Raw genomic sequence first — 115,343 nt, forward strand, 5'->3', positions numbered from 1 at the left:
CGGGGTTTGCTTTTTTCACTCATTAAGAGGTTTAACATCTCGAGGTGAGCTTCAAATTGCTCTGTTTTCGCCTAAGCGTTATTCTGGATCTTTATCAGGTTTAAAGCTGAACCTTGCTTGAACCATTCAATTTGAGAATCGTTATAAGTATGGTTTGCCTTAAAAGTATCCTTACTACCATCTGCGTGCACAACCTCTACCGTTAATGGCTTATCTGGTGTAAATTCAGCTAGATCTACAAAGTTGAAAGTATCGTCTTCCTGAATTAGATTGTAATCCTTTTCATTTACAAAAGTGATCCCTAACATTCCTTGCTTTTTAAGGTTAGTTTCGTGAATTCTAGCAAAAGATTTTACCAAAACTACCATAACTCCAAGATGTCTTGGCTCCATAGCCGCATGCTCTCTAGAAGAACCTTCTCCATAATTGTGATCTCCTACAACGATAGTTGAAATCCTGGCAGCTTTATATTTTCTGGCCACTGCTGGCACTCCATCGTACTCACCATCTATCTGGCTTTTCACAAAATTGGTCTTTTTATTAAAAGCATTTATTGCCCCAATAAGCATGTTATTAGAAATATTATCTAAATGCCCTCTATATCTTAACCATGGTCCTGCCATCGAAATATGATCTGTGGTACATTTCCCAAATGCTTTTATAAGCAATTTAACTCCTGTAAGGTTTTTACCATCCCAAGGTTTAAAAGGCTCCAACAATTGTAAACGCTCACTATCTTTAGCAACCTTAATTACAACTTCGCTACCATCCTCAGAAGGCGCAACATACCCAGGATCTTCTACATCGAATCCTTTTGGAGGAAGTTCTATCCCTGTTGGTTCATCCAAAAACACTTCTTCCCCATCTTCATTTAATAATTTATCTCTGGTTGGATCAAAATCTAATCTTCCGGAAATTGCTATCGCAGCCACCATTTCTGGAGAACCTACAAACGCGTGGGTATTTGGATTCCCATCGGCTCTTTTAGAGAAGTTTCGGTTAAAAGAATGTACAATCGTATTTTTCTCATCCCCTTTTCTATCACTTCTATCCCACTGCCCAATACATGGCCCACAAGCATTGGTGAAAATGGTAGCATCTAAATCTTCAAAAATTTGAAGTAATCCATCTCTTTCTGCCGTAAATCGAATAGTTTCAGATCCCGGGTTAATTCCAAAATCAGATTTTGATTTTATGTTTTTATCTACCGCTTGCTTTGCAATTGACGCTGCACGAGTAAGATCTTCATAGGATGAATTTGTACAAGAACCTATTAGTCCCCAATCTACCTTTAGTGGCCAATCATTCTCTTTTGCCTTCTCTCTCATTTCTGAAATAGGAGTTGCAAGATCCGGAGTAAATGGTCCGTTCAAGTGAGGTTTTAATTCAGATAAATTGATTTCTATTACCTCATCAAAATATTGTTCCGGGTTAGCATAAACTTCATCATCTCCGGTTAAATGCTCTCTAATCTCATTTGCTGCAGCAGCAACATCTTCTCTAATTGTAGCATTTAAGTAACGCTCCATAGAATCGTCGTATCCAAAAGTAGAAGTTGTAGCACCTACTTCTGCACCCATATTACAAATAGTACCTTTTCCTGTACAAGACATAGAACGAGCACCTTCGCCAAAATATTCAATAATTGCACCGGTACCACCTTTAACGGTTAGTATACCGGCAACTTTTAAAATAACATCTTTTGCAGAAGTCCATCCGGAAAGCTTCCCAGTTAACTTAACTCCAATCAATTTTGGAAACTTAAGCTCCCAAGCCATACCAGCCATAACATCTACAGCATCTGCTCCACCAACTCCAATGGCCACCATTCCTAGTCCCCCTGCATTTACAGTATGAGAATCTGTACCTATCATCATTCCTCCAGGAAATGCATAATTTTCTAATACAACTTGATGTATGATCCCTGCTCCAGGCTTCCAAAATCCAATTCCGTATTTGTTGGAAACAGATTCTAGAAATTCAAATACTTCATGACTTGACTTATTTGCTGAAACCAAATCTAAAGCCGCTCCCATTTTCGCTTGAATCAAGTGATCACAGTGAACCGTAGTAGGAACTGCAACATTCTTTTTTCCAGCTTGCATAAATTGCAGCAACGCCATTTGTGCAGTTGCATCCTGACATGCAATTCTATCCGGAGCAAAATCTACATAATCCTTCCCGCGCTTAAATGCCTGATTAGAATCTGCGTCCCATAAATGAGAATAAAGTATTTTTTCTGAAAGAGTTAAAGGCTTCCCAACAACTTCACGTGCCTTGTTTACACGATCTGCCATTTGGCTATAAACCTTCTTGATCATATCTATATCGTATGCCATATTTTAATTGATTTTATGTTCTAAAAAAGTCTTGCGAAATTACGAAATTCAACCGGATTTTAAAAATTAGTGCAGAAATTGAATAATAATTAAGGATATTTTAAACAAACCCCAGTTTTAAATTCAAAACTTTAATTTGACTTAAAAATGAAATGAAAATTTAAGAATATGATAATTGAGAATCTTGAATTGAATTAAGAAACTGAATTATATTTCCACGGATAAATTGAAGAGCAGGCGTAAATAAGCAGAATTCAAAAATGAGCTTTTATTGTCTTAACGAAACGAAATTTCAGATTCCTAAATCATCTCGTTACCGATAACTATCCGGACAATCGATATGACCTATAGAGTACATTTGTCATTCTGAAAGAAGTGAAACGAATTGAAGAATCTCAACAATAAAAATTTTATTAACTAGAGATCCCTCCTCCCGATAGGTATCGGGACGTCGGGATGACAAGAGAGAATATTTCTTGCAAAGAAGTAAATGTAATTTAATCAAGAAGCTCTTAAAGCCCTTAAAATACTAGAAAAATTATCGAATAACTAAAACAAGGATTGAATGATTTGCCCTTCAGTAATTCCTTCAGCCTCCGCTTTATAATTTTTTATAATTCTATGTCGGAGTATTCCAGGAGCAACCGCTTGTATATTTTCTATATCTGGAGAGAATTTTCCATTTAAAATAGCATGTGCTTTTGCAGCGAGCACCAAATTCTGTGAGGCTCTGGGACCAGCTCCCCAATCTACATAATTTTTTATAAGGTCTGGAGTTGCTTGACCATTTGGCCGACTCTTGCCAACCATTCTTACTGCATATTCAATTACGTTATCCGGCACAGGAACTCTTCTAACCAATTGCTGAATTTCTATAATTTCTGAAGCTGAAAACAATGGATTCACAACTTGCTCTATATTAGATGTGGTTGTTTTCACCACATCTACTTCTTCCTGAAAAGATGGATAATCTAAATTAATGGCAAACATAAATCTATCCAATTGCGCTTCTGGCAATGGATAGGTTCCTTCCTGCTCTATTGGATTTTGTGTTGCCAAAACAAAATAAGGCAAGCTAAGTTTGTAGTGATTTCCCGCAACGGTAACAGATCGTTCCTGCATTGCTTCTAGCAAAGCTGCCTGTGTCTTTGGCGGAGTCCTGTTTATTTCATCGGCCAGAATAATATTCGAAAAGATAGGGCCTTTTATAAATTTAAAATGCCTATTCTCATCTAAGATCTCCGACCCAAGAATATCACTAGGCATCAAATCTGGGGTAAACTGAATCCTTTTGAAGTTTAAACCCAAAGCCTGAGCAATGGTGTTTACCATAAGAGTTTTCGCCAATCCGGGAACACCAATTAGTAATGCGTGTCCTCCGGAAAAAATTGATAAGAGGATTTGATCTACAACCTCCTCCTGACCAACTATTACCTTCGCTATTTCCTTTTTAAGCAGCCGATGTTTCTCGACTAAATTTTCTACAGCGGTAACATCAGACATTTGTGTGTTTTATTTCTTTAACCAATTACTTTCGTAGGAGCAGTCTCTAAATTTACCATTTATTTTAATATAGGTATCTGCGATCTTTTCCTTTTGCCATTTTGCGATAGCTTTCAATTGCTTATCTCTTAATGCCAATTCTTTGATCTTCATGTAATCTTGAACAAAATCTGCCTTATGCTCCTTATACCTTTTATTAACTGTAATAATCTTAAAGAAAGTCTTCCCGGTACGCTCTTGATCTCTTAATACTAAAGAGACATCACCTTCCTGTAAGTTCACAACTTGGTCGTAAAGCTCCGGATCTATTTTAGTAAGCTCGAACCTTGTATCTCCATTTGTAGGGTTTATTAACTTCCCATTATTTGCAGCAGTTTGTTCTTCATCTGAAAATTGTTTTGCAGCAGCTCCAAAGGTGATTTCCTTACTCAAAATTTTAGTTCTCAAACTATCTATTTGAGCTTTTGCGCTTTCTACAGTTGCATTGGTAACATCCGGAATCAATAATATATGTCTGATTTCAAGATTCTGACCAATCACTTTTTCAACCTTAATAATATGATATCCAAATGAGGAAGCAAATGGCTCACTAACTTCACCTTCTTGCAAACTAAATGCAGTGTCTTTAAAATCCTTATCTAAACCATCTTTTCTTGTGATTACCATTCTACCACCATCGCTACTAGAGCCTGGATCCTGAGAGTAAAGCACCGCCTTTGTCCCAAAGCTCGCACCATTATCCACAATATCTTCTCTAAATTCATTAAGCCTATCGATTACCTTTTGCTTTTCACTTTCCGGTACTTCTGGTTTAATTACTATTTGAGCTATCTCTACTTCATCTCCAAAAATTGGTCTTTCATCTTCCGGAATTTTATCGAAATAAGAACGAATTTCTTCAGGTGTAATTTCTACTCCTTCAATAATACTCTGTTGCATTCTTTTAGAAAGCTCTTGGTTCTTGTTCAGCTCAAATAATTCATTTCTAAATTCATCTTCAGAATCCCTTTTATAGAAATTCAACACTTTTTGCATAGAGCCAACTTGTCCTACCATTTGTGTTATTTGCTGATCTACATAACTTCTAACTTCAACATCAGAAACTATAATACTATCCTGAATTGCGTGGTGAGCATAGAGTTTATTTTCTAATAAACTTCCTGCCAATTGGCAATCTGTAATATCTTCAGTAGAAACCCCTTGACTTTTAAGATCCTTATACATAAGGTCTATATCGCTGTCTAAAATAACATAGCCTCCAACAACTGCTGCAATTCCATCAACTTTATATCGCTGAAATTCTGTAGGCTCTTCTTTAACTTCTACCACTTCTTTTTCAGGTTGAATCGCAGTGCTATCTGTAACAATTACTTCCTGTGCATTAACATTGCTTTGAAACCCAATTAAGAGTGTTCCAAGTGCTAAACCTTTAATTATATATTTCAAATTGTTTGTTTTCAATTGCATCTCTAGTTATATCTTTTTCTAATTCTTTTACCAAATTGGCTTTTCGCTTATTAAGCAGGATCTGTTTTATTGTGGAAGTTGCATATTCCAAAGGTGCTTGATCGTTCCTTAAAAGCACGTCGTTTACATACACCAAATATACCTCTAATGAATCTTCAAGCTGAAGAAAATTCGACTTTTTTAAAAGCTGAGACTTATTTCCATCATTTAAAGGAACAATTCTATTATAGACAGACTTTGTACCTACCCAAACCGAATCATTAAAGGAGTAGGATTTAAACTGAAGGGAGATCTTATCAAGGTCAGATTTATCCTCTTCATTAAAGCGTATAAACTTCCTTTTTATATCCTCGAAATCCATGTTATTGCTCAGATTGATAAATCTCAATTTAACAAGGTCTTCATTTAATCTAAAGTTTTCGAGGTGCTCCTTATAATATCCTTCAATTTCATTCTCATTTAAAGCCGTATCCAATCTCTTCGCCACCATTGCATCTGCATAGGCTTTACTATAAAGTTCATTTTTATAGTTACTCACCAACTCATCAAATTCTTTTTGTTGCTCACTGCTTAAGTTAAATTTCGCCTTATCTATTAATAATTGTTGCGTAGCCCATCTATTAATAAAATTGTTCACCATTAAGGTGCTGTCTTCTTCAGAAACTCCTTCGCCAACTAAAGCTTGAATATCTTCTAAATACAAATAATTCTCATTCACTCTTGCAACAACTTCTCGTTCTTCTGCCTTCTGAAAATAATTACAACTTTGTAATACGATTAAGCAACCAAGTAACAGTATAAATTTCGAGATATAATTCTCCATTGTAGGCAGATAACTTTAATAAAATCCAATATTCTTAAAAAAAACCAGAACAATCTGATTATTATAAAAATACAGCTGCAAAAATAATAATTCCTTAAGCTTACACAAGCTACAAAGTGTAAACGATTCAAAATACACTAAATTATACCTTAAAAAATAAATTTTCTGAAGTATCTTAGATAGCCAACTAAAATGATACCAAGATGAAATATTCAAAAGAAATAATCATCGATCTACCCAGAGAAGAAGTAATTGCCAAAATGGAAGACCCCAATAATTTTAAACATTGGCAAAAGGGTTTTGTTTCCTATAAACACATTAGCGGAAAAGCGGGCCATAATGATGCACGTTCTAAGTTGAAGTATAAAATGGGTAAGCGCAATATAGAAATGGTGGAAACTATTGAAAAAAATAACCTACCCAGTAAGCTTTTTGTCTCGTATGATGCAAAGGGAGTTTTCAACCGGCAAAAGAATTATTTTGAAGAAGTTGACAGCAATTCAACAAAATGGATTTCAGATAATGAATTTGAATGCTCCGGCTTTATGAAAATAATCGCATTTTTGATGCCCGGTTCTTTCAAGAATCAAACCTATAAATACATGAAAGACTTTAAAGCTTTTGCTGAAAATGGCACAAGTGTATTAAATGAATAAAACAAATGGAGAGACAAATTAAACTTATCTGGGATTTTAGAGGTCCCGAAGCATTACCTATTGCTAAACATCATGAAATTCATTTAAAAGATTTTATTAAAGCTGAAAAAATTAAAGACCGAGACATAACGGGTTTTGAAGAAATAAACGAGTTACACTCAATTGCTTTTTGGGTAGTCCCGGAGTCTGAGATCAAAACTTATAGAGACGTACTAAAACCAAATAGAGCAACGGTTTACGAAAAATGATCTTTTTGGAATTAATCTTTCGGTTATTTAAAAGGGTCTGCTATATTTGGAAAAATTTAAAAATCATGAAAAATATTTTACTGGCACTTGCCATTTTTATCACAAGTTTAAGTGTTCAAGCTCAAACAAAAGTGGGAACTATAGATGCTGAATTTATTCTATCTCAAATGCCTGAAGCTATAACCGTGGATGAAAGCTTAAAAACCTACAACACAAAGCTACAAGAAGATTTACAAACTACAGTAAAAAAATATGAAGACTTGGTAGCCAACTACCAGACTAATAGCACCACTTTTACAGAAGAGGAAAAAACGACTAAGGAATCTGAAATAATTGGCCTTGAAAATGATATTAAAAGTTTCAGACAAAAAGCTTCGACGTTAATGCAAATAAGACGTAACGAATTAACACAACCTCTTTACCTAAAAATAGATGAAGCTATGCGACTTATTGTTGCTGAACAAAATTACACTCAAATTTTCAATACCAGTATAAATGGAATGGCGTATGCAGATGAGAAATATGATATAACTGAAGCCGTAATGAAAAAGCTAGGTATAGAATTACCTAAGGAATAAATTCAATAAAGTATAGAAAAAAAAGCCTGCTTCAAAATTATTGAAGCAGGCTTTTTTAATTTCAAATTAAATCTCCGGAAGCTACCGGAACAATTTTAATAACATGTCATCCCGACCTTAAGAGGGATCTCCGGTTAAATTGATGCGATTTTATTGAGATTCTTCAGTACAACACTACGCTACCTTCAGAGTGACAATACTATTTTATTGTAATCCCTACTTAGGAAAAATTAACTCTCAGAACCTTCGACAAACACGATATGATAAAAGTCTATCTACTGTAATTAGGAGATTCATTAGTGATCGTTACGTCGTGCGGATGACTTTCATTAATTCCGGAAGATGTGATTTTTACAAATTTCCCGGTCTCTTTTAAAGTTTCAATATCCTTAGCACCACAATAGCCCATTCCGGCTCTAAGTCCTCCAACAAATTGATGAATGCTTTCCTCTAATTCTCCTTTGTAAGGAACGCGTCCTACAATTCCTTCCGGCACTAATTTCTTAATATCATCTTCTACATCTTGGAAATATCTGTCTTTAGAACCTTGTTTCATAGCCTCTACAGAACCCATTCCGCGGTAAGACTTGAAATTCCTTCCTTCATAAATAATAGTATCTCCGGGAGATTCTTTAGTTCCGGCAAGTAGAGATCCTAACATTACACAATCTGCTCCGGCTGCAATAGCCTTTGGAATATCTCCTGTATACCGAATCCCTCCATCTGCAATAACAGGAACCCCAGTTCCTTTAAGCGCCGCTGCAACTTCTAAAACTGCAGAGAACTGAGGGAATCCAACTCCAGCTACTACTCTTGTAGTACATATAGATCCCGGTCCAATTCCAACTTTTACAGCATCTGCACCGGCATCGGCTAAATATTTGGCAGCTTCAGCAGTTGCAATATTTCCAACTACAACTTCTAAATCAGGAAATTTCGCCTTTATACTCTTTAATACTTCAACTACTCCTTTGGTGTGACCATGGGCGGTATCTATGATAATTGCATCTACACCTGCATTCACCAATGCACTAGCGCGTTCTACAGAATCTGCAGTTACACCTATAGCTGCTGCAACGCGAAGTCTTCCGTAGCTATCCTTATTGGCATTAGGTTTTTGAGTGAGTTTTGTAATATCACGGAATGTAATTAGCCCGACCAATATATCTTGATCGTTAACCACTGGTAACTTTTCAATCTTGTTTTCTTGTAAAATCACTTCTGCTTCTTCCAAAGAAGTTCCTTCAGAAACTGTAACCAAATTTTTTGAAGTCATCACCTCAGCAATTGGCCTGCTATTATTTTTTTCGAATCTTAAATCCCTATTGGTTACAATTCCTAATAATTTACCTTCTGCATCAACAATTGGAATTCCTCCAATACTGTGCTCCTTCATATTATTTTTGGCATCCATCACCTTTGCAGACAAAGGCAGAGTAACTGGATCTATAATCATTCCACTCTCTGCACGCTTTACCTTACGAACTTTTAAGGCCTGCTCCTCTATAGTCATGTTTTTATGCAAAACACCAATACCACCCTCTCGAGCCATAGCAATAGCCATCTTGCTCTCTGTAACCGTATCCATAGCAGCGGATATAATTGGCACATTGATAGTAATATTTTTTGTGAATTTTGTGCGAATATTTACTTCGCGAGGCAGAATTTCTGAATATGCTGGAACTAATAATACATCGTCGTATGTAAGTCCTTCCCCAACAATTTTGGATTCGTGTGCAGTCATAGCAATTAAAGATTTAATTGCGTGCAAATATACGTAATTTAAAACAAGGAAAGAGTCTGAAAATCAGCTAATCTTATATTTCTTAATGAGAAGCTGATACATTGCTATAAGAACTGATGTTGTAAAAATAAGTGTCATAAGTACACCGGAGATCATAACAATATATTTCATCCAAGTAACACCAATCCACATAAAATAGATTCCTCCAAAAGTTAGTAAGACCGAAAAGAAAGGTTCTATTATAAGAAACATCTTGAATGCAGTGGGAAGTTTGGTAAAAAGCATGATTGCTCCAAGAAGAAAAAAGATAAAAGACATGGAAAGAATATGCGTATGAATAATGGTAAGCATCTCGCGCTCACCTTTTTTAAATTTCATTACATCCGTATCTAAATCATCTTCATTTCCCAAATAATTTTCTTCGATACCAGATGGGTGTGTAGTCTCTGTTTGATTAACAAACAGCAAACCTGTAAAATAGCCAACACTTAAAACAACAATAAAAGTTGCAAGAAAATATTTAACCTCTTTGGGAAGAGTTAGGAGAAGGCCATTATATTGCATTAAATAATTTTCTTATTATGAAGAATTGCTACAGATTTTAAAATATCGTTCATTGCATTTTTCATGGATCGCACAGAAATAGTTGCTCCCGAGATCGCGGCAATATCATCTAAAGAATCCTTGTTGGATTTCCCTGTGAACTGGCTTAACCATCTTCGGCTACCTATTTCGCCACCATACTCTTCACGATAAATTAATACTTTGGTTCTGGCAATTTTTAGATCTTTATCGAATATAACCAAATAATCAAACTGTGCTGTTTTACTTGGAGCTTTATCTAAATAAACATATCCTAAAACACTTCCTTCAGTTTTAATTTGAAAGAAATTTTCTTTAGTGATTTCTGAAGGTAATCTTGAATTAATCTCTGAAGAAACCTTTACATTTACAATAGTATAGGTGGAGATTTCAAACACATCTTTCACTTCCTTATCTACCTTTTTCTCTAGATTCTTTGGAATCCCAAAAGACATCAAAAAAAGTACTGAAAAAATGATTGGAATTAATTTTCTAAATTTCATACTGCAAAAATATCAATTTGTTTACTCTTAGTCAATTAAAATGCCAAAAGTCGGGATAATAAAGATTATCCCAACTTTTAACATCTTAGCTATATTTTAATTAAAACCATACTCCAACTCCTAAATTGATTTGGTTTTGAGGATCACTTCCACTTACAGCGTTATTTTTAATTTGGTAATCACCTTTAAAAACAACTCCATTAGCAATATGGTAACTTAATCCCATCGTGATTTCGTCTCTATTGTAAGCATCGTTTCTCACCAAAGAACCTTCTGTATCTGCATGGGTATCGTACTGCTCGTATCTAGCAAATGTAAATAGTCTTTGGTCGTTATCTGCCGGTAAAAGATTATAGGCTGCTTCTGCATACCATCCAGATAATTCGCTTCCAAGGTTACTTCCAGTTAATTCATTATAAGCATCCGTATCTGTCAATGATGCATGTATATATTGCCCACGTGCGGTAAATTTGTTTTTGGCATATCTAGCATCAAAACCAATCATAGACATTCCAACATCAGCTCCTTGTAAGTGATCTATTTCATCGTCTGCTTGCGTTCTTCCAAAATATCCTGAAAGACCTAGACGTAGTCCCGGAACACCGTAATATTCTACTTTTGAGGCAAAGTTAGGCTTATTAATAGTAGACTGAATAGCTTTTTGGCGTCCACCACGCAATCCATTCGAGCCACCTATTTTTCCGTTAAGATCTGAATCTGTAGATTTAAAACCATTAAATAAATAAGCTTGATAAGATAAAGAAGCACTATTTATTCTACCATTAAACCCAACCCCAATTTCTCTCCAAGTTGTAGGAACTATAGATCTATCCATACTCGGACGGTTTACGCCATTAAAAGTAGTAGGTTCGTGATATTCGTTAATTATACCCATTGGTACTAACATTAAACCTGCTCTAAGATTTAAATTATTAGCAATGTTATAGTTTACAAAAGCTTGTTCTACAAATACTTCTTCTACATGCTCAAATTCTATTTCAGTTACAAATTGAACTTTATCGCTAAATCTATATCCTAAAAGAACTACCAATCTTTGAACATCTAGTGTTCCATTATCTCCTTCTGGCTGATTGTATATTACTTCTCCATATGCACCAATTGTTACTGCATTCCCGTTACTTGCAGCCAAAATTCGCTGTGCGGCATTTTGTTGCTGCTGCGGATTTGTAGAAATTGTGTCTTGTGTTGTTTGTGAAAATGACAGAGCTGAGGTTGCTCCTAAAATTAATGAAAGTATTACCTTTTTCATTTGTTGTTTATTTAGACTGAATTAAAATAGTGAATTGTTTTCGGGTGCAAATATAGAAACGAATTCTACTTACACAAAACTTATTTAGATTAAATTTAAATAATATTTACCGATAGAAACCGAAGAAAGTATCGATAATACTAATGGTAGGCCGTGAAGATTTTAGAAGCCTCATTATAAGATGATTCAAAACTGGTCATCTTAATATTGGAATCTGCCTTCTTAGAATTGAAGTAAGAAAGCATTTTTTCGGTAGGCATATTCCCTGTTAAATCGTCTTTGGCCATTGGGCAACCACCAAAACCTTGGATGGCTCCATCAAACCTTCTGCAGCCGGCAGTGTAAGCTGCATCAATCTTTTCGTGCCACTTGCTAGGCGTAGTATGTAAGTGCGCACCAAATTCAATATGAGGATATTTTGGAATGAGATTGGAAAACAAATAAGAAATGATCTCCGGAGTACTACTTCCAATAGTATCAGAAAGAGATAAAATACTCACTCCCATCTTAGATAGTTTTTCAGTCCACTCCCCTACTATCTCTACATTCCATGGGTCTCCATAAGGATTCCCGAAACCCATAGACAAATAAGCAACCACTTCCTTATCTGTAGCATTTGCAATTTCTAGAATCTGCTTTAGAGTCTCTGCAGATTCATCGATAGTCTTATGTGTATTCCGCATCTGAAAGTTTTCAGAAATAGAAAAAGGATATCCAAGATATTTGATCTCGGGATGTTGTGATGCATCTTGCGCCCCACGTACATTAGCAATAATTGCAAGTAATTTACTTTGTGTTGCAGAGAGATCTAGTTTAGATAAAACCTCAGCAGTATCTACCATCTGCGGAATGGCTTTGGGAGATACGAAACTTCCAAAATCGATGGTATCAAAACCACATCTAAGAAGCGACTGGATGTATTGAACTTTCTCTTTTGTTGGGATAAAAGATTTAATGCCTTGCATTGCATCCCTGGGACATTCGATAAGTTTAATTTTATCCATGCCCAAAGATACTATTTTAGCATATATATAAAAATAAAGAGAGACAATGTGAAGATTGAAATTTTCAGATGAATTAAGGCCTGAAAATTAAGAAATTGGAATCATTTTAAAATTTAAAGCACGATCATTATTCCTATTCCAATAAAAACAACAATCTGTATCCATTTTAAAATAGAACCCGATTTCTCATGTTGCAGTAAATATCCGGAGATCTTTCCTGCCAAAAGAGCAACCGTTCCAAAAATCAATAATGCCTGTAAAAGAAACAAAAAACCGAGTATATAAAATTGAAGAACTGTATTCCCATTTGGCTCCCACAAAAATCCAGGAAAGAAAGCTAAAAAGAATATAGTCACTTTAGGATTCAAAACATTCATGATAAATCCTTGCCGAAATAAATTTCTGGATCTTTTTGCCGGGACATCATTAATCGCGATAGAACTATCGCTTTTAAATACCTTATATGCTAAGTAAAACAAATAAACAGCACCAAATATCTTAATTAAGGTGAACAAAATTGGAGATGCTTTAATTATTGCTGAAACTCCAAAGGCAACCAAACTGGTGTGAATTAAAATCCCTGAAACTAAACCAAGGGTCGTTACTATCCCTGCTTTTTTTCCATTTGAAATACTTTGGACCAAGACATAGATAATATCTGGCCCGGGAGATAGAGTTAATAATATTGAAGCTGTTAAAAAAGGGATGATTTGTATAAGCACTAATGGAAGTGTTATTAAATTTTATTAGATGCCGATAAAATAGCTTTATTGATCTCTTTAATCAATCCGGGACCTTCATAAATAAAGCCAGTATACAACTGAATTAAACTAGCTCCTGCTTCCAATTTCTCCAATGCATCTTCCGCAGAATGAATTCCGCCTACTCCAATAATTGGAAATGCTTTTTTGCTTTTTTCTGAAAGAAATCGAATTACCTCTGTGGATCTATTTTTTTAATGGTTTTCCGCTCAAGCCCCCCGTTTCTGATTTATTCTCAGACTGAATATTTTCTCTTGATATGGTTGTATTGGTTGCGATAACCCCTGCAATTCCAGTTTCAGCGACTATTTCTATAATATCTAATAATTGATCATCGGTAAGATCTGGAGCTATTTTTAAAAGAATAGGTTTTGGTGCCAGCTTCGAATTATTTAATTGTTGAAGCGTATTAAGCAATGCCGTCAAGGGTTCTTTATCCTGAAGGGCTCTTAGATTTGGTGTGTTTGGCGAGCTTACGTTCACCACAAAATAATCCACATAATCAAATAATGCTTCAAAACAGATTTTATAATCTAAAACTGCATCCTCATTTGGTGTTATTTTATTCTTGCCAATATTCCCACCAATTAAAACATTCTTATTGGAATTCAATCGTTTTACAGCCGCCTCTACTCCTTCATTATTAAATCCCATTCTATTTATAATGGCAGCATCTTCCTTAAGTCTGAACAATCGTTTTTTATCGTTCCCGGGTTGGCCTTTGGGAGTAACAGTTCCTATCTCCACAAATCCGAAGCCTAACTGATCTAATTCCTTATATAAAACAGCATTTTTATCGAAGCCCGCAGCCAGCCCAACCGGATTTTTAAAGGTTAAGCCAAACACCTTTCTCTCCAATTTTGGATCATTCAACTGAAAATAATTTTTAAGGAAAGATGAAGCTCCTGGTATCTTAAAAAGAAATTTTAAGGCATCAAAAGTGAAATAATGTACTTTTTCAGGATCAAATTTAAATAAGAGCGGCCTAATTATAGATTTATACATTGATGGGATGTTTGTGCAAAAATAGCCTATTTTATAAAATGGAAGCAATTATATGGCAGGACTTTAAAAGGTATTTCGGACATCTTTAGATAAATTAAAATCATAAAAAAAACAGTCCGAAGACTGCTTTTTCAATTGTAATAAGAGTTTTTTATTTCAGCGTAAATGCTACTCTCGCAAAAAGGAATCTTCCTCCAATTCCAAATTGTTGTGCCCTTCTAGACCAATCGAACCTTCCACTACTCCTATTGCCAAATTCTTCTTTTGCTCTGTCCGGATATACATCTAATAAATTATTTGCACCTACCGTCAGCGTAAGAGATTCCGAAGCTTTATATCCAAGAGAAAGATCTGTCACGATCTTAGATCCAAATACTTGTTGGTTCTCTACAACTGTAGTTGCCTCTGTAACTTCTCCAAAAAATACATTCCTCAAGAACACGTTGAAGTTTCCAGCTGTAAGGCTGTTTGTAAGATTCACTTTCGTTCTTGGCACGGCCTCTTCTAAATACACTCTACTATCCTCCGGGAAATATGTACCAACTAATCCAGCGCGCTCTAATTGAGGAGAGGCTTTAATACCACCAACTTGTTTGGTTTTAGATAAAGTAGCAGCAAGATCAGATTTCAATCTGAATCCGTTATTAAAAGTGGCGTTATGAGTCAGCACTAAATCCACACCTTTGGATTCTGTATCTATTGCATTTGCAAAGAAGGATGCTGCAGTTGCATTGGCTTGAGATAATAAAATATCTAATTCCGTACCCGTTCCAGGACCTTGAAATTGGCCCGTGTATACTACTCTATCGTCAATCTGTACAAAATATCCATCAACCGTTAAAGATAGGTTGGCATCTGGAATTTGCGCAGTAAATCCAACACTTAAACTTTTAGAGGTCTCTTCTTTTAACTGAGGAATCCCTAATAAATTTGCGGCACGACTATCATTAGAAAATGTTCCTACTTCTTGTGGATTACCGGCGTTATCGAAAATAGTAGAAGTAGAATTAAAATTTAATTGATGTAAAGAGGGCGCTCTAAACCCGGTATTGGCAGCTCCTCTAATATTTATATTATCTGTCAGTTTATATCTTGAAGACAGTTTGAAATTAATTGTAGAACCAAAATCTGAATAATCTTCAAATCGAGTTGCAAAGGTTAGTAAGAATTGTTCTGTAAGATCTGCTTCAATATCAAAATATCCTGCGATACTGCTTCGCTCTCGAGATAATTCGTTTTTAGGACTAAATCCAGGAAACACCTGAGATCCTCCGGGTCTTCCACGACCAAAAAAGTCGGTTGAAGGTGATTGCGATGCTAAGGTTATTGGTGTACCATTTTCTGTGTACTGCTCGTAGGAAGCCCTTTCTCCTGCAACAATTTCATAATTTTCTAATCTATATTCGGCTCCAAAAGCAACGTTTAAACCAGAAAATAGGTCTTCATAAAAATTAGAAATATCCAAATTCGTTGTGTTTTGAGCAAAAGAAAACCCTCCGGCATCAAATGTAGTTGGACTCGCTTGTTTAAGAGAAGCGTTGGAAGTATTAGAAATAAGATATAAAAACTCATTTCTCCCCCACGTATTGCTGAAATCTACATCCCAATCTCCAATTTTACCTTTTATTCCTGCAGCAATAGATTTATCGTTGATCTTGGAATTGATCTCCGGCAAAAATCCATTTATATATATAGGAGTATATGTTCTGTTTTGATTCGGTAATCTATAGAAACCTGCAGAATTTCCTCTTCTTGAACTAATCCCGGCAAAGGAATAAAGCTCGGTTCCATTCTCATCCAAAGGCAATGAGAAATTAGCAAAAAATCTTCCACCTCTAAGCGCAGATTGTCCAACTCTCATATTATAATCGCTCCTTACCTGCCCGCGAGCATTCAACTCATCTTCTGTAACATCAAAATTCAAAAGATCTTGCAAAGTCGCTCGATCTGGCGCGGCATTAATATCATCCTTTAATTGCTGACTAAAATAAGACACACCTTGAGCAAATTGTTGAATTTGAGCGTCTGTTAGATTTGTAATATCCGCTCCAGAATTGGCTGCAACATTTTCTACGGAATTATAAGCATTAAATATATCGCCTTCCCATTCTTTCATTCGACTATAATCTTCTCTAAAATCGAAATCCCCGGAAAAATTAATGAAACCTCCACTTTCGCCAAGTGGTATTCCATAACTAGCAGCTACATTTACCGTTTCCCCATCTACTCCTCCGGTTTGTTCATTCGCATTTTCTGAAAAGTTTGCTCCGGTTGTTACAGAAAGATTCAATTCATTTATATTCTTATTTAATACAATATTTATTACCCCTGCAATAGCGTCAGATCCATATTGAGCAGCCGCACCATCTCTTAAAACTTCTATCCTCTGTATTGCAGCTGCAGGAATTGCATTTAAATCGGTTCCTACACTACCTCTACCAAAGGTTCCATTCACGTTCACTAGGGAAGAATTATGTCTTCTTTTTCCATTGATAAGCACAAGAACTTGGTCTGGCCCGAGACCTCTTAGTGAGGCCGGATCTATATGATCTGTTCCGTCTGAAATTGTTTGAGTATTAGAAGTAAAGGAAGGCGCAACATAATTCAACATCTGATTTAAATTAACTTGTGGCACTGCTGTAGCAAGTTCCTTTATATTTAGCACATCTATTGGAACAGTCGATTCTACTACAGTTCTACTAGGGTTACGGGATCCCACAAGCATTACCTCGCTTAAGGCTAATCCAGAGACCAAAGTTACATTCATAACCGCACTTTGAATTTCCATCCTTTTGGTATCAAAGCCTACAAAGGAAAAAACCAAGGTTTGCCCCATTTCTGCTTCAATATTAAATTTCCCATCAAAATCTGTGATTGTTCCTTTATTAGTACCTTCTATGGCGACAGATACACCACCTAATGGTTGCGATTGATCGTCTACAACCGTTCCTGATATTTCTTGAGTTTGAGCTTGAATTGCCCAACCAACAAAAAACAAACAAAACATTACGTAAAAATTCTTCATAAGTTTATATTTTTGGTTTTACTAAAGATAGTCAAAATTTGGCGTCATACCCATAAAGCAATGATTATCAGAAGCTAACTTATCAATGGCTTATTAACATAAATTATTATTAATACTTATATATTTTAAATGATTTCAAAGAAAAACATTATAGATAGGTTTATTAGTTATGTAACTATAGACACCCAAAGTGATCCAGACAGTAATAAAACTCCCAGCACAGAAAAGCAGTGGGATTTGGCTAATAGACTTGCGGTAGAGCTTAAAAAAATAGGTATGGAGGAAGTGGAAATTGATGAGAACGCCTATATTATGGCTACTTTACCGTCTAATGTTGCCCATAAGGTTCCTGTTGTAGGATTTATATCACATTTTGATACTTCTCCAGATTTCACAGGAACAAACGTGAAACCACAAATAATAGAAGATTACGATGGAAACGATATTATCTTAAATAAAGAGCAGGATATTATTTTATCTCCCGAATATTTTGAAGATCTATTGCAATATAAAGGACAAACCTTAATTACAACAGATGGAACTACCTTGCTAGGTGCAGATGATAAGGCCGGGATCACAGAAATAGTATCCGCCATGGAATATTTAATTAATAACCCTCAAATTCCCCATGGAAAAATTCGTGTAGGCTTTACTCCGGACGAAGAAATAGGTAGAGGAGCTCATAAATTTGATGTGAAAAAGTTTGGAGCTGAATGGGCCTATACGATGGATGGCAGCCAAATTGGCGAGCTGGAATATGAAAATTTTAATGCTGCCGAGGCAGTTATAAAAATTAAAGGAAAAATCGTTCATCCCGGATATGCAAAGGATAAAATGATAAACAGTATGTATATCGCCCAGGATTTTATTAATTCTCTTCCCAGACTAGAAACTCCTGAGCATACCGAGGATAGACAAGGTTTTTTTCATTTAACCGATATTGATGGTGATGTAGAAGAAACGACTCTAAAATATATCATTAGAGATCACGATAAAGATCATTTTGAAGCTAGAAAGGAAATGATAAGCAATCTTGCTCTAGAAATTAATTCGCAACATGAGCGAGAAGCAATAAGTATCGAGATTAAAGATCAATATTTTAACATGCGAGAAAAAGTGGAACCAATAATGCACATTGTAGATCTTGCCGAAGAAGCTATGAAACAATTAAATATTACTCCGCTAATAAAACCAATTAGAGGAGGAACAGATGGCTCCCAATTAAGTTTCATGGGATTACCCTGTCCAAATATTTTTGCAGGAGGGCACAATTTCCATGGGAGATATGAGTATGTTCCAGTAGAAAGTATGCAAAGAGCAACAGAAGTTATTATAAAGATTGCAGAATTGACTTCAGAAAAACATAAATAACAAATTATGGCTAAATCTGAAAATGTAGATCAATATATAGATGCACATCCTAAATGGAAGAATCAATTACTTCAACTAAGGCAGTTATTACTTTCTACGAACCTATCTGAGACTATTAAATGGGGTGCTCCTGTATACACAAAAGACGGCAAGAATTTAGTTGGGATTAGCGCATTTAAAAATCATTTTGGATTATGGTTTTTTCAGGGAGCATTACTTCAAAAAAATACAGAATTACTTGTAAACGCACAGGAAGGAAAAACTCAGGCGATGCGACAAATTAAATTGGATGAAACTTCCAAGATAGATTTGAAGCTTTTAAAAAAAATATGTTGAAGAAACTATTGAGCTGCATAAACAAGGAAAGACCGTAAAGTTAGTTGCACCCAAAAAGGTTGAAATCCCAGATGAATTAAGAAAAGTTTTAAAATCTGATGCTGAACTGAATAAGGCCTTTGGTTCACTTACACCCGGAAAACAAAGAGAATATTCTCTATATATTATTGAAGCGAAAAGAGAAGCTACAAAAGCAACTAGAATCAAAAAAATAACCCCGATGATATTAGCGGGGATTGGCTTAAATGATAAATATAAAAACTGTTAAAACGAAAAAGGAGCAAACTATATTTGCTCCTTTTTTATTATTTATTTTTTTCTTTTTAAAAATAACAGTTTCCACCTTTTCTACGTCTCTTTCCTTTATTTTCAGAATCCCATAATTTTAAAGTTAAACTAACAATTAATTGATCTAATCGAAGATCATCTAATGTAGCTCTATTTACTGTGGGCTCTGCGAAAAGAGCATCATCAGATTGAAAATCTACTACATAAGGATCCGCCGAAGATAAATTATAATCGTAACGCACATCTACACCTATAAATCCAAATTGAGCTTTCACTCCAAATTGAGCAGAAGCTGGAGTGTTCTGAATGGTAACCTCCGCTGGGTTATCTGTAGGTTCAATTCTTTCTATAGTAGATGAAATTATATTTTTATAAGCTACTCCGCCATAAACATCCAAGGGCCCATAAATATTAAACCCAATTAGAAGAGGAACACTGAATTCTTCCACTTCAAATAAAGTTGGTCCTTGAGGAAAATCAAATCTTGACTCTAACTTGGAATAAACCATTTCTGGTCTAACAAAAAATTTTCCGAAATTCACTTGTACCCATCCTCCACCATGAAACCCAATTTCTCCTTCAGCCTCAAAAGTATCGCTTGTATATTGAGAAGGTAGTCCTGAATCTATACCCGTAATTTGACCACCTAATGTCTTATTAATCCCACCTTTCAAACCTACTTGAAATTGTTGAGCATTCATTTGTGAAAAAGAAAAGCTAGTTAAGCTAATAAGGAGGGCGATAACTAATTTATTCATATGAAAGTGGTTAATCCAATGAGTGGCTATTGTTGGTAAATATATTGTTTTAATAGATATTACAAACTTGTTTCTTTTGATAAACGCTTCAAAAATAAAAAAATTATATAATTCTTAAAGTTATGTAAAAATAAAAGGTTGTCCCAAATATCGAAAATTTTATATTCAATACTAGGACAACCCTTAAAAAAAGAAATATTTTATATTCTACTTAATTACATTCATATCACCTGACCATTTCTTAATTCCCCCATCCAAAATATAAATTTGCCGAAATCCAAGTCTTTTTAAAATCATGGCAGCCTCCTGAGTTTTGTTTTCAGAAGTAAAATAAATAGCAATAGGGGAATCTTTATCCAAACTATTTATGCTTTCTAAAGATCCTTCATTAGTTATAATGCTTTCTGCACTAACCAAATGTGATTTTTTAAAGTCATCTTTAGATTTAATCTCATTTTTTAGATCGGAGCCATATTTACTATGAGTTTTCACCTCATCTGTAGTAATTATTTGTATTTCCTTCGCTTTGGACTGCTCGCAGCCTTGTATAATAAAAATAATAATTACTAAAAATAGATAAACTCTCATATAGTAGATTATTTTTGGATTTCACCTTCCCAATCAGTAATTCCTCCCATAAGATTGGAAGCGTTTTCAAAACCTTGTTGTTTCATCAGTGCACATGCTTGGGCACTTCTAGCACCAGACCTACAGTACACATAGTAATCTTTAGATTTATCAAGTTTTTCAACTTCATCAAGAAATCCTTGACCTTTATATATATCTATATTTTTTGCATTTGGAATATAGCCTTCAATAAATTCTTCTTCTGTACGCACATCTAAAATTACTGCGTCTTTATTCTCGCTAACTTCTTTGGACCACTGTTCTTGTGTAAGGTTTTTCATATGTATAATTTTTATGCTGAACTAATAATCAATTGAAATGTAAATATAATGTAAACCAAATTACTGATTAAGTACAACACTCGATAATTTTAACTGGTGATATTTATTAAACGCATATTATCTCTCTTTATTAAAATTAATATGCAACCCTTTTTCATTTAGAAAATATTTAACAGAAAATATTAATTTGAATTCAATATTAAAATTACATTTGTATATACAAATATTGTTCAAACAAATGAAAATAGAGACGATCATAAAATCAGAATTCGAATTACCTGCCACCAGGAAACTAATTCTCAGTATTCTACTTTCAAATAATTTAATAAATGATAAGGTCGCCGAAGCTTTAAAACCTTTCGATCTAAGTATTCCCCAGTTCAATGTGTTAAGAATCCTTCGAGGACAAAAAGGTAAACCAGCCAACTTATCCACCATTCAGGAAAGAATGGTAAGTAAAATGAGTAATACAACAAGAATTGTAGATAAGCTTATCGCTAAAGACCTTGTTTCCCGAATAGTTTGCGAGAAGAATAGAAGAAAAGTAGAAATAACCATAACTAAAAAAGGATTAGATATACTTTCTAAACTCGACCCTATCATAAACACAACTGAGGAAGAAATTACAGAAAATTTGAGCTCTTCAGAAATTAAACTTTTATCAGAAACATTACAAAAACTATTAAAATAAAAACTATGAGTACATATATTGAAGACTTAAACTGGCGTTATGCCACCAAAAAATTTGATGCAAATAAAGAAGTTTCGTCAGAAGATCTAGAAAAACTATTAGAAGCTATCCAGCTTACTGCTTCATCATACGGATTACAACCTTATGAAGTTATAGTAATTAAGGATGCTGCTTTAAGAGAAGAATTAAAGGCACACTCTTGGAATCAAACCCAAATTACAGATGCTTCAGAAGTTATTGTATTTGCTAATAAAACACAAATTACATCAGCTTATGTGGATTCATATTTAAATGACATTGCAAGCACTCGCTCATTAAAATTAGAAGATTTAGACGGTTTAAAAGGAATGTTGGAATCTACTATTCTGAAACTTGATGCAGAAGACCAAAGTCTTTGGGCTGCAAAACAAGCATATATCGCCTTAGGTAATTTACTATCTGCTGCAGCTAATTTAAAAATAGACACATGTCCAATGGAAGGTTTCGATGCCACCAAATATGACGAACTTTTAAACTTAAAAGAGAAAGGGCTTACTACAGCAGTAATTGCTACTATTGGTTATAGAAGCGAGGACGATCAAACGCAGTTTGCCGCAAAGGTTAGAAAAAGCAAGAATGATTTAATTAATACTATATAAACTAAAAAATGATTGTTATGAAAAAGAATGTTTTAAAAGGCTTAGCAGCTTCGGTAATTGTACTTACAACAGTAGCATTTACAAGTGTAAAAAAAGAGATCAATATTACAGAAAGTAAAGTAACCTGGACAGGGGAAAAAGTGACTGGATCTCATACCGGTACGATTAACTTGAAAAGTGGATTTTTAAGCATGGAAGACGAAAAATTGATTGGTGGTGAATTTGTGATGGACATGACGAGTATCTCCAACACCGATCTTTCAGGAGAAAGCAAGCAAAAATTAGAAGGCCATTTAAAGTCTGAAGACTTTTTTGGAGTTGAAAAATTCCCTACTTCAAAATTGGTAATTACTAGTATTGCTGAAAAAGGAAATGGTTCGTATGGCGCTGTTGGTAACTTAACCATCAAAAACATTACAAAACCAGTGACTTTCGATCTAAAAATGAAGGAAGATTCTGCGAATGCAAAACTAACAATAGATAGATCTAAATACGATGTAAAGTACGGTTCTGGAAGTTTCTTTGATAATCTTGGAGACAAAACGATCTATGATAATTTTGATCTGGAAGTGAATTTAAAGTTTTAATAGCCTATAGTTAAGATATTTAGTATTTCAGTTTGAAAAAACCTTTGTCAATTCAACTTTCATACTTATATTTGACCCAATGAAAATTAATACAGTACATACTTGGTGGTGGAGTAACTTACGTCAAAACGTCGTGAAGTAACACTGCTATAGTATTTTCATATACAAGGCTTGTCTCACGACAAGCCTTTTTTTTGTTTAATTTTTTCTGAAACAATAACATGTATACTTTAAAAACTACTTATAAAAAATTACTTGCAGATACGATTACTCCAGTGAGTGTCTATCTTAAAATTCGAGATAAATATCCTAATAGTTTATTGCTGGAGAGTAGTGATTATCACGCAAACGATAATAGTTTTTCCTATATCTGTTGCAACCCCATCGCCTCCATCAAAATAAAAAATGGAGAAATTCAGGAACTATATCCAGATGCTTCAAAAAAAAATTCAGCCATAACTCCAGAAATTAAGGTTTCAGAAGCAATTCAAAATTTCTCCTCCTTATTTAAAACAGAGAATTCTAATTTCAAATTTATAAATAACGGATTGTTCGGATACACAGGCTACGATGGAGTTCAGTATTTCGAAGATATTCAAATCACGAAAAAGAAAGGAGATCTTGAAATTCCGGAAGTTTACTACGCGGTGTATCAAAATATCATTGCGATTAATCATTTTAATAATGAAGCCTATATTTTTGATCACAATTTTAATTCTGAAAACAAGCTAGAAGAAATTGAACAGCTGATTAAAGTAAAGAATTTCGCGACTTATAATTTTAGAAGAGAAAATGCTGCGATTTCAAATTTAAGCGATTCTGAATTTAAGGAAAATGTAGCATTGGGTAAAAAACATTGTCAGCGCGGAGATGTTTTTCAACTAGTCTTATCCCGAAGATTTTCTCAAAGTTTTAAGGGAGACGAATTTAATGTGTATCGTGCCTTAAGAAGTATTAACCCCTCTCCTTATTTGTTCTATTTCGATTATGGAGATTTCAAGATTTTCGGCAGTTCTCCGGAGGCACAATTAGTAGTTTCCAACGGTAAAGCAGAGATCCATCCTATAGCTGGAACTTTTAAACGTACCGGAAATGACGAACAAGACGCAGCATTAGCTAAAAAGCTTTCTGAAGACGATAAAGAAAATGCCGAACACGTGATGCTTGTTGACCTTGCCAGAAACGATCTAAGCCGGCATAGCACGAATGTAAAAGTGGAGAAATATAGAGAAGTTCAGTTTTTCTCTCATGTTATTCATTTGGTAAGCAAGGTAACCGGAACTAAAAACAAGGAAATTGGCACCATGCAAATTGTGGCAGACACATTTCCTGCGGGCACACTTAGTGGAGCACCAAAACATAGCGCCATGTCGCTTATCGAAAAATATGAAAACGTAAATAGAAGTGCCTATGGCGGCGCCATTGGTTTTATGGATTTCCACGGAAATTATAATCACGCTATAATTATTAGGTCTTTTGTTAGCAAGAACCATCAATTACATTATCAGGCCGGAGCAGGAATTGTATCTGAATCTAGTGAAGAAAATGAATTACAAGAAGTCTATAACAAGTTAGGCGCATTAACGCAAGCCCTAGAGATTGCTGAAGAAATATAATGGGGGCGTTCCCCTTTGGGTCGGGCTTTCGGTTGTCGCTTCCCGGTTAGCACCGGTAGAGCTCCGCAAAACCTCAATCCCTAACGCAAAAAGAAAGAAATGAAAAAAATTTTAGTCATAGATAATTACGATTCCTTTGTATACAATTTGGTTCATTATTTAGAAGAATTAGATTGCAAAGTGACGGTATGCCGTAATAATGAAGTGGATATGGATATGATTGCCAATTACGATAAGATCTTATTATCTCCGGGCCCTGGAATACCCGATGAAGCCGGATTATTAAAAGATATCATTGCCAAATATGCAGCTACCAAGAGTATCTTAGGAGTTTGTTTGGGGCAACAGGCCATTGGTGAAGTATTTGGCGGAAAATTGATTAATCTAGATACTGTTTTTCATGGCGTTTCCACCAAAATAAATATTGCAGTAGATAATGAGAGCCTATTTAAAGATTTGGGTAAAGAGATCATGGTAGGTAGATATCATTCTTGGGTTGTTGCAAATGAATTACCGGCATCTTTAGAAGCAACTTCTTTCGATGAAAACGGACAAATAATGTCCTTGCGTCATAGAAAGTATGATGTAAAAGGAGTGCAGTTTCACCCGGAATCGGTGTTGACACCAATGGGAAAACAAATCATGAAGAACTGGATCTTAGAAAGCGGAAAATAATTATGAAACATATACTTAACAGACTAATCAATCACGAGACCATTTCGAAGCAGGAAGCAAGCGAAGTCTTGGTGAATATTTCGAGAGGTGAATACAACGAGAGTCAGATCGCTGCATTTTTAACTGTTTATATGATGCGAAGCATCACTATAGACGAATTGGAAGGTTTTCGGGATGCCTTGCTAAATCTGTGTTTATCGGTAGATCTTAGTGACTATAATGCTATCGATCTTTGTGGAACGGGAGGTGACGGAAAAGACACTTTTAATATCTCCACCCTTTCTTCTTTTGTAGCAGCCGGTGCAGGAATCGAGGTTTCCAAGCATGGAAATTATGGAGTTTCATCTATTAGCGGAAGTTCGAATGTAATGGAATATTTGGGAATAAAATTCAGCAACAAAGCAGACTTTTTAGAGCGTTGTATCGATAAAGCCGGAATATGTGTTTTACACGCTCCCCTATTTCACCCCGCTATGAAAAATGTGGCTCCAATTAGAAAGTCCCTGGCGGTTAAAACCTTTTTTAATATGTTGGGTCCTATGGTAAATCCAGCATTCCCAAAGAATCAGTTAGTAGGGGTTTTTAGTTTAGAATTGGCCAGAATGTATGGATATCTCTATCAGAACACCGATAAGAATTTCACTATTTTACACGCATTGGATGGTTACGATGAGATCTCTTTAACTGGAGCTACCAAAACTATTTCAAATACGTCTGAAGGGATATTAGAACCTTCAGATTTTGGCGTGGAAACCTTAAAAGCATCAGAAATATCTGGTGGTAATTCAATAGAAAATTCAGCTAAAATATTTGTCGATATATTAGAAGGGAAAGGTACTATTTCACAAAACAATGTGGTTTGCGCCAATGCAGGAATGGCTATTGCAACTTCAACAGGTTGTACCCCGAAAGAAGGATTTACAAAAGCACAAGAATCTTTGAATTCTGGAAAAGCTTTTAAAGCTTTAAAGAAATTACAAGAATTAAGTGCTGCATAAATAGTTGAATTGGATATGTTTTAAACCAAATAATTGTTTCGTCACCCTGAATTTATTTCAGGGTCTCAGATAAATTTAATTATTTATAATGTTATTAGATTCTGAAACAAGTTCAGAATGACATTATTTACCCTTTTAAAATACTTTACAGTTAAAAATAATAACATGAATATTCTAGATAAAATAATTGCCGATAAACGAAATGAAGTTTCTCTTAAAAAGCAGCTTATTTCTGCTAAAGATTTAGAACGTTACCCACTTTTCGGTTACAAAACTAATTCCTTAGCAGCTGCATTAAGAAATAGCACTAGTGGAATTATTGCAGAGCATAAAAGAAGATCTCCGTCCAAATCGGTGATTAATCAAGATCTCAATGTACAGGATGTAGCCACTGGATATGAAAAAGCCGGTGTTTGCGGAATGTCTGTATTAACAGATGGGAAATATTTTGGAGGTTCTTTGGACGATCTTATTTTAGCAAGAGCTTCAGCAAAAATGCCTTTATTGAGAAAAGAGTTTATTATAGATGAATACCAGATTCTGGAAGCCAAATCGCATGGAGCCGATGTGATTTTACTAATCGCAGCGGTGTTGACTCGAGATGAAATAAAAACTTTTTCTGAATTGGCTAAAAGTTTAGGAATGGATGTGCTTTTGGAGGTTCATAATTTGGAAGAATTGGAGAAATCTATCATGCCGAGTCTGGATATGTTGGGAGTAAACAATCGGAACTTAAAGACTTTTGAGGTGAGTACAGATATCAGCAAACAACTTTCAGAAAAGATCCCAAGTGATTTTGTAAAAGTTTCAGAAAGTGGAATAAGTAGTGTAGAAGCGATTAAGGATCTTAAAGATTATGGCTATCAAGGATTTTTGATTGGAGAGAATTTTATGAAGACCGATGATCCCGGAAAAAGCGCAGCCCAATTTATTCAGGAATTAACAAGTAATTAAAATGAGGGATTTGAAACTAAAAATATGTGGCATGAAGCATCCAGAAAATATTCTTGAGGTGGCAGCCTTAAAACCCGATTATCTCGGCTTCATATTTTATGAACGATCTCCAAGGAATTTTTCAGGTGAGATTCCTGAAATTGATCCAACGATCAAAAAAACCGGGGTTTTTGTAGATGCTGAAATTGAGTTTATTTTAGAGAAGGTTGAGGAATATAATTTTAAAGCAATTCAGCTTCACGGAAAAGAGTCCGCTGAGTATTGTAAAGAATTAAGATCGGCATTGAATCAGACCAATTCTGTAGAAATTATTAAGGTATTTTCTGTAAAGGAAACTTTCAATTTTAAGGAACTTAAACCTTATGAAGGCATAGTAGATTATTTTCTATTCGATACTAAAGGTAAAAACAAAGGCGGCAATGGCATCGTTTTTAATTGGGAAGTTTTAAAAGATTATTCATCTAAGACCCCATTTATTTTAAGCGGGGGAATTGGTTTTGATGAAATAGAAAACATCAATAAACTGATTACCTATTTTAAAAGAGAGGAAAAGTCTCATTTATTATATGCTGTAGATGTAAATAGCAAGTTTGAACTTGAAGCAGGCTTGAAAGACCAGGAGCAACTAAAATCATTTAAAGAAAATTTAGGCTAGACCTTATAAAAATATAAATCATGACGTATCAAGCAGATGAAAATGGCTATTATGGCGAATTTGGAGGAGCTTATATCCCGGAAATGCTGTATCCTAATGTAGAAGAACTAAGGCAACAATATGTTCAAATAATGCAGGAGGAATCCTTTCAGAAGGAATTTAAAGAGCTATTGAAAGATTATGTGGGAAGGCCGACTCCACTTTATTTTGCATCCAGACTTAGTGAAAAATACAATACCAAGATCTATCTAAAACGTGAAGATCTTTGCCATACCGGTGCACACAAAGTAAATAACACCATTGGTCAGATTTTGATGGCAAAAAGATTAGGTAAAAACAGAATTATTGCAGAGACCGGGGCAGGACAACATGGAGTTGCCACGGCTACCGTTTGTGCTCTTATGGGAATCGAGTGCATAGTATACATGGGGGAAATAGATATAGATCGTCAAGCGCCAAATGTTGCAAGAATGAAAATGCTCGGAGCTACTGTGGTTCCTGCAAAATCTGGAAGTAGAACTCTTAAAGATGCTACAAATGAAGCCATTCGGGATTGGATAAATAACCCGGTAGATACCCATTATATTATAGGATCTGTAGTTGGACCTCATCCTTATCCGGATATGGTGGCTCGATTTCAAAGTGTAATTTCTGAGGAGATCAAATTTCAACTTCTGGAAAAAGAAGGAAGAGAAGCGCCAGATTATGTGGTGGCCTGTGTGGGTGGAGGAAGCAATGCAGCAGGAATTTATTATCATTATTTGGACAATCAAGAAGTGGGAATTATCGCAATAGAGGCAGCAGGAAAAGGGGTTTTATCGGGTGAAAGTGCCGCAACCTCTGCTTTGGGAAAAGAAGGTATTATTCATGGAAGTAAAACGCTTTTAATGCAAAGTCCAGACGGACAGATCACCGAGCCATATTCAATTTCTGCCGGGTTGGATTATCCAGGGATCGGGCCGATGCATGCTAATTTATTTAGAACCGGTAGAGCCGAATTTATTTCAATTACAGATGCTGATGCGATGAAAGCGGGACAAGAGTTAGCCAAACTAGAAGGAATTATTCCTGCAATTGAATCATCTCATGCTTTAGCCATTTTTGAAGATAGAAAATTTAAAAAAGATGATATCGTAGTATTAAATCTTTCTGGTCGTGGCGACAAAGATTTGAGCACCTATATAGAATATTTTAATTTATAGAAAGCAAATATTTCATAATTAAAAGAATTTTTATCTCTATAGTTTATAAACCACGTCATTCTGAACTTGGTTCAGAATCTTTAATCAAGTTGTATCACTATAATTAATTAAGACCCTGAAATAAATTCAGGGTGACGAGAAATCTAAATCACAAAAAAGGAAGACTTAATAAAAGAATTTAAACAGTACACATGAATCGAATAAACAAGAAATTACAAGAAGATAAAAAGCTTCTTTCCATATATTTTACGGCAGGATATCCAGATATTAATGATACCGTATTTATTATTCAGGATTTAGAAAATAACGGGGTGGATATGATAGAAATTGGACTGCCTTTTAGCGATCCTTTAGCAGATGGACCAACCATTCAGGAAAGCAGCACGCAAGCCTTAAAAAATGGAATGACCACAGAAAAGTTATTTCAGCAATTAAAAGATATCAGAAAAACAGTAAATATCCCATTGATTATTATGGGGTATTTTAATCCGATGCTTCAGTATGGCGTGGAAGAATTCTGCAAAAAATGTGAAGAAATAGGAATCGACGGATTGATAATCCCAGATCTTCCAGTGGATGTTTATTCAGAAAAATATCAAGCGATTTTCGAAAAATACAACCTAATCAATGTATTTCTAATTACACCACAAACTTCAGAAGAACGAATTCGATTTATAGATTCGGTTTCTGATGGGTTTATTTATATGGTAAGTAGTGCCAGCGTGACCGGTTCTACTTCAGGATTTAGCAAAGACACAAAAACCTATTTCCAACGAATCAATGATCTAAAATTAAAAAATCCACAGGTTGTAGGTTTCGGAATTAGTGACAAACAAAGCTTTAAAGAAGCTACTGAATATTCCAACGGAGCTATAATTGGGAGTGCTTTTATAAAACACCTCACTAAGGATGGAACAAGAACAATTTCAGAATTCGTTAAAACAATACGATAGCTTTAACCATACTCTAACATGGCATTAGTACTTTTTGTGATCGATTAGCTTTATATTTATTTGAATTTAAAAATCAAATATCATGGAAAAGAAGTTTGAAAGAAAAACAGAACAAACAAATCCTACCAATCCTACTGGTGATAGAAACCAAAAAACAAATAAGGTAGATTTCGATAAGAAAACCATTAAAGATCAGCAAAATAAAAAGTAATTATGGGGAGAGGAGATAGGAAAACAAAACGCGGAAAGATAGCCTTAGGAACAAGAGGAAGACTGAGACCTAAAAGAGGAAAGTTTAAAACTAAACCTTCTACTCTGGCAGATCAAGATAAAAAAGAGCTGAAATAGCCTCGTTTAAAGCTTATTAAAAATACCCTTTATATTGAAGAATCCTGAAATCAATAGTATTGAATTCAGGATTCTTTGTTTTTATGCTTTTATAAAGTTGCATACTCCCAATAGCTCTATTTGCAGAACCTGAAGGTGCGGTTAGAGAAACAGTTTTTATCAATCTCCCATCTAAAATAAATTGATGCACTCTAGGAACTTCATTAGAAACCACTTTTAACTTAATTTCTTCTTCTAATTCTTTTAAATGCCTTCTAAAAAAATATTCAGGACCATTTTTACTGTTTCCACCTGTAAATAATAAGGTGTCAACATTTTTATACTTTCTTAGAATCCCAATTAAATCTCGAAGTTTAACTTCTTGCATCCCAAGATCTGAGGCATCTATCTTAACCCTCCGGCTACTTTCCACCACATCGCAAATTCCAATTCCGCGTTTCGCTAAAAATTCTTTTCGCTCAATTATTGCTGCTTCGGTATTCTCATAGTTCAAATTAAGGGCGAATAATTTATCCAAGACCGGCCAAAGCAAGCCATCGCGGCTGCCGTAACAAAAATTCACATCGTCTGGTTTTAGTTCCCCGGAAGTGAACCTAGGCGGTGGCAATGTACCTACTATTAATTTAGTTGCATTCTTAGGAATAAAGGGTTTATATGGATGAGTATGATGAAACATTTTTTTTTTATATCTATGAGAATATTATAAAATAATGAAGGACGTCATTCTGTCCCGACGCTTCGGGAGTTTCAGAATCTTATAATACTATTAATACATATCATTAATTGAGACCCTGAAATAAATTCAGGGTGACGTGATAACATATCATAGCCAAAAACTGATATTTATACAATAATTTACTTCATTATCACCACCAAATCATCTGCAAAAACCATTCTGCCTTCCGGTAAGATCACTTTATCTACAGTTCCTTCAGAATTTGCGGTTATTGTGGTTTCCATTTTCATGGCTTCAATGATAAACAAAGGCTCGTTCTTTTTCACTTTTTGACCTGATTTCACTAACACAGATGCTAATGAACCTTGTAATGGGGCGCCAATTTCCAAATCGTTTCCTTTATCTTTTTTCTGATGAACAACTTTTTCAACCTTGATAGATTTGTCCTGAACTTGGACAGCTCTGGTTTGTCCATTAACTTTGAAGAAAATTGTAGCCATTCCATCTGAATTTGCTTCTCCTACAGAGATAAGTTGGATTAAAAGAGTTTTTCCTTTATCCATCTCCACAATGATCTCCTCTCCTATCTCCATCCCATAGAAAAAATTCTTAGTAGGAATAGAAATCACATTTCCATGATCTTTATGGTGATTGTAAGCGTCGGTAAAAACTTTAGGGTATAATTTGTAAGACAAGAAATCGGTCATATTTAACTCACGGCCCATTCCATCTTTAAAGGTTTCTTTAAATTCTGCTAACTCCTTATCAAAATCTATTGGTTCTAAATGAGCATTCGGTCTTTCAGTAAAAGGTTTTTCATCTTTTAAAACCAGTTTCTGAATTTTCTCCGGGAAACCACCTTCCGGTTGTCCAAGGTTTCCTTTAAAGAAACTTTTTACAGATTCCGGAAATGAGATATTTTCTCCCTGTTCCAACACATCGTCTATAGAAAGGTTGTTACTTACAAGATATTGCGCATATCCCCAACCACTTTAGAGCTAGGGGTAACCTTTACGATATCTCCAAATAGGTCATTCACCTCAGCATACATTTTAGTAATCTCATGGAATCTATTACTAAGCCCTAAGGATTCTGCTTGTGGCTTTAGGTTTGAATATTGTCCTCCGGGAATTTCGTGTTTATAGACAGCTGCAGATCCCGCTTTTAGACCACTTTCAAAAGGGTAATAATAACTGCGCACCGCTTCCCAGTAATTGGAATATTCATTTAGTTTATCCATATCAAAATCGTTCGCACGACTTTCAAATTTCATCATCTCCACAATAGAGTTAAAGTTTGGTTGAGATGTTAGTCCAGACAACCCGCCTAGCGCAACATCCACCACATCCACGCCAGCTTCTATCGCCTTTAAATACGTAGCCGCCTGAATTGAAGAAGTATCATGCGTATGTAAATGAATAGGAATATTGATTCTGGATTTTAATGCTCCAATTAACTCTTCTGCAGCATATGGCTTTAAAAGTCCGGCCATATCTTTAATTCCTAAGATATGTGCTCCCGCATCTTCCATTTGTTTTGCCAATTGAATATAATAATCTAAGGTGTATTTGGTTCTTTTGGGATCTAAAATATCTCCCGTATAACAAATTGATGCCTCTGCAAGTCCGCCCGTATTTTTTCTAACATATTTAATACAAGGCTCTATAGACTTCATCCAGTTTAAGGAATCGAAAATTCTAAACACATCTACTCCTTGTTCCCAAGATTCTGTTACAAACTTTTCAATTAAATTATCCGGATATGCAGTATAGCCAACTCCATTGGAACCTCTTAACAGCATTTGAAGCAAAACATTAGGCATCGCTTTTCTTAATAATTGAAGTCTCTCCCAAGGATTTTCCTTTAAAAATCGAAGACAAACATCGAAAGTGGCGCCTCCCCAAACTTCCATAGAGAAAATATTGGAATGATTTTTCGCAAAACCTTCCGCAACCTTCATCATATCATAAGTCCGCATTCTGGTTGCCAATAAACTTTGGTGCGCATCTCGCATGGTAGTATCGGTAAACTGAACTTTCCCTTGATGCCTTAACCAACGTGAAAATTTCTCAGGACCCATTTCTGTAAGTAGATCTTTGGTTCCTTTTGGATAATCCCCAAATTCATCGAATTTTGGCACTTTTGGAATAAGGAATTTTGCAGCTGGATCTTTAACTTTCACATCCGGATTCCCATTTAAAGTGACATCCCCTAGAAAACTAACAATTTTATTCGCTCTGTTTCTTGGCTCTTTAATTTCAAAAAGATCAGGATTCTTATTTATAAAGTTTACAGTAACATTCCCCTGCCTAAAAGTGTCGTGAGCTAATATGTTATCTAAGAAGCTCATATTGGTTTTTACACCTCTCACCCTAAATTCTGCCAACGTACGTCTCATTTTTCTACAAGCTCCGTCTAGTGTTCTACTACTGGCTGAAACTTTTACCAACATAGAATCGAAAAATGGGGAAATTGTCACTCCCTGATAGATACTCCCAGCATCTAAGCGAATTCCAAAACCAGAAGCACTTCTATACGTAGTAATTGTACCATAATCTGGTTTAAAATCATTTTGTGGATCCTCTGTTGTAATTCTACATTGCAAAGCAAAGCCATTGGTTTTTAAGTTTTCTTGGCCTGCTATTTTAATTTGCTCATCGGATAGTTTGTAATTTCCCGCAATAAAAATTTGAGCTTTTACCAGATCTATTCCTGTAATCACTTCGGTAACGGTATGCTCTACCTGAATTCGCGGATTCACTTCTATAAAATAGATCTCCTCATCCTCGACAAGAAATTCTACCGTTCCAATATTATTATAATTAACCGCTTTACAGATATCTAACGCATATTTATAAAGCTTGTTTTTGGTTTCGTCTTTTAAGCCTAAAGAAGGAGCAAATTCTATAACTTTTTGGTAACGTCTTTGTACAGAACAATCCCGTTCAAAAAGATGCACCATATTCCCATGGTTATCTGCCACAATCTGAATTTCTATATGCTTTGGGTTCTCAACGAATTTTTCGATAAAAACAGTATCGTCTCCAAACGCATTTCCAGCTTCTCTTTTAGATTCCGGAAAGGCTTTTTTAAGTTGGTCTTCATCTCTAATAACACGCATTCCACGTCCACCACCGCCAGAAGCAGCCTTCAGCATCACCGGATATCCAATGAGCTTAGCTTCTTTTAAAGCTATTTCTATTGAATCCAGAGGCGCTGTATTACTTTTTATAATAGGAACATTATTTTCTACAGCTACCTTCTTAGCCATTACTTTATCTCCCAAAGATTGTAAGACACTTACTTTAGGTCCAATAAAGATGATTCCGTTCTCCTCACATTGTTTTGCGAATTCTGCATTTTCTGATAGAAATCCGTATCCGGGATGGATAGCATCTACATCGTTCTTTTTTAGCAACCTGAATAATTGCCTTGATGTTTAAATAAGGTTTTAAGGGATCGCTATCTTCTCCAATCTGATAGGATTCGTCGGCTTTGTAACGGTGTAAAGAGTACCGATCTTCATAAGTATAAATCCCCACCGTTTTTAATCCTATTTCGGTACAAGCCCGAAAAATCCTGATAGCAATTTCTCCTCTATTTGCTACTAAAACCTTTTTGATCTTCATCTATGTGTTGTGTTTTTGAGTTTTAAACTTCTATGTCTTGAAAGTTATTAAATAAAATAGGTACACAGCAAGCGCGGAACCTGATTACAAGAAAGAATTAACAAAAAAAGCTACCAGATTGGTAGCTTTTTGAATATTCTAAAAATAAGACCTAATAATTATTAAATCTTTAATTAATTATCTTGTAAATACTAATTCCGTCTCATTCGAAGATTCGTTTTCGCTGAATTTATAACCATCATAATCGAAAGCTTTAAGTTCCTCAATTGTTTCCACCTCCTTATTTACTATATACCTAACCATAGATCCTCTGGCCTTCTTAGCAAAGAAACTTATGATCTTTAGTTTGCCGTTTTTAAAGTCTTTAAACACAGGCGTAATTACCTTTGCTTTAAGTTTCTTTTCGTTTACTGCCTTATAATATTCGTTACTCGCAAGATTTACGAAAAGCTCCTCCTTTTCCATTTCCTTATTTAAGGAATCGGTGATTTTCTTTTGCCAGATTTCGTAAAGGTTCTTTTTTGAATAGAGTCCAACGTTGGTTCCCATTTCCAATCTATAAGGCTGGATTAGGTCTAATGGTTTTAAAACACCATAAAGACCGGAGAGAATTCTCAATCTATCCTGAATGAAATCCAATTTTTCTACCGGTACAGAATACGAATCTAATCCCGTGTATACATCTCCATTGAAAGCATACATCGCAGGTCTGGAATTTTCTTTAGAATGTTCTTCATGAAAATCTTTATATCTCGTATAATTAAGATCTGCAAGCTTATCGCTGATATCCATTAATTTGGAGATCTCCTTTTTAGACGCCCGGGACATTTTCCTGTTTATTTTAATTGCGGTATCTAAAAATTGCGGCTGTGTGCCACGAGTGTAGGCAATTCAGATTCGAAATCCAGACTTTTAGCGGGGGAGAGAACAATTTTCATAAAGATTTATTTTTTAATGTCGGTAGATAATTATGCACGATTCTTATTATTGGTTTTCAAAAAGTTAGAACAGCGCGTTTTGTCTGTTCGAGCGTAGTCGAGAACTTTTCCCTAAAAAAGGAGGTTTCGACTCCGCTTAACCTGACATATTAACTACAAGTTAAGATCACTATCCAAAAATAACATTCTAAGTAGAAGTTTAAAACGGATGGTGTAATTTCTTATCGATATAACTATTGATAGTTCTTATTCCAGATAATAGGCTTAAAATATTAATACTATTTTCAGTCTCAACCTAAATAAAAATTCATGAAGCTTATAATTGAAAAGTTTGCGTGAGGGATTGAGGCGTTGTTGGAGCTCTCCCGATTTTTATCGGGAAGCGACCGCCGAAAGCCCGACCCCAATTTTTATTGGGGGCACGCCCTAAGAATCTATATAATCTTTCTGATTTGAAGAGTATTTACGCCATTTCTCGATACATTCCTGCATGTCTTGAGGCACTTCGGAATCGAAACTCATCCATTCCTTAGTTTCAGGATGTGTGAACCCGAGGGTCTTTGCGTGTAGAGCTTGACGCGGAAGCACTTTAAAACAATTGTCCACAAACTGTTTATACTTAGTAAATGTGGTTCCTTTTAAGATTTTTTCCCCTCCATAACGCTCATCGTTGAAGAGGGTGTGTCCAATATGTTTCATATGAACCCTTATCTGGTGCGTTCTTCCGGTCTCCAGCTTACAGGAAACCAAAGTTACATATCCCAAACGCTCGATCACCTTGTAATGAGTCACCGCAGGTTTCCCCTGCTCTTCCTCATCGTCCATATATACAGTGTTCTGTAATCTGTTTTTTGGATGCCTTCCAATATTTCCTTCTATCCTGCCTTCGTCTTCTTCCACATTTCCCCAAACCAAAGCTATATACTCGCGAGAACTCGTCTTTTTAAAGAACTGCTTGGAAAGGTGGGTCATCGCAGCTTCGGTCTTGGCAATTACCAATAATCCGCTGGTATCTTTATCTATCCTGTGCACCAATCCCGGGCGCTCGCTGCTGTTATTCGGCAAATTATCTATGTGAAAAATAAGTGCATTTATTAATGTCCCACTGTAATTTCCATGGCCTGGATGCACAACCATTCCTGCTTCCTTGTTAATGACCATAAGAGAATCGTCCTCGTAAACAATATTTAGCGGAATATCCTCTGGAGTAAGCAAGAATTCATATGGTGGATGTTCGAACATTACCTGTACAACATCTCCCGGCTTCACCTTGTAATTCGACTTTACAATGGCGTTATTTACATAGATATTTCCATCTTTTGCTGCTTTCTGAATTTTACTTCTGGTGGCATTCTCTATGTAATTCATAAGGTATTTATCTACCTAAGTGGTTGCTGACCTTTATCTGCAGTAAATTTATGGTGCTCGTAAAGATCGTCGTCTTGAGTATCTTCCAGTTCTGGACCTATTAATTTAGAATTCGTCATTGTTGTCATTATCATTATCGATACCATCTCCTTCGATGCTATCATCTTCATTTAAATCGCCAGTATAGCTGCCAGATCCATCTCCTAAAACCAAATCTATTTTGGCTGTTTTCATAAGTTCATCCCCTGCTTCCACAAGTTTTCCCTTATGCCTTAATTCTAGAACTGCATCTTTAGCGATGTCCGGCTTATAGGTTACAGAACCAATTTCGAAACCAAGAGAACGTAACGTAGGCTCTACTTGTCTCCTAGTTCTTCGTATAAGATCTGGAACCATTACTTTTCCGTATCCAGATGGGTTTAGGGTGATGTATATCTTTCTATTTTCTTTTACAAATTTTCCAGGTTGCGGTACCTGATCTATCACAGAATATTTTGGATAATCTGGATTGTAATTTGCTGAATCTAAAATTTCATATCTAAGATCCAATTCATCTAAGGTCACCTCTACTCTACCCAACGACAGTTTGGCCAAATCTGGCACTTTAATGCGTTCATCTTGGTTTGTAGAATATTCCAACCACTGCATGGTAAGGAAAGCTAGCACCACAAGTGCAGCAATTGCTAAACCTATTTGGATTAAAAAGGTTTTGCTGAAGATAAATCTAAATAGGCTCATAAATAATTTATAAAAGGCAAAGATATAAAAACGCCGGGGTTTTGGTGGCACCCAGTATTAATCATATTTTTGTTAATCTCAAATCAAGTACCTTGGTGAAAGCCCATGAGATATGATGTGAAAAATATTTTTAATAATTCGAGGCAAGCCTCGAAGAATTAAGCCCTCAATGAGGGATTAAAGCTGTTTATTTAATATGAAAAAAAGAATTGCCATCGCCATGGGAGGTTATTCCAGTGAATACAGGATCTCTATTAATAGTGGAAATGTAGTTTACAAAAATTTAGATCGTTCTGTTTATGAGCCTTACAGGGTTCATATCATGCAAAATGAATGGTTTGTGGTGGCAGATGACGATACTCCATACCCAATAAACAAGAGCGATTTTACCGTAAAGATCAAGGATAAAAAAAATTCAGTTCGATTGTGTTTTTAATACTATCCATGGAACACCAGGTGAAAACGGACTTTTACAGGCATATTTGGACTTAGTTGGAATTCCTCAAACCTCTTGTGGATCTTATCAGGCGGCACTCACCTTTAACAAGCGTGACCTAATAAGTGTTTTAAAGCCCTACGGAATTAAAACAGCGGTGAATTATTTTCTTGACAAAGGAGATGAAGTTGATGTTGAAGAAATTATAAAAAAAGTAGGATTGCCTTGTTTTATAAAAGCGAATAAAGCCGGAAGTAGTTTTGGAGTTAGTAAAGTTAAGACTGCTGAAGATGTGGAACAAGCGGTAAAAGTTGCTTTGAAGGAGGATGATGAAGTTATTATTGAATCTTTTTTAGATGGAACCGAAGTTTCTGTGGGCGTGATCATGTATAAAGGAAAAATCTTAGCTCTGCCTGTAACCGAGATCGTTTCTGAAAATGAATTTTTCGATTATGAAGCAAAATACTTAGGAAAGTCTGAAGAGATCACTCCGGCGAGAATTACTAAGGAACAGACAAAAAAAAGTACAGGATCTTTCTAAACTGATCTATTCGAAATTAAAAATGAAAGGGTTTACACGTTCAGAATTCATATTTCATAATAACGAGCCTCATTTTATTGAAATGAATACCACTCCCGGTTTAAGCGAAGCAAGTATTTTACCGCAACAGGCCGAAAAAGCAGGAATCAGTTTACCTCAACTTTTTGGAAGCGCTATAGAGGCAGCCTTAAAATTGCACTAATTTTGGACTTGGTCTAATTAGTTATATTTGTTATATACCGTAAATACAACTTCATGAAAAGAGCAGTTTTTCCGGGATCTTTTGATCCTATTACTTTAGGGCATGTAGATATCTTGGATCGAGCATTACCTCTTTTTGATGAAATTATTCTTGCCATCGGGACCAATGCTGATAAAAAATACATGTTTTCTTTAGAAGATAGAGTCCGATTTTTAGAAGAAACCTTTAAAAATGAGGTTAAGATAAAAGTGATGACTTATAAAGGGCTTACAGTAGATTTTTGTAAAAAGGAAAATGCTGCATTTATCCTAAGAGGCCTGCGAAATGCAATAGATCTTGAATTTGAAAAGACGATTGGGCAAACCAATTATAAAATGTCTGGGATAGAAACAGTTTTTTTGATCTCTTCTTCAGGAAAGGGGCATATTTCTTCGAGCGTAGTGCGTGATGTTCGTAAGAATGGTGGCGACTTTTCTTTTATGGTTCCAGAAGCGGTGAAGTAATTATTACTCAATACATATTTATAACCCACACCCCATTTTCCCTAATTAAGATTAATTGATATTTTAAGTAACTCAAAATATTCAGGTAATGGAAAGCAAAAAGGAATTACTAGCAGAAGAAATTGAAAATTTGCTAAGTGTACTTAAATCTCGTTTTGAAAAGTACACGAATCGGCATATTGGTATTGAATGGTCCAAAGTGGAAGAAAAACTGCGAGTTAATCCCAAAAAATTATGGTCTCTAAATGAAATGGAAAGAACAGGCGGAGAACCAGATGTAGTTGGTTATGACGAAAATTCTGGTGAGTACATTTTTTATGATTGTGCAGCTGAAAGTCCTAAAGGCCGCAGAAGTATTTGTTACGATCGTGAAGCTTTAGAGTCAAGAAAAAAACATCCCCCAAAAAGTTGCGCAATGGATATGGCTGCTGAAATGGAAATAGATATTTTAAACGAAGAAGAATATCGAGAACTACAAAAACTTGGTGTTTTCGATGCAAAAACTTCCAGTTGGTTAAAAACCCCTTCAGAAATCAGAAAGTTAGGAGGCGCTCTCTTTGCAGATTATCGCTTTGGAACTGTATTTATATATCACAATGGCGCTGAATCATATTATGCCGCAAGGGGATTTCGCGGATCACTAAAGGTTTGAGGTTTGAGGTTTGAGGTTAAAAAAAATACGTAAAACTTATTTAGGCTAAATTGATTCGATTTTTTTTTAGAATAATTGGAAATTTTACGAAAAATCGCGAATTCGCGGCAAATATTGATTTCCAAAAAGAGATCCCTCCTATCGTCGGGATGACAAAGAACAAAAAGTGTCATTCTGAACGTAGCATAGCGTAGTGAAGAATCTCAGAAAAATACACCTATCCAAAAATTCATCGAGAAATAGAAATGAAATAATCACACTTGGCATTTAAAATTCATTTTCTTACCTTGTATTAAATTCATCTACAAATGATTGATTTTGACAGGGAAACCTGGATTTATTTATTGATAATTGCAGCTGTGATTACCTATTTTCTTTGGAATAAAGGCAGTGCAAGTAGACTTCGCAAGCATAAAAAAAAATAAAAAATTTCAGAATGCGCTATTTAGAGCGCAAAAAGAAAAAGAAAGCCAGTTAGCCTGATTTAGAATTCTCATTTTTAATACGAGAATAGTATCACTTAAATACTCTATTAAGTCATTCCTTCATATTCATTTCCTTAATCCCCTTCTATATATGTTTGTATCTTTGAATAGTTCAAAAGAAAATTGATATGAAAATATACACCAAGACTGGCGATAAAGGAACTACCTCTCTCTTTGGAGGTACCAGAGTTCCAAAACACCATATAAGAATAGAAAGTTACGGCACCGTAGATGAATTAAACTCACATATTGGATTAGTAAAAGATCAGGAAGTAGGTAATCATACTCGTCAGATCTTAAATCGGGTTCAGGATAGACTATTTACCTTAGGAGCAATCTTGGCCACAGATCCGGAAAAAGCAATTTTAAAAAGTGGACAGGAGCGTTTAAATATCCCAACTGTTACTGAAGAAGATATTAAACTCTTGGAAAATGAAATGGATGCTATGAATGAGGATCTTCCAGAAATGACGCATTTTGTGCTTCCCGGAGGCCACCCATCCGTGTCAATATGTCACATTTCCCGTTGTGTCTGTCGTCGCGCAGAGCGTTTATCAACAGCACTTTATGAAATAAGTCCGTTTAACGTATTGGTTTTGCAATACCTTAATAGACTATCTGACTATCTATTTGTGCTGGCACGGAAATTGTCCAAAGACTTACATGCAAATGAGGTAAAATGGATTCCTGAAAAGGGGAATTAAACGAATTGAAAATTATTCAGCTAAAGTGAGAATTTCTGTACGAAATTGACATTTTAGACCATGTTCTTAACATTATTGACTAAATAATAGATTTTTTACTTGCCTATTACAACAAAAAAATTATTTTTGCAAAAAATAAACACCGATAAATCAATGTATTGGACATTAGAATTGGCATCTTATTTAAGCGATGCACCTTGGCCGGCAACAAAAGATGAATTAATTGACTACGCTATTCGAACTGGAGCGCCATTAGAAGTAGTAGAAAACCTTCAGTCTATAGAAGACGAAGGAGATTCATATGACTCTATTGAAGAGATCTGGCCCGACTATCCTACAGACGAAGATTACCTTTGGAATGAGGATGAATATTAGAAAAACATAACACGTAAATACTAAAAAGTCTCCTAAAAGAGGCTTTTTTTTTGCGTACATTTGAACCATATTAAACACAAAAAACTATGAGTTTTTTAGATTCTGTATTGAAAGTTTTTGTTGGAGATAAATCCAAGAAAGACGTTAAAGAAATACAACCTATAGTAGAGAAAATAAAGGCCTTAGAGAAGGAGTTTGAAGCACTTTCTTTAGATGAATTAAGAGGAAAAACTGTTGCTTTCAGAAAGCAAATTGCCGATGCTACTGAAGATGTTCGAAAGAAAATTGAAGTCTTAAATAATGAAGCAGACGCCTCTGAAGATATCACCAGAAATGAAGATATCTATGCAGAAGTTGATGCATTAAAAGACGAAATGTATAATGTTACCGAGACTGTTCTTAATGACATTCTTCCTGAAGCTTTTGCAACCGTAAAAGAAACAGCTAAACGATTTGTACATAATCCAAAATTAAAAGTTACAGCCACTGCTTTCGATAGAGAGATCTCTGCAGAAAAAGACTATGTAGAATTAGAAGGAGACCATGCAATTTGGAATAATTCCTGGGATGCTGCCGGAAAACCGATCACGTGGGACATGATACATTATGATGTTCAATTAATTGGTGGTGTAGCAATGCACCAAGGTAAAATTGCCGAGATGCAAACAGGAGAAGGTAAAACGCTTGTTGCAACCTTACCTATGTACTTAAATGCCTTAAGCGGAAACGGTGTACACCTTGTAACCGTGAACGATTATTTAGCAAAAAGGGATAGTGCATGGATGGCTCCTATTTTTCAATTTCACGGAATTAGTATTGACTGTATAGATTACCACAGACCTAACTCTGCTGCCAGAAGAAAAGCATATAACGCAGACATAACTTACGGAACCAATAATGAATTCGGTTTTGATTATTTGAGAGATAATATGTCTCACGCTCCGGACGATTTGGTGCAACGCCCACACAATTTTGCGATCGTAGATGAGGTAGATTCTGTATTGGTAGATGATGCCAGAACACCATTAATAATTTCAGGACCAATCCCTAAAGGAGATATTCACGAGTTCGAACAACTCAAACCTGCAATCCAAAATATTGTTGAGGTACAAAGAGCTCATTTAATTAAAGTATTAGCTGAAGCTAAAAAACTAATTGCTGCCGGTGACACTAAAGAAGGAGGACTTCAACTTTTAAGAGTTTATAGAGGTTTACCTAAAAATAAAGCACTTATTAAATTTTTAAGTGAAGAAGGAATTAAACAATTGCTTCAGAAAACCGAAAATCAATACATGGCAGATAACAATCGTGAGATGCCAACTGTAGATGAGGAACTTTATTTCGTTATTGAAGAAAAAAATAATCAGATAGATCTTACCGATAAAGGGGTAGAATTCTTATCTGGTAAAGATGATCCCGACTTTTTCGTAATGCCGGAAATTGGTATGGAGATCGCTAAGATCGACAATCAAGGACTTAGCAAGGAAGAAGAAGTAGAGAAAAAAGAAGAGCTTTTCCGTGAATATAGCGTGAAAAGTGATCGAATCCATACCATGCGTCAGTTGTTAAAGGCGTATACTTTGTTTGAAAAAGACACCGAATATGTGGTGATGGATAATAAAGTTAAGATCGTAGATGAGCAGACTGGTCGTATTATGGACGGAAGAAGATATAGCGATGGGTTGCACCAAGCTATTGAAGCTAAAGAAAATGTGAAGATTGAAGATGCTACACAAACTTTTGCAACCGTAACGCTTCAGAATTTCTTTAGAATGTATCGTAAACTTTCGGGGATGACGGGAACTGCGGTAACGGAAGCCGGAGAATTATGGGAAATCTATAAATTGGATGTGGTGGAGATTCCAACGAATAGACCAATTGCGAGACATGACCGCGAAGATCTTGTTTACAAGACCAAACGTGAAAAATTTAATGCCGTAATAGATGAAGTTACAAAACTTTCTAAATCAGGAAGACCGGTACTTATCGGAACAACTTCAGTAGAGATTTCAGAATTATTGAGTAGAATGTTGAAGTTGAGAAACGTTCCTCACAATGTTTTGAATGCGAAGCTGCATAAGAAAGAAGCAGATATTGTTGCCGAAGCCGGAAATGCCGGAATTGTAACAATCGCAACCAACATGGCTGGTCGTGGTACCGATATCAAATTGAGTAATGAAGTTAAAGAAGCTGGCGGTTTAGCTATTATTGGTACAGAACGTCATGACTCCAGGCGTGTAGACAGGCAATTACGTGGTCGTGCAGGTCGTCAAGGAGATCCGGGAAGTTCTCAGTTCTATGTTTCTCTGGAAGACAACTTGATGCGTTTATTTGGATCTGAAAGGATTGCGAAATTAATGGATAGAATGGGCTTGGAAGAAGGAGAAGTAATTCAGCACTCCATGATCTCTAAATCTATCGAGCGCGCACAGAAAAAGGTGGAAGAAAACAACTTCGGAGTTCGTAAAAGATTGTTGGAGTACGATGATGTTATGAATGCTCAAAGAGAAGTAATTTACAAACGTCGTTATCATGCACTTTTTGGAGATCGTTTAAAGGTGGATATCGCCAATATGATCTTTGATACTTCTGAAGTAATTACTGAATATAACAAAGCAGCATCAGATTATAAGAATTTCGAATTTGAATTGATTCGTTATTTCTCTATGAGCTCTCCTGTTTCTGAAGATGTTTTTGGAAAAATGGATGTTCAGAAGATTGCGGGACTAGTTTACAAAGCAGCATTCGAACATTACCATAATAAAATGGAACGTACAGCTACATTGGCTTTTCCAATTATTAAAAATGTATATGAGGATCCTGCTAATAATTTTGAGCGTATCGCAGTTCCTTTTACAGATGGAGTAAAAAACCTGCAAGTTGTTACCAATCTTGAAAAAGCATATGAGTCTGAAGGAAAACAACTTACCAAAGATTTTGAAAAGAACATCACGCTTGCTATCATAGATGAGTCCTGGAAAACGCATTTGCGTAAGATGGACGAATTAAAGCAGAGTGTGCAATTAGCAGTTCACGAACAAAAAGATCCTTTATTGATCTATAAGTTTGAAGCTTTTGAGTTATTCAAATCTATGATAGAACAAGTGAATAAAGATGTGATCTCATTCTTATTTAAAGGTGAAATTCCTGAAGGAAATACAACAAATATTCAGGAAGCACGTCAGCCTAAGCGTCGTGAGAAAATTGAAACCACCAAGGAGGAAATTCCAAATTTGGATGAACGATCCGCACAAAGCAGAGCTGCAGGACAAACGCAACAAAGACCACAAGTAACTGAAACAATAGTTCGTGATCAACCAAAGATTAATAGAAACGATAGAGTTACTATTAAAAATGTGATGAGCGGCGAGAATAAAACCTTGAAATACAAGCAAGCAATCCCTCTATTGGAAAAAGGAGATTGGGTACTTACAGGGCATGAAAGCTAGAATAATTTATTCTAAAAAAACAACAAACCCGGCAATTCGCCGGGTTTGTTGTTTTATAATATTGGATAAAATGATCTTTACGTCATCCTGAATTTATTTCAGGATCCCACCAATTATGCAAAAATTAAATAAATAATATTGGTCAACCTTATTATTTCAGTTTGTCACTTCGAGCGAAGTCGAGAAATCATTTCCTAGATATACTTCAACAGATCCAACAATCCTTAAAAATGTAATCTTAACAAACCTTAACTCACTTATACTGATCTCTCATAAAATTTTGTAGAAAAGGGATTTGCAAAAAGAATAAAGAAATAAATCCAATGGCGTAAATCATAGTCGATGATAAGTTGATTTTTGGAACCGAGATATAATTCATAAAACTAAAGTTCCAATTCATAGAGAAACCAGTGGTCATTAGAAAAAGACCAAAAACAGAAAGACTAATTGCAAGCACCAAAGCAATCCACACATTTTGTGAAATAAGGGGTTTATAAACAAGCTTAGAAGTTTGCTTAGCTTCAATTGCTCGCATTACATTCTTATAAAAATCTGGTGATGCTTTTTCTCTACCAGTCTCTTTAATTATTTTTTTGAAGAATTCCTCTTCTGCCTTATGCTTTTCCATTTTCACTTAATATTTTAGGCTGTATATGATTTTCCAAAGAGGAGTATAATAATTTCCTGCTTCGGTGTAATTTCACTTTTATATTATCCTGAGATAAATTTGTGATCTCTGCAATTTCTTTAACCGATTGCTCTTCATAATAATACAACGTAATAATTGCTGCTTCAATTTCCGGAAGCTTTTGAATACAATTTTTAATTATCTCTTTTCGCTCCTCCATCAACATAATTGCCAATCCGTTTTCAAAATCCATAGAAGCATCTTCAGTAAGATTTTCAACCAATTCTAAAGTAGTAGACCGTTTATTCTTTTTTATCCTATCCAAGGACTTTCTATAGGCGATTTTGAACAACCATGTAGGAAATTTGGCTTCAGCTTTAAAACTGGCCAACACCTCGTAAGCTTTTATAAAAGTATCTTGCGCGATTTCCTCTGCCTCTTCCCTATTCCTTAACATCTTAATAACCACATTATAAATATAATCCTGATGCCGATTTACCAATATGCCAAAGGCATTAGTATTCCCATCCAAAGTTCGTTTTATTAAAATAAGGTCCGATAGCTTACTCATTATTCTATAAGACGCATAAAATGTGGAATTGGTTACAGAATAAATTGATTTTTAGTTTTGTGTTGGAAATCACTTTTTCTTTGTAAGATTAAATTTTATGGTCATGCTGAACTTGATTCAGCATCTAAGCAAGTCTGAAGGCGACCCTGAATACTCCCGAGGCTTCGGGACAGGGTGACGAGTTGGTTAGGTGAATTTCTGATTCAAAAAACAGGCATAGATGAAAAATAATTTTAAAATCGATATATCTTGAATTAAAGCTCTAGTGTTCTATTGAAAACAAAAATGATATTTCTTGTAACCGAAAACATAAGCTTGGCGTCTTAATAGAAAACGAACAGAAATTATTCACATTAAAAAACAAATCATCATGGGATCTGAAGTTATTATTTTACCGGTCATTTTTGGAGTTATTTTCGGAATTTTCTATTTATACATCTCAGCAAGAAACAGGGAACGGCTTGCATTAATAGAAAAAGGAGGAGACGCTCTATATTTTATAGCTCCAACAAACGGGTTACACCAATTTGGAAAGTGATTATTCTTAATTTAGGATTACTCTTAATGGGGATCGGGATTGGAATTTTTATTGCTAATATTCTAGTTTACAATTTAAATGTAACAGAAGATGTTGCATTTCCGGGAACCATCTTTTTGATGGCGGGACTTAGTTTATTCACAGGCTTTTTCCTAACAAAAAAGCTGAATAAGGACGCTTAATCCATTAAACGGAATTGTCATAGTGAGCCTGTAGAAATGTATCTTCAAAAAGAAACTTCGACAGGCTCAGTTTGATATTTAGGATAGTATCATCTAAAGACAGAATCTTTAAGTAGTTATAATAAACATCAAAGTAAGTCGTACTTTTCAAATGCTTCGGATATTTCAAGTTGTTAAATATATAGAAGCTGAAACAAGTTCAGCTTGACGAAATTACATTTAAATAGCATTTTTTCATCAAGATGAATATAATTCTAGGTTTTTGATACCTTTACTTTTTAATCAAAGGATATCAAAAATGAATAAAATTGGGATTGAAATTAAGTGGGGTGTAATCTTTACGATTGTTGCCTTGCTTTGGATGGTTTTTGAAAAAAGTATGGGTTGGCACGATTTGCTTATTGCAAAACATGCTATTTACACCAACTTCTTCGGAATTCTAGCTGTATTAATTTTTGTACTCGCCTTAAGAGATAAAAAAGCAAATTTTTATAACGGGATCATGACTTGGCGTCAAGGTTTTGTAGCAGGTTTAATTGTTACGATTGTTGTTACTGTACTATCACCTTTATCACAATTTATCACGAGTACTTATATAAGCCCGGATTATTTTAATAATGTAATTGCATATAGTGTAGAAAAAGGGATGATGAAACAAGATCAAGCAGAAGCATATTTCAACTTAAAATCTTACATCATCCAAGCTACATTTGGAGCATTAGTAATGGGCGTGGTTACTTCGGCAGCTGTTGCTTGGTTTTTAAAATCTAAAAAAGAAGTAAGGTAAAAAATACTGTTATTTCGAAGAAGGTTTTTGCGATTGAGAAATCTCTTAGTTACTTGAAGCTGTAAACACCATCGAGATCTCTCACTAAGTTCGAGATGACAAATCGGGAAATTATACTATACCAAAAAAAATCATTTCGAAAAAACTTTTTGCGACTGAGAAATCTCTTGAGTTTTATAGGCGTATTCTAAAGTCAACGGAATATTAGATATATCTTTTAATCAATCTTCAGCAATAGGTTGGGATCCGGGCAATTTTCTAAGTAAAAATCCAGTTTGTCTGCAGCGGCAACTCCAGGATAATCGCCTGTAAATCCTTGAATATCTTTGATAATTTGAAAATGTAAGTGTGGCGCATAATCCCCATTCACTTTACGGGAACCGAGGGTGCCTATTTTATCTCCGGCTTCAACAATTTGCCCGAAACTTAGGTTTTTAATAGAGTCTTTACTTAAATGTCCATATAATGTATAAAAAGTCCTGTCTCCAACTATATGTTCCAGGATTATAGTTGGACCATAGTTACCAAAACCTTCATTTTCCTTATAACTATGTACTGTACCGTCTAATGCTGCCAATACCGAAGTGCCGGCATCGCACCAAAGATCTAAGCCAATATGTATATTTCTTGAGGAAGGAGTAGCATCGTTATTAAAAATCACACTGCGCTGATATAAGGTGCGTTTTTCATTATAACCGCCATAAGCTACTTTTGCATTTTTGGAAGCAACATACCCATCTATAAAGGTTTTCACCGCCATCGCAGATGGAATTGGCATCTCTCTAATCTCCTTATTAGTTTCAGAAAGATCTATATGAACAAAATCCTTTTTTACAAAGGTTTTATCAAGGACAGGGGTGAATTCTTTAGTGCAATCACTTATAAATTCAGTGAAATTTGATTTGGACATCGAGCTATTTTTTTCAAAAATAACTTATTTTATATACACGTCGCTAAAACTTGCATTTATGTTAACACTTCCATTGCCATCCTTAGATTTATAGTATCCATTAAGAATTTCGTTATCGTAAGATTTAGTGGATTTTATAGAAGTTGTCCTTGGATATTCAATATTACTTTGAGTACCATTATAATTGAAATTTAAGGGAGCGTTTGGTAGAGACAACCTTAAATCGCTATTTTCTAAAGTGATATCCAAATTTTTAAATCCTGTACCTAATTTCCCTACTGCAAGCTCGCCAAAGGTTCCGGAAAGTATTCCGGTTTCGGTGATTTCTTTAAGGCTTACATCGCTAGAGTTCGATATAAGCTTAATGCTTTTAGCCTTTCCTATTACACAGTCTTCAACGTAATTAGTTTTAAGTACTCCATAGTTCCAGATATTTACATTTATTGGGCTGTAAGACACTTTTATTTCGGTTTTCTCTCCTTCAATAATATTTGCAGATAATTTACTGTGTGATAAATTTGCTTTTAGATTAGTTGTTCTTTCTCCCAGTTTCAATTCGCCATATCTTACATCCACATCTAATTTGGCGTTTCTAGGGATTTTTAGTTTAATAATGCGCTTGCCTTGAGAAGAAGTTCTACTAGTCCCTCTTGATTCTCCCTTTAAATTATGTCTTCCTTCCATTTCTTTATCAAAATTCTCTCCCCAGGTTTCCATTTTCTTTTCGAAATCTTCGCCCCATCTTTCCATGTCTTTTCCGAATTTCTTTTCAAAATTTTCTCCCCAAGCTTCCATTTTCTTTTCAAAATCTTTCTCCCAAACCTCAGAGTTCTTCTCGAATTGCTTTCCCCACTCTTCCATAGATTTTTCAAAATCTTTTCCGAAGTTTTTCTCCATTTTTTTCTCCCATTTCTCCATATACTTCTCTCCATCTTTCTTATAAGCATCATAATCAAAGTCCATATTTCCAATCTTTTCATGGAATTGAGGTGGTAACGGATTTTTACTTATGTTTTCCAACATAGGAGCTATCATATCTGTCATCATCGGGCCTAAAATATTTTGTAGTTCCCCCATAGATTCGGTTAGGGAAGAAAGATCCATGTCTAAATTTAAATTCATCCGAGTTCCTCCACCAGAAGTGATTTCAATTTTATCGGAGTTCCCTGAAGTTTCCAATTTCCAACCATCCAAGGCTTTTTTAGCATCTTCAGCGCTTAAGTTTCCGGTTTCCAGAAAGGCTTCTATAGCTACTTCATTTTTATCCCAATTTTCAACAATTATATTGGTGTATTTTGAATCTACTACTACAGAAACGTCCTGTTTTGTCTTATAACTCTTCTCGAGTTTTTTAGTTTGAGCAAATATCCCTGCTGAAAATAATAAGCAAAAAAGTAGGATATAATTAGACTTTATAGTTTTCATTAGTTGTGTTTTTAGTTTGTTTGATTTCTTTTAATTTATTCTTGAGTTTATACAGCAAGTCCAAGCGAAATTGAAGATTTTCGACCATTGCTTCAATTGTTTGCTCATTGGGACCGGCTTCATTAAACTCGGCATTCAAGCGTTTATATTCATTATTTAATTCTGCCATTTTCCCCATAAATGAGTCTATCAAGGCTTTGTTGTTAGGATTTACTTCTAGTTTAGCCAATTCCATATTGATGCCAGCTAAGTAATAGTTCTCTATCTTTTTAAAATCCGGAGAAACTTCACTTAATTGAAACTCTTTAACCGGAAGCTTAGTTGCATCTTCTTTAGTTTCTGGAGAGATAACCAGCGGAACCTCAGTGTTTATTACTTTTTCTTTATTCAAAAAGAAAGCACCAATCCCTACTGCTACAATAAAAATTGCCGCAATTTTTAAAAAATTAAATTTATTGCTGTTGTTTTGTATTGGCAACGCAGCATCTAGCTTAGCCTCAAAACGTTTGTGGTGATCCTTACTCAGCTTTTCCTTAGTCCAAGGCTCATCTTCCTTGAACATATCTCTAATATCCTGTGCCATTTCTAAATGCTTTTAATTTTTCTTGTAATTTTTTCTTTCCCCTATGCACCAGCGTTCTGGAAGCAACCTGTGAGATCTTCAATATTTCTGAAATCTCCTCATGATCATATCCTTCAATTAAATAAAGCATAAGAGGGTATTTATATTTTTCTGGAAGCTCCTGAATTTCAGCTTTCACTTCTCCAACTCCAATACCATCATCCACCTGCCAATCCTGAGCCTCATCATCTGCCACCTTTTCAATTAACTGCTCATTTAATGCAACATATTCCAGTTTCTTTGCCTTTAACTGATCTAAACACTTATTTATAACAATTCGCTTTAACCATGCTCCAAAAGTGACTTCTCCGGAGTATTGATGAAGTTTTGTAAAGGCCTTCACAAAAGCTTCCTGCATAGCATCTTCAGCCTCGGCCGTATCCCTAAGGAATCTACTGGCCACAATGAACATCCCATCACAATAACTGTTATATAGTTTTAATTGTGCTTTTCTGTTATTGGCACGACAATCTTCTATGAGTTGATGCTTTAACAAAATTTAATACTGCTTAATTGGTTAGTACTTAAAAGACGAGCTAAGTTTTCCATTGTTGCAAACATTATCAATTATTTTTTTAACAAAAGCATTTCTGAAAGGTTTTGCACATTTTTTAGATGTGTATCCGTTTTTTATCCTAATTGTTCCCTCGTCACCCTGAATTCATTTCAGGGTCTTAATATATTAATGGGATTTTGAAACTCCCTAACGGTCGGAACAGAATGATGCCTTTCTCAGTTTAGGCCACTTTACGGACAAGCAAATTTTTTAATCACCAACTACCTATAAATAAAGGTATTTGGTATAGTTTTAGAAAACTATCTTTAAATTAAGAATTTTAAGAGAAGCCGTTTCTCTTTTGAATCTGATTTTAGAAATAGAAATTTATTATAAATGAAAAAGTCTCAACGCTTTACTATTAAAATAATAATTGCTGTGTTTGCAGTAATTATTGGAGGGGTCTTATTATGGCTTTACTCTACTAAAGCCTTAAGCCCGGAAGATATTAGTGTTTTCTCTGAAGACTCTTTAAAAATGGAAGTCGTTTATAACAGGCCTTATAAAAAGGGAAGAGAGATCTTCGGAGGATTGGTGCCTTATGGAGAAGTTTGGAGAACTGGAGCGAATGAAGCAACTACATTTTCTACCAATAAGGATATTTTAGTAGATGGCTCTCCCCTTCCAAACGGCACTTATACATTATGGACCATCCCAAATCCGGGCACTTGGAAAGTAATTTTTAATTCCAAGATGTATCCATGGGGCATCAATCTTGAAAAAAAGGCCTCGCGTGACCCTAATTTTGATGTTTTGATAATAGAAGCTCCTGTAATCAGGGTTCAGGATACTTTGGAGCAATTCAGTATTTATTTTGAAAAAGCTAATGATCTAATGCTTTTAAACCTTGCTTGGGATAATACGAAAATAACCTTACCCATTAAAAAATAAAAAAGCTGTTCAAAAAATTAATTTTCTGAACAGCTTCTATTTCTTGTAAAATTAAAAAATTGAGATTTCGCTCAATTATTCGTCCAACATTAAATTTAGAGTAACGTCTATATTATCTCTGGTAGCTCTAGAATAAGGGCATATTTCGTGCGCTTCATTTACCAACTCTTCCCCTTGCTCAACATCTACACCTGGTATATAACAGTCTAAAATAGCGGCTAATTGTAAATTACCACCTTCTAAAGTTCCCAATTTCACAGTAGCCGTAACACTAAAATCACCTAAATCTACTTTGTGTTTTTTAGCAACTACCTGTAAAGCACTTCCAAAACAGGAAGAATACCCGGCCGCGAATAACTGCTCTGGATTAGTGAAATTATCACCTTTACCGCCCATTCCTTTAGGCATACTTACTCTCATATCTAATATACCATCGTCACTTTTCACATGTCCTTCTCGACCTCCGGATGTAGTAACTTTGGCTTTGTACAATGTTTTCATCTTGTATATTTTTGATTAATTTTATTTAAATTTGAAGATACCAACATAAGCAGTTTACTTCAAAAGAAGTGCTCATAAATTTGTCATAAATCTCAATTTCAATTTGTCGAAATCAGCTAAAAAATCTGCTTTGCATCAATCAGCAAGCACACCTGCCACTCCAAATATTAATCCGGCTTCCCGAGAAAAGATTAAAACTTCCAGAAAAAAAATAGCTCAAGATTCAGCATTAGCATCAAAATTATTAGCGGGCGATAAAACCGCATTGAGTAGAGGAATCACTTTAGTTGAAAGCAATCAGATAGAGCATCAGGCTATTGCCGAAAAATTGATAGAAGAATGCCTTCCACACGCACATATGTCCCTTCGAATCGGTATTACTGGCGTTCCCGGGGTGGGAAAAAGTACTTTTATTGAAGCCTTTGGTAGCTATTTGATTAAACAAGGCAAAAAAGTAGCGGTTTTAGCAGTTGATCCTAGCAGTTCGGTTTCTCACGGAAGTATTATGGGCGATAAAACTCGGATGGAACATTTGGTAACCGAAGAAAATGCCTTTATTAGGCCATCTCCATCCGGAGATTCGCTGGGTGGGGTGGCGCGAAAAACTAGAGAGTCCATTATCCTCTGTGAAGCCGCCGGATTTGATATTTTATTGATAGAAACTGTTGGCGTTGGGCAAAGTGAAACCACTGTCCATAGCATGACCGATTTCTTCTTATTGCTGAAACTAGCAGGAGCGGGAGATGAGTTGCAAGGTATTAAACGTGGAATTATAGAAATGGCTGATGCTATTGTAATAAATAAGGCAGATGGAGATAATTTAAAATCTGCTCGGGATGCCAGGCTGGAGTTTAAAAGAGCTTTACACCTCTATCCACCCAAAGCCAGTGAATGGCAACCAAAAGTATCTTTATGTAGCGCGTTGGAAGAAACTGGAATTAAGGAAGTTTGGGAAATGATCTTGGAATATAAATCTTTAGTAGATAAAAACGATTATTTCGAAAGCAATCGTCACAATCAAAATAAATTTTGGTTGCTACAGACAATCAATGAGCATTTAAAAAATAGATTCTATCAAGATCCCAAGATCAAGAAATCATTGGAGGAGCAACTTACCGCTATAGAAAATAATAAAACTACTCCCTTTGCAGCAGCGAAATTATTGCTGAAACTACAAGGCTCTTAAAAATTATCATTTACCTTCAGCCTATGAATATTTTAAAAAAAAATCTACCATAATCATCCTATACTTTTACTACTCCTTTTGGGAGTTTTAATTTTTATTTCCAATCTCGATGTGTTGATGGTGAATATTATGGAGGCTCGAAATTTTATTAGTGCCAGGGAAATGCTTACTCACAATAACTGGATCTTTACAACCATGAATGAGGCCGCTCGTTATGAAAAACCTCCCTTCCCTACTTGGTTAACAGCAATTTCTGCATACTTTTTTGGTATGGAAAATTTATTCGCTTATCGTTTGCCCGCAGCACTAACTTCTATTTTTCTACTGATTATATTTTATAAGCTTCAACTTTTATTGGTAATAAAAAAGCATGTTGCTTTTATCTCTAGTTTAATTTTAATGACCTCCTTTTATATTGTTTTTTCAGGAAGGGATGGTCAGTGGGATATTTTCACGCATGCATTTATGATGGGATGTATCTATTTTTTAATCCGCATATTTCAAACTCTAAATCATAAATATCTCTATGCAGTTGTTGCCGGATTATTTTTTGGCGCATCTCTTTTAAGCAAAGGACCGGTATCCTTATATGCATTATTTTTTCCTTTTTTAATTAGCTACTCACTCACTTATAGATTCGAAAATCTAAAAGAAAACTGGAAACCTATTCTTCTCTTCATTCTTGTTGGTTTAACTATAGGCTGTTGGTGGCTTATTTATGTGCATTACTACGACGCCGAAGCTTTTGCGGCGGTGGCTGAAGTAGAAAGCGGTAGATGGCTGTATTATAACGTTCGGCCATTCTGGTATTACTGGAGTTTCTTTACGCAAAGTGGGATTTGGACCATTCCGGCTTTTGTAAGCTTGTCCTATTGGTATTTAAAACCAAGAGTTTCTAATTTAAAAGCCTATAAATTCTACATTTTATGGACACTCTTTTCAGTTGTTTTACTATCTATAATTCCTGAAAAGAAGAGCAGATACCTTTTACCGGTATTAATTCCACTAGCGATGACCACTGGTTTTTATGTGGAATATATTATAAAGAATTTCAGTCACAGATTAACAAAAATTGAACGTGTTCCAATCTTTCTGAATTTTATAGTTTTGGCAATTATTGCATTTGGAGCTCCCTTTGTTTTGTACTATTTCTTCGGAGCAGGAATTTTGGAGAAAACTTTCACTTATATTTTAGTAAGTATTGCGTTGGTTCTAATTGGAGTCGGCTTTGTATTCGGTTTACTGAAAAAGAAACCGAAATTGTTATTCGGACTTCAATTTCTAATGATATTGGCAATCCTAAATTTCGGATTTCCCTTAGCTGAATTAATCTCACCACACAGAAATGATCCAAATATTGAGGCTCTGAAAGCATATGAAGAAGATGAAAAAATAAGAATTTATGAAGCCTCCGGAATTATTCCTGAACTGGTTTTTGAATATGGAAAACCATTGCCCATTGTAAAATCTGAAGAAGATCTTCCAGTAGATGCCAACAATAAAAAATTTGGAATCTTAGTGCATCAAGAAGCTCTAAATTGGAAAGAAAACTTTAAAAATTATAATTATAAATTGATTGATACCCTAGACCTTAATCCAACAATGGCTAAAGGAACCAACAGTCGGTTGATTCGAGAATTCTATGTATTAACTAAAGAGTGATCTTGAATTTTCCGAAGAAATATTTATGCAAAACCACAAACACCAAGCCTATTAGAGTCCCAAGGAACATACCGGTTGCAATGTCTAAAGGATAATGAACTCCAACATAGATTCTACTGTAAGCCACTATCACAGCCCAAAAGATTAAGAAATAGATCAGTTTTGGATAGAATTTTTTCAGAATGAATCCAACAAAAACGGCTAAAGCTATAGAGCTGGCGGCATGGGCAGAAAAGTATCCAAACCTACCGCAACGCACAGCAATAAAACGAGCATACTCCTTAACGCCTTCTTGACCACAAGGTCTAGGTCTTTCAAAACCATGTTTAAAAAGATTGGCTAATTGATCTGTACACGTGATCATTAAGGCTACTAAAACGATGGTGATCAAGGTTCCTTTGGCTCCAAATTTCTTATAGATTAAAAATAATAACAATGCATACAAAGGAATGGCGGTCCATTTATCGGTAATTAGAAGCCAAAACGGATCCCAAGCGGTGGTACCAAGATTATTTAAATAAAGAAATAACTCTCTATCGTATTCAATTAGTTGATCTATCATTGATAATTAATCATCGTATCGAGAAACTTCCCTGTCGTAAAATTCATTTGCTTGCGTAATTAAGATCTCTGCTTCTGTAGCAAGTTCTTTTTCATCACTTTTATCAAAATCCTCCAACCACTCTACATCATCGTTCTCCAAATTGATGATAAATCTTGGATATTCAGTGTGAATCACAAAAATAGCATCCGGGAAATCGGTATTGTCACCTAAAAGAAATTTTGGGAATTCCATAGTTTTTACTTTTTATAATTTTTCGGAAGTAAGCCATATTTCTTGCTGAAATTTTTTCAGCATTAAATTAAGCAGCCTTCAGAATTAATTTTTTACTTAAATAATTGAACCTAAAATACAACATTATAGCCGATGCACTTAAGCCTGCTAATAAACCTAACCAAATTCCCATACTGCCTAATTCCTCTGCCCTTCCATAAAAAATTGACACGGGGAATCCTATGATCCAGTAGGCAATAAAACAAATAAGTGTGGGAATTTTTACATCTTGTAAACCTCTTAATGCTCCAAGAATTACAACTTGCAGGCCGTCACTTAGTTGAAATAAAGCAGCAACCACCAATAGTTGCGCTGCAAGAATAATCACATCTACATTGTCTATATAAAATGTTGGCAACCAATCTTTCATTAAAATAAAGAGAATGGCAAAAACAGCTTCAATTAAAAACACCAATAGGAACGTAGAAAGTGCAATCCTCCTTAGTTCCTTATAATTATGCAGTCCTTTTTGATTCCCAACTCGTATTGTGGCTGTTACTCCAAGTCCAACAGCGATCATAAAGGTCATAGATGCCAAATTGAGCGCAATTTGATTTGCAGCCTGCGGATTGGTTCCTAACATCCCTGCTAAAAAGATTGTTCCTGTAAAAATTGCTACCTCAAAGAACATTTGTAAAGCAGTTGGAAAACCTAAGGCTAGGATTCTTTTAAAGATTGCAAGCTTAAAAAATTCATTTTTAGACCAAATGAAATAAGGCTTGAATTTCTTTTTCTTTCTCATTACTTCCCACAAGAACCACAACATAAAGAATCTTGAGATCAAAGTTCCTATCGCGGCTCCTTCTAATTCCAATCTTGGGAAGATCCATATTCCGTAGATCAATAAGAAATTGAAAATTACATTCACCACATTAGCTATTAAAGTAGCATACATGGCATATTTAGTTTGCGATAAACCATCGGCAAACTGCTTGTAGGCCTGAAAGATCATTAGCGGAATCATAGAAAAAGCAACGATTTCCAGATAAGGGATAGCTAAAGTAACCACTTCTGGCGGCTGATCTAAATGATATAAAATAGGTTTAGCTAATAATAGAAGCAGAAATAAAGCAATTCCATTAACAGTACACAACATTACACCATGATGAAAATAGCTCCTTCCTTTTTCGATATTTCCTGCTCCATCTGCTTCAGCAATCAAGGGAGTTATTGCAAATGAAAAACCAATTCCTAGGGACAAGGCTATAAAAACCAAACTATTTCCTAAAGACACTGCAGCTAATTGTGCGGCACCCAACTGTCCGATCATTAAATTATCGGCAAGCCCAACCAAAACATGCCCCAATTGTCCCATCATAATAGGAAAGGCAATGCTTAAATTGTATTTGAACTCTTTAGTGTAGGCTGTTAACTGCAATTTCTGAAATTAAGTGGCAAAGATAACAGGATTTGTTTGGGCAAAAATCGAATTCCATTTTAATTTTCTAAAAATCAAAACTGATCTTTGTCCTGAAAATTAAAATGGAATTCTAAAGATGAACTACTTTCTGCTACAATTTTGAAACTCCGGAATTTTTTGAAATTCCGTATTTATCTACTAAGTAAATTAGAGAGGCCATTGTAGCTGCACCCAATTCTAATTCTCGTTTATTTACCTGATCGAAGGTGTCATTTTCTGAATGATGATGATCGAAATAACGCTGAGAGTCTGGTCTTAGTCCGGCAAGAACAATTTCACCATTTTTCAAGGGACCGATATCTGCACCACTACCGTTCATTTCGAAATAATGAATTAAATATGGCTTAAACAAAGGCTTCCATGCCACAATTTGATCAAATTGATCTTGTCTTGCTTCAAAAGAAAAGCCTCTTGGAGTAAATCCACCGGAATCACTTTCTAAAGCAAAAATGTGATTTTCATTCTTTTCTTTAGCTACTTCAGCATATTTATTACCACCACGCAAACCATTCTCTTCATTCATAAACAAGACTACACGAATACTTCTTTTTGGCTTAATTCCAGATTCTTTAAACAAGCGTAATACCTCCATTGATTGAACCACGCCAGCTCCATCGTCGTGAGAACCATCACCTACATCCCATGAATCCAGATGCCCACCAACCACGATATATTCGTTAGGAAATTGGGAACCTGTGATCTCACCAATTACATTATAACTCTGAACATCCGGTAATTGCTCACTATTCAGTTTAAAATATACTTCCGCTTTCTTTTCAATTTTTAAAAGTCCGCTTAAGTATTCTGCATCATTAGTGCTTATTGCCGCTGCCGGAATTCTTTGAGAAGGTCTTAGCTCTCCATAGCTCATAGTTCCGGTATGAGGGAAATCATCCAGCCTTAAATTCATAGACCTTACCAATACTCCTTTTGCACCATATTTTGCAGCTTCTGCCGCTCCGGAATAACGCTGATCTACACAGCCACCATAAGCTTCGAAGGTGCTTATAAGATCTGCTCGCATTGGCCTGTTATAGAATACTATTTTCCCCTTAATTTGCTCCTCACCATATCTAGCAAGATCTTCAATTCCTTGCACTTCTATAACCTGAGCTTTTGCTCCACCCTCTGGGGTAGAAACAGAACCTCCAAGTGCCGTAATATTAATATTTCTAGTACTTCCCGGTGCCGTCTCTATGTAAGCAAATTCCTTTGCGCCACGTACCCATTTTGGAACCATTACCGGTTGTAACCATACTTTATCTAAACCTAAAGTTTCTAACTCTTTTTTGGTATAATCCACCGCTCTTTGAGCATTTAAAGATCCTGAAAGCCTCCCTCCAATATCATTGGACAAATGCTCTAACCATTGATACGATTTGCCATTAAGCAAAGACATATCATATAATTTTCTAAGGTTTAAAGAATCTTCCTGAGCATTATTAATTTGTGAAAATGATAGCTGACAACACAAAATGGATAGTCCTACTATAAGTATTTTTCTCATCGACATAATTTTTTGAATTTTAAAAAGGTAATTATAAGATTTCTTTTTTTTAAGATCTCCCTGTATTCTTCAAGATTATTTTTAATCTCAGGAGACAACTCCGGTTCCTGAACATCCTTATATTCTGTAAGCACATCATATAATATTTTAGCGACCAAATAACGTGCCGTGTCCTTATCATCGGCGGGGATTATATACCACGGAGCATGAGGTTGGGAAGTCGAATTAATAGCGGTTTCATAAGCAGTTTGATACTCGTCCCATAACGCGCGCTCCTTAAGATCTCCAGGTGAAAACTTCCAATTCTTTCCGGGCTTATTCAATCTACGCAACAAGCGTTGTCTTTGTTCTTCTTTTGAAATATGAAGAAAAAACTTAAAGATCAATGTGCCATTTTCAGAAATATGTTTTTCGAAATCTCTAATGGAATTAAAACGATCTTCCCAAAAGTCTTCATTAATATCTTCTAATTTAGTGACATCAGGTAAATTCTCGCCAAGAATATATTCCGGGTGTACTCTGGTAACTAATACATTTTCATAATGGGTTCTATTAAATACTCCAAACTTTCCACGGGCAGGCAAGGCAATATAATGCCTCCATAAAAAATCATGCTTAAGCTCCAAAGATGTTGGCACTTTAAAACTATGAACCACGACTCCTCTGGAATTAAAATCTTTAAACACCTCCCTTATTAAACTATCCTTTCCAGCAGTATCCATCCCTTGAATGCAAATTAGCACTGCATATTTACTATGAGCATATAATTTATCCTGCCATTTACCAAGTTTTCGTCTGGTATCTTTCAGGGCATCTTTAACTTTTTTCCCATTGGTTTCCAAGGAGTAGGAAGTTGCTTTGTTTTTTAATTCAATTTCAGAATCTATTCGAAAATGTTTAAGATCCAATTTATCCATATTCTAAATCGTTGAATGCTAAATATACAATCTTTAAGAAACATATTTTTTTTTATCTTCGCCCTTAAATTCACTAGCTTGGAAAGAGAAGAGATAATAAAGAATGTTACCACTTTACTAAAGGAAATTCCCAGTTCTATGGATGTGGTGAAGAATGATTCTAAACGCGATCAACGATTCCAGTATTTGGCAACTCATATGGTTGATAAAGCCCTCGAGAAGGATGCGCTTATTATTAGTGAAAATCAAAAAGGATTTGCTATTCTTTTTAAAACTAATAAAAAAGAGGAAAACTTCTGGAAAGAATTACCTGAGCAATTAGGTCTTGTTTGGAATGTTACAGGGATAAGAAAGGCTTTAAGTATCCTGAAAACCCAAAAACACATTAAAAACCGGCGCCCGCAAGAAGGGGAATATCTATACTGCTGGTTTTGGGGGATTTTAGAAGATTCGCGAGGTGCAGACAAACAGGTAGGGAAAGAGATGAAAGACGAATTCTATCGCAGAGCAAATCTTTATAATATTCCTTTATATGCTGAAACTAGAATGCGGAAAAACGCACTGGTGTATCAGCGCTTTGGATTCGAACTTTTTAATGAGTGGCAACATCCAAGTGGAGATACAATGTATTTCTTAAGATACATTCCACAATCACTTAAGGATAAGAAGTAGTGTCCTTCTAAACTTTCTTATTAAGATTTACTAGCAAATAGTTTCACGTCTTCTTCGGTCACTTCTGAACCTCCAAGAATAATGAGGCGTTCTACCACATTTCGTAATTCTCGAATATTTCCTGTCCAGTCATAATCTTGTAATTGTTTTATAGCATTTTCAGTAAATACCTTCACATTACTTCCATGCTCTTCTGCAATTTTTTCTGCAAAGAATTTTACCAACAATGGAATGTCCTCTCTACGCTCATTTAAAGGTGGAACCTTAATAAGGATTACCGCCAATCTATGATAAAGATCTTCTCTAAATTTTTTGTCTTCAATTTCCTTTTTCAGGTCTTTATTTGTAGCCGCAACAACTCTTACATCCACTTTAATATCCTTATCGCTTCCTACACGAGAGATCTTATTTTCCTGCAACGCACGTAACACTTTAGCTTGAGCAGAAAGGCTCATATCTCCTATTTCATCCAAGAAGATGGTTCCCCCATTAGCCGCTTCAAATTTTCCCGCTCTATCCTTATTTGCTGAAGTAAAAGCACCTTTTACATGCCCAAAAAGTTCACTTTCTATTAATTCTGAAGGAATCGCGGCACAATTTACCTCTACCATAGGACCGTTAGAGCGTTCGCTTTTTTGATGAATCCAATGCGCAACCAACTCTTTACCTGTTCCGTTTGGCCCGGTTATGAGTACTCTGGCATCTGTCTGTGCAACTTTTTCTATAATTTCCTTAATGGAAGAAATTGCAGGAGACTCTCCAATCATCTGGTATTTTTTACCTACTTTCTTTTTAAGTAGTGTATTTTCTACCAGCAATTCTTTTCGGTCTAGCGCGTTACGAACGGTGTTTAGTAATCTATTAAGGTCTGGTGGCTTCGAAATATAATCGAAAGCTCCCATCCTCATCGTATTTACCGCCGTATCTAAATCTCCGTGACCAGAAATCATTACAACCGGCACTTCTGGTTTTATTTTTTTTATGGCTTCTAGCACTTCGACGCCATCCATTTTAGGCATCTTAATATCGCATAAAACAAGATCGTATTCTTCATCTTTTATTTTCTCTATTCCAACTAATCCATCTTCAGCTTCTTCCAGTTGATAGGACTTGTTTTCTTCAGAAAGAATTTTAACTAAAACCCTACGAATTGCTGCTTCATCTTCTATTACTAAAATCTTCGCCATTATAATATACTGAATTTAAGACCTGTACGGCCATATAAAGAATTTGTGTCGTTTATGGTATAAACCCTATCCTGATTTTCATCTCTCAACCGAATTTTGTTAATAAGACTATGACCACCGTAAATATAGAAAGAAAAATACTTTGAGAAATTCCATTCGTATCCAATCCCCGATAAAACTGTAGTCATCGAAATGTTTTGAGCCAATCTTTGATCTAAAGAAGTAGTTGGATTAGTATTAAATTTGTTCTGGACATTGGCATAGAAGCCATCTATTGTTACATAAGCTTGGAGGGCGCTGTTCTCTGTAAAATAATATCTCAAATTAGATTTTGGAACCCCTAAAGTATAAGACCACTTAGGATCGAATCTTTTATAATAATTAACGATGGGTAATGGAAATTTCACACTTGTAGAGGTGGAATAACGCAATCCCAAAATTAACCTCCATGATCTTATATCTCCTTCTACTGAATCTCTTGATTTTATGAAGTAAACTGAGCCTGTATATTCAATATCTTCATTTTGTAGATCTCCTGTTTCAAAATTTGAGGTTGCGATTGCCTCTACTACTGCTCCAAATCTCCAATCCTCCGTCATTTTGAATGTATACCCCAAATTGAAGGAGTATGCCTTTAAATTTTCTAAATTTTCAGTTAAAAACGGCGCATCATCTTTATATTGAAAATTCACATTTTCATATTGAATACCCGGTATTAAATACGCTCCACTGTCATTCAACTTAATAGGGAATTTTAAGAAAGATTTAAACCGACTAAAAGAATTATCTGAATTAGACTGAGGGAAATAGGTGTATTCTACCCTAACTAGATCGGTTGCCTGACCTTGCATTATGGTAGTTATTCCTATAAAAAATAAGAATAAGAATGCTTTAAGAATTCTCTTCATTTGCGGGCGGGATTGTAGGATTACTTGCATTGGCAGGATAGAACATATGCACATCTCTTTGCGGGAAAGGAATGGTAATACTATTCAATCTGAATTTATGATCTATTTTAAATCGCAACTGACTTTTAATTTTTGGATCTACAAAACTATCTGTAACGAAGAAATGTAGAGAAAAAACCAATGCCGAATCGCCAAAATCTTCAAAAAGTACAAAAGGTTCCGGTTTTTTAACTATTCCTGTTTGCTCTCGCGCACACTCCAATAAAATTGCCTGAACCTTTTCTGTATCGCTTCCGTAGGCAACTCCAACTTTTACGAATTCTCTGGTAGATCTATGATTTTGAGTGTAATTAAATAAGATCTCGCTTATAAACTTGTGATTAGGGATCACCATTACTTTATCATCCCTAGTTAACACACGTGTAGTCCTTAATTTAATATCTATCACTCTCCCAACACGTCCTTCCATTTCTACGATATCTCCTACTAAAAGAGATTTGTCTACTATAATAAAAAGACCCCCGATAATATCCTGAAAAAGTTCCTGCAAGGCTAGTCCTAAACCAACAAATAGTGCCGCAGATGCGGTAAGCAACACGGTAATATTTATTCCTGCAGAACTTAGGGTTACAATAATTACAATTAAATAAACCAGATACTTTATAAATTTGAAGACACTTATAAACTTAAGCTTATCATTTTCCTCTAACTTTCTAGTTAAGAAAACTCGAGTTAACCTAAGAGCAATTGTTGTAATAATAAAAGTAAAGATCACCAAAAGAACAATACCTACAGTTATTGTAACACCTTTGGTATCCTCTCCGGTAAAAGGATAAATAGTAAAATTCAGGAAATCTTGGATTAAACCCCAGATGTCCTTTTCTATTACTTCCTTAACTTTTTCTACATTCCCTTGCATTCATTAGTATTTAATCCATTTATACAATTCTTTATAGGTTGGCTTTTTACCATACATTAAAATTCCTACTCTATAAATTTTAGCAGCCAACCACACTATCCCGGCATTACTCACAAATAATATAATTACCGAAATCGCTAACTCATACCATGGCACCCCAAACGGGATTCGCATGAGCATAACTATTGGGGAGGTTAACGGAATCATAGAAAAAATGGTGGAAACCGTTCCGTGTGGATTTTCGATTACAGAGAAAAAACCAACATAAATCCCGAGCATTAATGGCAAGATTATAGGGAACATAAATTGCTGGGTATCGGTCTCAGAATCTACGGCCGCGCCAATAGCTGCATAAATAGCACTATAAAGGAAATAACCACCTATAAAGTAAACCAGAAATGAAACTATTAATGTAAGAATTGGCAAGTTGGTAATATCTATAATTAGCTGCTGCATTTCCCCATTAGAGACCTGCTCTATATCTTGCATTTGAGGTTGTCCTTCCATTAAATTCATCCCGGTTAGAGAAGAAGTGATAAATAGAAGAACGGTTCCTAAAATAACCCAGATAGAAAACTGGGTAATTCCCGCCAACGAGGTTCCTATAATTTTCCCAAGCATCAGCTGAATAGGCTTTACAGAAGAAATAATAATTTCGATTATTCGATTTGTTTTTTCCTCGATTACACTGCGCATTACCATGTTTCCGTAGATAATAATGAACATCATAAGTAGATATCCCGCTGCGCCTCCAAATATCATCTTTACATAATTAGACATTTTCGAGGTTCGTTTTCCTTCAAAATTCTCTATTCGAATATCTACTTTAGCCTCTGCCGCTTTAATTTGCGAAATATCCATCCCACGAGATATAAGCTCACGGGTTGTAAGATTTTCTGAAACGGTACGCTCAATATGTCTTAGAATTCCAATTGATGGAGCTTCTTTTCCAAAAAATCGAATAGATTTAGCTAACTCTACATTATCTTGAGTGTCCGGAATGTATAATACCCCATAATATTCCTTTTCCTTTACCAAAAGTTTAGCGTCCTCTAAGGAAACTGCCGATACATCTACAAAATCTATTTCATCTTTATTCTCAAATTGCCCTTGAAACAAGCCACTGTCGTCTTTTACTGCAATAGTATGAGTTTCGCTGTTATTAAGCATACTTAAATAGGCAACCAAGGAAAACATACCCACAAGAATTAAAGGGCTCAAGAAGGTCATCACTATAAAGGTCTTATTTCTTACCCTTGCCAGATACTCTCTGTGAATAATTAGTCTTAAGTTATTCATTTGTAGTAACGGTTTTAATAAAGATGTCATTTACTGAAGGAACTACCTCCACAAAGTGATTCACTCTGGATTTGGTAATTAAATACTGTAAAAGATCGTTGGGAGATTCATTTGGTTTTATTTGAATACTCAGTTTCAAATCGTCGGATAGTGATTTAAACTGTGCTTTTCCAATTTTAAAATTTCCATTTAACTCCGAAAGTAATTCATTTTCATTGAAGGGATTCATGCCAACTTCAAAAGTGTTGGTTTTATATTGTCTTTTAATATCGTCTACTTTTCCGTCCAATAGTTTATTAGACTCATGGATTAATGCCATATAATCGCATAATTCCTCTACACTTTCCATTCTATGCGTAGAAAATAAGATCGTGGCACCTTCATTTCGAAGCTGCAAAATTTCATTTTTAATAAGATCTGCATTTACAGGATCAAAACCACTGAAGGGTTCGTCAAAAATCAAAAGTTTTGGACGGTGCAGGACGGTAATAACAAATTGTACTTTCTGGGCCATCCCTTTGGAGAGTTCCTGAATCTTTTTATCCCACCAGTGTTTAATGTCTAATTTGGTAAACCAATAATCTAACTGTTCTTTAGCTTCAGCTTTAGTTAGACCTTTTAATCTGGCAAGATATAAAGCTTGCTCTCCTACCTTCATCGACTTATAAAGTCCGCGTTCCTCGGGTAAGTATCCTATATGAGCTACATCATTAGGCTGTAACGGCTTTCCGTCTAAATGTACCACACCACTATCCGGCATGGTAATTTGATTTATTATCCTAATAAAAGTGGTCTTTCCCGCACCATTTGGCCCTAAAAGTCCGAAAATACTTTCTCTAGGGATATTGATGGAGACATTATTTAGTGCAGTAAAATTTCCAAATTTTTTGCAAATATTTTCTGCAACCAGAAGATTATCCATAAAATTCTATTATCTCGTAAATATATTGAAATCGTGCAGAAATGCTTTTATATACCTAAGATTTTATTTCAAGCCTTTTAGTGCATATTTATAAAACAAAAACCCACCCTCAAAATAGTATTAAGGATGGGAAAAAAATTGCTATGAAAAAGAAAAAGTATCACTAATTAGATTAGTGATACTCAAATATATAAAAATTATCTTAAAGTTTTCTTAATTACGAAAACATATCTTTTACCTTCTCGAAAAAGGATTTGTCACTTTTCTCTGGGTTAGGCTGGAAATTATCGTCTGTAGCCATCTTCTCGAAAAATTCTTTTTGTTCCTTATTCAATACTTTTGGCGTCCAAACATTTACATGTACTAAAAGATCTCCTTTTCCATACCCATTAATGTTCGAAATACCTTTACCTCGAAGTCTCAATATTTTTCCAGATTGTACTCCTTCATCTATTTTAATGCGCACTTTTCCGGAAACTGTATCTATTTCCCTACTAGCACCTAAAACTGCTTCAGAATAACTTATATAAAGATCGTAATGAAGATTATCTCCTTCTCGTTGTAAGCTAGGATGCGGTTTTTCTTCAATAGCAACTAAAAGATCTCCCGGGATACCATTTCCTGGAGCCTCGTTCCCTTTGTGAGAAACTTTTAACTGCATTCCATCTTCCACCCCAGCAGGGATTTTAATGGTTACAGTTTCTTCTTTCACCTTAAGTCCGTGAGCATCTGCATCTGCAGGCTTCTTGTCTATCGTTTGCCCTGCACCACCACAAGCTGTACATGGAGAAGCGGTTTGCATTCTACCAAGAATTGTGTTGGTAATTCGGGTTACCTGCCCAGTACCATTACAAGTAGAGCATGTTTTATAAGTGGTTCCTTCTGCTTGAACCTTACGCTTTACTTTTATCTTTTTCTCGGTACCATTGGCAATTTCCTCTAGGGTTAGACTCACTCTAATACGCAAGTTGCTCCCTTTAACTCTTCTTTGGCCGCCACCGCCACCGAAGCCTCCAAAACCGGAGAATCCGCCGCCACCGCCGCCGAAAATATCACCAAATTGGCTGAATATGTCGTCCATATTCATGCCGCCTCCGCCACCACCGCCGAAACCACCTTCGAATGCTTGGTGACCAAAACGATCGTATTTAGCACGCTTATCATCGTTGCTTAGAATTTCGTAAGCCTCTGCTGCTTTTTTGAAAGATTCCTCCGCATTACTATCTCCTGGATTTTTATCTGGGTGAAATTCTATCGCCTTCTTTCTATAAGCCTTTTTTTATTTCTGCTTTCGTTGCAGATTTGCTTAATCCTAATATTTCGTAATAATCCTGTTTCATTTTGTGGTTTTGTGATTTCTAAATAGTGACATAATTCTGAATTATTTTCCTGTCACCACTTTTGGATAGCGAATAATTTTATCTCCAAGCTTATATCCGCGTTCTACCACATCAACAATTTTGCCTTTCAATTTATCTGAAGGAGCCGGAATTTGAGTAATTGCCTCATGCATATCTGCATCAAAAACATCACCTTGCTTTACATTCATTGGTTCTAGACCTTTATTTAGTAAGGTTTCATTGAATTTATTGTAAATAAGTTCTACTCCTTTTAGCAAGTTTTTATCTTTCGCTTTCTTAATTTCATTCATCGCTCTGTCAAAATCATCTAAAACGGGTAACATAGCTGACATAACTTCTTGATTAGCGGTCTTAAATAACTCAATTCGCTCCTTAGAGGTACGTCTCTTGAAATTTTCAAATTCAGCAAAAAGCCTTAAAAACTTATCTTTTTCTTTTTCCAAATCTGCTTTTAACTGATCGTTTTCCGAAAGCTCTTCTCCATCTGCTCCCGCATCTACTTCCTCAATTGCTTCATCCAGAAGCTCTTCTATTTGATCTTTAACAGTCTCGTTATTTTGTTCGCTATTATTGGTATCCTTATGTTTATCCATTATTGTGCAAAATTTGTTTTCATGCAAAGGACAAATTTGTTGCCAATCCTCTTAAAATGTCAAAATGTCATCTGAAAAACTTTAATATACATTTATGAAACGTGCATTGATAAGCTTGTTACTTTTGCATTTCATTAAAATTAAATTTAAAATGAAAAAAACTGTATTAAATATCTTTACAATTGCAGCAATTGGATTAGCAACTGTTGGATGTAAAAACGAAAATAAAGAAGTTGAGACTACAGACGCTCAGGAAGTTGCAGATGCAACTATGGAAGCTGTTGCTTTTAAAGTAGACACTACTGCTTCTGTTATTAACTGGCAAGGTGAAAAGCCTACCGGAACTCACATGGGAACTGTAAAATTAACTGAAGGAACTTTTAAAGCTAACGATAGCGTTATTGAAAGTGGAACTTTTGTTATAGACATGACTTCTCTTGTTGCTAACGATCTTGAAGGAGACATGAAAATGAATCTTGAAAAGCACCTTAAAGGTACTGTAGAAGGTAAAGAAGGAGATTTCTTTAATGTAACTAAGTATCCTACTGGTACTTTTGAAGTTACTGGAGTTTCAGAAAAAGATGGAAAAACAATGTTACAAGGTAATCTTACTTTAAAAGATGTTACCAAAAATGTTGAATTTCCTGTAACTATTAATATGAATGAAGACACTATCGAATTGACTAGTGAAAAATTCAATATTGATAGAACTAAATGGAATGTGAATTATGGTTCTAAATCTGTATTTGACGGATTAGGAGATAAATTCATCAACGATGAGATTGAATTGATGATTGAAGTAAAAGCTAAGAAAGCTTAATTCTTTCAAAACATATATAGAAAAAGAGGCTGCAAATTGCAGCCTCTTTTTTTTTACAGTAAATTCTCTAATGCTTTGGTTAGATTTTTATATTTAAATGAAAAACCGGTATTTTCTATTTTATCTGAACTCACCAACTGGCTAGACAATACAACTGTAGACATATCTCCCAACGCCACTTTTAAAGCAATTGCAGGAACATTTGGCAACCAAACATTTTTATCCAATTGCTTAGCGATCGCTTCCATTAATTCATTATTTGTAACCGGGTTTGGAGCCACTGCATTATAAACACCTTCCAGGTCATTCTCCAAGACATGGATATATAGATCTGCAAGATCTTCTAAATGAATCCATGATTGCCATTGTTTCCCACTCCCAAAAGCTGCTCCTAAATTAAAGTCTGCCGGTTCTTTCATTTTTTGGAGTGCACCACCATTTGAAGCTAGCACTAATCCCGTTCGAACTTTTGCCACCTTTATATTTAATTTTTTAAAACTATCGGCAGCTGCCTCCCATTTCTCTACAACCTCGCCTAAAAAAGAATCATCCCGTTTCTCATCCTCTTCATAATAAAGATTTTGCAAAGAACTAGGATAAATACCCACTGCGCTAGCAGATATAAATTGAGAGACCGATGAGTTTGTTTTTTTTAGAGTATTCAATAGTAAATTGGCAGATTCTATCCTGCTATCTAATATTTCCTGCTTATAACTGGATGTCCATCGTTTTGCGATACTGGCACCGGCAAGATGAAAGATGGCATCTATTCCATCCAAACATTTAGAATCAATTTCATTATTAGCAGGATCCCAATAGAAGCCTTTATAATGATCTTTAGTCTTTATCTTATCCTTGCTCGTGGTTAGATAATTAACATCAATCCCTTTTTTTAAACATTTCTTAGCGATTCTCGAACCAACTAAACCCGTAGCACCTGTAATTAGAACTCGCATATTTTTTTTCTTTACAAGTTAGCTAGAGACTTCTTTGAAAACTAAGATTTTCACTAGGTTTAACAGCACGATCTATATTTTTTTTGTTGCCCTTAACATTTCCCTTTTTCCGGGAGGTCCTGCTAATCTTTCAACGATAAATCCCACTTCCAACATTGCCCGTCTCACACTGCCTTTCGCGGCATAAGTTACAAGAACACCATTATTCTTTAGGGCATTATACATTTTGTTAAAAATCTCTACCGACCACAGTTCCGGTTGAACTCTGGCCCCAAAAGCATCGAAATAGATTAAATCGTACAATTCTATATCGATTATATCCTGAAAAAACTTTTGCTGTTTAGTAAGATTGAAAGATTTTGTGATCGCTATTTTATTTTCCCATTCACTTTGATGGATCTTTCCGAAAAAATCTATGGCTAAAGGTTGCTGGAGTACTTTGCTGAAATTCAATTTTTCTACCTCGTCCAGAACTACTGGATAAGCTTCTACACCGGTATAATTAATCGATATATTTTGATTTTGAGCTTCTTCCCAAGTCACTAAAGAATTTAATCCGGTTCCGAAGCCAATTTCTAGAATTGAAATTTCATTTAAATCTTCTCTTTTACACACAGGGATTAAGCCCATATCTATAAAAACATGCCTAGCTTCCTGTAAAGCTCCATGTTTAGAATGATATTGCTCATTCCATTCTGGAATATGAATAGTTGAAGAACCATCTCCTGTAATTATTATTTCTCTTTTCAAGTCTGAAGCTATTTTGAAGCAAAATTAATCTATTAAATATGGATCCTGTGAGATTGAAATAGAAATTTAAACACCAACTTATAGATCTTAAATAATAGAAATTAAAGACCATATACAATCTCACTTTTATCACTTGTTAAATTAATAGATACCCACAACTTTGATTTCATTTTAAAATGGGTAAATTTGCAAATACTAAAAAAGACACAATGAAAGACGATGCAACCATCGAAATTGATATAAAAAGAGCCCCTACCTCTAAAATAGCTTCAATAGATTTTGAAAATTTAAAATTCGGGCACACCTTTACAGATCATATGATGACTTGTGATTATGAGAATGGATCTTGGCAGGCACCTAAAATAATGCCTTACGGACCTATTTCCATGGAACCTTCTGCAAAGGTTTTTCATTATGGTCAAGCGGTTTTTGAAGGGATGAAAGCATACAAAGATGATCAAGATCAAATTTGGATGTTTAGACCACAAGAAAATCTTAAACGTATTAATAAATCTGCCAAGAGAATGGCAATTCCGGAATTTCCCGAGGACTTTTTCTTTAATTCTTTGGAAGCTCTTTTAAAACTGGAAAAAGATTGGATTAAAAAAGGATTTGGAAATTCTCTTTACATAAGACCATTTGTAATTGCTACCGAGCCTGGAGTATCGGCCTCTCCGGGAACAATGTACAAGTTTATCATTATATGCTCTCCCGCAAAGTCCTATTATACTGGAGAAGTGCGCGTGAAATTTTCTGAAAAATATAGCCGAGCTGCAGATGGCGGTGTTGGTTTTGCGAAAGCAGCAGGAAATTATGGAGCACAATTCTACCCAACCAATTTGGCAAAAGAAGAAGGATATCAGCAAATAATTTGGACCGATGCTAATACACATAGTTTCTTAGAAGAAGCCGGAACGATGAATATCTTCTTTAGAATAAACGATACTTTAATCACTGCTCCTACTAACGACCGAATTCTAGATGGAATCACCAGAAAGAGTTTAATCATTCTAGCTGAGGAGAATGATGTGAATATTGAGATAAGAAAAGTACCCGTTCAAGAAATTGTAGATGCTGCAAGAGAGGGAACTTTAAAAGAAATTTTTGGTGCCGGTACCGCTGCTGTAATTAATCCAATATCAGGATTTGGATATAAAGGCGAAAAACATGAGTTACCAAAATTAACCAATTCTTATGCGAGTTTCTTTAAAGATAAATTGATGAAAATTCAATATAATTTATCTGAAGATAAGCACGGTTGGAGATATTTAGTGAAATAAGATGTTTTAAGACATACTATAAAAAAGCCTTGAATTTATTTTCAAGCTTTTTTAATATAACTGATTCTTTACATGAACTTCAGGTTGAATATTTCGACTTCGTGCAATACAGACTAAAATTGAAAATTTGCTTATTTCGTCAAGCTGAACTTGTTTCAGCTTCTATTATCTTAAATGGGAGTTTATAGATCCTGAAATAAATTCAGGATGACGTAGGTTATAAGTAAATAAAGCTACTTTATTTATCTCTCTAAAATCTTCTGAATTTCGGGTTTAAAATAATTTGGCCCTTTCAAAACTTTTCCATCTTCTCTATAAATTGGTTTTCCATTTTCTCCCAATTTACTCATATTACTTCTTTGGATTTCTTCAAAAACCTCTTCAATTTTATGTTGCATGCCATGCTCTATAATGGTTCCACATAAAATATATAACATATCCCCAAGGGCATCTGCCACTTCTGTAAGATCATTATTATTCGCTGCTTCTAGGTATTCCTCGTTCTCCTCCTTCATCAAATTAAATCGAAGCATATTTTTTGCCTCTCCAAGATCTGCAATAGGTTTTTCATTCATTCCTAATCCAAAAGCGGTATGGAATTCTTGTACGGCTTCAATTCTTCTTTTCATTATAAATTGCTTTTTTAAAGTTAACTTTGCCCTAAAATAACAAAAATGTTTAGTACCGGACAATGGATTTTTGCTGCAATATTTTTTCTATCATTTGTAGTGGTAATAATCTTTAGTTATAGAAAGGATATCGCAATCCATAAAAAATATCATAAAGGCAGTTTATTTGTTTTGCTTGGCTTCTTAATCTTTATTGGATTATTATTTGTGATTAAAGCATATATAAAAGAGTAGACAACTATTAGCGTTTATCTTCTTTGGATTTCATTAATCCGGGATGATTTTCTCTTAAAAACGAGTTTCTTGAGGAATCTATTTGCTGTATAAATTTTTCCAACTCAAAATTTTGCCTTCTCCAGTTTCGTAAATAATAATCGTCTGCGAAGAAATCATTCATATATAAGGAATCCATTCTCGGGAAATAGGAGAAATACTTATCCCATGCAAAGGGCGCTGTATATTCAAAATACCTCCTGAAGGTATCCATAATGCTGTCCAAATTTTCATGAATAGTATCTCCTTCTATTGTGGAATACTGCCAAGTGTATACAGAATCGTATCTAATTAAATTCCCTTGCTCATCATATTCCCTTTTGACATCCCATTTTTCTTTGGGTTGCACTGTAGATAAATCTTGATCTTTGTCAGAATTCTTTTTTTTCCTTATCCTGCGCATTGCAAGACAGTAAGGCTAGCATTAGGAAAAGGCTTACTATATTTTTCATATCACAACTTTTTAAAATTTATCGTAACACCTAAAAATGTTTTCTAAATTAAAAACTGTAGTGAATATTTAAAATGATTTTAATCATAAAAAAAGCCCCGACAATTAATTTATCGGGGCTTTTTTAATTTTTTCAGTCTGCTTATTCTACCGGTGTAGCAACTTTTTTATCCACTTTTAAAAAATGGTAGTTTTTAGTGTACTCCATCATCTGAGAAGCGAAATCTTTAGGTTGAGTCACCTTAACAGATTTTATCTCATTGTTATCATCCATTTCTGGAACTAATACTGGGTTTACAAATCCGCTGTAAGGAGGAGATTTGAATTGAGCATTTCTATCTAGCACCTCCTTATGAATTTCTTGATCGACTTTAACTCCGTAGTTTTCAACTAAATTCTTTGCAGCATCAAAATCACCTTCCGATTTAATTCGCTGAGTTTCTTTTAATAACTCGCCAAATAATTCTCTCAATCGGTCGTAGTTTTTAATATCGAAATACGTTTTTCCATCTCTGGTAACTTTTTCTATAACTCCTTCTTCTTTCCCTTTTTCAAAAACCCATGCGCTCACCCATTGTCTATTTCTCATATGCGCTTCTTCTACATCATCTCCAATATTCAATCTTCTTAATTGAGTCATTAAACCATTTCTGATATACCCATCGTATGCCGCCATTCCGGTTTTCTTCCAATCATCTGTCAATCCTAATTCTTGAATTTTCGGATCCATTAAATAATAAAGACCTACAAGATCTGCTCTTCCTTCTTCCAGAGTAGATGCGTAATTCTTTAAAGTTTCCTTAGTTTCTCCAACTCCCGGATTTAATTGCCCGGAGGCATGACCTACAACTTCATGAAGTGCTGTATGTAACTTATCTGCATTCTGGCCGTATTTTTCCTCTAGCGCAACTTCTTCCTCATCATGAGCAAATTCCTGTAACACGCCAGAGCTTCCTGCGTTATTATAAGCTTCAATGATGTTTCCTAAAGAAACAGATTTACTTCCATGTGCAGCTCTAATCCAGTTTGCATTTGGTAAGTTCACTCCAATTGGCGTACTAGGTGATGCATCTCCAGCTTCTCCTGCAACAATAACCGTTTTATAAGTTACACCCACTACAGATTTCTTTTTGTGTTCCAGCATTAAAGGAGAGTTATCCTCGAACCACTGAACATTATCCTCCAAAACCTTCATTTTTTTGGACATTTCAAAATCTTTAATCTGTACAATACTTTCGTAAGAACCACGATATCCTAATGGATCGTTATACACTTCAATAAAACTATTGATATAATCTATATTTCCTTCGGTAGCTTCAACCCAAGCAACATTATAGTCATCCCAAGTTTGAAGATCTCCAGTCTTGTAATATTTAATCAATAAGCCCAGTGCATTCCCTTGCTTTTCATTTTCTGCAACCGCTTGAGCTTTCTCCAACCATTTTACAATTTCATCTATGGCTGTACCATACAATCCACCGCTTTTCCAAACCTTTTCTACCAATTGTCCATTTTCCTTCACTAAAGTAGAATTCAAACCATAAGAAAGTGGCTTATCTTTATTTGGAGAAGATTTCTTTTTGTAAAAAGCTTCCGCTTCAGCAGCAGTTACATCTGGACCATAAAAGTTAATTGCAGATCCCTTCAACAATCCTTTTGCTACATCTAAGTTCACTTTTTTAGCATCTTTATCATTAAAGATCACCTCATAAGGCTCGCCGGTAAGTTCAGTTTGTGTTTCAGCTAAAAGCATATCAAAATATTCTTTGCTGAATTCCGGCTTTATTTTATCGTTAGAGTAATGGTGGTGAATCCCGTTAGAGAACCAAACTCTCTTCATGTATGTTTCAAAAGATTTCCAATCTGAAGCATCTTTATCTCCGGCGTAATTAGCGTAGATATTCTCCAACGCCTCTCTAATTTCAAGATTGTGTCTATAATTTTGGTCCCACATAATATCACGACCACTCAAACCGGCTTGAGTAAGGTAATACACTAATTTTTGTTCTTGAAGTGTTAAATCCTCGAATCCAGGAATTTGATACCTTAACACTTTAATATCCGCAAACTCCTCCACCTTATAATCAAAATCAGTTTCGGTAGAAGTTTCCACTTCAGCAATCTCTCTATCATTACTTTCATCCTTGCAGGAATACAATAAAGAAGACATTAATACTAATGCCATAAGGAATTTAAGTTTCATATATTTCTGTTTAATTTTCCTACAAATGTAGTAATTAGCAGCTTTATATTTAACTATATTAGCATTCTGAACCATATTAACACCCAATTTTAAATGAAAATTTTAAAATATTTATTCTTTTTATTACTTGTTATAATTATTGCAGGAGCTATTTACGTAGCTACAAAAGATGGAAATTATCAAGTGGAGGAAACTGCAATAATCCATGCTCCGGTGCCTGTTGTTTTTAATGAAGTAAATAATTTCAAGAATTGGGATAAATGGGGCCCATGGATGGACGATGCAGATGATATTATTATTAATTATCCTGAAAATACCATCGGTGAAAACGCCAGCTTTTCATGGAAAAGTGAGAAAATGGGAGATGGTTCCATAAAAAATATAAAAGTAATTCCAGAGTCTGCCATAGACCAGAAACTTAGCTTTAAATCTCCCTATGGAGAATCTAACAGTAATGTGTATTGGGATTTTCTTGAGGTAGAAGAAGGAACTAAAGTAACTTGGGGAATTAAAGGTGAGCAAAGTTTCATGGAAAAATTAGCTTTTACTTTTATGGAAAAGAGTTTTCCTGAAATGATTCGCCCTATGTATAAAGAAGGCTTGGAAAAATTGAATACGGTTGTATTGGAAAAAATGAGTACTTACTCTATAAATGTGGATGGAATTACCACACATGGAGGTGGCTTTTATATGTACACCACAACGGCTACCAAAATTTCTCAGATACAAACTAAGATGCAAAAAATGTTTGCAGATGTTTCTTTATATATGGAACAAAATAATATCTCTACGATGGGAAATCCTTTTGTGCTTTATAACAAATGGGACGAGCAAAATAACTCAGCAATTTATTCCACCGGATACTTTACACCAAGCTTAATAATAACTCCAGCGGAAAGCACCGTCTTAAACGGAATGATGCCGGTTCAAAAAGTTATAAAAACTACCCTAAAAGGTGATTATAAAAACCTGAAAGAAGCTTGGGACGCTACTTATAAATATGCACAAGAAAATAATTTACCGGTTAATCCAGATAGTCCTGCTTTTGAAGTATATGCTATTAGGCCAGATAAATCTCCAAACCCTGCAAATTGGGTAACTGAGATTTATATTCCACTTTTGGAAGTTGAAGAACCAACCTTATAATAGTTAGCAGTCTTTAAATGAAAGCGATCTTAATGGTATTTCTAGGTGGAGGTTTGGGAAGCGCAATGCGCTTTATGATCACCAAGGTTTTGAACAAATCTCCCTTAGAAATACCTTACGGTACTTTTACTGTTAATATTGTGGGAAGCCTCTTATTAGGACTAATCCTTGGAATCTCTCTAAAATCTGGAGCACTCTCTAACAATACCATGTTATTTCTTGCAACAGGATTTTGTGGAGGATTTACCACATTTTCCACCTTTACTTTTGAAAATCAGGTGTTTTTAAGAACCGGCGATTATTCAAGCTTTGCCATTTACACCTTAGGAAGCATCCTAGCAGGATTTGCAGCCGTATTTCTGGGATTATATTTATCTAAATTAGTGTGAGCTATTTATTGTAAACCTTAACTCCTACAGGAATAGCAACAGAAATATCATTTTCTGAAGGTGGAATAGGGCAAGAATATTTCCCATTATAGGCACAATAAGGATTATATGCTTTGTTGAAATTCAGCGTAATCGTATTCCCTGTAGGTATGCGCATATCCAGATATCTTCCACCGCCGTAACTAGTTTCTCCATTGGTAGCATCTGTAAATGGGATAAAAAGATAATCTACATATTCCGGCTTGGTTATTAGCTCCTGATTCTGGTAAATATTTAATTTAAACGATTGTCCTTCTAGTTCAAAATAAGCCTCTCCGTATTTTACGTATATCGGCATCCTGTCTGTAGTTGTCGGCATTGCAAAAGGAGATTCTGCAGGAGTTCTTACAAATTCTGCTTCTACGACGTACGTGGTATCAATATCGAAAAAGTCTAAAGCTTTAAACTTTTTTATATCTTCTGAAGTTAATGGAGACTCTTCAGGATTTGCAAACTCTAAATTTAAATGCTCCTGAAAGGCTACAATATCTTCAACTTTTGAAGAATTCTGCGCCATAAGCAACGAAGTATTCAGAATTAACACTATCAAGAAAAGCAACTTTTTCATCTTCTTATATTTAGAATACAAAAATGAGGAATTATAATTGAATTCCACTTTCTAAAATTTTTATGAACCTGCTTGACTGTTATGTATTTTGTCATCCTGTAGAAAACGAAGCGGACTGAAGGATCTCAATAAAACAGAAACAATCCAGCTATATATCCCTCCTCCCGATAGGTATCGGGACGTCGGGATAACATATAGAAAAATAAAATAGTGACTTATGGACACTACTCCCGCTAAAAATTCGCTGCTTTATTTTAAAATTTTCTTTGAAAATTTTAACTAATTTTGGTTCCTAACCAATCCGAATGTTTCAAAAGATTTTCCGTTCATATGTAGACTCCTTTAGCGATTTAAGGCGAGAGGTCTGGCTCTTGGCATTAATAACCTTTATTAATAGAGCCGGGACTATGGTAATCCCTTTTCTTTCGCTATATCTTACTAAGAGTCGTGGATTTTCACTGGAGGAGGTTGGATGGATCCTTACTTTTTTCGGGCTTGGTTCAGTTACAGGATCTTGGCTAGGCGGTAAATTAGTAGATACCATAGGCCATTATAAAACCATGGCGGGAAGCTTACTTATTTCTTCGGTACTTTTTGTGCTTTTACAATTTCCAACCTCATTTTGGGGAATTTGTAGTGGAATATTTCTGGTAATGACGGCTGCCGATATTTTTAGACCTGCTGTTTTCGTGGCAATTAGTGCCTACAGCAAACCACAAAATAGAACACGATCTGTAACATTGATAAGATTGGCGATAAACTTGGGTTTTTCTGCAGGCCCGGCTATTGGCGGAATTATAATAGCCAGTTCAGGATATAGCGGCTTATTTTGGGTAGACGGAATTACTTGTTTATTTGCTGGTATCTTACTTTTAAAGTTATTGCATCCTAAGAAAGCGATCGAGAATGTTAGGGAGGTAAACACGAGTCCGCAAGGAGTGCTAAAAGATTTCCCGTATTTAATTTTTATTGCATCTATGGTTCTATTCGGATTCATATTCTTACAGTACTTCTCTACCATGCCTTTATTTTATGCACAAAAGCACGGACTAACTGAATTGGAGATAGGACTCTTATTAGGATTGAACGGGTTTTTAATTTTTCTTTTAGAAATGCCACTAATTAAATATCTTGAATCTAAAAAAGTAACCGCCATTTTTCATGTCATTGTGGGAACTATATTAGTAGGCTTAAGTTTCTTAGCCGTAAATCTTACAGGTTGGGTAGGAATTTTGGTAATAGGAATGCTCTTAATGACCATTGGAGAGATGATTGCCTTTCCATTTTCCAATTCTTTTGCATTAACTAGAGCCGAAAAAGGGAAACAAGGATCGTATATGGCGTTGTATAGTATCGCATTTTCCTTGAGTCATATCTTTGGTCATAACTCGGGGATGCAGTTAATTAGCAGTTTTGGGTATTTATTTACCTGGAATGTAATGATTGTCTTAGCGGCTATAGCCTGTGGTCTCCTAGTTTATTTGAGATTTATATTAAAAAAGGAAACCCTTACAAGCACCTAATTATCGCTTGGAATATTATAATATTTAGATTCCCCTAAATACTTTTTCAACAACTCATTAAATTCCGGGCTTAATTTAAGATCTAAGGTACCGGGGATATCATATAACTGCTCTAAATCCTCATATCCGGTTTTAAGCAGATCTTCCAAATACAAAAGTGCTGTGTAATAATCTCCATCCTGGGCACTTAAGGAAATGATTGAAAAATAGGCTTCCGGATTCTCTTTATCGAATATTGTTCGTAAGATCGAGACTAGAATTAACCTATCTATACCTGCCTTTTCCTGTTTTAATTCCTGAAATCTATCTTTTGTATAGCTTTGCAAATAATCCTCTAACCTATACCCTACCTCAGATTCTGCTACTATTTTGCTGTTTTTTATCGAATCTATTTCTTTGTATTGCTGTGCCCACCAACCTATATTCTCGAAGCTTTTTGAGGTTAGATCTTCTTCTATCGAATAATAATATTCAAATCTTAGGTTCCTCTCTTTTATTTTTGCTGAATTATTTTCAGCACGTTGTTCTTTATAAATTGTTTCTCTTCTAATTTCTTTCTGAAGGTCTCGAATTTCATCCTTTTTATCGAAGTATTTATATTTATCACGCATTAGTTCCAGCAACTCATAGGCTTTATAAAAATTCAGTTGTCGTCGCCAACTCTCCGCAGTAGCCAATTCTGCTTCATATAAGCGATCAATCATATCTGAATCTCTGGGTTGGTCTCCATCAAGCATTGCTTGTAGAGTAAAAGTTCCCAGTCCGTGAGAAATTAATTTTGCTGAAGGCCAATTTCCCTCATCATCATAATTATAGATGAAATTCTTGTAATCGAGAATTTTAAATATGTTGAAACTTTCCCTGAAGTTGTTATAGGAATCACTTTTAAAAGCCGCAAATCCAATTATAATCTGCTTCTTATTTTTCTGGGCTAGAAATTCTTTATTTATCCAAACTTCCTCCACAGCCAATACCCCTTTAATTTTAGGGTAAATTATTGGCAAAGCACTGGCTACAAGCGCTCCTTCCCCTAAACCTGCAGAATAAACCCTTTTTTCATCGATTGGAAAATTCAGCAATACTTTCTCTAATAGCCTGGAAGCAATTTCTAAATTGGATACCAAAGAATCTTTTTCTGATATATTATTAGAGGCCGCAATTAAATAACCCTGCTCATTTGCTGCCTGACTAAATAGTCTTGCTGAGTTTATTCCTCTGCCTTCAGGATCGAAGACAATAACAATTGGCCATTTTTTATCATCAGAATAATTACTTGGCAAATACATCGCAAAGCTTTCAGAAATACTATCACTTACGGGCAAACTATCTACAGCGGCACCTTTTCTAAGAGATAGATCTTGAGCAAAAAGTAATTGTATGGGTAAAAGACATAATAAAAGTCCAGTATATAAAGTAGATGTAATTTTCATACTTCTAAAGTAGCTGAAATATGGGAAATAAAAAAGACCACATTGCTGTGGCCTGATTCAATTTGTAGGGTAATTTTGTTGGAGATTATTTCTTAATTCTTTGTAATCTAACCTCTTTAGTTTCTGAGAAAAATGTTTTTGAAATTAATGCAACGATCAATAAATCAGCAAAAATCAAAAACAATACTCTAACAACTTCAATTCCAAAGAAATTCATTCCTGCAAACCCAAGTAATCCAGTTACTATAGTCATAATTAGGAAATGTAAAGTATAGTTTTTCATCGTGTTCTTATTTTTTATCAAAGATAACTGGTTAGTAGTCGTGTAAATACTAACTAAATTACAATTGAGATATATTTAACTAAAAAGGCCCATTTAAGTTAGAAAAAGAACTGTTTTTCAACCGATTAAATTTCAGAATCTTAAAGAGCAATTTCATATTAAAATAAAACAGTACATTTGCAGCCGGTTGCAATCTTCTCCAATAGCAACATTTTTACACATAGTCTGTCCATTTATTAATACAGGACGGCATTTATAATTTTTACATGACATTTAACGATTTACAATTATCTGAACCCTTATCTAAGGCTGTTCAAAAAGTAGGATATACTACACCAACCCCAATTCAAGCCCAATCTATCCCAGCCATTTTACAAGGAAGAGATATCTTAGGTTGTGCACAAACAGGAACCGGGAAAACGGCAGCGTTCTCCATTCCAACCATTCAACTATTAAATAGCAACCTCAATAATGGAGGTCGCAAAACAACAATAAAAAGTCTAATTCTAACTCCAACGCGTGAACTTGCTATCCAAATTGGAGAGAGTTTAAGCGAGTACGGTCAATTTAGCGATCTTAAACATTTGGTGATTTTCGGTGGGGTTAATCAGAATTCACAAACAAGAGCACTAAGAAACGGAGTGGACATTTTGGTTGCAACGCCAGGAAGATTACTAGATCTTATGGATCAAGGCTTTATTTCTCTTTCTAATATCGAGATCTTCACTTTAGATGAGGCAGATAGAATGCTAGATATGGGATTTGTTCACGATGTTAAAAAAGTGATCAAAAAAATTCCTGTTAAAAGGCAAACCCTATTTTTCTCGGCAACAATGCCAAATTCTATTATAGATCTTGCCAATAGCATTTTAAACAATCCTTTAAAAGTGTCGGTTACTCCGGTTTCCTCTACTGCTGAAAGAATTGGACAAGAAGTTTATTTTATAGATAAAACCAATAAAAAGAACTTATTAATAGATCTTTTAAAAACTTCTGAAGCAGATCGAGTTCTTGTTTTTACCAGAACCAAACACGGTGCTAATAAGGTGGTAAAAGACCTTATTAAGGTTGGTATTAAAGCTGAAGCGATCCACGGAAACAAAACCCAAAATGCTCGTCAAAAAGCATTGAAGAATTTTAAGGATAAAACCACTCGAGTTTTAGTCGCTACAGATATTGCAGCAAGAGGAATCGATATAGACGATCTTGCTTTAGTTATCAACTTTGAAATTCCGAATATAGCAGAAACTTATGTACATAGGATTGGGCGAACTGGAAGAGCTGGAGCAAGTGGTAAGGCGATATCTTTTTGTGACTTTGAAGAAAAAGCATATTTAAAAGATATTCAGAAACTAATAGACCAACAAGTTCCGGTTATTGAGGAGCATGATTATCCAATGGAATTCTTCGAAATTCCTAAAAAGAAACCACAACAAAGAAGACCTTCCAGAAACGGGAATTCCAATAGAAAGAACGCCTCCGGAGGAAATTCATCTAAAAGGAATAACGTTGGAAGATCGAGAAGGTAAAAAAGGACATTCTGAAAACTATTTTGGAGACTACAGAGATTTCTGGTGGAATCCTACATTTATCGAGCTTACAGCTAAAAGGCTGGAATTAAGCAAGCATAATTCTATGCTGGACATTGGTTGTGGCCAAGGGCATTGGACGCGAATTTTAGCGCCGTATCTTGCCTCAAATGCCGCAATTACTGCTGTAGATAATGATGAAAGGTGGTATTCTAAAAATGAAGAATTAGAAAGGCTATTCGAAAAGTCGGGTAATCCATTCGTCTTAACTAAAGGAAATGCCCAGCAATTACCGTTTGAAGATAATCAGTTTGATTTGGTAACCTGCCAGACGGTTCTAATTCATGTTCCAAAACCTCAACAAGCTTTAGAAGAAATGAAACGGGTTCTAAAACCCGGCGGAACCCTTCTTTGTGTAGAACCAAATAATATAATCCAGAGTCTCACTAAAACATCGCTTTCAAAAAACGATTCTATAGAGGAAACCTTAGATCATATAAAGTATAGGTTGATCATTGAAAAAGGCAAAAAGAACATGGGGCAAGGAGATAATTCGCTAGGTGATCTTTTGCCCGGAATGTTCGCCTTAGCTAATTTAAATAATATCGAAGTTCGCTTATCGGACAAAGCAATTGCCATGTATCCTCCATACAGTACAAAAGAGCAAGTAGCAACTTTAAAACAATGGATGAGCGGGAGTTCCTGGAAATCCAACACTCAAAAAGACATCGATTTCTTTAGCGCTGCAGGAGAAGAATTTATGCCGTTTTATTTTGAATATCAAGAAAAATATGCACGAAGAGACGACCATTTAATGGGCGCATTACAAAGAGAACAATACCATGCTGCAGGCGGATCTTTAATGTACCTAGTTAGCGGCACAAAATAAATTTCATCTTATCCTCTTCTTTTTATAGGACCTTGTTCTACTACATTGGAGAGGATAATATGGGTTTTAGTTTCCCCATAAGTGATTAATTTATCTATGAATTCCTCCAAATGGGACTGATCGTATAATACCACTTCCATAATTATGTTTTCATTCCCTGTAATTCGATAACAATTTATTACTTCTTTGAATTCTTTGACTTTTTCTAAGAATGGTTTCAACCTTCCCATAAATGCGCGCAAGGTTATTACCGCTTTTAATTGATGGCCGGTTTTATGATATGAAACTTGAGCCTTATAGCCTCTAATAATCCCACTATCCTCCATTTTTTTTACACGTTCAGCAACTGCTGGAGAGGTAAGACCCACTTTTCTTCCAATCTCAGCAAAGGACTGTCTTGCGTTTTTTTGAAGAGAATCAAGTATTTGCCAGTTAAGAGCATCTATAGGCATAATTAATATTTTTAACTATTAAATGAATTAAATTTAAAGCAAAAGTACATATTTACTTTAAAATGAAAAGAACAGTTCATTGATATCTCAGTAATTTTATGGGTGTCCAAGAAATATTTAATCACTATGAAATCCATTACCGGATCAGACTTTAACTACTCTCCTGTATATCGCCAAGCGATAGAGATCCTTAATATTTCTAGACATATTTCTAATTATTTGGTACAGGATCTTGCTGCTCTAAAGCAAAACGGAAAAGAAGATCAGGATATTTACTTTTCAGGAGATATCGTACAGCAGTCTATTTCTTTAGTGCCAAATATTTTAAGAGCAGAGAGCGAGCCTTTTGCTGAAGAGAAACACAAATATGCAGCTTCTGTAACAAGACTTACTAATCTACTTTATAAGAATTGTGAGCGTTTAGAACTTTCAAACAGTAATGGCAAAGAATTTCTGCGGATCCTAAGATTCGAATTAAAGAAGTTCAGAAGATTACAACGCATCTGGAAGTTGACTTTGTAATTTTTTCACCTTCTCCTTTTTAATCAATTTTAAATAGCTTTTTAATTCCTCTGCCACCTTAGGGCTTAAAATGAATAATCCTATCATATTTGGAACCAGCATTGCAAAGATCATGGCATCGCTAAAATCTGTAACCGCTCCCAAAGTAGCTGCTGCGCCTATCACCGTAAAGCAACAAAATAGTATTTTATAAACATATCCAGTTCTTTTTCCTCTTCCAAATAAATAGCTCCAAGCTTGGTATCCATAATAAGACCATGAGATCATCGAAGAAAAGGCAAAGAGAACGACCGCAAGGGTTAATAAATAAGGAAACCATGAAACACCACTTTCTAAAGCCGATGCGGTTAGAAGAACTCCTTCCTCATCATTCAGAATCATTCCGGGAACTATTTGTCCGGTAATTATTAATACCAAAGCAGTTAAAGTACAAACCACCACGGTGTCTATAAATGGCTCTAACAATGCCACAATTCCTTCACTAGCCGGGAATTTAGTTTTTACTGCACTGTGGGCAATAGAGGCACTTCCTATCCCGGCTTCATTACTAAATGCTGCTCTTTTAAACCCTTGAATTAATACTCCGACGAAACCACCAATCACACCTTCAGGATTAAACGCGCCATCCCAAATAGAAATAAATGCATTCGGAATTTCAGTATAATTAATACCCAACACAATTAGGACTGCCAACATATACATAGCAACCATAAAAGGAACTATCTTATCTGTTACACTTGCTATTTTCTTTATCCCACCAATTATTACTACCCCAACCAAAATGGCCATCACCAATCCAAATATCCATCCTTTACCTGCTATAAAACTTTCTTCAGCTCCCGTTACATGTTCAAATAATTTAAAAGCTTGATTGGCTTGAAACATATTTCCACCACCAAAGGAGCCTCCAATACACATAATTGCAAATAAAACTGCCAATACTTTTCCCAGTTTCTTCAGCCCCTTTTCCTCAAGTCCTTTTTTTAGATAATACATTGGGCCTCCAAAGATGGTTCCCTCAGCATTAACTTCTCTATATTTTACTCCTAGGGTACATTCTACAAATTTGGAAGACATTCCAAGTAAGCCAACAAGAATCATCCAAAAAGTGGCTCCCGGACCTCCAATTCCTAGTGCAATGGCAACTCCTGCAATATTCCCCAAGCCAACAGTTGCAGAAACTGCCGCTGTTAATGCTTGAAAATGACTCACTTCCCCGACTCCTTCCACTCGAATAGTATCTGGGTTATCGCCATTTACGAGATGGACTGATTCGCTAGCTTCTACAGAGCCTTCAGTTTCGAGATGATCGTATTTTCCCTGGACAACTTTAATGGCAGTAAAGAAGTTGGTAAAATTCACAAATTTAAAATACAGCGTGAAGTATGCAGCACCTAAAATGAGTACGACAAGAACCCACGGAATTCCTGTAGTTTCGGTTATTGGAATTTCAGCAAAAATCCCATCTATAAACCAGCGGGTTGCATTACTGAATTTCTCATTGATTCGTTCATCTAAAGTAGCTTCGGTGATTTGAATAAATATAGACATGGACTTAATTTTTCAGCAAATTGCCTTAAAACAAGTCTTTAAGAAAGGTTACGTACTATTGAAATTTTAGTGTCGCTATGCTTAAGCATTGCGTTTTAGAGAAGAATATTGAAGTAAATTATTCTTTTTAGCATAGGCTATTAATTGCTCTTTACCACCTTTGCCACTTATATTCAATAGTTTTTTTTATTTGATGTATATGAGTTTGAAAACCATCGTTGCTAATATTCATGAGTTCCGCTATTTCAGGATACGATTTATTTGAGCCGAAGTATGCCAGATTGCCTAAAACCTCTTTCTGACGTTCTGACAAATCAATTTTAGTGGCCTCCCTTAATGCAATAAGCTCACTTTTCATAGATTTAATGGTATCTAAATGACTTTCATTTGCAAGTTCTTGCTGCTCTACTCTTTTCGAGAGCTTTAAATTATCTGAAGCTAATTTATCTGCTAAACCTTGTTGTTGTTCTTTTTCTGAAAGAAATTTCCAACTATATAATAAAATAGAGAATAGTAGTATAAATAAGAATTTGAAGGAGATGGCTGTAATACTTCCTGCAATAGACCAAAATTCCTGATCTACTAGCTGTATTGCTCTGTCCTGTGGAATAATTCTATGAGTTACAGCAATCATTATTAAAATGAATAGCACAAGTGTAGGCAAATACATAAATCGCATTTGTCGACTCGCGAACGCTTTGTTCAGCTCATATAATAAGGATAGTGCCACAACTACTGAAATAGGAATATCGATAAGCCAGATAAAGTTGTTGCTTATTTCTATGTTATTTACAGAAGTAGCTATAAAAACAAACGCGATCATTGCTAATACCCCGAAAAACACTCCTATAAAATCCTTTGTGCTGAATTTTTGAACCAATCTTACTACGATCCCTCTTCTCTTATTGTGTTCTATAGAAGGCAGTGATAATAATATAAATAGCGAATTAGTTAGTGATACAAGTACGCCTATGTAAATTATAATCTTATTAGAAGGGTTCCATTGAAAGCCAAACACTAAAATTAAATTTAGGATAGCACCCAAGCCCCAAACTAAGATTGCCAAGCCAAACCACATGATACCCTTAATAGCTTTCTCTCCAGAGCCCTCTTTTCGCTCTTTAATGAAAATTCGCTGAATGATGATTGCCGATATTAGACAAACAATTGCAGTAACAGTATATTCTATGATTGATTGCAAATTGAAGTATTTAATTTTAAAGATATCGAAAAAAATATTTAGCTATAAAACAAAAAAAATCCCAACTCTTATCGAATTGGGATTTTTTAAATATTTTAATAAAGAGATTCTGCTATTGTACTACTCATCGGGATAAGCGATTCGCATACTCTTTTCAAACTTAATTCTGCTGATAGAGATCCCGATTTCGCCAAAGCTCATTGGGATAAGCGATTTGCACACCTTTCAAAAAAAAATTTGAAAGGTGGCTCTCTGCTTACATGTTTCTTCTATATTGCCCACCAACTTCAAACATTGCTGAAGTGATCTGACCTAGAGAACAAACTTTAGTTGCATCCATTAAAACTTCGAATAAATTCTCATTATTAATTGCCGCTTCTTGAATTAATTCCAAGGCTTTTTCAGATTCTTCCCCAAAAGCCTTGTGAAGGTTCTTCAAGGTAGTGATCTGATATTTTTTTTCTTCTTCCGTAGCTCTAATAACCTCTCCAGGAGTTACCGTAGGAGATCCTGTAGAACTTAAAAAGGTGTTCACTCCAATAATTGGGAATTCCCCATTATGCTTTAAAGTCTCATAATACAAGCTTTCTTCCTGGATCTTACTACGTTGGTACATAGTTTCCATAGCACCTAATACTCCACCTCTTTCTGTAATTCTATCGAATTCCAAAAGAACGGCTTCTTCCACAAGATCTGTTAACTCCTCTATAATAAATGCTCCCTGAATTGGGTTCTCATTCTTAGTAAGTCCTAATTCTTTATTGATAATCAATTGAATTGCCATCGCTCTTCTTACTGAAGCTTCTGTAGGCGTTGTAATTGCTTCATCATAAGCATTTGTATGTAAGGAATTACAGTTATCATAAATGGCATATAATGCCTGAAGCGTGGTTCTAATATCGTTGAAATCTATTTCCTGTGCATGTAAAGAGCGTCCGGAAGTTTGAATGTGATATTTCAACATTTGAGCTCTTGGATTGGCTCCATATTTATATTTCATCGCTTTTGCCCAGATCTTTCTGGCAACTCTACCAATTACCGCATATTCCGGATCTACACCGTTCGAGAAAAAGAACGAAAGGTTTGGACCGAATTTGTTAATATCCATTCCACGACTTAGGTAATATTCTACATACGTAAATCCGTTAGCCAAGGTCAATGCCAACTGAGTTACAGGATTTGCTCCTGCTTCAGCAATATGGTAACCTGAAATAGAAACCGAATAAAAGTTCCTTACTTGTTTTTCAATAAAATACTCCTGTACATCACCCATCAACCTTAGTGCATATTCCGTAGAAAAAATACAGGTGTTTTGTGCCTGATCTTCTTTTAAGATATCTGCCTGAACGGTTCCACGAACTATATTTAAAGTATCTTTTTTGATCTTAGCGTAAACATCAGCTGGAAGCACAAGGTCTCCGGTTACACCTAAAAGCATTAAGCCAAGGCCATTATTTCCTTCTGGAAGTGATCCTTGATATTTTGGGCGATCTACTTTTTTATCTTTGTATATCTTTTTAATTTTCTCTTCTACTTCATCTTGAAGATCATGCTCAATGATATATTTTTCACACTGCTGATCTATTGCGGCATTCATAAAGAAGCCTAACAACATCGGAGCTGGACCGTTAATCGTCATACTCACAGAAGTCATTGCATCTGCCAAATCAAATCCTGAGTATAATTTCTTAGCATCGTCCAGACAACAAATGGAAACTCCTGCATTACCAATCTTTCCATAGATATCCGGTCTTAAATCTGGATCGTTTCCGTAAAGCGTAACAGAGTCAAAGGCAGTAGAGAGTCTCTTTGCCGGCAAGCCTGCGCTCACGTAATGAAAACGTCTATTTGTTCTTTCCGGTCCACCTTCCCCGGCAAACATCCTACTAGGATCTTCCCCCGATCTTTTAAATGGATATAATCCTGCAGTATATGGAAATTCTCCCGGAACATTCTCCTGTAAACACCATCTTAAAACATCTCCCCAAGCTTGGTATTTTGGTAACGCAACCTTCGGAATTTGAGTATGAGATAAAGACTCTGTATGTGTTTCTATTCGTATTTCTTTATCCCTTACCTTAAAGGAATAAACTGGTTCTTTATATTTATTTACCTTGTCTTCCCAACCAGTGATGATCTCCCAATTGTAAGGGTCAAGATCCATTTTTACTCTATCAAATTCAGCTATAAGAAGTTTTAAGAAACCCCTGTCTGCTTCTTTCTGAATTTGCTTCAGAATCTTTTCGTTGTTCAATCCATGTTTATCCAAAAATGACTTCTCACCTTTGCTCGAAGTGACATTAGTCACAGAACCTATGGTTTTATAAATTCCGTAAAGCTTTTGAGCTACTTCCTGCTGAGTGCCGGCTGTTTCATCATACTTTCTGTTATTTTCAGAAATCTCAGAAAGATATCGCACCCTGCTTGGTGGAATTACATAAATCTTTTCGCTTTTATCTTCATTGATGTGAAAAGTGGAAGATAAGGCTGCATCTGTTTTTTCATCAACTTTATTCATCAACTTTCTATACAAGGTATTCATCCCCGGATCGTTGAATTGAGAAGCGATAGTTCCATATACTGGAAGCGTTTCTGGATCGTCATGCCATAAACCGTGATTACGCTGATATTGTTTTTTAACATCGCGAAGGGCATCTAAAGCTCCTCGTTTGTCGAATTTATTAATAGCTACCAGATCTGCGAAATCCAACATATCTATCTTCTCCAACTGAGTAGCTGCTCCAAATTCAGGAGTCATCACATATAAAGAAGCATCAGAATGCTCTAAGATTTCGGTATCTGATTGTCCGATTCCTGAAGTTTCTAAAATAATCAGATCAAAATCTGCTGCTTTTAAAACCTCAACTGCTTCCGAAACATATTTAGACAAAGCTAAGTTGGATTGACGCGTTGCCAATGAACGCATATAAACTCGATCATTATTGATAGCATTCATACGAATTCTATCTCCTAACAAAGCTCCACCTGTCTTACGCTTTGATGGATCTACAGATATAATCCCGATTGTTTTTTCAGGAAAGTCGATTAAAAACCGTCTTACCAACTCATCTACCAGCGAAGATTTTCCGGAACCTCCCGTTCCTGTAATTCCTAGAACCGGAGTTTTCTTACCATTAAGCTCAATTTTTCCAAAAGCTTTTTCGAAATCTTCATGCCTATTTTCAGCTAAAGAAATCAATCTAGCAATGGTATTGATATTTTTATTCTCTAAAAGACTTTGTGTTTTATCTTCATTTTCCAACGGAGGAGTTGGGGTATCTGCAGTTTTCACCAAATCGTTGATCATCCCTTGCAAGCCCATTTCTCGTCCATCATCCGGCGCATAGATTCTCGTAATTCCATAATCCATTAATTCTTTAATCTCTGAAGGAAGGATCACTCCACCTCCACCACCAAAAATCTTGATATGCTCTGCGCCTTTCTCTTTAAGAAGATCGTACATGTATTTAAAATACTCATTATGTCCTCCTTGGTAAGAAGTCATCGCAATTGCATTCGCGTCTTCTTGGATGGCACAATTCACTACTTCTTCTACACTGCGGTCATGACCTAAGTGAATTACTTCTACTCCTGTAGACTGAATGATACGGCGCATTATATTTATTGCGGCATCGTGTCCATCAAAAAGGGAGGCGGCAGTTACTATTCTTACTTTATTATTAGGGATATATGGAGTTTGATCTTGCATTGTTATTCTAAATTTTTGGAGCTGCAATTTACTAAATTCGTAAAGATTTTCCCTTATCAGATCTTATTTTAAGGAATTGCTGAAAATAAAAAGCGCCTCCATAAAATAGAGACGCTCTTCTTCAACTAATAAATCAATATTATCTGGCGAACATACTTTCGTCCACCGTTACCCCTAATCCATTTGCAACCCCCGCTCCTAAAGTAGAATCTGCTCTAAACCAGTGGCATAATTGTCTGTTTATAATCTCATCTTTCTTTGGTCCATCAATTCCACTCATCGCACCAACGATATTACTTATAAGATTCTTTTGAGCTTGATCGTCCATCATTCTGAAAAGATTACCCGGCTGTGTATAGTGATCGTCTTCTCCCGGTGCATTTCTATCGAACCAATCGGCTTCAGCATCAACCACAGTTGGTGGTACTTGCTTATAACTCTCATCGATTTCTATATCATCGAAACTATTCGGGAAGTAATTAGGTTTTCGGCCTTGATTGCCATCTACCCGCATAAAACCATCTCGCTGATAATTGTTGCTCTCCTTCATAAATGGACAACGGTTCACGGGAATTTGCTCGTAGTTGGCACCTAATCTATACCTGTGTGCATCGGGATAAGACAGTAATCTCCCTTGCAACATTTTGTCTGGTGAATACCCAATACCATCTACAATATGTGCCGGTGAAGTTGCTAATTGTTCAATTTCCGCAAAATAATTTTCGGGGTTTCTGTTCAATTCCATCACTCCAACATCGATGAGCGGATAATCGCCATGTGGCCATACTTTAGTAAGATCAAACGGATTAATATGATAATCTACAGCTTCAGCCTCCGGCATTACTTGAATTCTCAAGTTCCATTTTGGATAATTTCCTTTTTCGATATTTTCGAGTAGATCTCTTTGAGAAAAATCAGGATCTATTCCTCTCATCTCAGCAGCTTCTTTATCTGTGAAATTCTTAATTCCTTGTGCGGTCTTAAAATGAAATTTCACATAGAAACGTTCATTGTCTTTATTAATCAAAGAAAAAGTGTGGGATCCATAGCCGTTCATATGTCTTACACCGTAAGGTGTACCGCGATCACTCATTAAAATGGTGACTTGATGCAAAGATTCAGGGCGTAGGGACCAAAAATCCCACATCATCGTCGGAGATTTCATATTGGTATACGGATCCCTTTTTTGTGTATGTATAAAATCGCTGAATTTCTTAGGATCTTTTACAAAGAAAACGGGAGTGTTGTTTCCAACCATATCCCAATTTCCGTCTTCAGTATAAAACTTTAAAGCAAATCCTCGCGGATCTCTTTCTGTATCTGCAGATCCTTTTTCACCACCTACAGTAGAAAATCGAGCAATCATGTCGGTCTTTTTTCCTACTTCAGAAAATATTTTAGCTCTCGTATACTTTGTGATATCATGAGTAACTGTAAAGGTACCGTAGGCACCAGAGCCCTTTGCGTGCACCACTCTTTCTGGAATACGCTCTCTATTAAAATGTGCCATTTTCTCGTGAAGAATATAATCTTCCAGCAATAATGGACCTCTTTTTCCAACACTTAAGGTATCTTCATTTTCAACATAAGGCCTTCCTGAAGCTGTAGTTAGTTTATTTTTTTTTATTACTCATTTTATGATTTTATTAGTTTTATTAAAGATAAGATTTCATTCATCATAATCAAAATCGATTGTTTTAATATAAGTATAACATCACTCGATACTGCAAATGGAATATTAATTGATACTTTTATCGAAAATACTATTATGAGAAAATTATACATATTACTATTTATCCCTTTATTTTTTGGATGTGCAGAATTACAGGGAATTGCAACTCAGCTTCCAGGTGGAGCATATGGAGTATCGGATACAGAAATTGCTTCGGGTTTACGCCAAGCATTGGATTTTGGAATAGATAAGCAAGTTTCTAAATTAACTCAAGAAGATGGTTTCTTCAGAAATGAATTAGTGCGAATTAATTTACCGCCAGAACTTCAAAAAGTTGATAAAACCTTAAGAGATGTTGGGCTAAGTTCTTTGGCAGATGAAGGATTAAAAGTATTAAATAGAGCTGCTGAAGATGCGGTTAAAGAAGCAACCCCAATCTTTGTAAGTGCTGTAAAAGGAATCACTTTTAATGATGCTCGAAATATTTTACTTGGAAATAACACTTCGGCAACTACCTACTTAAACCAGAAAACAGAATCTCAATTATACGCCAAGTTTAATCCTGTTATTACGAATTCTCTTAATAAGGTTGGCGCTACTGAAGTATGGTCTAACATAATAAATAAGTATAACTCTCTTCCTCTTACCAATAAAGTGAATCCAGACTTGCCAGATTATGTTACTAATGAAGCATTGGATGGTGTATTTACTATGATCGCGCTTGAAGAAAAAGACATTAGAAGTAACCTAGCCGCCAGAACTACAGACCTTCTAAGAAGGGTGTTCGGCCTTCAAGATTAATTAGTTATAATAATTCATTATAAAAATTTACAATTACTTTAACCTCAACTTAATAGATATTAGGAGTCTATGGGTTTACATTTGCATTTTAACCCCATAATGATGATTGATATAATGTTGTTTAGAACCGAGGAAGAGCGCTTATGCCAAAAATATACTGCGCTTATGGAGAAAGCTTTTAAAACTGCTTTATTTGATAAGGAAAAAAGTGATAAAATAAATGCAAGAGCAAAAAAAAATTATGGCTCAGCTGAAAAGAATGAATTATAATGGTGTAGATAAATGATTTTGTAATTCTTCAAAATATCTAAAAGCTTTTAATTGGCGTGAGCCGTACCAACTAAAAAATTCCCCATCTACGATTTCTATGCGAGCACTAGAAAATGCTCTTATTTCTTCCATATGTTTCTGTTGAAAAGGGAAAGGCTCCGAAGACAAAAGAATAAGATCCAAATTTTGACTTTTTAATGACTTTATATCTATTTCCGGATATCTTCCTTCTGAAGTTTTATATATGTTTTCCCAGCCATTCAATTCTAACATGGAATTTATAAATGTATTTCCTCCAACTACCATCCAAGGATTTCTCCATATAAAATAAGCTACTTTTAATCTTTTGAAAGATAACTGCTTTTCAAAAAGTATCTTTTTTTGAGATAATTCTGAAGCAAGCTTATTTGCCTCCTTTTCTATATTTAACAAAATACCATACTCCGATATAAGTTCCAAAGGATCCTGAAAAGTGATGATATTAGATACATGTACCTGACAGATATCTTCTAAACTTTTCACCATTTCCAGTGTGTTTTCTTCTTTGTTACAAAGAATTAGATCTGGTTTTAAATCGCGGATTTTATCGAAGTGCACTTGTTTAGTACCTCCAACAATTGTTTTTGTTTTCTTCAAATCCTCGGGATGAACACAAAACTTTGTGATCCCCACTAGTTTCTCTTCTAAACCCAAATAGACAAATAATTCAGTTAAACTTGGGACTAAAGAAACGATTCGCGTAAATGGCTTTGAAATATCAAGGTCACGACCTAATTGATCTTTAACACGCATCGTTTAAAAATTTTAAGATAAAATGGCAGCCATTTGGGTTGCCATCTCTCGTTGCATCACCTCTGCTTTAGCCGCAGCGATTTCAGCAAAATTAGATGTTTGAGAGGCATAAATAATAGCTCTTGAAGAATTTATTAATAAACCTACATTTTTATTCATTCCATATTTACACACTTCTTCCAAACTACCACCTTGTGCTCCAACTCCAGGCACTAAAAGAAAACTATCCGGTACAATCTTCCTTATTTCTGAAAGGAATTCAGCTTTTGTTGCTCCTACAACGTACATTAACTGTTCTGAATTTTTATAAGTTTTAGAAGTTTCCAGCACTTTTTTATATAACTCCTGCCCATCACATTCCGATGTTTGGAAGTCGAAAGCTCCTTCGTTAGAAGTTAGCGCTAAGAGGATTGTATGTTTATCATTAAATTCTAGAAAAGGCTCAACAGAATCTCTTCCCATATACGGAGCAACGGTAACTGAGTCGAAAGCCATTTCGTGAAAGAATGCTTTGGCATACATGCTGGAAGTATTCCCAATGTCTCCACGTTTAGCATCGGCAATTGTAAAGATTTCAGGATAAGTGTTATTAATATATTCTATGGTCTTGTCTAAAGATTTCCAGCCCTTTCTCCCGTGAGCTTCATAAAATGCCGTATTTGGCTTGTATGCAACAGCAAATTTATGAGTAGCATCTATAATAGCTTTATTAAAACTGAAAATAGGATCTTCTTCTGTAAGTAAATATGTAGGGATCTTTTCCAAATCGGTGTCTAAACCTATGCATAGAAAAGATTTCTTCTTATGAATTTGAGCAACAAGGTCCGTAGTGGTCATATAAATTGATTGTTATATTAATATCAAAAATAAGGATATAAAAAATCCCGCAAAATGCGGGACTTCAAATTTTACTGAATTTTAAAAAGCATCGCTATTCTCTTTCAGCTTTTCGGTATTTTCTACTAACTGTAGTTCGTCTATTATCTTTTGGATATCTCCGTTGATGATATTAGAAAGATCGTATAAGGTTAAATTGATTCTATGATCTGTAACTCTACCTTGAGAATAATTATAGGTCCTAATTTTCGCGCTTCTGTCTCCACTGGAAACCATCGAGTTACGTTTAGCGGAATCTGCCTCTAGTTTCTTTGCTAATTCCATTTCATACAATCTAGAACGAAGTACTCTAAAAGCTTTTTCCTTATTCTTATGCTGTGACTTCTGATCCTGACATTGTGCCACCAATCCTGTTGGAATGTGTGTTAAACGCACCGCAGAATAAGTGGTGTTTACAGACTGACCTCCTGGCCCTGAAGAACAGAAGAAATCTACTCTTACTTCCTTTGGATTAATTTCTACATCAAATTCCTCTGCTTCCGGTAATACCATTACTGTAGCAGCAGATGTATGCACACGCCCTTGAGTTTCTGTTTGAGGTACACGCTGAACTCGGTGAACTCCAGCTTCAAACTTCAGAGTTCCATAAACATCTTCCCCTGAAATATCAAAGATCATCTCTTTAAAACCACCATTGGTACCTTCATTATAATCTACTATTTGACATTTCCAGCCTTTGCTTTCAGCATATTTATTATACATCTTATAAAGATCCCCAGCAAAGATACTAGCTTCATCCCCACCTGCTCCGGCACGGATTTCCATCACCACGTTCTTAGAATCCTCCGGATCTTTAGGCACTAACATCATCCTGATCTTTTCATCCAGTTTCGGCAATTCTGCTTTAGCTTCATCCAATTGGAGCTTTGCCATTTCTGTCATTTCCGCATCACTGCCATCAGCAATGATTTCTTCAGATTCTTGAATATTTTCTGTAAGCTCAATATATTTTTCACGCACATCCATGAGTGCCTTCAAATCTTTATATTCCTTGTTCAATTCTACATAGCGCTTTTGATCTGATATAATATCAGGCTGAATGATAAGATCATTCACTTCATCAAAGCGTTGCTTCACGATATTCAACTTCTCAATCATAAATTTTTCTAATGATTTTTCGGTGCAAATTTACATTAATTTCACCAATTATATGGGGATGATTTACCAACTATTACATTCGATACCTACTTAAAGAAATCCGTAGGACTGAAGCATGTCTTTGTTCTTATCCATTCTAGAAAATCTAACCAAACACAATAAGCCAATAATATAGAACAATCTATCTGGAAAATAAAATAGCTCCACGCCCAAATAATAGGCCATAAAACCAGAAATATCGGAAATTACTAATCCCAAAACTGCCCAGAGAAAATAGAATGAAGATTTATTGCTATATCTATTTGAGTAAGAAAATCCTAAAACAACCATCACGATCATTGACATTCCATATAAATAGAATAAAAATGTATGCCAAGAATCATCCCATTTAGTTCCGGCCATGTCTATTAATAAATAGAGCATCACAATGTTAATTCCTAAAATACCAACAAATAATCCTTTCTGAAATAAATTGGTCTCCAGATTTCTTACATAAGGCCTTATATGCTTGATCAAGGATAGGTAGGCCATAATCACGAAGATAAATGTTAGTTTTTTAATCCATGGGACTTCATATTTAATCAGCAAAAAATCTGATAGTAAGAGTAAAAGAAATGCTAAAAAAAGAAATGGCTCTTTGCGCTTGGAGCCAATTAAGAAAATAGAAAATAAAACTGTCGTTCCTAATATGCGCAACCACCTACTTTCCAACAATCCAAATTCCAGGATTATATAAAAGTTGGCAATTAATAAAATAACTCCAATTACAATAAATAAAGTTTTGAGGTTTTTCATTTAATTGAAAGTGAAAATGAGCAATTCGCGACAAAATTAATATTATCTCACAGATAATTTCTTAAATCTGAAATTAAAGTAGTCTTTTAAAGGCAAACGGACAATCCAATGCTTGTTAAATAAATAAAACTTGATTTATACTATTAAACCTTAAGCACTTCTTTCTTCGAGGTGATTTCTAATATCTTTATTTTCTAATCTTTCCAAAAACATAAATTGGAGTAATAATGCGATTCCTACAATATTAAAAACTCTGTCTACTAAAAAGAATTCTGAAAACCCGAGATTGAATGCAATAAAGTATGTGAGGTCGGAAAGGACCAAACTTAAGACAGCACCTAAAAAGAATATGGAAGCCTTATTAGCAAATCTGTTACTAAAAGAAACTGCTGCCGAAACGCACATTATCACCGAAACCCCGTAGAAATAAAACAAAACATCGAAGAAAGTATAGGATTGATCGGGAGGAACCATTCCAACTAATGTATACAGCAAGAATATATTTAATCCTATTGCAATTGAAAAAACAATCTTCTGAAATAAATTGGTTTGCAGTTCTCTTAATCGCACCAAAACTATTTGGATTAAAGCCAGAAAGATCGCTGCACGAGTTATAAAAATAAGTGCATTAAAAACTGGATTTTCATAATTTATAAGCAAGCCATCTGAAATTAGGAGCAATACAAAAATTAGAAGCCCGCGCTTATTGAAGTATAAAGGTGAGATAAACAACAAGAAAAACATGAGCATGGATGCAAAACGCACCCATCGATTTACCATCTCATCCAAATTAATCATAACCCAAAGGTTAACTATAATTAGCACGAGGGTAAAGACTGGTAGAAAGTACTTGTAGGGTTTCATATATAATTTCAGCAAAAGATTCAATCGCACTTTAATGCAGTTGAATTATTGGCTTTCTAAATATATATTAAATAATTATAGGGATTCTTAATAAAATGTTTAAATATTAATAGTCAAACTATCCAAATTCACTTTTTATTGTAAGCTTTTTAGTGTCTGAAGATTGCACTATTCTAATGATCTTAATACTGAGATTAAAGGATATTATAATTGGAATAGTATAAAAGTTCTATATAAAATGAAGGATTTCCATTTACACCCATCTACTAAAATGAACTATTATGCGGATGTCTACATTCACTTAATTTTTAAGCTTGCACTTGATCCAGATGGCTCCCACTATCTTTACTTTCTAGTCTATTTAAATTCAGAAAATGAATTAGGGCTCCGATTCCCAAAATATTAAATATCCTATCTGCAAAAAAGAATTCAGAAAAATCTAGAATGAATCCTATAAAATAGGTGAGATCTGAAAAAACTAAACAAAGAACAGCTGTTAAAAAGAAAATAGATGGCTTGCTTGCATATCTATTACTGTATGATACTGCCGTAGTAACGCAAATAATTATGGATAATCCATATACATAAAATAAGAAATCGAAGAATAACGAATATTTACCAGCAGGCATCATTTCTACTAAGCTGTATAATAGAAAAATATTTAGGAGAACCGCTATTGTAAAAACCATTTTCTGAAATAAATTCGTAATAAGGTTTTTCAACTTATTTATTACCATCCAACTAGCACTATGTATGAGGCAGTTTTCACAAGGAACATCAAAGCATTAAAAATGGGATCCTCAAAAAATATAAGAACAGCATCAGAAATTAAAAACAAGCCAAAAATAAGAAGGCCACGTTTATTATAATACCACGGACTTATAAAAAGCAAAAAGAAGCTAATCATAATTCCAAATAACACCCATACATAAATATTATTCTCTAAATACAGCATGGACCAAAGGTTAACAATGATCATAGCTATTGTGAAAAGAGGTAAAAAATATTTGAAGGGTTTCATATAATAGATTAAGCAAAAATCCGAGCGAACACTTTTTTCTCACTTCAAATATCAGCTCTCTAAATTTAGATTAAATAATTTAGAGAGCTATTATCAAACCGATAAACAGCTACTATTTGTAGTTGAATTCACCAAATTCACTTTTTATTGTAAGATTTTTAGTGTCTGAAGATTCAACTCTTCCAATGATTTTAGCATCTACATTAAAAGATTTTGAAATAGAAATAATGTCTTCAGCAATTGCCTCGTTCACGTAAAGCTCCATTCTATGCCCCATATTAAACACCTGATACATTTCCTTCCAATCGGTTTTACTTTCCTGTTGAATTAACTTAAATAAGGGAGGTGCCTCAAATAAATTATCCTTAATAATATGAAGATTATTTATAAAATGAAGAATTTTCGTTTGTGCTCCCCCACTACAATGTACCATTCCGTGAATATCCGAATTTGTATATTTTGAAAGAATTTTTTTAATAATAGGCGCGTACGTTCGTGTGGGAGATAACACTAATTTCCCTGCATTTATAGGTGAATCCTTTACATCTTCAGTTAAAGTTTTAGAACCGGAATAAATAAGCTCTTCAGGAATACTACTATCAAAACTTTCAGGGTATTTTTCAGCTAGAACTTTAGAGAATACATCATGACGTGCTGAAGTAAGTCCGTTACTTCCCATTCCTCCGTTGTATTCTTTTTCATACGATGCTTGCCCAAAAGAAGCCAATCCAACGATAACATCTCCCGGCTTAATATTTTCATTATTTATTACATCCTTTTTCTTCATTCTTGCCGTAACTGTAGAATCTACAATTATCGTTCTAACAAGATCTCCCACATCTGCAGTTTCCCCACCGGTAGAATGAATTTCTACTCCAAAACCTTTAAGGTCTTCAAGTAATTCTTCGGTTCCATTGATTATTGCTGAAATCACTTCTCCCGGAATACGGTTTTTATTTCTTCCAATTGTAGAAGAAAGCATGATATTATCTACTGCTCCCACACAAAGTAAATCATCGATATTCATGATAAGTGCGTCTTGGGCGATGCCTTTCCATACAGATAGATCTCCTGTTTCTTTCCAATACATGTAAGCCAAAGAAGATTTAGTCCCTGCCCCGTCGGCGTGCATAATTAAGCAGTAATCCTCATCGCCAGTAAGATAATCTGGAACAATTTTACAGAAAGCCTGCGGGAATAATCCCTTATCTACATTTTTAATAGCATTATGTACATCTTCTTTTCCTGCAGAAACACCTCTTCCGGCATATCTTTTACTTATTTCCTGACTCATGAATCACTAATTTTTATGAGATTTCAAAGATACATAGAATGTATTGCTAATAAAACCAAAAAGCGACACTTTAAAAGTGTCGCTTTTTTATTCTTCAAAAGGTAATTTTTTTATTCCCAATCTGGCATAAAGGCGTTATCAATTAAAATTGTTCGATCCTGACTTACAGATAGGTTTTCATCAAACCTCAAAGTATATATTGCTTTGTTAGAGTCTATAGCATTTGAAGAATTCACGAAAATAACACCAGCTTCATCTGGAGAAAATCTAGGATCTGTATCATTTGTACCGTTATCTTTTCCTCCACTCAAACTAACTTGAGTATCATTTTGAAGATTATAAATGAACATTTTCGTGTTTAACTCTCTATCCTCAGCGCTTTCAAAACCAGAGACATCACGTGTATACAACACTAAGTTATTCGTGATATTAATATCTAAACCTCCTAAACTACCTAGAACATTACTTACTAAAGTCTTTTTTCTAGTCCCACTAAAATCGATTGTGAAAATTTCAGCATTATAACCATTCACATCAGTGGTATGGAGCACTATTATAGAATTATCGGCACTTACGGTGGTATTCATTATAAAACGTCCTTCTGGTGCATCATATATTATTTCTTTACCCTCGCCAGTTGCACTTATTTTGTACAATTTATCTAGACTTGGATAAAGTAAAAATGAGCCATCATTAGACCATGAATATCCAACTCTTTTATTGTTAATGCTATTTACAGGAATACTTGAAGTAACTTGAAAAACATCAGAGCCATCAGGTTTCATTGTAAACAATTGAGTTGAAGAACCCACTATTCTTAAAAATGCCACTCTATTAATAGAGTTATTTTTTCTAGGCCTAAAGCTATTCCTGTTTAGATCTGTCAGTCTTACTTCTACTCCTTTTTCATTTGAAGAAAATATCACATTATTATTGTCTATTTCTCTAACAAAATAGTAACTATTATCTGGGAACTCCGCCACCTTAAACGAATAGACCTGGCTAAGTACAGAATCGTTTATACTATCGGAAACTGCGACTTGCCAAAAATATTTATATCCATATTTAAGATCTGAAACAGTATAAGTAGTATCCTGAATGTTACTAAATTTTAAAACCTCTTCATCACGATCATTTCTAATATTTAGCTCGTAGGTTAGGTCATCCCCATCAGGATCTATTGAATTCCAGGCAAAACCCACATTTAAATCTGCTATCGAAGCATTATCGACCGGCGCAATTGCGACCGGAGCAGATGGTTGCCTGTTATTTGCTGAAGAAATAACCAATTTAAAAATCACATTTGAGGTTGCATCTGCATTAACAGTCACCGATTCGAATGCAGTTACGTAATCTTCACTTTCTGCTTTTACGGAATATTGATTTACAATAACATTTTCCAAAACAAATTCTCCATTTTCATCAGTAAGAATCGTTGTAGATGCCGGACTTGTAGATATCTCTATATTCTCTAGAGGCTCACCTGTACTCTCACTAGTTACTGTACCAGAGATGGAGCCCTTTAAATCGTTCCCAACAGTATCTTCGTTACATCCAATTACCACAATTAGCATGACAGCTAATAATATATATATATACTTTTTCATATTATTTAATTGAAGTTTTAGGTTCTGTTAAACCAAAATAATAATTAAAACCAATTCCTATATTGAAATAATAATCATCTCTTTTTCCATTTACTAGATTATCAATTTCATCATTTAATAAAATATTATGCTCTGCAAAGAGTTTAAATCCAATTTTAGGTGAAACAAAATATTGCAAACCTACACCATATTGAAATTTAAAAAAGGTACTACTTAAATTATCCTCTCCATTCCCAATTTCAGGCTCACCTAATTCTAGTGCTATTCCTGGCCCGCCATATACATACGGACTAAAATCGTCTTTTGGTAAAATTTCTATTTGAGTATTTAAATCGAGACTAGCAAAAGTGCTCGTAAATGCATTTCCATTATTCAACTTAAAAACGCTTAAAGCAGTACCAATATTTAAATGAGAAGATAAACTTCTTTGGTATTCTATTCTCGCCAAAAAGTCTGGGTTATTTACCGCATAATCTCCATCAATTAAAGAAACTCCGCCCGAAAAGCTAAATTGATTCTTATACGGTCTATCCACAAAGATCCGTTCATATAAACCCGTAGCTTCGTCTTGTGATTTTTCCTCTTGGTAATCTGCCACTAGCTTTTCATTAACCTCTGCCCCACCCTGTGCCGACCAATATTTCTCTTTTACACCTTCAATTATAAGATCGCGAACCGCTTTTTCTATAGCATCTTTCACGGCTAACTGTACAGGTTCATTTTGGGTTATTCCAGTTTCAGCCTCCAACAATCGCTGAAATTTTACAAACCTAAAAAAACTTGCATCCAATGCTTGAGAAAGAATAGTTTTAGAAACATAAACAGTTTTAAGAATCTCTCCATTACTTGTAGATACAGCTCTTAGATAAACTGTTATTCTATCCTGCCTATACTTTGCAGATCCACCAATTCCAAAATATCGAGCTCCCAGACCTCCTGTTACAATATTTGTATCGTAAGAAATAATACCTCCCTCTAAAAGCAAGCCTGCATATAAAAGTGGTGGTAATGGTGGTTCGTTAGGATTCAGGTTTTTAATATATTCTTGCTTAGTGTTCCTAATTATATTTCGCTCTGTAGAGAGATTATTAAGACTTTCTCTTTCTATTGGAATAAACCAGCCTGAATCTTCCAGGGCTTTTATTAACATAGTTGTACCACCTTGGGTAACAGCCGTACTAAAAGTTGAACCATTTTCTATTGCCTTATATTGACCGGTTTGATCACTAAAATTATATACGGCAACTTCAACAGGGTCTTGCGCTGATGGTAAATCCAATAAATTCTTAGAGGAAGCACTAAATTCGCCCGTTCTGGACGGACTTGCAGTAAAAGGTTGATTAAAATAGGTGCCGCAAGAGTAAAAACATAGTATTCCTGTAATAGAAAGCACTTTGTAGAGTTTATTCATGTAGTAAGTTTAATTAATTTGGGACAATAATTTGGGTTTCTTCACCAGTGGTTGTATCTAGAATATTTATCACTAAACCCTCAAGGGTTCGATAAATCTCTAAAGTTAGAGTGCCATAAGTAAAAGTCCCTTCTTGATCGAAAGAACCAAAGCTCTCCAGTTGTTGTTGTAATAAAGTTCTCGATATTTGGCTAAGAATTTGCCTGTTTATATCTTGCCCCAATCTATCCAATTCAGATTGTTGCTCTCTAGGATCAACTCGAGCCTTTAAAGAATTTTGGGCAGATGCAGAACTCAAGAGCCATCCATAATTTAGGTAACTTCCTCCAAATGCAGGATTGGTAGGTTCATAACTAAATTGTTGGGCATTAGCCTGAAAACCAAAAAAAAAGCAAGCATGTAAGTAGTAGTAGTTTTAGCTTCATCTAGTAATATTTAAAATTATTTCCCTGTTTTTCTAACTGTTGAATATACGCAATTGTTCTTTGTATAGATACAGATGCCATTTGTTTTAGATAATCTTTATTTGGTCTGGCAAAGAAACTAATTAGAACTTGTTGCCCTACTTTTACTGATATTCTAGTAATACGTCCTCTCCCGGGAATTTCATCTATTTCTATATTTTTTGGGGAAATAATTTGCTTGTTGAAATATTCTGAATAAAAATTTCTAAAAAAATCTCTACCCACTTTGGTCATTGTATTTTCAATTACAAGTCCGTTAATTTGAAATCCATCCTGAGGTTTTGCTTCATCTTTAGACGCTGGTGCTATTATACTCTCTTCGGTTATTACCTCTTTAATAGACTCTAGATCGTTTACGAGCTCTATCCTATCCTTTCCAATAGGCTTATCATCCTCATCAAAAATCAATAAAATTACTGTTATAGTACCTTCTTCGCTCTTATTTACTGTAGTACTAGATAATATCACTTTTTTAAATCCCTCTAAAAAAAATCGATTTCCTTGATTAGTTCTAGAAGAATTATTATTAGGATCTTTTTTTTATTAAAAAAAAATTCATACCTAAGGTTATAATCGGTTGCGGTTATGTTCTCAGCAGTTGCACTAAAGGTTAAAAATTCTCCTTTATCTTCTACTTTTATATCGGCAACCACTTCCTTATTATAGAATTGAGAAAATCCCGTGATGCTATAAAAAACAAAAACCAGTACAAAGACAAGTTTTTTATTATTTACCATACTAGCTATCATAAGTTAGAGAATAATCATTTATAACTGTTTATTATCAATATAGGCGTTGCGTTGGTTTGAGTAAATTTTAGAGATTTTGTAAGTTCGTTTATTCCATTTCTTTCAAAATATTTACCATTCCCTTCTTGTTTAAGCTCTAAAGAAATATCTGCTTCTGGACTAATTACATAATCGCGAATTGTGTTATAATCACCATTTTGAACAAAATTTGCAATAGCAGTATTTACCTCATAATCTACAGTCGCCCAATTACTGTCACCACGCTGCCTTATTACAATTTCACTAGAATTTGTAACTGTATTTATATCTACCTGATTAAAATCTCCAATTTGTCTTAGAAATACTTCATTACCTGTAATTTCAAGATTTCTTGAATTTGCGCCATTAAAAATTCCTAACCCATTAAGTGCTGCTTGAGTTAAATTATCATTTTTCAGTAACAGTTCTTCTTGTGAACTTTCCCTAGAATTTACATAGGTTTGAGCATTTGCGAATTGACTAAATGCCAAAAGCAAAATCAACAAAATACCTATATTTAATGTAGTTTTTTTCATAAGTACCTATCTAAATTAACATTTTTTTAAATATAAAAAAAAATGGAAGGGAAAAACCCTTCCATTTTTTTTAAGAATTTAGTCACAATCTTGACAAACCTCTGGAAGATCTAATTCCGGAAGATCAAAATCTGGACAGTCTATAGCTTCCATACTTGGGAAATAACAAGTTTCTGGAGCGAAAGCAGTGAAAGAATAAGGACTTGCCTGGAAAATATGTGCACTATTACCATCCCCGTCTTGAAAAACATCTGCGCTTTGTCCATGATATTGAACAACTAAAGCAGAGTTATCATCCTGTAACTGTACAGTATTAGCCCAGTTATCATCACCTATTTGGTACGTATAAAGGTTATTGTCGTCACCATTTTGCAATGAATTCACTACGTTATCGTCTCCCCATTGCTTTTGGTGTGCTTTATTTCCATCACCAGTTTGAGTTAAATCTGCATCGTTATCATCTCCAAATTGACGTTGAAAACCTTTGTTTCCTTTTCCATCCTGAGTTAGATCTGCATCATTATCATCTCCATATTGCTTTTGGTATGCATAATTATCTTGAGAACCACTATTATTAATAGTTTGTGTAATGTTTGCATCATTGTCTCTACCTTTTTGCTTTTGAATAGCCATATTCTCTGAACCACTATCTCCACCTCTTTGTCTAATTAAGGCATCGTTGCCAGCCCCTCTTTGCTTTTGGTAAGCACTTGCATAATTAGCATCAAACGATCCGTTATCTTGACCTTGCTTTATTCTAGCCGTGTTCTGATCGTCTCCATCATTATTAAAATCTGAGTTCCACTGATCTTGTACTGCTACGTTATGATCTCCGGTTTGAGTTGTATAGGCATTATTTCGAACCCCTTTTCCGTTCTGATAAACCTTAGATTTATTATCGTCTCCATTTTGTACAACTTTTGCATACTGTCCTTCATCGTCAAGAAAGAAAAAACTTGAAGCAAAATAGGATGTTTGTTTAATTTGGGCTTTGTTATTATCCCCATCTTGATCTGTCCACGCTTCATTATTATCGTTAAGCTGTTCTGTTTTAGCTTGGTTATCATCACCATCTTGATTGATATATGCTTTATTAAAGCTCCCATATCCATCCAATTCGTGTTCAGTATCACCTTGCTTAATTAAAGCTTTATTATCTTCACTAGACCCATCTTGCTGGCCTTGGTCTATCCGAGCCTTATTGAACCCAGAAAGTTGATACGTGTGTGCCTCATTATCTTCGCCGTCTTGTCTGGTTTCTGCCCTGTTTTTATAACCGTATTGCTCAAGTAATGCTTGATTTTCTTCATCTGTTTGAGTCGCTTTTGCAGAGTTTTTTTTACCAATTTGTCTAACTTTCACAATATGATCGTCCCCAGATTGATCTGTTTGTGCCTTGTTTGCAGTTGGATCTCCAGAACTGTTAGGAACTGTTGAAGGAGCTGGAGGTGTTTGCCCTAACATAACCGCCCCACACATTAATGCTGCTGCACTTAGAATAATTTTTTTCATAATACTTGGATTTACTTGTTAATATTGATTAAACTTAACTTATGGGTGCTTTAATTTTACGCACGTCATAACATTTTTAAAAATTTGTGGGGTAATTTGTAACTTTAAAATAGTAGGGTAAAAAATTCGGTGTCAATTACTAGCGATTGTGGAGTAAAATATTTCATTTAGAAAAAACATACTAATTATAAAACTTTCATAAACCGTATAATTTTCTTGTTAAAAAAATATTAAATCCGCTCGATCAAAAATTTAAATTACTGGACAGTTTTTGGGGAACTGTTATGAGAAATTATTAATTGGAATGATCATCGCTTAGATTCAGATTTGCAAATTCTGAAAAAAACAAAAAATACATTCTTTAAAAAATGCGAAATACCTAAACAATTATTTAATTGATAGTATATAACAAATCAAATTTGCGAATTATATACGAAATAGACAAAATCTGACATTTATCAGGATTTTAATTTTCGATAAATTGTAAGAATTATCTTATAGGTAAATTCCCCTACTATGATTTTTAATCATTAAATTATGTTAATTAACAAAAATAAACGCCGATGCTTGATTTGTTAATTTTATGTTAAATTTAATATTAAGTGATTCTATATTTTTTGCCAAAATATCCTAAATTATTAATAATCAAAGACTTAACAAAATAAAGGTTTTATCAAGATTTTTACATACATTATGCATTATGAACAAAAAAGCGCACAAAAAAATTAACTAGAGAAAAAAAAACCCACATCCGAGGATGTGGGTTTTTGCTTAATAAAGAATTATTTTACTTCTATCGTGTAAACAATAGCTCTCTGTATTTAGTTAGTGGCCAGATTTCATCATCTACCAACAACTCTAATTTATCACAATGGTATCTTATTGTTTCAAAATATGGTTTTACGTTATCGCAATAAGCAAACGCTCTTTCTTCTGCGTCCTCAATAACATTTGCCTTTTTACGAGCATCTACCATTTTATTTATATCGGCATTTATCTGCTCTATATGTCCTGAAATTGCTTCGATAATCCCTATTTGTTCTTTCGAGTGTTTTTTGAAGTCCTTTTCGAAGATTTCCTTTAATCCACGTACGTTTTCAATTAAAACATTTTGATAACGAATACAAGTTGGAATTACATGATTTCTAGCGATATCACCTAGAATTCTTCCTTCTATCTGGATTCTCATAGAATAATCTTCCAATTCAATTTCGTGACGAGCTTCTACTTCCCTCTTGTTCATCACTTTCATCTCCTTGTACAAATCTATCGTTTGCTTAGAAACCTTTGCTTTTAAAGCCTGTGGAGTAGTTTTGTTATTACTTAAGCCACGTTTTTTAGCTTCATCTTGCCAAGCATCTCCATATCCATCACCTTCAAATCTAATCTTCTTAGACTTCTTGATATAATCTCTTAATACATTAAAGATCGCATCATCCTTCTTCATACCTCCGTCTTTCACCAAGCATCTACGCTCTTCTTGAAATCTTTAAGTTGTTTTGCAACAATCGTATTTAAAACAGTCATTGCATTCGCACAGTTTGCTGTAGAACCTACTGCTCTAAATTCAAATTTATTTCCTGTAAAGGCGAAAGGAGATGTTCTGTTTCTATCTGTATTATCCAATAAAATTTCAGGAATCTTCCCAACAACATTCAATTTAAGGTCTGTTTTTTCCTGAGGAGATAATTTTCCATCAGTAACTTTTTCAAGTTCATTTAAAACATCTGTCAATTGACTTCCTATAAATGCTGAAATAATTGCCGGTGGAGCTTCGTTAGCTCCTAATCTATGATCATTTGAGGCACTAGCAATAGTAGCCCTTAACAACTCTTCATGATCGTGAACTGCTTTAATAGTATTGATGAAAAACGTTAAAAACTGAAGGTTCTTCATTGGAGTACTTCCAGGACTCAATAAATTAGTTCCAGTATCTGTACTTAGAGACCAGTTATTATGTTTCCCACTTCCGTTAATTCCTTTAAATGGTTTTTCATGGAACAATACTTTAAAATTGTGTCTTTCCGCAACCTTATCCATAAGATCCATTAGTAAGGAGTTATGATCTACCGCCAAGTTAGCTTCTTCAAAAATAGGCGCTAGCTCAAACTGGTTAGGTGCAACCTCATTATGCCTTGTCTTTACAGGAATTCCCAACAACATACATTCTATCTCCAAATCCCTCATATATGCCAAGGCTCTACTTGGAATAGATCCAAAATAATGATCGTCCAATTGTTGACCTTTTGCAGGAGAATGTCCTAACAAAGTTCTTCCAGAAAGTTGTAAATCTGGCCTGGATGCATATAATGCTGAATCTATTAAAAAATATTCCTGCTCCCATCCAAGTGTAGCAACAACTTTGGATACATTCTTATCAAAGTATTTACAAACAGAAGTTGCAGCAGCATCTACCGATTGTAAAGCTCTTAAAAGTGGTGTTTTAAAATCTAATGCTTCTCCTGTATACGAAACATACACTGTTGGAATACATAAAGTAGTACCATATATAAATGCCGGAGATGTAGGATCCCAAGCAGTATAGCCTCTTGCTTCAAAAGTATTTCTAATTCCTCCGTGCGGAAAACTGGAAGCATCAGGCTCTTGCTGAACCAATTGTGTTCCTCCAAATTTTTCGATTGCCAGGCCATCACCGATGGTTTCAAAAAATGCATCATGCTTTTCAGCAGTGGCACCTGTTAACGGCTGAAACCAATGCGTGTAATGAGTAACCCCTTTAGAAATAGCCCATTCTTTCATACCTGTAGAAATATGATCGGCTACAACTCTACTAATTTTTGTTCCTTTTAGTGTGGCATCTTTAACACTCTGATAAGCCTCCTTTGTAAGGAATTGTCTCATCACTGTTTCATTAAAAACATTTTTTCCAAAAAGTTCAGATCTACGATCGGTCTCGTCAATCTTCACTGGTTTTCTATTTAATGTCTCTTTTAAAGCCTGAAATCTTAAAGTTGCCATATGATATCGTTTAAATTTTAAAATTAAGCGACAAAAATATACATTTTAAGATTACACCCCTTAAATTTAAGGGGTAAAAAACAAAAATTTAACTTTTATTAGGATTTGACCCCTCAATTATTTTATGAAAGCCAATCCTATAAAGATAACATAGGCAACAAATAGAATAATCCCTTTATATCTAGAGATACTGAATCTCTTCGGGAGAAAAGCTAGAGGAATTAAGACAAAAGAGAAACCTATCATCCAAAAGATATCGTTTGTAAGTAATTCTTCAGACTTTAAATATATTGGCTGAATAAGTGCTGTTATCCCCAGAACCGAGGCTATATTAAATATATTGGATCCTATTAAATTCCCAAGGGAGATCGCCTTTTCTTTCTTTAACGCTGCAATTACTGAAGCAGCCAACTCGGGAACACTCGTTCCAACAGCGATAATACTTACAGAGATCACTCGCTCGCTTACGCCAATCATTTGGGCTAGATCTACGGCACCGCTCACTAATAACTCGGATCCTCCGTATAGTGCAACCCCTCCAATTATTAACCAAATTATTATTTTAATACCGGAAACAGCTTCCAAAGAATCATCTACGCCTTCTACTAAAATTCGGTTTTTTCTGGCACGCTGAATCAAGAAAAGCACATATATAATGATACCTATTAATAAAGCGGCTCCTTCTATTCTAGATATATTCCCTTCAGTATAAAGGAAGAAATACAGCGCAAATGAGAAAAACATCATTATTGGCCAATTGAATTTATAGAAATCTCTGTCTATAATTAAAGGAGAGATTATCGCTGTAATTCCTAGAACCAAACCAATATTTGCGATGTTGGAACCAATTACATTTCCTAACGAAATATCCGAAAACCCAGCTAGAGCAGCTTGCAAACTCACCAACAACTCCGGAGCAGACGTGGCAAAAGACACCACCGTTAATCCGATTATCATTTTAGAAATATTGAATTTGAAAGAAATAGCAACAGATGATCTCACTAAAAACTCCCCTCCTACAACCAATAAAACAAACCCAATTAATATGTAAAGTATACTCATTTATTTCAATTTGTTGCGAAGATAAAGAAAGTTCTTAGTGCGACACAATTCATTTTTCAAACTACAAAAATAGGTTTGTAACTATTTTTATCGTTATATTTGGTTTTGACTTTTATTTCAACTTGAGAAAGTAAACATTATGGAGAAATTAACCAATAAGGAAGAAGCGATTATGCACATTTTATGGAAGCTTGAAAAAGCATTCGTAAAAGAGGTTCAAGCAGAGCTAACCGATGAAAATCTTCATTATAATACGGTCTCTACTATAATTAGAAACCTAGAAGAAAAAGGCTATGTAGCACATAAAGCCTTTGGGAAAACACACCAATATTATCCGGCAGTTTCCAAAGAAATTTACAGAAAACAATTTATGAATACGGCTACCAAAAAATTCTTTGACAATTCTTATAAAAGTATGGTTTCATTTTTCGCAAAAGAAGAAAAAATTTCTGCGGAAGAATTACGTGAAATTCTGGCTATAATCGAAAAAAAGGAGAAATAATGGAAAGTTTACTCATCTATATCTTAAAAAGTGCAGGTTTAATAAGTCTCTTTTATCTCCTTTATATTGTATTGCTTAAAAATGACACTTCGTTTACATCGAATAGAAAATTTTTACTGGGAGGAATTCTTGCATCTATAATCTTACCTGCAATTTATTTTACCAAAAAGGTGATTATTAATGCTCCTGAAATAATTTATGCTGAACCTTCACTTAATTCTAGCTTCGTGGTGAGTCAGGAAAATATACCTCAAGAAATGGATTGGTGGAGCATCGCGGGAACCATCTACTTAATAATCACAGGTTTCTTTATCATTCGGTTCCTTTTCAGAATATTTCAGATCTTAAAAATGATCCATTTCAGCAAAATTCAGAAAGAAGGAAAGTTTAAGATTATTGAAACTCAAGACTCCTCAGGCCCATTCTCATTTTTCAATTATCTCTTTATAAATTCTGAAGCTGTTCCAGAAGAGGAGTATCTAATTATGCTTCAGCATGAGAAAGTACATGCCAATCAGCTTCATTCTTTAGACATGCTAGCATCCCACCTTTTTGCTGCCATTTTATGGTTTAATCCAATAAGTTGGTTTTATAAAAAAGCAGTCGAACAAAATCTGGAATTTATTGCCGATCATGAAACTGCACAGGTATCCGAATGTATCCAGCAATACCAACATGTGTTAGTTAAAGTTTCAACAAATCAATATCAAAACGTATTAGTCAATCATTTTTATCAATCCTTCATCAAAAAACGAATAGTTATGTTAAACAAAAAATCCTCCAATCGTAACAATATCTCTAAAATGAGTTTAATTTTCCCTTTACTCTTGGCTTTTATGCTCACTTTTAATGTTAAGACAGAGGCTCAGGTAAAACGAGTTTCTAAAGTTGTTGTGGATAATGTTCAGTTTTATCCAGACGAAATAGCTTCAGCTCTCATCACAAAAAATTCAACAAAAGCGCAATTGGAAGAGATGGTTCTGGAATTTGAAAGTCATGGAGTAGCACTTCAGTTCAAAAAATTGAGGTTTTCAAAAGAAGGCTTGTTAACCAGAATTAATATCAATTATAAAATTGAAAAAACTGGTGATTCCGGAAATTTCAACAAAAAAGGGGATGCTCCTATAGATGATATTGAGATAAGTCTTTCTGAAGATTTCAAAATAGAATTTAGGTCTCCTGCATCTACAAATGACAAAAATGAATTTGTAATTATAACTGATTCTGATTCTGCTGCTATAGGTTCTATTGCAAGGCCTAAAAAAAGAGTTTGGAAAACTAATCTAGACGATGTGACTATAGAGCGGGTAATGTCCACAACACCATCCAATAAAAATGTAAATGGAACATTTTCCGTTGGAAATAAAGTTCATTACTATGTAACCGAATCTGATTCTACTAGTGGAAGCGCTAAAGTTATAAATGTTAATTCGAACAATGGAAATCGTATTACATGGACAGATAAGGACAGTACTAAACATAAATACAGCGTAATTGTGCTAGACAGTGTTCGTAATAATGCATCTAAGCTAGGGAAGAAAGTAAGAGTAATTTCTAGGGAGCGCAAAGGAGATCCTATTTTTATTGTTAATGGGAAGGTTAAAAATGCAGATTTCCGATCTGCAGATATAGATCCAGATAGTATTCAAAATATTTACGTATTTAAAGATGCTTCTGCCATAAAAAAATATGGTTCTAAAGGAAAAAACGGAGTGGTAGAAATTAACACTAAAAACAACAGTCTGTTCCGAATTAAAGCAAGTACTACAGATGCAGAATTAGAAGATCTTAAAAGAACCATTGCTGCAAAATCTGAGTTCCAGTTAGAATTAAATTCAGTTGAAAGAAACGAAAAAGGACTTATAAGCAAGATAAATTTGAAATTTAGCACCAATAACGGAAAAATGGTGTCCGGAAATTATTCAGATGTTGATGGAATTGCCGATATTTATTTTGGAGAAAAAGAAGATGGTGGTGTCATTATCTACTCCAACTAAATAATTAGCAGCAAATGAAAGATCTAGATTTAGAAAGATTAAAATATCCAATTGGAAAATTTAGTGAGCCGGAAATAATTTCTGATGATGATATAAAAAGATGGATCGCAGATATCGAGCAATTCCCAAATAGACTAAACAAAATAACGCCTTACCTTTCTGATGCAGAGCTAAATTATAGATACAGACCTGAAGGATGGACGATACAGCAGGTTGTACACCACTGTGCCGATAGCCACATGAATAGTTTTATAAGATTTAAATTATGCCTTACGGAAGAGCTTCCAACTATTAAAACGTATCACGAAGCTAAATGGGCAGTATTGCCTGATGCAACCGGGCCGGATATTACATCTTCTCTAAAACTCATTGAAGGTTTACATGCTAGATGGACGAAGTTGCTAAAATCCATGGACAAGTCCATCCTTAGCAGACAATATATTCATCCGGAAAAGGAGCAACCTATGAATCTTGCTGATACCATTGCTTTATACGCTTGGCATTGCAATCATCATTTAGCTCATATAAAACAGGCTTTAGCGGATAAAAGAAACGATTAATTTTACTCTCTATAATTTAAATTGAAGTCGAGATCCTTTTAAAGGTCTCGACTTTTTTTAAATGAAGTTTGTGAGTTTATGAATTCACAGCTTCAATTCCCTGATTTTAAATATCTTTGAAGAAAACCAATCGATTCTTTTATGAAAAAGCACTTTTACAAAACGCTGAATAAAATCAACAAAAAAGTATTGCCTAGTTATTCGAAAAAGCGCTTAGATCTTCAAAAGGCAAGTAAAGTGCAATTGGCAATATTCGGCTGGAAGCTTTGGGTTACTAAAAAGGCGTTGGATTAATTAATATTTTAAAAGTGATTCAACAGAGTAAGAATTCAGTTTATTTCTACCATTCAAAAATAAGAGCTCGATTAGAAAATTACATTGCACGATCTCTCCGCCCATTTTCTTTACTAAATTACAGGCAGTCTTCGCAGTTCCACCGGTTGCAAGCACATCATCATGCAGAATAATACGCTCTCCCTTTTTGATTGCATCTGTATGAATTTCTAAAGTGTCTTTTCCGTATTCCAATTCATACACTTCAGAATAAGTGTCGGCAGGTAACTTTCCGGGTTTTCTAATAGGTACAAATCCTGCATTCAATTTTTCAGCTAAAAGCATCCCAAATAAAAAACCACGAGACTCGATTGCCACCACTTTATCAATTTTTTGATCACCGATACGTGCTAAAAACTGAGCAACAGATTCTTTAATCGCATCTGAATCTTGTAGAAGCGGAGTTATATCCTTAAATCGAATACCTTCTTTAGGAAAATCGGGAATCTCGCGAATGTACTTACTTAAATTGGTCATGAGGCAGCTTTTTAGTTCTCATAAAAATAATCATAAGGATTCAATAATTTTCCAATTCTGTCTCTAATCTCAAATAATTCAAGCTCAATGGCATAAACCTCCTCTGAATTTTTAATATATTGCTAATTAGTTTTATGTAATTATTATTCGCTCTTTCATTAAGAAGCATTTACCCTTAGTTTATGAGAATATTTCAAATTAGTTCCTCCCAAATCAATACGCTCATTTTTCTCTTTATTTTTTCGCTGATTCCTATTTCCGGAATTGCCCAAAGCAGTGAGCTTTCAGTAGAAAAAATAATGCAAGATCCTTCATGGATGGGAACTTTCCCTTCTAATATTCAATGGAGCGAAGACAGTAAAACAATCTATTTTAATTATAATCTTCAAAAAGATCCTTCAGATTCTCTTTATAAGATTCAGCTTTCTCAACAAGCAAGTATTGTAAAAGTTTCTTTTCAAGAACAACAGCAAAAAATCTCTTCTCGTGGAGATTATAATAAAGATCGTACTAAAAAGGTTTTTACCAGAGATGGAAATTTGATGTTGTTTTCAGCTAAAGAAAAATCAGCTAAAACTTTATTAGAACTAGGAGCATCAATTTCGAATCCGAATTTTCAAGATAATGAAGATTTGATCTCTTTTGAAATGGAGGATAATTTATACCTCTACGATCTAAAAAATGGAAGTTTAAAAAAGCTGACTTCAATTAAAAAAGGGGAAGACAAAAGTAAAGATGAAAAAGATGCATCTGAAAAAGAAAAATGGTTAGAGGAAGATAATTTAGGTCTGTTGGCCGTGGTGTTAGAAAGAAAGCAAAAAGCCGATTCTAGCGACGCTTATCAAAATAAGATTAAAA

General features: G+C 35.0%; 106 protein-coding genes and 9 pseudogenes (1 of these 115 running past the window's edge). 46 read left to right on the top strand and 69 right to left on the bottom strand.

All coding sequences use genetic code 11. The features are described from left to right. Positions 1 to 71 precede the first annotated feature (71 nt). The 4 genes from ON07_RS05010 to ON07_RS05025 all read right to left on the bottom strand — a co-directional run bounded on the left by ON07_RS05010 (position 72) and on the right by ON07_RS05025 (position 6,132). Positions 72 to 2,339 carry an aconitate hydratase gene (locus tag ON07_RS05010; protein ID WP_010228699.1) on the bottom strand — a complete coding sequence of 756 codons (2,268 nt, stop codon included), beginning with the start codon at positions 2,337 to 2,339 and terminating at the stop codon, positions 72 to 74. Positions 2,340 to 2,888: 549 nt separating this feature from the next. After that, the gene (locus ON07_RS05015; protein ID WP_010228701.1) at positions 2,889 to 3,842 is read right to left on the bottom strand and encodes an AAA family ATPase; all 954 of its coding nucleotides are present in this window, start codon (positions 3,840 to 3,842) and stop codon (positions 2,889 to 2,891) included. Positions 3,843 to 3,851: 9 nt separating this feature from the next. Further along, the gene (locus ON07_RS05020; RefSeq protein ID WP_010228703.1) at positions 3,852 to 5,309 is read right to left on the bottom strand and encodes a peptidylprolyl isomerase; all 1,458 of its coding nucleotides are present in this window, start codon (positions 5,307 to 5,309) and stop codon (positions 3,852 to 3,854) included. Continuing rightward, positions 5,272 to 6,132: a hypothetical protein gene (locus tag ON07_RS05025; protein ID WP_010228705.1), complete on the bottom strand. Its 861-nt coding sequence runs from the start codon at positions 6,130 to 6,132 to the stop codon at positions 5,272 to 5,274. Before ON07_RS05025 ends, ON07_RS05020 begins: the two co-directional genes overlap by 38 nt. A 203-nt stretch (positions 6,133 to 6,335) precedes the next feature. On the opposite strand from ON07_RS05025, the gene ON07_RS05030 reads away from it, so the two are divergent. The 3 genes from ON07_RS05030 (at position 6,336) to ON07_RS05040 (ending at position 7,614) form a co-directional block, all read left to right on the top strand. Next, positions 6,336 to 6,788, top strand: coding sequence for an SRPBCC family protein (locus tag ON07_RS05030; RefSeq protein ID WP_010228707.1), 453 nt, complete (start codon positions 6,336 to 6,338; stop codon positions 6,786 to 6,788). 5 nt (positions 6,789 to 6,793) lie between these two features. Beyond that, on the top strand, positions 6,794 to 7,036 hold the full coding sequence (locus tag ON07_RS05035; protein ID WP_010228709.1) for a hypothetical protein: 243 nt from the start codon (positions 6,794 to 6,796) through the stop codon (positions 7,034 to 7,036). A 65-nt stretch (positions 7,037 to 7,101) separates the two neighbouring features. Next, positions 7,102 to 7,614, top strand: coding sequence for an OmpH family outer membrane protein (locus ON07_RS05040; protein ID WP_029331511.1), 513 nt, complete (start codon positions 7,102 to 7,104; stop codon positions 7,612 to 7,614). A gap of 271 nt (positions 7,615 to 7,885) precedes the next feature. Here the strand turns inward: ON07_RS05040 and guaB are convergent, their stop codons facing one another. From guaB to ON07_RS05080, 8 genes and pseudogenes are all read right to left on the bottom strand, one after another. Beyond that, the gene (gene guaB, locus ON07_RS05045) at positions 7,886 to 9,358 is read right to left on the bottom strand and encodes an IMP dehydrogenase (RefSeq protein WP_010228713.1); all 1,473 of its coding nucleotides are present in this window, start codon (positions 9,356 to 9,358) and stop codon (positions 7,886 to 7,888) included. Between the two features lie 63 nt (positions 9,359 to 9,421). Further along, positions 9,422 to 9,922, bottom strand: a complete 501-nt coding sequence (locus ON07_RS05050) for a hypothetical protein (RefSeq protein ID WP_010228715.1) — start codon at positions 9,920 to 9,922, stop codon at positions 9,422 to 9,424. After that, on the bottom strand, positions 9,922 to 10,443 hold the full coding sequence (locus tag ON07_RS05055) for an FMN-binding protein (RefSeq protein ID WP_010228717.1): 522 nt from the start codon (positions 10,441 to 10,443) through the stop codon (positions 9,922 to 9,924). Before ON07_RS05055 ends, ON07_RS05050 begins: the two co-directional genes overlap by 1 nt. 100 nt (positions 10,444 to 10,543) lie before the next feature. Further along, positions 10,544 to 11,713, bottom strand: a complete 1,170-nt coding sequence (locus ON07_RS05060; RefSeq protein ID WP_010228718.1) for a porin family protein — start codon at positions 11,711 to 11,713, stop codon at positions 10,544 to 10,546. A gap of 140 nt (positions 11,714 to 11,853) precedes the next feature. Further along, the gene (locus ON07_RS05065; RefSeq protein ID WP_010228720.1) at positions 11,854 to 12,717 is read right to left on the bottom strand and encodes a hydroxymethylglutaryl-CoA lyase; all 864 of its coding nucleotides are present in this window, start codon (positions 12,715 to 12,717) and stop codon (positions 11,854 to 11,856) included. Positions 12,718 to 12,830: 113 nt separating this feature from the next. Beyond that, a complete protein-coding gene (locus ON07_RS05070; RefSeq protein WP_010228721.1) occupies positions 12,831 to 13,439 on the bottom strand; it encodes a LysE family translocator in 609 nt (202 codons plus the stop codon). A gap of 14 nt (positions 13,440 to 13,453) precedes the next feature. Then, positions 13,454 to 14,483: pseudogene (locus ON07_RS14590) on the bottom strand (quinone-dependent dihydroorotate dehydrogenase). 151 nt (positions 14,484 to 14,634) lie between these two features. Further along, the gene (locus ON07_RS05080; protein WP_010228725.1) at positions 14,635 to 17,508 is read right to left on the bottom strand and encodes a TonB-dependent receptor; all 2,874 of its coding nucleotides are present in this window, start codon (positions 17,506 to 17,508) and stop codon (positions 14,635 to 14,637) included. Positions 17,509 to 17,637: 129 nt separating this feature from the next. Here ON07_RS05080 and pepT point away from each other — a divergent pair, with 129 nt between their 5' ends. The 3 genes from pepT to ON07_RS17690 all read left to right on the top strand — a co-directional run bounded on the left by pepT (position 17,638) and on the right by ON07_RS17690 (position 19,483). Next, positions 17,638 to 18,879, top strand: a complete 1,242-nt coding sequence (pepT, locus tag ON07_RS05085; protein WP_010228727.1) for a peptidase T — start codon at positions 17,638 to 17,640, stop codon at positions 18,877 to 18,879. 6 nt (positions 18,880 to 18,885) lie between these two features. Further along, entirely contained in the window at positions 18,886 to 19,215 is a 330-nt protein-coding gene (locus ON07_RS17685; protein ID WP_010228729.1) for a DUF1801 domain-containing protein, read from the top strand. 106 nt (positions 19,216 to 19,321) lie between these two features. After that, positions 19,322 to 19,483, top strand: a complete 162-nt coding sequence (locus ON07_RS17690; RefSeq protein ID WP_316928096.1) for a YdeI/OmpD-associated family protein — start codon at positions 19,322 to 19,324, stop codon at positions 19,481 to 19,483. Positions 19,484 to 19,538: 55 nt separating this feature from the next. On the opposite strand, the gene ON07_RS05095 is transcribed toward ON07_RS17690, so the two are convergent. The 3 genes from ON07_RS05095 to ON07_RS05105 form a co-directional block, all read right to left on the bottom strand. Further along, on the bottom strand, positions 19,539 to 20,261 hold the full coding sequence (locus ON07_RS05095; protein WP_010228731.1) for an outer membrane beta-barrel protein: 723 nt from the start codon (positions 20,259 to 20,261) through the stop codon (positions 19,539 to 19,541). A 207-nt stretch (positions 20,262 to 20,468) separates the two neighbouring features. Then, on the bottom strand, positions 20,469 to 20,849 hold the full coding sequence (locus ON07_RS05100; RefSeq protein WP_010228734.1) for a rhodanese-like domain-containing protein: 381 nt from the start codon (positions 20,847 to 20,849) through the stop codon (positions 20,469 to 20,471). Positions 20,850 to 20,857: 8 nt separating this feature from the next. Then, positions 20,858 to 21,169: a rhodanese-like domain-containing protein gene (locus tag ON07_RS05105; RefSeq protein ID WP_010228736.1), complete on the bottom strand. Its 312-nt coding sequence runs from the start codon at positions 21,167 to 21,169 to the stop codon at positions 20,858 to 20,860. Positions 21,170 to 21,407: 238 nt separating this feature from the next. Between ON07_RS05105 and ON07_RS05110 the strand changes: the two genes are divergently transcribed. From ON07_RS05110 to ON07_RS16165, 12 genes are all read left to right on the top strand, one after another. Then, positions 21,408 to 21,860 (top strand): MarR family winged helix-turn-helix transcriptional regulator, encoded by a 453-nt coding sequence (locus tag ON07_RS05110; protein ID WP_010228738.1) that lies wholly within the window; start codon positions 21,408 to 21,410, stop codon positions 21,858 to 21,860. 5 nt (positions 21,861 to 21,865) lie between these two features. Next, positions 21,866 to 22,498 (top strand): NAD(P)H-dependent oxidoreductase, encoded by a 633-nt coding sequence (locus tag ON07_RS05115; RefSeq protein ID WP_010228740.1) that lies wholly within the window; start codon positions 21,866 to 21,868, stop codon positions 22,496 to 22,498. A gap of 17 nt (positions 22,499 to 22,515) precedes the next feature. Beyond that, a complete protein-coding gene (locus tag ON07_RS05120; protein WP_029331513.1) occupies positions 22,516 to 23,085 on the top strand; it encodes a YceI family protein in 570 nt (189 codons plus the stop codon). A gap of 221 nt (positions 23,086 to 23,306) precedes the next feature. Continuing rightward, entirely contained in the window at positions 23,307 to 24,701 is a 1,395-nt protein-coding gene (locus tag ON07_RS05125) for an anthranilate synthase component I family protein (protein ID WP_010228744.1), read from the top strand. A gap of 99 nt (positions 24,702 to 24,800) precedes the next feature. After that, the gene (locus ON07_RS05130) at positions 24,801 to 25,376 is read left to right on the top strand and encodes an anthranilate synthase component II (protein WP_010228747.1); all 576 of its coding nucleotides are present in this window, start codon (positions 24,801 to 24,803) and stop codon (positions 25,374 to 25,376) included. 2 nt (positions 25,377 to 25,378) lie between these two features. Continuing rightward, positions 25,379 to 26,374: an anthranilate phosphoribosyltransferase gene (gene trpD, locus ON07_RS05135; protein WP_010228748.1), complete on the top strand. Its 996-nt coding sequence runs from the start codon at positions 25,379 to 25,381 to the stop codon at positions 26,372 to 26,374. Positions 26,375 to 26,539: 165 nt separating this feature from the next. Then, complete coding sequence (gene trpC, locus ON07_RS05140; protein WP_010228750.1) at positions 26,540 to 27,328, top strand: indole-3-glycerol phosphate synthase TrpC; 789 nt, start codon at positions 26,540 to 26,542, stop codon at positions 27,326 to 27,328. Positions 27,329 to 27,359: 31 nt separating this feature from the next. Then, complete coding sequence (locus ON07_RS05145) at positions 27,360 to 27,983, top strand: phosphoribosylanthranilate isomerase (RefSeq protein ID WP_010228751.1); 624 nt, start codon at positions 27,360 to 27,362, stop codon at positions 27,981 to 27,983. Positions 27,984 to 28,003: 20 nt separating this feature from the next. After that, the gene (trpB, locus tag ON07_RS05150; protein WP_010228753.1) at positions 28,004 to 29,185 is read left to right on the top strand and encodes a tryptophan synthase subunit beta; all 1,182 of its coding nucleotides are present in this window, start codon (positions 28,004 to 28,006) and stop codon (positions 29,183 to 29,185) included. Between the two features lie 191 nt (positions 29,186 to 29,376). Next, positions 29,377 to 30,138 carry a tryptophan synthase subunit alpha gene (gene trpA, locus ON07_RS05155; RefSeq protein WP_010228756.1) on the top strand — a complete coding sequence of 254 codons (762 nt, stop codon included), beginning with the start codon at positions 29,377 to 29,379 and terminating at the stop codon, positions 30,136 to 30,138. Positions 30,139 to 30,220: 82 nt separating this feature from the next. Beyond that, positions 30,221 to 30,349, top strand: coding sequence for a hypothetical protein (locus tag ON07_RS17410; RefSeq protein WP_010228758.1), 129 nt, complete (start codon positions 30,221 to 30,223; stop codon positions 30,347 to 30,349). A gap of 2 nt (positions 30,350 to 30,351) precedes the next feature. Continuing rightward, a complete protein-coding gene (locus ON07_RS16165) occupies positions 30,352 to 30,486 on the top strand; it encodes a 30S ribosomal protein THX (protein WP_010228760.1) in 135 nt (44 codons plus the stop codon). Positions 30,487 to 30,502: 16 nt separating this feature from the next. Here the strand turns inward: ON07_RS16165 and ON07_RS05160 are convergent, their stop codons facing one another. The 5 genes and pseudogenes from ON07_RS05160 to ON07_RS05180 form a co-directional block, all read right to left on the bottom strand. Continuing rightward, a complete protein-coding gene (locus ON07_RS05160) occupies positions 30,503 to 31,162 on the bottom strand; it encodes a uracil-DNA glycosylase family protein (protein ID WP_010228762.1) in 660 nt (219 codons plus the stop codon). Positions 31,163 to 31,341: 179 nt separating this feature from the next. Further along, positions 31,342 to 34,791: pseudogene (locus ON07_RS14600) on the bottom strand (pyruvate carboxylase). 177 nt (positions 34,792 to 34,968) lie between these two features. Next, positions 34,969 to 35,729 (bottom strand): annotated as a pseudogene (gene yaaA, locus ON07_RS14605) (peroxide stress protein YaaA). Positions 35,730 to 36,155: 426 nt separating this feature from the next. After that, a pseudogene (locus tag ON07_RS14610) lies at positions 36,156 to 37,216 on the bottom strand (RluA family pseudouridine synthase). Then, positions 37,203 to 37,835 (bottom strand): PASTA domain-containing protein, encoded by a 633-nt coding sequence (locus tag ON07_RS05180; protein ID WP_010228768.1) that lies wholly within the window; start codon positions 37,833 to 37,835, stop codon positions 37,203 to 37,205. The pseudogene ON07_RS14610 and the gene ON07_RS05180 overlap by 14 nt, the downstream one beginning before the upstream one ends. Before the next feature lie 196 nt (positions 37,836 to 38,031). Here ON07_RS05180 and ON07_RS17415 point away from each other — a divergent pair. The 6 genes and pseudogenes from ON07_RS17415 to secA all read left to right on the top strand — a co-directional run bounded on the left by ON07_RS17415 (position 38,032) and on the right by secA (position 45,182). Further along, a pseudogene (locus ON07_RS17415) lies at positions 38,032 to 39,014 on the top strand (D-alanine--D-alanine ligase). 53 nt (positions 39,015 to 39,067) lie between these two features. Further along, complete coding sequence (gene coaD / locus ON07_RS05190; protein WP_010228770.1) at positions 39,068 to 39,517, top strand: pantetheine-phosphate adenylyltransferase; 450 nt, start codon at positions 39,068 to 39,070, stop codon at positions 39,515 to 39,517. A gap of 88 nt (positions 39,518 to 39,605) precedes the next feature. Next, positions 39,606 to 40,169: a DUF4256 domain-containing protein gene (locus tag ON07_RS05195; RefSeq protein ID WP_010228772.1), complete on the top strand. Its 564-nt coding sequence runs from the start codon at positions 39,606 to 39,608 to the stop codon at positions 40,167 to 40,169. A gap of 613 nt (positions 40,170 to 40,782) precedes the next feature. Then, on the top strand, positions 40,783 to 41,358 hold the full coding sequence (locus tag ON07_RS05200) for a cob(I)yrinic acid a,c-diamide adenosyltransferase (protein ID WP_010228776.1): 576 nt from the start codon (positions 40,783 to 40,785) through the stop codon (positions 41,356 to 41,358). 153 nt (positions 41,359 to 41,511) lie between these two features. Further along, entirely contained in the window at positions 41,512 to 41,733 is a 222-nt protein-coding gene (locus ON07_RS05205; RefSeq protein WP_006989959.1) for a DUF2795 domain-containing protein, read from the top strand. Between the two features lie 86 nt (positions 41,734 to 41,819). Beyond that, positions 41,820 to 45,182, top strand: a complete 3,363-nt coding sequence (gene secA, locus ON07_RS05210; RefSeq protein WP_010228782.1) for a preprotein translocase subunit SecA — start codon at positions 41,820 to 41,822, stop codon at positions 45,180 to 45,182. A gap of 253 nt (positions 45,183 to 45,435) precedes the next feature. Here the strand turns inward: secA and ON07_RS05215 are convergent, their stop codons facing one another. Further along, entirely contained in the window at positions 45,436 to 45,810 is a 375-nt protein-coding gene (locus ON07_RS05215; RefSeq protein WP_010228783.1) for a hypothetical protein, read from the bottom strand. Beyond that, positions 45,797 to 46,381, bottom strand: coding sequence for an RNA polymerase sigma factor (locus ON07_RS05220; RefSeq protein ID WP_010228784.1), 585 nt, complete (start codon positions 46,379 to 46,381; stop codon positions 45,797 to 45,799). The genes ON07_RS05215 and ON07_RS05220 overlap by 14 nt, the downstream gene beginning before the upstream one ends. Positions 46,382 to 46,751: 370 nt before the next feature. On the opposite strand from ON07_RS05220, the pseudogene ON07_RS17905 reads away from it, so the two are divergent. Further along, positions 46,752 to 47,101 (top strand): annotated as a pseudogene (locus ON07_RS17905) (DUF6249 domain-containing protein). Between the two features lie 298 nt (positions 47,102 to 47,399). After that, entirely contained in the window at positions 47,400 to 47,888 is a 489-nt protein-coding gene (locus ON07_RS05230) for a DUF4199 domain-containing protein (RefSeq protein WP_010228785.1), read from the top strand. Positions 47,889 to 48,105: 217 nt separating this feature from the next. Here ON07_RS05230 and ON07_RS05235 read toward each other — a convergent pair whose 3' ends face one another. From ON07_RS05235 to ON07_RS05250, 4 genes are read right to left on the bottom strand one after another with little or no spacing between them, the layout of a single operon-like run. Further along, positions 48,106 to 48,798, bottom strand: a complete 693-nt coding sequence (locus ON07_RS05235; RefSeq protein WP_010228786.1) for a peptidoglycan DD-metalloendopeptidase family protein — start codon at positions 48,796 to 48,798, stop codon at positions 48,106 to 48,108. Between the two features lie 24 nt (positions 48,799 to 48,822). Continuing rightward, positions 48,823 to 50,223, bottom strand: a complete 1,401-nt coding sequence (locus ON07_RS05240) for a hypothetical protein (protein WP_010228787.1) — start codon at positions 50,221 to 50,223, stop codon at positions 48,823 to 48,825. Further along, positions 50,204 to 50,806, bottom strand: a complete 603-nt coding sequence (locus tag ON07_RS05245; RefSeq protein WP_010228788.1) for a hypothetical protein — start codon at positions 50,804 to 50,806, stop codon at positions 50,204 to 50,206. Before ON07_RS05245 ends, ON07_RS05240 begins: the two co-directional genes overlap by 20 nt. Beyond that, complete coding sequence (locus ON07_RS05250) at positions 50,790 to 51,341, bottom strand: RNA polymerase sigma factor (protein ID WP_029331534.1); 552 nt, start codon at positions 51,339 to 51,341, stop codon at positions 50,790 to 50,792. The genes ON07_RS05245 and ON07_RS05250 overlap by 17 nt, the downstream gene beginning before the upstream one ends. A gap of 396 nt (positions 51,342 to 51,737) precedes the next feature. On the opposite strand from ON07_RS05250, the gene ON07_RS05255 reads away from it, so the two are divergent. Next, positions 51,738 to 52,292, top strand: coding sequence for a DUF2911 domain-containing protein (locus ON07_RS05255; RefSeq protein WP_010228791.1), 555 nt, complete (start codon positions 51,738 to 51,740; stop codon positions 52,290 to 52,292). Between the two features lie 75 nt (positions 52,293 to 52,367). On the opposite strand, the gene ON07_RS05260 is transcribed toward ON07_RS05255, so the two are convergent. Further along, complete coding sequence (locus ON07_RS05260; RefSeq protein WP_010228792.1) at positions 52,368 to 52,793, bottom strand: organic hydroperoxide resistance protein; 426 nt, start codon at positions 52,791 to 52,793, stop codon at positions 52,368 to 52,370. A gap of 103 nt (positions 52,794 to 52,896) precedes the next feature. Between ON07_RS05260 and meaB the strand changes: the two genes are divergently transcribed. Both meaB and ON07_RS05270 read left to right on the top strand, forming a co-directional pair. Next, entirely contained in the window at positions 52,897 to 53,979 is a 1,083-nt protein-coding gene (gene meaB, locus ON07_RS05265; RefSeq protein ID WP_010228794.1) for a methylmalonyl Co-A mutase-associated GTPase MeaB, read from the top strand. Positions 53,980 to 54,057: 78 nt separating this feature from the next. After that, entirely contained in the window at positions 54,058 to 55,641 is a 1,584-nt protein-coding gene (locus ON07_RS05270) for an ArnT family glycosyltransferase (RefSeq protein ID WP_237708871.1), read from the top strand. Here the strand turns inward: ON07_RS05270 and ON07_RS05275 are convergent. The 5 genes from ON07_RS05275 to ON07_RS05295 all read right to left on the bottom strand — a co-directional run bounded on the left by ON07_RS05275 (position 55,631) and on the right by ON07_RS05295 (position 60,320). Beyond that, positions 55,631 to 56,203 (bottom strand): phosphatase PAP2 family protein, encoded by a 573-nt coding sequence (locus ON07_RS05275; RefSeq protein WP_010228797.1) that lies wholly within the window; start codon positions 56,201 to 56,203, stop codon positions 55,631 to 55,633. The genes ON07_RS05270 and ON07_RS05275 overlap by 11 nt on opposite strands. A 6-nt stretch (positions 56,204 to 56,209) precedes the next feature. Continuing rightward, positions 56,210 to 56,437, bottom strand: coding sequence for a hypothetical protein (locus ON07_RS05280; RefSeq protein ID WP_010228798.1), 228 nt, complete (start codon positions 56,435 to 56,437; stop codon positions 56,210 to 56,212). Positions 56,438 to 56,504: 67 nt separating this feature from the next. Beyond that, entirely contained in the window at positions 56,505 to 57,854 is a 1,350-nt protein-coding gene (locus tag ON07_RS05285) for an MATE family efflux transporter (protein WP_010228799.1), read from the bottom strand. A gap of 133 nt (positions 57,855 to 57,987) precedes the next feature. Next, complete coding sequence (locus ON07_RS05290; protein ID WP_010228800.1) at positions 57,988 to 59,403, bottom strand: M20/M25/M40 family metallo-hydrolase; 1,416 nt, start codon at positions 59,401 to 59,403, stop codon at positions 57,988 to 57,990. Next, the gene (locus ON07_RS05295; protein ID WP_010228801.1) at positions 59,400 to 60,320 is read right to left on the bottom strand and encodes a PPK2 family polyphosphate kinase; all 921 of its coding nucleotides are present in this window, start codon (positions 60,318 to 60,320) and stop codon (positions 59,400 to 59,402) included. The genes ON07_RS05290 and ON07_RS05295 overlap by 4 nt, the downstream gene beginning before the upstream one ends. Before the next feature lie 78 nt (positions 60,321 to 60,398). Between ON07_RS05295 and ON07_RS05300 the strand changes: the two genes are divergently transcribed. Continuing rightward, positions 60,399 to 60,992 carry a hypothetical protein gene (locus tag ON07_RS05300; RefSeq protein ID WP_029331538.1) on the top strand — a complete coding sequence of 198 codons (594 nt, stop codon included), beginning with the start codon at positions 60,399 to 60,401 and terminating at the stop codon, positions 60,990 to 60,992. A gap of 20 nt (positions 60,993 to 61,012) precedes the next feature. Here ON07_RS05300 and ON07_RS05305 read toward each other — a convergent pair whose 3' ends face one another. From ON07_RS05305 to ON07_RS05335, 7 genes and pseudogenes are all read right to left on the bottom strand, one after another. Then, positions 61,013 to 62,179 (bottom strand): sigma-54-dependent transcriptional regulator, encoded by a 1,167-nt coding sequence (locus ON07_RS05305; protein WP_010228803.1) that lies wholly within the window; start codon positions 62,177 to 62,179, stop codon positions 61,013 to 61,015. Then, entirely contained in the window at positions 62,179 to 63,087 is a 909-nt protein-coding gene (locus ON07_RS05310) for a DUF6268 family outer membrane beta-barrel protein (protein ID WP_010228804.1), read from the bottom strand. The genes ON07_RS05305 and ON07_RS05310 overlap by 1 nt, the downstream gene beginning before the upstream one ends. Further along, the gene (locus ON07_RS05315) at positions 63,071 to 64,006 is read right to left on the bottom strand and encodes a mechanosensitive ion channel family protein (protein WP_010228805.1); all 936 of its coding nucleotides are present in this window, start codon (positions 64,004 to 64,006) and stop codon (positions 63,071 to 63,073) included. The genes ON07_RS05310 and ON07_RS05315 overlap by 17 nt, the downstream gene beginning before the upstream one ends. 3 nt (positions 64,007 to 64,009) lie before the next feature. After that, positions 64,010 to 65,305 (bottom strand): ABC transporter permease, encoded by a 1,296-nt coding sequence (locus tag ON07_RS05320; protein ID WP_010228806.1) that lies wholly within the window; start codon positions 65,303 to 65,305, stop codon positions 64,010 to 64,012. Continuing rightward, the gene (locus ON07_RS05325; protein ID WP_010228807.1) at positions 65,298 to 66,227 is read right to left on the bottom strand and encodes an ABC transporter ATP-binding protein; all 930 of its coding nucleotides are present in this window, start codon (positions 66,225 to 66,227) and stop codon (positions 65,298 to 65,300) included. Before ON07_RS05325 ends, ON07_RS05320 begins: the two co-directional genes overlap by 8 nt. A 217-nt stretch (positions 66,228 to 66,444) precedes the next feature. Beyond that, positions 66,445 to 67,567 (bottom strand): annotated as a pseudogene (gene dnaJ / locus ON07_RS14625) (molecular chaperone DnaJ). Positions 67,568 to 67,608: 41 nt separating this feature from the next. Next, the gene (locus ON07_RS05335) at positions 67,609 to 68,181 is read right to left on the bottom strand and encodes a nucleotide exchange factor GrpE (protein ID WP_010228810.1); all 573 of its coding nucleotides are present in this window, start codon (positions 68,179 to 68,181) and stop codon (positions 67,609 to 67,611) included. A 151-nt stretch (positions 68,182 to 68,332) separates the two neighbouring features. Between ON07_RS05335 and ON07_RS05340 the strand changes: the two genes are divergently transcribed. Next, positions 68,333 to 69,001, top strand: coding sequence for a YceI family protein (locus ON07_RS05340; RefSeq protein WP_029331541.1), 669 nt, complete (start codon positions 68,333 to 68,335; stop codon positions 68,999 to 69,001). Positions 69,002 to 69,054: 53 nt separating this feature from the next. Here ON07_RS05340 and ON07_RS05345 read toward each other — a convergent pair whose 3' ends face one another. Together ON07_RS05345 and mnmD are read right to left on the bottom strand one after the other, a co-directional pair. Then, positions 69,055 to 69,957 carry a TIGR01777 family oxidoreductase gene (locus tag ON07_RS05345; RefSeq protein WP_010228812.1) on the bottom strand — a complete coding sequence of 301 codons (903 nt, stop codon included), beginning with the start codon at positions 69,955 to 69,957 and terminating at the stop codon, positions 69,055 to 69,057. Between the two features lie 72 nt (positions 69,958 to 70,029). Then, on the bottom strand, positions 70,030 to 70,707 hold the full coding sequence (mnmD, locus tag ON07_RS05350; protein WP_010228813.1) for a tRNA (5-methylaminomethyl-2-thiouridine)(34)-methyltransferase MnmD: 678 nt from the start codon (positions 70,705 to 70,707) through the stop codon (positions 70,030 to 70,032). 209 nt (positions 70,708 to 70,916) lie between these two features. On the opposite strand from mnmD, the gene ON07_RS05355 reads away from it, so the two are divergent. Further along, the gene (locus ON07_RS05355; protein WP_029331543.1) at positions 70,917 to 71,987 is read left to right on the top strand and encodes a branched-chain amino acid aminotransferase; all 1,071 of its coding nucleotides are present in this window, start codon (positions 70,917 to 70,919) and stop codon (positions 71,985 to 71,987) included. Positions 71,988 to 72,229: 242 nt separating this feature from the next. On the opposite strand, the gene ON07_RS05360 is transcribed toward ON07_RS05355, so the two are convergent. After that, positions 72,230 to 72,616, bottom strand: a complete 387-nt coding sequence (locus ON07_RS05360; protein ID WP_010228815.1) for a pyrophosphohydrolase domain-containing protein — start codon at positions 72,614 to 72,616, stop codon at positions 72,230 to 72,232. 45 nt (positions 72,617 to 72,661) lie between these two features. On the opposite strand from ON07_RS05360, the gene ON07_RS05365 reads away from it, so the two are divergent. Then, positions 72,662 to 72,850 carry a hypothetical protein gene (locus ON07_RS05365; protein ID WP_010228816.1) on the top strand — a complete coding sequence of 63 codons (189 nt, stop codon included), beginning with the start codon at positions 72,662 to 72,664 and terminating at the stop codon, positions 72,848 to 72,850. Between the two features lie 7 nt (positions 72,851 to 72,857). On the opposite strand, the gene ON07_RS05370 is transcribed toward ON07_RS05365, so the two are convergent. Together ON07_RS05370 and ON07_RS05375 are read right to left on the bottom strand one after the other, a co-directional pair. Then, on the bottom strand, positions 72,858 to 73,292 hold the full coding sequence (locus ON07_RS05370) for a hypothetical protein (protein ID WP_010228817.1): 435 nt from the start codon (positions 73,290 to 73,292) through the stop codon (positions 72,858 to 72,860). Between the two features lie 190 nt (positions 73,293 to 73,482). Beyond that, positions 73,483 to 75,543 (bottom strand): dipeptidyl-peptidase 3 family protein, encoded by a 2,061-nt coding sequence (locus tag ON07_RS05375; RefSeq protein ID WP_029331546.1) that lies wholly within the window; start codon positions 75,541 to 75,543, stop codon positions 73,483 to 73,485. A gap of 93 nt (positions 75,544 to 75,636) precedes the next feature. On the opposite strand from ON07_RS05375, the gene ON07_RS05380 reads away from it, so the two are divergent. Together ON07_RS05380 and crcB are read left to right on the top strand one after the other, a co-directional pair. Next, entirely contained in the window at positions 75,637 to 76,689 is a 1,053-nt protein-coding gene (locus ON07_RS05380; protein ID WP_010228819.1) for an SRPBCC family protein, read from the top strand. 17 nt (positions 76,690 to 76,706) lie between these two features. Beyond that, positions 76,707 to 77,078, top strand: a complete 372-nt coding sequence (gene crcB / locus ON07_RS05385; RefSeq protein ID WP_010228820.1) for a fluoride efflux transporter CrcB — start codon at positions 76,707 to 76,709, stop codon at positions 77,076 to 77,078. 1 nt (position 77,079) lies between these two features. On the opposite strand, the gene ON07_RS05390 is transcribed toward crcB, so the two are convergent. Further along, positions 77,080 to 77,685, bottom strand: a complete 606-nt coding sequence (locus ON07_RS05390; RefSeq protein ID WP_029331548.1) for a DUF1684 domain-containing protein — start codon at positions 77,683 to 77,685, stop codon at positions 77,080 to 77,082. Between the two features lie 305 nt (positions 77,686 to 77,990). Between ON07_RS05390 and ON07_RS05395 the strand changes: the two genes are divergently transcribed. Beyond that, positions 77,991 to 79,208 carry an MFS transporter gene (locus ON07_RS05395; RefSeq protein ID WP_010228822.1) on the top strand — a complete coding sequence of 406 codons (1,218 nt, stop codon included), beginning with the start codon at positions 77,991 to 77,993 and terminating at the stop codon, positions 79,206 to 79,208. Here the strand turns inward: ON07_RS05395 and ON07_RS05400 are convergent. Next, complete coding sequence (locus tag ON07_RS05400; RefSeq protein WP_010228823.1) at positions 79,205 to 80,638, bottom strand: hypothetical protein; 1,434 nt, start codon at positions 80,636 to 80,638, stop codon at positions 79,205 to 79,207. The genes ON07_RS05395 and ON07_RS05400 overlap by 4 nt on opposite strands. A gap of 85 nt (positions 80,639 to 80,723) precedes the next feature. Then, a complete protein-coding gene (locus ON07_RS05405) occupies positions 80,724 to 80,921 on the bottom strand; it encodes a DUF1328 domain-containing protein (RefSeq protein ID WP_029331550.1) in 198 nt (65 codons plus the stop codon). 266 nt (positions 80,922 to 81,187) lie between these two features. Between ON07_RS05405 and ON07_RS05410 the strand changes: the two genes are divergently transcribed. Further along, on the top strand, positions 81,188 to 82,450 hold the full coding sequence (locus ON07_RS05410; RefSeq protein WP_010228825.1) for a DEAD/DEAH box helicase: 1,263 nt from the start codon (positions 81,188 to 81,190) through the stop codon (positions 82,448 to 82,450). Then, positions 82,431 to 83,339 (top strand): class I SAM-dependent methyltransferase, encoded by a 909-nt coding sequence (locus ON07_RS05415; protein ID WP_010228828.1) that lies wholly within the window; start codon positions 82,431 to 82,433, stop codon positions 83,337 to 83,339. The genes ON07_RS05410 and ON07_RS05415 overlap by 20 nt, the downstream gene beginning before the upstream one ends. A gap of 8 nt (positions 83,340 to 83,347) precedes the next feature. Here ON07_RS05415 and ON07_RS05420 read toward each other — a convergent pair whose 3' ends face one another. Continuing rightward, a complete protein-coding gene (locus tag ON07_RS05420; RefSeq protein WP_010228830.1) occupies positions 83,348 to 83,791 on the bottom strand; it encodes an Lrp/AsnC family transcriptional regulator in 444 nt (147 codons plus the stop codon). A 126-nt stretch (positions 83,792 to 83,917) separates the two neighbouring features. Here ON07_RS05420 and ON07_RS05425 point away from each other — a divergent pair, with 126 nt between their 5' ends. Next, a complete protein-coding gene (locus tag ON07_RS05425; RefSeq protein ID WP_010228832.1) occupies positions 83,918 to 84,313 on the top strand; it encodes a hypothetical protein in 396 nt (131 codons plus the stop codon). On the opposite strand, the gene ON07_RS05430 is transcribed toward ON07_RS05425, so the two are convergent. The 4 genes from ON07_RS05430 to ON07_RS05445 all read right to left on the bottom strand — a co-directional run bounded on the left by ON07_RS05430 (position 84,284) and on the right by ON07_RS05445 (position 92,401). Next, the gene (locus ON07_RS05430) at positions 84,284 to 85,864 is read right to left on the bottom strand and encodes an alanine/glycine:cation symporter family protein (protein ID WP_010228835.1); all 1,581 of its coding nucleotides are present in this window, start codon (positions 85,862 to 85,864) and stop codon (positions 84,284 to 84,286) included. The genes ON07_RS05425 and ON07_RS05430 overlap by 30 nt on opposite strands. 151 nt (positions 85,865 to 86,015) lie before the next feature. Then, entirely contained in the window at positions 86,016 to 87,065 is a 1,050-nt protein-coding gene (locus tag ON07_RS14630; RefSeq protein WP_010228837.1) for an RNA polymerase sigma factor, read from the bottom strand. Between the two features lie 256 nt (positions 87,066 to 87,321). Further along, positions 87,322 to 90,774 (bottom strand): methylmalonyl-CoA mutase family protein, encoded by a 3,453-nt coding sequence (locus ON07_RS05440; protein ID WP_010228839.1) that lies wholly within the window; start codon positions 90,772 to 90,774, stop codon positions 87,322 to 87,324. Positions 90,775 to 90,913: 139 nt separating this feature from the next. Continuing rightward, the gene (locus ON07_RS05445) at positions 90,914 to 92,401 is read right to left on the bottom strand and encodes a catalase (protein ID WP_029331552.1); all 1,488 of its coding nucleotides are present in this window, start codon (positions 92,399 to 92,401) and stop codon (positions 90,914 to 90,916) included. A gap of 141 nt (positions 92,402 to 92,542) precedes the next feature. Between ON07_RS05445 and ON07_RS05450 the strand changes: the two genes are divergently transcribed. Together ON07_RS05450 and ON07_RS16460 are read left to right on the top strand one after the other, a co-directional pair. Next, positions 92,543 to 93,247 (top strand): DUF4197 domain-containing protein, encoded by a 705-nt coding sequence (locus ON07_RS05450; protein WP_010228843.1) that lies wholly within the window; start codon positions 92,543 to 92,545, stop codon positions 93,245 to 93,247. 114 nt (positions 93,248 to 93,361) lie between these two features. Beyond that, complete coding sequence (locus ON07_RS16460; protein ID WP_237708873.1) at positions 93,362 to 93,517, top strand: Lacal_2735 family protein; 156 nt, start codon at positions 93,362 to 93,364, stop codon at positions 93,515 to 93,517. Here the strand turns inward: ON07_RS16460 and ON07_RS05460 are convergent. The 16 genes and pseudogenes from ON07_RS05460 to ON07_RS05540 form a co-directional block, all read right to left on the bottom strand. Beyond that, positions 93,512 to 94,309 carry a helical backbone metal receptor gene (locus ON07_RS05460; RefSeq protein WP_010228847.1) on the bottom strand — a complete coding sequence of 266 codons (798 nt, stop codon included), beginning with the start codon at positions 94,307 to 94,309 and terminating at the stop codon, positions 93,512 to 93,514. The genes ON07_RS16460 and ON07_RS05460 overlap by 6 nt on opposite strands. Before the next feature lie 12 nt (positions 94,310 to 94,321). Next, entirely contained in the window at positions 94,322 to 95,146 is an 825-nt protein-coding gene (gene pyrF / locus ON07_RS05465) for an orotidine-5'-phosphate decarboxylase (RefSeq protein ID WP_010228849.1), read from the bottom strand. Positions 95,147 to 95,227: 81 nt separating this feature from the next. After that, positions 95,228 to 96,304: a peptide chain release factor 1 gene (gene prfA, locus ON07_RS05470; protein ID WP_010228851.1), complete on the bottom strand. Its 1,077-nt coding sequence runs from the start codon at positions 96,302 to 96,304 to the stop codon at positions 95,228 to 95,230. A gap of 90 nt (positions 96,305 to 96,394) precedes the next feature. Continuing rightward, positions 96,395 to 97,099, bottom strand: coding sequence for a hypothetical protein (locus tag ON07_RS05475; RefSeq protein WP_010228853.1), 705 nt, complete (start codon positions 97,097 to 97,099; stop codon positions 96,395 to 96,397). Positions 97,100 to 97,249: 150 nt separating this feature from the next. Then, positions 97,250 to 97,897 carry a hypothetical protein gene (locus ON07_RS05480; protein ID WP_010228855.1) on the bottom strand — a complete coding sequence of 216 codons (648 nt, stop codon included), beginning with the start codon at positions 97,895 to 97,897 and terminating at the stop codon, positions 97,250 to 97,252. Positions 97,898 to 98,271: 374 nt separating this feature from the next. Continuing rightward, positions 98,272 to 98,700: a hypothetical protein gene (locus tag ON07_RS05485; RefSeq protein ID WP_010228857.1), complete on the bottom strand. Its 429-nt coding sequence runs from the start codon at positions 98,698 to 98,700 to the stop codon at positions 98,272 to 98,274. A 396-nt stretch (positions 98,701 to 99,096) separates the two neighbouring features. Beyond that, positions 99,097 to 100,278 (bottom strand): AIR synthase related protein, encoded by a 1,182-nt coding sequence (locus ON07_RS05495; RefSeq protein WP_010228860.1) that lies wholly within the window; start codon positions 100,276 to 100,278, stop codon positions 99,097 to 99,099. A gap of 110 nt (positions 100,279 to 100,388) precedes the next feature. After that, positions 100,389 to 101,885 carry a carboxypeptidase regulatory-like domain-containing protein gene (locus tag ON07_RS05500; RefSeq protein ID WP_010228862.1) on the bottom strand — a complete coding sequence of 499 codons (1,497 nt, stop codon included), beginning with the start codon at positions 101,883 to 101,885 and terminating at the stop codon, positions 100,389 to 100,391. Position 101,886: 1 nt separating this feature from the next. Then, positions 101,887 to 103,296, bottom strand: coding sequence for a CsgG/HfaB family protein (locus ON07_RS05505; protein ID WP_010228865.1), 1,410 nt, complete (start codon positions 103,294 to 103,296; stop codon positions 101,887 to 101,889). 13 nt (positions 103,297 to 103,309) lie between these two features. Beyond that, a pseudogene (locus ON07_RS05510) lies at positions 103,310 to 103,612 on the bottom strand (curli assembly protein CsgF); the annotation flags it as partial. Positions 103,613 to 103,721: 109 nt separating this feature from the next. After that, the gene (locus tag ON07_RS05515) at positions 103,722 to 104,228 is read right to left on the bottom strand and encodes a CsgE family curli-type amyloid fiber assembly protein (RefSeq protein ID WP_029331555.1); all 507 of its coding nucleotides are present in this window, start codon (positions 104,226 to 104,228) and stop codon (positions 103,722 to 103,724) included. A 14-nt stretch (positions 104,229 to 104,242) separates the two neighbouring features. Then, complete coding sequence (locus tag ON07_RS05520; protein ID WP_155807145.1) at positions 104,243 to 104,497, bottom strand: hypothetical protein; 255 nt, start codon at positions 104,495 to 104,497, stop codon at positions 104,243 to 104,245. Positions 104,498 to 104,523: 26 nt separating this feature from the next. After that, positions 104,524 to 105,063: a hypothetical protein gene (locus tag ON07_RS05525; RefSeq protein WP_010228869.1), complete on the bottom strand. Its 540-nt coding sequence runs from the start codon at positions 105,061 to 105,063 to the stop codon at positions 104,524 to 104,526. A gap of 78 nt (positions 105,064 to 105,141) precedes the next feature. After that, complete coding sequence (locus tag ON07_RS05530) at positions 105,142 to 106,575, bottom strand: curlin associated repeat-containing protein (protein ID WP_010228871.1); 1,434 nt, start codon at positions 106,573 to 106,575, stop codon at positions 105,142 to 105,144. A 793-nt stretch (positions 106,576 to 107,368) separates the two neighbouring features. Next, positions 107,369 to 109,554: pseudogene (locus ON07_RS14640) on the bottom strand (glutamine synthetase III family protein). Between the two features lie 117 nt (positions 109,555 to 109,671). Further along, positions 109,672 to 110,616 carry a calcium/sodium antiporter gene (locus ON07_RS05540; protein ID WP_010228873.1) on the bottom strand — a complete coding sequence of 315 codons (945 nt, stop codon included), beginning with the start codon at positions 110,614 to 110,616 and terminating at the stop codon, positions 109,672 to 109,674. A gap of 139 nt (positions 110,617 to 110,755) precedes the next feature. Between ON07_RS05540 and ON07_RS05545 the strand changes: the two genes are divergently transcribed. From ON07_RS05545 to ON07_RS05560, 4 genes are all read left to right on the top strand, one after another. Beyond that, positions 110,756 to 111,118, top strand: coding sequence for a BlaI/MecI/CopY family transcriptional regulator (locus ON07_RS05545; protein WP_010228875.1), 363 nt, complete (start codon positions 110,756 to 110,758; stop codon positions 111,116 to 111,118). Further along, on the top strand, positions 111,118 to 113,115 hold the full coding sequence (locus ON07_RS15890) for a M56 family metallopeptidase (RefSeq protein WP_010228877.1): 1,998 nt from the start codon (positions 111,118 to 111,120) through the stop codon (positions 113,113 to 113,115). The genes ON07_RS05545 and ON07_RS15890 overlap by 1 nt, the downstream gene beginning before the upstream one ends. Before the next feature lie 14 nt (positions 113,116 to 113,129). Further along, on the top strand, positions 113,130 to 113,675 hold the full coding sequence (locus tag ON07_RS05555; RefSeq protein WP_010228879.1) for a YfiT family bacillithiol transferase: 546 nt from the start codon (positions 113,130 to 113,132) through the stop codon (positions 113,673 to 113,675). Between the two features lie 141 nt (positions 113,676 to 113,816). Beyond that, positions 113,817 to 113,969, top strand: coding sequence for a hypothetical protein (locus tag ON07_RS05560; RefSeq protein ID WP_010228880.1), 153 nt, complete (start codon positions 113,817 to 113,819; stop codon positions 113,967 to 113,969). Here the strand turns inward: ON07_RS05560 and ON07_RS05565 are convergent, their stop codons facing one another. Then, positions 113,970 to 114,485, bottom strand: a complete 516-nt coding sequence (locus tag ON07_RS05565; protein WP_010228881.1) for an adenine phosphoribosyltransferase — start codon at positions 114,483 to 114,485, stop codon at positions 113,970 to 113,972. It abuts the gene before it with no gap. Positions 114,486 to 114,667: 182 nt separating this feature from the next. Between ON07_RS05565 and ON07_RS05570 the strand changes: the two genes are divergently transcribed. Then, positions 114,668 to 115,343 carry the beginning of a S9 family peptidase gene (locus ON07_RS05570; protein ID WP_010228882.1) on the top strand. The gene runs 1,715 nt beyond the window's last position, so only the first 676 of its 2,391 coding nucleotides appear in the window; the start codon lies at positions 114,668 to 114,670; its stop codon lies beyond the right edge, outside the window.

Origin of the sequence: Gillisia marina (assembly GCF_000258765.1) — a bacterium.
Classification (GTDB): Bacteria; Bacteroidota; Bacteroidia; order Flavobacteriales; family Flavobacteriaceae; genus Gillisia; species Gillisia marina.

What these genes read in the sequence shown, in the direction of transcription:
- ON07_RS05095 (WP_010228731.1), bottom strand. Translation starts at nt 20,261, where the DNA reads ATGAATAAATTAGTTATCGCCCTCCTTATTAGCTTAACTAGCTTTTCT.
- ON07_RS05115 (WP_010228740.1), top strand. Translation starts at nt 21,866, where the DNA reads ATGAGTACATATATTGAAGACTTAAACTGGCGTTATGCCACCAAAAAA.
- ON07_RS05375 (WP_029331546.1), bottom strand. Translation starts at nt 75,543, where the DNA reads ATGAAACTTAAATTCCTTATGGCATTAGTATTAATGTCTTCTTTATTG.
- trpD (WP_010228748.1), top strand. Translation starts at nt 25,379, where the DNA reads ATGAAACATATACTTAACAGACTAATCAATCACGAGACCATTTCGAAG.
- pyrF (WP_010228849.1), bottom strand. Translation starts at nt 95,146, where the DNA reads ATGACCACTACGGACCTTGTTGCTCAAATTCATAAGAAGAAATCTTTT.
- ON07_RS05525 (WP_010228869.1), bottom strand. Translation starts at nt 105,063, where the DNA reads ATGAAAAAAACTACATTAAATATAGGTATTTTGTTGATTTTGCTTTTG.
- ON07_RS05130 (WP_010228747.1), top strand. Translation starts at nt 24,801, where the DNA reads ATGAAAAAAATTTTAGTCATAGATAATTACGATTCCTTTGTATACAAT.
- ON07_RS05125 (WP_010228744.1), top strand. Translation starts at nt 23,307, where the DNA reads ATGTATACTTTAAAAACTACTTATAAAAAATTACTTGCAGATACGATT.
- ON07_RS05450 (WP_010228843.1), top strand. Translation starts at nt 92,543, where the DNA reads ATGAGAAAATTATACATATTACTATTTATCCCTTTATTTTTTGGATGT.
- ON07_RS05440 (WP_010228839.1), bottom strand. Translation starts at nt 90,774, where the DNA reads ATGCAAGATCAAACTCCATATATCCCTAATAATAAAGTAAGAATAGTA.
- ON07_RS05340 (WP_029331541.1), top strand. Translation starts at nt 68,333, where the DNA reads ATGAAAAAAACTGTATTAAATATCTTTACAATTGCAGCAATTGGATTA.
- ON07_RS15890 (WP_010228877.1), top strand. Translation starts at nt 111,118, where the DNA reads ATGGAAAGTTTACTCATCTATATCTTAAAAAGTGCAGGTTTAATAAGT.
- ON07_RS05145 (WP_010228751.1), top strand. Translation starts at nt 27,360, where the DNA reads ATGAAGCATCCAGAAAATATTCTTGAGGTGGCAGCCTTAAAACCCGAT.
- ON07_RS16165 (WP_010228760.1), top strand. Translation starts at nt 30,352, where the DNA reads ATGGGGAGAGGAGATAGGAAAACAAAACGCGGAAAGATAGCCTTAGGA.
- ON07_RS17410 (WP_010228758.1), top strand. Translation starts at nt 30,221, where the DNA reads ATGGAAAAGAAGTTTGAAAGAAAAACAGAACAAACAAATCCTACCAAT.
- ON07_RS05475 (WP_010228853.1), bottom strand. Translation starts at nt 97,099, where the DNA reads ATGAAAAACCTCAAAACTTTATTTATTGTAATTGGAGTTATTTTATTA.
- ON07_RS05410 (WP_010228825.1), top strand. Translation starts at nt 81,188, where the DNA reads ATGACATTTAACGATTTACAATTATCTGAACCCTTATCTAAGGCTGTT.
- ON07_RS05395 (WP_010228822.1), top strand. Translation starts at nt 77,991, where the DNA reads ATGTTTCAAAAGATTTTCCGTTCATATGTAGACTCCTTTAGCGATTTA.
- ON07_RS17685 (WP_010228729.1), top strand. Translation starts at nt 18,886, where the DNA reads ATGGCTAAATCTGAAAATGTAGATCAATATATAGATGCACATCCTAAA.
- ON07_RS05555 (WP_010228879.1), top strand. Translation starts at nt 113,130, where the DNA reads ATGAAAGATCTAGATTTAGAAAGATTAAAATATCCAATTGGAAAATTT.
- ON07_RS05275 (WP_010228797.1), bottom strand. Translation starts at nt 56,203, where the DNA reads ATGATAGATCAACTAATTGAATACGATAGAGAGTTATTTCTTTATTTA.
- coaD (WP_010228770.1), top strand. Translation starts at nt 39,068, where the DNA reads ATGAAAAGAGCAGTTTTTCCGGGATCTTTTGATCCTATTACTTTAGGG.
- ON07_RS05100 (WP_010228734.1), bottom strand. Translation starts at nt 20,849, where the DNA reads ATGAGAGTTTATCTATTTTTAGTAATTATTATTTTTATTATACAAGGC.
- ON07_RS05235 (WP_010228786.1), bottom strand. Translation starts at nt 48,798, where the DNA reads ATGTCCAAATCAAATTTCACTGAATTTATAAGTGATTGCACTAAAGAA.
- ON07_RS05505 (WP_010228865.1), bottom strand. Translation starts at nt 103,296, where the DNA reads ATGAATAAACTCTACAAAGTGCTTTCTATTACAGGAATACTATGTTTT.
- ON07_RS05320 (WP_010228806.1), bottom strand. Translation starts at nt 65,305, where the DNA reads ATGAATAACTTAAGACTAATTATTCACAGAGAGTATCTGGCAAGGGTA.
- ON07_RS05500 (WP_010228862.1), bottom strand. Translation starts at nt 101,885, where the DNA reads ATGAAAAAGTATATATATATATTATTAGCTGTCATGCTAATTGTGGTA.
- ON07_RS05430 (WP_010228835.1), bottom strand. Translation starts at nt 85,864, where the DNA reads ATGTCTATATTTATTCAAATCACCGAAGCTACTTTAGATGAACGAATC.
- ON07_RS05310 (WP_010228804.1), bottom strand. Translation starts at nt 63,087, where the DNA reads ATGAAGAGAATTCTTAAAGCATTCTTATTCTTATTTTTTATAGGAATA.
- ON07_RS05560 (WP_010228880.1), top strand. Translation starts at nt 113,817, where the DNA reads ATGAAAAAGCACTTTTACAAAACGCTGAATAAAATCAACAAAAAAGTA.
- ON07_RS05200 (WP_010228776.1), top strand. Translation starts at nt 40,783, where the DNA reads ATGAAAATATACACCAAGACTGGCGATAAAGGAACTACCTCTCTCTTT.
- ON07_RS05025 (WP_010228705.1), bottom strand. Translation starts at nt 6,132, where the DNA reads ATGGAGAATTATATCTCGAAATTTATACTGTTACTTGGTTGCTTAATC.
- ON07_RS05420 (WP_010228830.1), bottom strand. Translation starts at nt 83,791, where the DNA reads ATGCCTATAGATGCTCTTAACTGGCAAATACTTGATTCTCTTCAAAAA.
- ON07_RS05290 (WP_010228800.1), bottom strand. Translation starts at nt 59,403, where the DNA reads ATGAGAAAAATACTTATAGTAGGACTATCCATTTTGTGTTGTCAGCTA.
- ON07_RS05245 (WP_010228788.1), bottom strand. Translation starts at nt 50,806, where the DNA reads ATGGCACAGGATATTAGAGATATGTTCAAGGAAGATGAGCCTTGGACT.
- ON07_RS05380 (WP_010228819.1), top strand. Translation starts at nt 75,637, where the DNA reads ATGAAAATTTTAAAATATTTATTCTTTTTATTACTTGTTATAATTATT.
- ON07_RS05180 (WP_010228768.1), bottom strand. Translation starts at nt 37,835, where the DNA reads ATGAGCCTATTTAGATTTATCTTCAGCAAAACCTTTTTAATCCAAATA.
- ON07_RS05050 (WP_010228715.1), bottom strand. Translation starts at nt 9,922, where the DNA reads ATGCAATATAATGGCCTTCTCCTAACTCTTCCCAAAGAGGTTAAATAT.
- pepT (WP_010228727.1), top strand. Translation starts at nt 17,638, where the DNA reads ATGATTTCAAAGAAAAACATTATAGATAGGTTTATTAGTTATGTAACT.
- ON07_RS05110 (WP_010228738.1), top strand. Translation starts at nt 21,408, where the DNA reads ATGAAAATAGAGACGATCATAAAATCAGAATTCGAATTACCTGCCACC.
- ON07_RS05495 (WP_010228860.1), bottom strand. Translation starts at nt 100,278, where the DNA reads ATGAGTCAGGAAATAAGTAAAAGATATGCCGGAAGAGGTGTTTCTGCA.
- ON07_RS05360 (WP_010228815.1), bottom strand. Translation starts at nt 72,616, where the DNA reads ATGAAAAGAAGAATTGAAGCCGTACAAGAATTCCATACCGCTTTTGGA.
- ON07_RS05400 (WP_010228823.1), bottom strand. Translation starts at nt 80,638, where the DNA reads ATGAAAATTACATCTACTTTATATACTGGACTTTTATTATGTCTTTTA.
- ON07_RS05405 (WP_029331550.1), bottom strand. Translation starts at nt 80,921, where the DNA reads ATGAAAAACTATACTTTACATTTCCTAATTATGACTATAGTAACTGGA.
- ON07_RS05520 (WP_155807145.1), bottom strand. Translation starts at nt 104,497, where the DNA reads ATGGTAAATAATAAAAAACTTGTCTTTGTACTGGTTTTTGTTTTTTAT.
- ON07_RS05345 (WP_010228812.1), bottom strand. Translation starts at nt 69,957, where the DNA reads ATGCGAGTTCTAATTACAGGTGCTACGGGTTTAGTTGGTTCGAGAATC.
- guaB (WP_010228713.1), bottom strand. Translation starts at nt 9,358, where the DNA reads ATGACTGCACACGAATCCAAAATTGTTGGGGAAGGACTTACATACGAC.
- ON07_RS05260 (WP_010228792.1), bottom strand. Translation starts at nt 52,793, where the DNA reads ATGAAAACATTGTACAAAGCCAAAGTTACTACATCCGGAGGTCGAGAA.
- ON07_RS05010 (WP_010228699.1), bottom strand. Translation starts at nt 2,339, where the DNA reads ATGGCATACGATATAGATATGATCAAGAAGGTTTATAGCCAAATGGCA.
- ON07_RS05325 (WP_010228807.1), bottom strand. Translation starts at nt 66,227, where the DNA reads ATGGATAATCTTCTGGTTGCAGAAAATATTTGCAAAAAATTTGGAAAT.
- trpC (WP_010228750.1), top strand. Translation starts at nt 26,540, where the DNA reads ATGAATATTCTAGATAAAATAATTGCCGATAAACGAAATGAAGTTTCT.
- ON07_RS05390 (WP_029331548.1), bottom strand. Translation starts at nt 77,685, where the DNA reads ATGAAAAAGTTGCTTTTCTTGATAGTGTTAATTCTGAATACTTCGTTG.
- trpA (WP_010228756.1), top strand. Translation starts at nt 29,377, where the DNA reads ATGAATCGAATAAACAAGAAATTACAAGAAGATAAAAAGCTTCTTTCC.
- ON07_RS05365 (WP_010228816.1), top strand. Translation starts at nt 72,662, where the DNA reads ATGTTTAGTACCGGACAATGGATTTTTGCTGCAATATTTTTTCTATCA.
- ON07_RS05105 (WP_010228736.1), bottom strand. Translation starts at nt 21,169, where the DNA reads ATGAAAAACCTTACACAAGAACAGTGGTCCAAAGAAGTTAGCGAGAAT.
- ON07_RS05460 (WP_010228847.1), bottom strand. Translation starts at nt 94,309, where the DNA reads ATGCGTGTTAAAGATCAATTAGGTCGTGACCTTGATATTTCAAAGCCA.
- ON07_RS05020 (WP_010228703.1), bottom strand. Translation starts at nt 5,309, where the DNA reads ATGCAATTGAAAACAAACAATTTGAAATATATAATTAAAGGTTTAGCA.
- ON07_RS05230 (WP_010228785.1), top strand. Translation starts at nt 47,400, where the DNA reads ATGAATAAAATTGGGATTGAAATTAAGTGGGGTGTAATCTTTACGATT.
- ON07_RS05355 (WP_029331543.1), top strand. Translation starts at nt 70,917, where the DNA reads ATGAAAGACGATGCAACCATCGAAATTGATATAAAAAGAGCCCCTACC.
- ON07_RS05080 (WP_010228725.1), bottom strand. Translation starts at nt 17,508, where the DNA reads ATGAAGAATTTTTACGTAATGTTTTGTTTGTTTTTTGTTGGTTGGGCA.
- ON07_RS05040 (WP_029331511.1), top strand. Translation starts at nt 7,102, where the DNA reads ATGAAAAATATTTTACTGGCACTTGCCATTTTTATCACAAGTTTAAGT.
- ON07_RS05255 (WP_010228791.1), top strand. Translation starts at nt 51,738, where the DNA reads ATGAAAAAGTCTCAACGCTTTACTATTAAAATAATAATTGCTGTGTTT.
- ON07_RS05035 (WP_010228709.1), top strand. Translation starts at nt 6,794, where the DNA reads ATGGAGAGACAAATTAAACTTATCTGGGATTTTAGAGGTCCCGAAGCA.
- ON07_RS05540 (WP_010228873.1), bottom strand. Translation starts at nt 110,616, where the DNA reads ATGAGTATACTTTACATATTAATTGGGTTTGTTTTATTGGTTGTAGGA.
- ON07_RS05425 (WP_010228832.1), top strand. Translation starts at nt 83,918, where the DNA reads ATGAAATCCATTACCGGATCAGACTTTAACTACTCTCCTGTATATCGC.
- prfA (WP_010228851.1), bottom strand. Translation starts at nt 96,304, where the DNA reads ATGATTGAGAAGTTGAATATCGTGAAGCAACGCTTTGATGAAGTGAAT.
- ON07_RS16460 (WP_237708873.1), top strand. Translation starts at nt 93,362, where the DNA reads ATGTTGTTTAGAACCGAGGAAGAGCGCTTATGCCAAAAATATACTGCG.
- ON07_RS05120 (WP_029331513.1), top strand. Translation starts at nt 22,516, where the DNA reads ATGAAAAAGAATGTTTTAAAAGGCTTAGCAGCTTCGGTAATTGTACTT.
- ON07_RS05240 (WP_010228787.1), bottom strand. Translation starts at nt 50,223, where the DNA reads ATGAAAACTATAAAGTCTAATTATATCCTACTTTTTTGCTTATTATTT.
- ON07_RS05315 (WP_010228805.1), bottom strand. Translation starts at nt 64,006, where the DNA reads ATGCAAGGGAATGTAGAAAAAGTTAAGGAAGTAATAGAAAAGGACATC.
- ON07_RS05530 (WP_010228871.1), bottom strand. Translation starts at nt 106,575, where the DNA reads ATGAAAAAAATTATTCTAAGTGCAGCAGCATTAATGTGTGGGGCGGTT.
- ON07_RS05015 (WP_010228701.1), bottom strand. Translation starts at nt 3,842, where the DNA reads ATGTCTGATGTTACCGCTGTAGAAAATTTAGTCGAGAAACATCGGCTG.
- ON07_RS05485 (WP_010228857.1), bottom strand. Translation starts at nt 98,700, where the DNA reads ATGGTAATAAATAAGTTGAAAAACCTTATTACGAATTTATTTCAGAAA.
- ON07_RS05060 (WP_010228718.1), bottom strand. Translation starts at nt 11,713, where the DNA reads ATGAAAAAGGTAATACTTTCATTAATTTTAGGAGCAACCTCAGCTCTG.
- ON07_RS05195 (WP_010228772.1), top strand. Translation starts at nt 39,606, where the DNA reads ATGGAAAGCAAAAAGGAATTACTAGCAGAAGAAATTGAAAATTTGCTA.
- ON07_RS05480 (WP_010228855.1), bottom strand. Translation starts at nt 97,897, where the DNA reads ATGATTAATTTGGATGAGATGGTAAATCGATGGGTGCGTTTTGCATCC.
- ON07_RS05215 (WP_010228783.1), bottom strand. Translation starts at nt 45,810, where the DNA reads ATGGAAAAGCATAAGGCAGAAGAGGAATTCTTCAAAAAAATAATTAAA.
- ON07_RS05545 (WP_010228875.1), top strand. Translation starts at nt 110,756, where the DNA reads ATGGAGAAATTAACCAATAAGGAAGAAGCGATTATGCACATTTTATGG.
- ON07_RS05205 (WP_006989959.1), top strand. Translation starts at nt 41,512, where the DNA reads ATGTATTGGACATTAGAATTGGCATCTTATTTAAGCGATGCACCTTGG.
- ON07_RS05065 (WP_010228720.1), bottom strand. Translation starts at nt 12,717, where the DNA reads ATGGATAAAATTAAACTTATCGAATGTCCCAGGGATGCAATGCAAGGC.
- ON07_RS05030 (WP_010228707.1), top strand. Translation starts at nt 6,336, where the DNA reads ATGAAATATTCAAAAGAAATAATCATCGATCTACCCAGAGAAGAAGTA.
- ON07_RS05305 (WP_010228803.1), bottom strand. Translation starts at nt 62,179, where the DNA reads ATGGCGAAGATTTTAGTAATAGAAGATGAAGCAGCAATTCGTAGGGTT.
- ON07_RS05220 (WP_010228784.1), bottom strand. Translation starts at nt 46,381, where the DNA reads ATGAGTAAGCTATCGGACCTTATTTTAATAAAACGAACTTTGGATGGG.
- ON07_RS05295 (WP_010228801.1), bottom strand. Translation starts at nt 60,320, where the DNA reads ATGGATAAATTGGATCTTAAACATTTTCGAATAGATTCTGAAATTGAA.
- secA (WP_010228782.1), top strand. Translation starts at nt 41,820, where the DNA reads ATGAGTTTTTTAGATTCTGTATTGAAAGTTTTTGTTGGAGATAAATCC.
- trpB (WP_010228753.1), top strand. Translation starts at nt 28,004, where the DNA reads ATGACGTATCAAGCAGATGAAAATGGCTATTATGGCGAATTTGGAGGA.
- ON07_RS05055 (WP_010228717.1), bottom strand. Translation starts at nt 10,443, where the DNA reads ATGAAATTTAGAAAATTAATTCCAATCATTTTTTCAGTACTTTTTTTG.
- ON07_RS05370 (WP_010228817.1), bottom strand. Translation starts at nt 73,292, where the DNA reads ATGCGCAGGATAAGGAAAAAAAAGAATTCTGACAAAGATCAAGATTTA.
- ON07_RS05565 (WP_010228881.1), bottom strand. Translation starts at nt 114,485, where the DNA reads ATGACCAATTTAAGTAAGTACATTCGCGAGATTCCCGATTTTCCTAAA.
- ON07_RS05280 (WP_010228798.1), bottom strand. Translation starts at nt 56,437, where the DNA reads ATGGAATTCCCAAAATTTCTTTTAGGTGACAATACCGATTTCCCGGAT.
- ON07_RS05160 (WP_010228762.1), bottom strand. Translation starts at nt 31,162, where the DNA reads ATGTTTCATCATACTCATCCATATAAACCCTTTATTCCTAAGAATGCA.
- crcB (WP_010228820.1), top strand. Translation starts at nt 76,707, where the DNA reads ATGAAAGCGATCTTAATGGTATTTCTAGGTGGAGGTTTGGGAAGCGCA.
- ON07_RS05335 (WP_010228810.1), bottom strand. Translation starts at nt 68,181, where the DNA reads ATGGATAAACATAAGGATACCAATAATAGCGAACAAAATAACGAGACT.